Genomic DNA, 115,343 nt, shown 5'->3' with positions numbered 1-115,343 from the left:
ATGGTTCCCTGGGGAATCTCACCGTGCGCTTCAAAGACTACAAGCTGCCCTCTCTGGACCTCCTGAAGTGGCCCGAGACGGTGAATGCCCCCACGGACACCGGCGAGCTGCTCGCCACCCAGTCCACCATCGTCAAGGCGCTGGCCAGCTTCGGCATCAGTGTGGAGCCCGGCGACATCACCCGCGGCCCCGCCATCACTCGCTACGAGGTGCGGCCCGTGGACGGCCTGCGTGTCAGCCGCATCGCCAATCTGGATGCCGACATCGCCCGCGCCACCCGTGCCGAGCGCATCAACATCCTCGCCCCCATCCCTGGCAAAGACACCGTCGGCATCGAGCTGGCCAATAAAGAAAAAGTCATCGTCCCGCTGCGTGAGCTGCTGGAGGACGAGGCCTTCATCAATGGCAAATCGAAGCTGCCCGTCGCCCTCGGCAAAGATGTGTACGGCAAAACGATCATCGGCGACCTCGCCGCGATGCCGCACTTGCTCGTCGCGGGTGCTACGGGCTCTGGTAAGTCCGTCTGCATCAACAGCATCATCACCAGCCTCATTTGCCGCTTCGCACCGGATGAGCTGCGCTTCATCATGATCGACCCGAAAGTCGTCGAAATGCAGAATTACGAAGAGCTGCCGCATCTGGCCCTGCCCGTCGTTACCGATCCGAAAAAGGCCCTCCTTGCCCTGCGCTGGGTGGTCAAGGAGATGGAAAACCGCTATCAAATCTTTGCCCAGGAAGGCTGCCGTAACTTTGAGGCCTTCAACAACCGCAATCGCAAGCGCAAAGCCGATCAGGATGCCAAACGTGCCGCTCTAGCCGCAGCCGCCACCGCCGCACCTGCGGCCAACAGCGCCGAAACAGCCCCCACAGCCGAAAAAACGGCCGTAGCCCAAAAAGCCGCTCCAGCGCCAAAATCGGCCGCGAAAGTCACCGCGCCCGATATGGCCGAAGGAACCGATTTGATGAGCACGGAGCCGAAATTCGTCCACCACATCCGCATGGACGAAGAACCGATGGGCAAAGGCTCCTTCCTCGATGACGACCTCGATGGCCTCATGGAGATGAAAGACCTCGGTAGCGTGTTGGAGATTGATTCCAGCGATGATTTGGAGGCCGGATTGCGTGATGCCAGTGGCTCTTGGCTGGGCGACTCCCAGCCGCCGCCGCGTCCTAGCACCACCGAGCGTGATTATCAGCCGCCAGTGCCTGATACACTGCCCTACGTCGTCGTCATCGTCGATGAGTTGGCCGATTTGATGCAGACCGCACCGGCAGACATCGAGGTGGCCATCGCCCGCATCACCCAGATGGCCCGCGCTGCTGGCATCCATCTCATCGTCGCCACCCAGACACCGCGTGCCGATGTCATCACTGGCGTCATCAAGGCAAACATCCCCACCCGCATCGCCTTCCAGGTCAGTAGCGCCCTCGATAGCCGCGTCATCCTGGACCGCAAAGGCGCAGAAAACCTCGTGGGTAAAGGGGACATGCTCTACGTGCCGCCCGGTGGTGCGCAGCCCATCCGCAGCCAGGGTGCGCTAGTCACGGATGATGAAATCCACGCCCTCGTCTCCCACTGCGTCGCACAGGGGCAGCCCATCTTTGATGTGAAGGTGAACAGCGAAAATGGCGACTTCCTTGGAGAAGGTGAAGAAGGTGAAAACGGCGGCATGAGCACCGAAGAAGCCGAAACGCTGGAAGACTGCATCGAGGTCATTCGCCAGGAGAAAAAAGCCAGCACCAGCCTCTTCCAGCGCCGCCTGCGCCTCGGTTATGGCCGTGCCGCACGCATGATGGATCTCCTGGAGGCTCGTGGCATCATCGGCCCCGGTGACGGAGCCAAGCCGCGTGAAATCTTAGTTCAGATCGACTGATCTTTCACTCAGCATCTGCCGCAGGCACTGATGAGGCTGCTTTGAACACAAGCCGCCTCACTGCGTCGAAGCGTGCATGATTGCTGCTACCATCAATACTCACCGCCTCCTCACGCGGACACGTTTTCCAAGGCCTGGCTGCTGGAGCCGCTTCACGCCGCAGGACTGGTATTTCGTCCGTGACACACTCGCCCGCGATGAAAAAGCCCGCGCAGGCTTCAATGCGATCCTGGACGATACCACTGCCATTCCGCTCATCTTGGATAACGATCTGCTTTTCCAAACCATCGTGCAGAATCGCCAGGCGGCCCGCGCACTCTCCCCTGAACTCTATTTCTACCTCATCATCCGCCACTCACTGCATGAGCGCGGCATCGACGACGCCATCGTGGCTGACTACATGGCCGGCGTCTGTGCCGATCATGGCTGCGGCCCAGAAAAAGGCCCAGAGGAGATCAATCGCAGCGTGGACCGCATGTACAGCGTCGATTACCTAGAGGCGCTGAATGAAGCGGACGGCTACGAACACTTTTTCCTCCATGTGCAGTGCGCGGGGCAGTATCTGGTGCTGGCGAGTTTTTATCCAGACTACATTGAGCGCCGCTCACGGCGCCGTGGGGCACCTGACGTGGGCTATTACGAAGAAGTCGTCATCAGCCACCTCCACGCGGCCCGGGCTCATGTGCTGGCAGATGAGTTTGAGCTTGAGGATACGCTCAGACGTGTCGCGGCGGCCTTCCCCATCGCCCGCCGTGCACTCAATCACACCACGCGGGAGTTTCTGAGCCTCGGACGATGATGGATTTTGAGTTTGCACCTTCATCACGCCAGCGGAAGCCTCGCAGGCATGGAGAAGCAGCATTTTGATTTTGATCTGATCGTCATTGGTGGTGGAAGCGCAGGATATGCCGCCGCGCGGACTGCGTATGCCGCTGGCCTGGAAGTGGCCGTCATCGACGGCGCTGCGGAAATAGGAGGCCTCTGCATCCTACGCGGCTGCATGCCCAGCAAGACGCTGATCGAAAGCGCGAACCGCCGCCTCGCCGCACGGCACGCGGCAGATTTCGACCCTGCGGCTGCTCGATCAAGGTGTGGACATGCAGCGGGTGCGGGAGCGGAAGCGTACACTCATCGCGGACTTCGCGGGCTATCGTCAGGGGCAGCTCGAGGATGGCCGCTTCGTGCTCTATCGCGGCACAGCGACCTTTTTGGATGAAAACACCCTGGAAGTGCTGCCGCGTGATGGCTCCGGCGTCTTCCAGGCACGAGCTCGGAGTTTTGTCATCGCCACCGGCTCGGAGGTATTTGTGCCAGATGTGCCGGGACTCGCCGAAGCGGGCTTTTGGACCAGCGATGATGTCTTGGACGCGGATGCTTTGCCCGCAAGCATCGCCGTGCTCGGTGGTGGGGCCATCGCACTCGAAATGGCGCATTATTTGGAAGCAATGAGCTGCCGCGTGACCGTCATCCAACGCAGCGAGCAGCTCCTCACCGGCCTAGACCGCGATTGCGGCGATACCGTGCGTGCAGCCTATGAGCGGCGCGGTATGCAGATTTTTTGCGGCACGGAGCTGAAGGCCGTTTTCGCCGAAAATGGCCAAAAACGCATCGAATTCACCCAGTCCGGCCAAACTCGCACCGTGAGCGTGGATGAGATCCTCGTCGCTCTCGGTCGCCAACCTGCCGTGCGTGGCCTAGAGCCCGAAAAAGCCGGTGTGAGCATCGAAAAACGAAAAATTTTGGTCAACAGCGCCATGCAGACCACCCGCCCGCACATCTTCGCCGCAGGGGATGTGTGCAGTCCACTCGATGTCGTGCACGTCGCCATCCAGCAGGGTGAAATCGCTGCGCGGAACGCCGCCAGGCTACTGCGGGGTGAAACCGCCTCAGAATCATGGGAGGATAGACTGCTGCTCTTTGGCGTCTTTTCGCATCCGCAGGTGGCCAGCGTCGGTGCCACAGCGGCTCAGTTGCATCATCAGAGCATCCCATTTCTCGAAGCCTCCTATCCCTTCAATGATCACGGCATGTCCATGGTCATCGGCGAGATGGATGGCTTTGTGCGCATTCGGGCTCACGCGGAGACGGGCGAGATCCTCGGAGCCTGCGTCACGGGTCCGAAAGCAACCGAGCTCATCCACGAGATCGTCGTCGCCATGCACTTTCGCTCCACCGTGCATGCTTTCATGACCATCCCGCCCTATCACCCCACTCTCAGCGAGATATGGACCTACCCCGCAGAGGAGCTCGCCGATCAAATCCCGCCGTCGGCTCCAAATGCGTAGGCTTTTGCCCCTACGAGTGACCCATCCGTTTTGAACTTCGTGGATCAAGTGCAGGGCTCCTGAGCGTATCCATATCATGTCCCCCTACGAGCAGTACCTTACGCAAACACGACGCGATTTCCTCGCGACGAGTTCCTGCGGACTCGGGACACTGGCCTTAGCATCGTTGTTGAAGCAGGACGGCTTGCTGGCGGAGGAGGCGAGCCTCCCAGCGAATCCGCTTTCCACCCGTGTGTCGCATTTCGCGCCAAAGGCGGAGCGCTGCATCTTCATCTTCCTCGAAGGCGGCCCATCGCAGATGGACCTCTTTGATCCAAAGCCGCTCTTAAATAAATACGACGGCCAACCTCTGCCTTACTCGATTGTGGGCGATGCGAAGTTTGCCTTTTTGCAGAAGGAAAGCGCCACAGTGATGGGCACGAGCCGCGTCTTTAAAAAGCACGGGCAGTGCGGCATGGAGATCAGCGATCTGCTGCCGCACATCGCAACCTGTGCGGACGACATCGCGCTGGTGCGGTCGATGCACACGAACCAGTTCAACCACCTGCCCGGCCAGCTCATGCTGAACTGCGGCGCGGCCTTGCTCGGGCGTCCGAGCGTCGGCTCATGGGTCACCTATGGCCTGGGCAATGCCTCGCAGGAGCTGCCATCGTATGTGGTGATGGTCAGCAAAGGCCGTGGCCTGCCCGGCGGCAGCTCGACGTGGTCGAGCGGCTTTTTGCCTTCGTCATATAGCGGTGTGATGTTTCGCAATGGAGCCTCGCCGGTTTTGAACCTGAACAATCCCGACGGCATCACGCCGGAGATGCAATCGGCCAGCATTCGTGCGCTGAACGACCTGAACAAACTCCAGCACAAGCACATCGGCGATCCCGAGATCGCCGCACGCATCAACAGCTACGAGCTCGCCTTCCGCATGCAAAGCGCCGCGCCGGAGCTGGTCGATCTCGCGGGCGAGTCACAGGCCACACTTGATGCGTATGGCGTCAATCGCATCGAGCCGCCCATCAAGAGCAACCTCGGCGGCATCGGCAATTTCCAGACCTTCTCGCGTCACTGTTTGCAAGCGAGGCGCATGGTCGAGCGCGGTGTTCGCTTCGTGAACATCATCCACGCCTCGTGGGATCATCACAGCAGCCTCGACCCACAGCTCGCGCACAATTGCCAGATGGTCGATCAACCCATCGCCGCGCTGCTGAAGGACCTCAAACAACGCGGCCTGCTCGACACCACGCTCGTCGTGTGGGGCAGCGAGTTCGGCCGCACCGCGCTCGGCGAGAACCGCAAGGGCTTCAAGAAAGTCACCGGCCGCGATCATCATCCTTATGCCTTCAGCCTGTGGATGGCCGGCGGCGGCATCAAAGGCGGACAGGTTTACGGCGAGACCGATGATTTCGCCTGGCACGTCGCCCGTGATCCCGTGTCCATCCACGACTTCCACGCCACGATCCTTCACCTCTTCGGCCTCGATCATAACAAGCTCAGCTACCGCTTCCAAGGCCTCGACTTCCGCCTCACCGGCGTGAACCCCGCGAAGGTGGTGAAGGGGCTGGTGGCGTAAACTCGATCAAGGCTTTCCAAAGATCCTCCCTACTGCAAGCCGAGCAGCTTGCTTCACTTTAGCTGACATCCAAAGAGTCGAGTGATGTTCGAGATCATCGATAACTTTCAAAGTGGTCATTTGATCCAGATGACCACTAGCTGCTGCAAACAGAATGACGCCGAGCGAACCACGCACCTGCAATCCAAGCGACTCGCCAAGTGTTCGTGCGGCAGTGTCGTCGGTGATAAACAGATCAGCGTTGATCTCCTGAGCAAAAGCGAGCGCCTCAGCCTCGCCCGCATCGAGAACCTGCGCACCCACCCATTGCCTAGCGAGTTGCAGACTCGCAGACGATGGCTGTGCTGTGTTCAGCCATGGAGGGAGTCCATCTGACATGAATGCTGGAGCGTGACGCTGAAGCTCATGCAGCACCGTCGGAGTCACATGAATCGAACCCAGATGCGACAGCAACCCTGCCACACCGATCTGATGCAAATGCAGGAGTGGCCCAGTGTCTGTGACCACCAGATTCATGGATGTTTCGGTGTGGCACTTACTGCCCACTCAATGTCAGCCAGTTGCTGCTTCTCCAGTATATCCAGTTTGCGATGATTCACGAAGTCTCGCACCGCAGCCCGCACCGCCTCGGCTTGGTTGGCAAACCAACCCGCTTTAACGGCAGAATCTAGTTCAGCGGTCAATGCCTCAGGAAGTTCGATGGTTAAGGTGCTCATGGGCGGAGACTACACTGGAAATCACCAAGGCGCAAGACGAGCGGCATTGGACAGTGTGCGGGTTGCGAGCAAGTCGATGAATCCTACCTCAGTGCTGTATTCAGTGTCGATGACTTCAAGCTGACTCTTCCACCTGATAGATTGGTTCAAGTTCTGAGCGAGAGGAAGTCCCGGAGGTGGCTTACGAGCGCAACAGACCAAACGCTACATCAGCGCGACAGACGAGGTTTTTGGTGCAATACGGCCTTAGAGCACCACAAGCTTAGCCACCGCTTCATAGGCCTCGCCTTCCGCCTCACTGGCGTGACTCCGGTTAAGTGGAGATGGGGTTGATTGTGCTTAGCTTTGACTGACGGTCGATTTGATTCACTCGGGGACAAAGAAGACATTGAAGTCAGGAACTGTGGTCATGCACGACAACATACTGCTTCCGATACTGAAAACCAGTTCCCGGCCAGCTCTCTGCGTAGCGGATCAAGGCAGCCTTTCCTGGGTCGAATTCAAGTCCGTTGACTCGGCAGTCAGCGTTGAGATTTCCTTCGTTGTCCCGCATTACAAAATAGCGAACTCCAGTAAAACCGGTTCCCTCAATGTACGGCTTTAATTCTTTCATACACGCAGTCGTCAAGCAGCAAGGGCAGAATGAATGACTGTCTGGATCAGACGAATTAATCAAATCGAGGTCGGACGCAGGGTTGGCGACGATCTCCACAGGACTGAAGACGCATCTTTTACCTGGCGATCGGTTTGGAAAAGCCATTTCCATGCAGGTGCAGTCTTCAGCCCTGTTTCGAGTGGCGTCTAGCAATGCGACAAGGTCAGTCTTGCACCACTTCTCAAACCCGACACGGCAAGCCTCCTCCAGTGTCTCTCCAATGGAATGTTGCCACTCGAAGCAGCGGTGGCAGCCGAGCCCAGAATGATCGAAGCTGATGATGGTGCAGGATCGACTACCTTCTCCGTCATCCAGAGGCTGAAATGAGCTTAGCTCTGGTCGGAAAACATATCCGCTGAACATAACATCTCCATCTGGCGATTTTTCTGCTGCAAAGCCCTTCTCTACCAGTGTGGAGAGAAGCATGTCGCGAAGGTCAAAAGCCTCATTCCAGCTACGGCGGGCGCTTGAAAACGAAATGGTCACGACCGGCCCATGCGCCATGTGGCCAGACTGTTCAGAAACAGCCTCTGGTTTTGGCTGTGAAGGTCGAAAACGACGAAAAAAACGGTTTAGCATGATGGCGTAAGTTTGAGTTGCTTTTTTAACACTTTCGTCGCCTTAAGCACAAGCACTCACATTAAAGTTTCGTAGTGATGCGCCTTAATCTCATGCGCAAGTTTGCTCTCCTCCTCCTCCTCCTCCTCCTCCTCTCCTGCAGCTTCCTCCACGCTCAGGATCCGCTTCGCATCGCCGTCTTCTAAGCGGATGCCACGCCAGAGATCGGGATGCCGGTGGACTATGTGAAGGCTCTGTCGATCACGGACCCGTAGAGTGCGCGGCGTGTGATCTTGATCGAAACCGGCAAGCCGTTGGTGCTTTGTGCGGTGGACTGGATCGGCATCGGGAATGGCGGGCATGATGAGTGGCGGCGCGGGCTGGCAGAGGCGGCGGGGACGACGATGGACCGTGTGGCGCTGTACACACTGCTTCAGCATGACGGCGTGCACTGTGATCCCATGGCGGTGGAGGTTTTGGCGAAATACGTCCTTGATCAGTACAAACTCAGCTATCGCTTCCCATGCCTCGATTCCCGCCTCACTGGCGTGAATCCGGTGAAGGCGCTGATGGCATCGCAATTAGCTCTGGGGAGGTTATTCGAGCCGTGGGGCGACGATGTCTTTCCAGAGGGCGTAGCCTTTTTCGTTCATGTGGAGTTTGTCTTTGAGGAAGATGTCGGGTTTTGGCTGGCCGTCGGCTCCGAGCATGACGGGATGCATGTCGATGAAGTCGAGCAGCGGGTTTTGGGCGCAGAAGTCACGGATGAGCGTGTTGGCAGCTCGTACACGGTCGATTTGGGTCCAGCGGCTCGGATTGGGAGCGACGGAGATGTAGCAGATTTTTGTCTTGGGCAGTGCGGTGTGGATGCGGGCGGTGAAGGCCTTGAAATCGGCGAGGACTCGCTCGGGTGATTTGCCAGAATTGATGTCGTTGCCGCCGGCATACATGACGATCTGGCGGGGTGAAAAGGGCAATGCTAGGCGGTGGGCGTAGTTCAGTGAGTCTAATACCTCGCTGCCGCCAAAGCCGTGGTTGAGCACCGGTTTGCCGGGGAAGTCTGCGGCGAGTGATTTCCACATGCGGATGCTGGAGCTGCCGATGAAGACGATGGGCGCAGCAGGCGCAGCTTTTTCCGCATAGCGCTGCTCGATGGCGAGGATTTCTTTTTGCCACTTGATGGCGGAGGTGACGATGTCGTAGCCGGCTTCGCTAAAATGCAGCCGATCTTCGACATACAGCTCTGGACGTGGCTGGCCATCGGCTCCGAGGAGCATGGGAAAGTAGTCGATGTAGTCGATGCGGGCACCGTCGGCGGCGATGTGGTCTGCGATGAGCTTGTTGGTCTTTTTGACGGTCTCGACTTCATCCCAGCGACTGGGTGAGGTGGGGATGCAGAGGAAGGCGAGCTTGGTTTTCGGCAATTTTTCACGCACGAGCGCGGCGATGCCCTGGAAGGCCGTGAGCACCTCCTCCGGCGTGCGTCCGAGGTGGAGATCATTGCCGCCTGCGTTGAGATAAATCTTCGCTGGGTCATACGGCAGGATGATGCGGTCTGCGAAGTGCAGCACCTCGCTCATCATGGCGCCGCCAAAGCCGCGATTGATGATTTTGTCCTTTTTGAAGCGCTGGGGTAGGGAGGCCCAAAGGCGGATGTTGGATGCACCGACGAAAAGTGTCGCGTTCTTGGGTGCTGGTGTGGACTTGTCTGCCGCTTCAAAGGCCGCGATGGCTTTTTCGAAGCGCTGCGGTCCAGGCACGTCTTTGGCGAAGACGGCCGTGGTCAGTAAAAGAAGGGCGAGGAGTGATTTCATGGTTTGGAGCCGCATCCAAACGCCATCCGGCACTCGTTCTTCCTCTCTAAGCCGCCTCGACGACGATTCTGCCGCCACTCACCTCACGGACGCGGACAGGCTGGCCACTTTCGAGGTAGGCATTGCCATCCGCGACGGCTTCGAGGATGCGGCCCGCGATTTCGACACTGCCGTAGGGGCGCAGGGCACTGCGGGTGATGCCGCTGTCGCCGATGTGTGCCTGGGCGGCATCACGTTGAGTGGGGGCATCTGCGGAGCTGCCACCGGCGGCGGTCTGAAGCACGAGGGCGCGGAAGGGGCGCAGCTCTGGCACCCACAGAATCATCAGGGTGATGAGGATGCCTGCGCCGGTGAGGCCGAGGGCGAAGTTCCGCAAGCCGGTGGCGTATTGAGCTAGGTCAAAGCTGCTGCCGCTGCCAGTAGGCGTGGTGCTGCCATCTGGGATGATGGTAGGGGCGATCTCCCAGCCACTCATGGTGTAAACGAGTGCCACCATGACGAGTAGGAAGCCGATGAGCCCAGGAATGATCGTCCCAGGTGCTGCGAGGAGCTCTACGCCGATGAGGACGATGCCGGTGATGAAAAGCAGCGTCATGATGAGTGTCTCATGGCCGACGAGACTGCCTGCGACGTAGTGGCCGAAGAAGAAGATGGTAAACACCGTGATCGCGACTGCTCCAGGGAGTCCGAATCCGGGTGCCTGCATTTCCAGATAACCGGAGGCCAGTCCCGCGATGATGAGCAGCCATGCATACTGCGTCACCCAGATGGCGATCCACTCGAACATGGTGGGCTCTGCGGTGAGGGACTCGCCCTTGAGCGACTCGCGTGCTTTGATGTCGTCGATGCTTTTGACGATGGCTTTGGCGAGGAGCGGCTTGCCATCTATGAGCATGGTGGCCTGATCGGCATCGAGCGTGACGATCTGGCCTTTGGGGACGATGACTTTGCCATTGATGATGAGGCCAGGATTCATGTCGATCATGCCTTCGAGGATGCGTACATCATGGCCTTTGGCCCGGACAGCGGCGCGGGCCATGCCCATGTAGGCGCTGTTGTTTTTCGCCCGCTCGGCCTCTCCCATCTCGGTGCCTTGGCTATTCACGGGTGTAGCTGCTCCGATGGAGCTGGCAGGTGCCATGTAGATGACATCGGTGGCCATCGCGGTGAGGGCTCCGGCGGAAATGGCGCGGGTATTCACGTAGGAGAGCGATTTGATCGTGAGTCTCTGCAAATCCTGCATCATGAGCGTGGTGGTGGCCCAGGCCATGCCGCCGGGAGTATCGAGGTCAAAGAGTACGGCCTCTGCACGCTGCTCATCGCAGAGGCGGAGGGTGCGCTTCATGAACTCAAAGCGTGCGGGGATGATCAGGTCCTCCTCGCCGACGGGGATGATGACGACTTTTCCGGTGTAGGGGCCCGAAGTGGCTTTTTGGGCGTTTTTGGCTATTTGGGCATTCGGAGTGGTTTTTTCCGTTGGGGTGCTTTCGGGCTGTTTTTGATCAAACCAGGCTGCGGTGAGCAAAATGGGCTTCAAATCGCCTGCGATGGTCTTCAAATCGGTGGCGAGTCCCTTCGCGAGCACCGGCACCGCATTGTCGGCATCGAGCAGGAGAAGCTCGCCTTTCTCAGCATGTGGAGGGAAGCCTTTTTCACGATCCACGAAGGCCTCCGCGATCTCGGTTTTATGTCCTTTGAGCTTTGCGAGGCTGCGTGCACCGGCTTTGAGCACGGCGAGAGATTCTGCGAGCAGAGTGTCCTGCGCTTTGGGGGAGAGTTCTTCATGGAGCGGCACCGCAGGCGGCGCTGCACCGATGCGGCTGCCAGGTGCCATCCAGATCTCATTGCAGGCCAGTGCGAGCAGTGCCCCGCCGCCGATGGCGGAGGTATTCACCCATGCGGCGGTGGGGAGCTTCAGCCGGGCGATCTCCTCGGCCAATGGGAGTGCGGCTTGGGCGTTGCTCTGCGTGACATTGATTTCGAGAATGAGTTTTTTGGCACCTCGCGCTGTGGCCTCGGTGGTGTAGCGGCGGATTTCATCCCAGCGGCTTGCGTTCTCCAGATCTGACTGCGTGATGATGACATGCGCAGCGCTTTGCTCCATGGAGGCTGCTAGGAGGCTGTGGCTCGTGAAAAGCAGCGAGAGGCTGAAAAGCAGTGTCTTCATGCCGCGAGCCTACGCCGCGTGCGAGGAGGAAGCAATGGCGTCGTACTCCGCCAGGGCAGCGCTGGCGCTGCTAGGTCGATCTTGTGGCTGGCGGCTCATGAGCCGGTCGATCCAGGTGCCGAGCGGACCTGGGAGGGGCGTGACGCGATGCTGCAAATGCGCCGTGATGACCTGGGGCTTCAGCTCGCCCTGAAAGGCACAGTGGCCCGTCAGCGCAAAGTAGTACACACCACCGAGTGCATAGATGTCTGTGCGCTGGTCGAGCGTGCCCGCAGAGAAGTGCTCTGGTGCCATGTAATGGATGGAGCCGTGCAGGGTGGCTCTGGCACTGTGGATGGGCTGGGCACTGCCGAAGTCTGAGATCTGGCATCCCGCATCGGAAATGAAGATGTTTTCTGGCTTCAGATCGAGATGGAGGAAGCCTGCGGAGTGGATGGCATCGACTGCGTCGAGGCTTTGACGCACGAGCTGATCGAATGCGGCTGCATCGAGCCTGCCGTGCTGCTCCAGCGTGCTGGCGCTGATCCATGGCATGATGAGGGTGCTGGTGGATGCGGCATGCGAGTGATGGAGAATGGGCACTAGGTGAGCGTGACGCAGTGCGAGCAGGGCTGGAGGCGGCGGTGGGCCGTGGTGCTGCTTTACGGCGAGGAGGGCACCAGTTTCGAGATCACGACCACGCCAGACGGTGCTCTGGGCCGTCTGGGCGATGATTTCGAGAAGCTCGGTGCGGTGGGGCATGGGTGGTCGCTAGCGGCTGGAGCGGTGCGGGGTGACAATAAGCAGCGTGATTGGAAAACAATTCGACTTCGGGCTGCGTTTTGGCTTTCCTGCACGATTGATTTTCTTCACCATCTCATGAATACGACCACCGCATCGCTCCTCGCTCTCGCATTGATCTCCTCCTGCCATCGTAGCGAGAACTGGCCGAACTGGCGCGGTCCGAACCAAGATGGCTCCAGCGCGGAGACGGGTCTGCCGGTGAAATTCAGCACGACCGAAGGGGTGAAGTGGGCTGCGGATGTGCCTGGCACCTCAGCCTCCGTGCCGGTGATCTGGGGTGATCACCTCTTCATCACTGCACCGATCCCGGCTGAAAAGAAGCTGGTAGGCCTGTGCTATGACAAACAGAGCGGCAAAGAAAAGTGGCGCACGGTCATTTCCGAAGGTGAGGACGTGCAGTGGGACGATAAGAGCAACCTCGCAAGCCCATCACCCGCGACGGATGGTGAGCGGGTGTATTTCCTCTTCGCCAATGCGGTGGCCGCAGCCTGCGACTTCAGCGGGAAGATCGTGTGGAAGCGTGATTTCAAAGAGACGCATGGTGCTTTTGGCACACAGTGGACGTATGGCAGCAGCCCCACGATCGACAGCGGAAAGCTCTACATTCAGGTGCTCCAGCGCAATGAGGCGTTTAAGTTCCAGGACAAGTTCGAGAAGGGCACGCCGGGTAAAGACATGAGCAGCTATGTGCTCGCACTAGATCCAGCGACCGGGAATGACATCTGGAAGGTGATCCGCCCCAGTCTCGCGACGCTGGAGTCGCTAGAGGCTTTTAGCAGCCCCGTTTTCACCACTCACCAGAACAAGCGTCTGATGCTGATCTCTGGTGGAGATACACTGACGATCCATGATGCAGGCACGGGCAAGGAACAGAGCCGTATCGCGACATGGAACCCGCCAGGCGATGGCTATAACAAATTCTTCCGCCTCGTGCCCTCACCCGTAGTGGGAGCAGGCGTGGCGCTGGTGTGTGCGCCGAAGAATTCCCCCGTCTTTGCGCTGTCACTCGATGCTCAGGGGGAGACCGCCGCTTTGTGGCAAACGGAGCCCAAAGGTGTGACCAGCGATGTGCCGACACCCGCTTTTTATAAGGGCAAATTTTACGTGCTCGATGGTGGGAAGAAGCTCCTGAGCTGCCTGGAGCCCGCGACGGGCAAAGTGCTGTGGACCGGTGAGCTGGGTGGCAAAACCAAGTTCGAGAGCAGCCCCACCGTGGTCGATGACAAGGTGTATTGCATCAATTTCTGGGGTGAAGTGTATGTCGCGAAGGCGAATACGGACACCTTCGAGCTCCTGGCAGTCAATGAGATGGGCAACGGCTCCAAGCCCAATGGCAACGCGGATAGCGTGCGTGCGAGCATCAGCGTGAGCGATGGCAGCCTCTTCATCCGCAACCAAGAGAAGCTCTTCCGTGTGGGGAAGTAAGAAAGCGATGACATGGGCTTTACGGAGGCGTGCTTGCATTGAGTGCGGGGTTGTTGAAAGATGCACACCTTGAACCCGCAGAAAAACACGTCTCCCGTCGTGATCATCGGCGCTGGCCTTTCCGGGCTGGCGTGTGCCCGCGTGCTGGCACGGGCGGGGGTGCCGTTTACGGTGCTGGAGGCATCCGATGGCGTGGGCGGGCGAGTGCGGACCGATGTGGTGGAGGGCTTTCGGCTCGATCGGGGCTTCCAGGTTTTTCTGCCGGCGTATCCTGAGGCGCGGCGGGTGCTGGACTATGATGCACTGGATTTGCGGCCGATTTATCGCGGGGCGGATGTCTTTGTGCGTGATCGGTTTCACCGAGTGGCGGACCCGCTGCGGCATCCACTGGTGGCACTGCGAAATCTGCATGATGACACGGTGGTGAGTCATGCGGACAAATGGTTCACGATGCTGCTGCGGAAAGAGGCGTTCGGGCTACGTGGCCCACCACGCTGGCAGGAGGAGGTCGAGATGGAGACGGAGGAGTATCTGCGGAAGTTTGGCTTCACGGAGCGAGTGCTGGATCGGTTTTACCGGCCATTTTTTGGTGGGATTTTCATGGAGAAGGACCTGCGCACTTCTGCGCGGATGATGCTGTTTCTTTTCGCGATGTTTGACCGCGCTGGCTCTGCGCTGCCTGCGCAGGGGATGCAGGCCATCCCAGATCAACTGGCTATGGCGCTGCCGCCAGGCAGTCTGCGCCTGCGCACGCCTGTGAGTGCGGTGCGGGCGGGCGAGGTGGCTCTAGAAAGTGGTGAAGTGCTGCACGCGGAGCATGTGGTGATGGCCGTGTCTGAGGATGCGGCACTGCGCCTGCGCACGAGCGAGGGGGCGGCAGGGGCTGCGCCCGCTAGTAGATCGACGACCTGTCTCTATTATGCTGCGGCAGCTACAGACATGCCGGAGGGGCGTGACCCGATCCTCTATCTGGATGGAGATGGTCGTGGGCCGGTGAATACGGCGTGTGTGCTCTCACGCATCGCGCCTGAGTATGCGCCGGAAGGCTGGCATTTGATTTCAGCGTCGGTTTTGGGCATGCCATCGAGCCTGGAGCTAGAGGGCGTGGTGCGGCAGCAGTTGGTGCGGTGGTTCGGCCCGCGAGTGATGAGCTGGAGGCACCTGCGGACCTGTCAGGTGCGTCATGCGCAACCAGAGGGGCGGCAGCTCCGTCTGGGGGATGGCCCGCTCTCTGCAAAAATCGAGCAGGGCCTCTACCGCTGCGGTGATTGGTGTGAGGACGTGTCGATCAATGGTGCGCTAGTGAGTGGACGGCGTGCGGGTGAGGCCGTGCTGAGCGCCATGGGTGTGACTCAGTAATAGACCGGTTCTCAAAAAGAATGTCATATTGAGGCTGTACTTTTTAGAATTGCGGTAATTAATAGGCAGCGGTGGCCCGCCCGTGTATCACACTCAATCTCGAAAACGCGACCTTGGAAGAGGTCTGCGTGGCGATGGATTGCTCACCCACGAAGAAGGGCTTTCGTCGGCTTAAGCGCTGCGCTGGCTTTATGAAGGCAAGAGCCGCGAGCAAGTCGCTGACCTCTCAGGCTTCAGCCTGCGGCAGGTTTTGCGCTTCATCCAAGCCTTCAATCTCGCCGGCCTTGATGGTCTCATTCCCGGGTGTAGCAGCGGCCGTCGCCGAATCCTGCCCAAGGAACAAGTGAGCGGTAAAATCCTACCTCTCATCGAAGATCCCTCACTGGCCGGACAAAGCCACTGGACCGCTGTGAAATTGCACGGCTGGATCAAGCAGAACCTGCAAACGCAACTCGGCTACAGCACCACCGTGCGCTATCTCCACGAGCACGATTACCGCCTCAAAGTTCCGCGCCCCTGGCCGCTCAATCAGGATGAGGACAAGCGCCAAGCCTTCTGCGAAAAGCTCCAGCGCTGGGTGGCCGATCCGAGCGTCGACTTGTGGTTCAGCGACGAAAGCGGCTTTGAAGGCGATCCGCGCCCGCGCCGTACCTGGACCAAGATCGGCAAGGTGCGCCACTCACCTTATCTCGGCGAGCAATCCGCTACAATGTGTTTGGCGCAGTGCGGCCCAAAGATGGACGTCTCGGCGCACTGCTCTTCAACCTGTGCGACAGCGTCACTTTTCAGGTGTTCCTTGACACTCTAGCTGAGGAGAATCCGCACGTGGCAGGACGCCGCGCCATCCTGGTGCTCGACAACGCCTCATGGCACAAGACCAAGAGCCTTAACTGGCACCACTTTGAGCCCGAGTATCTGCCACCACGCTCGCCCGATCTCAACGCCATCGAACGCTTGTGGCTGCGCATGAAAGCCGACTGGTTCAACGGCTGGATCGCCAAGACTTCCGAGCAACTTCAGGACCGTATCATCGAGTCCCTGCGCTCTTTGTTCGACCAGCCCTCCATCCTTCAGTCCCAGTGCCGCCCAAAGACGCGTTTATGACATCCTTTTTGAGAGTCGGTCTAGGCTCTCTCAGAGCCGCAGGAAGGCTCTCTGGCGATAGAGCCAGAAGCAGACGAGCCAGAGGACGAAGAGGACGGAGCATTTTTCGATGATGGGCTCCCAACCAGCGACAAAGATGCCAGGGAGGTGTGTGTGAAGATTCCTGGCGATGTCGGCTCCGAGCTCGTGATGCATGAGATACATGGTAATGCTGTTCATGCCGACGACGACGAGGGGGAAGACAAGCCTGCGCTGGTCGGCGATCTCGACGAGTGCATAGAAAACGGCGAGCATGAGCAGCACCCAGCCACCGCTGAAGATGGCCCAAGAAGGCGTCCAGATGCGCTTTACGATGGGGATGGCACCGAAGCCGAGAATGAAGCCGATGAAGATGAGTACGATGCCCACGATGATGAGGCGTGCGCATTTCCACCGAGGCTCAAGCGGGCTGCGCTGAAGAAAAAGACCGGTAAGGGCCCCTCCGAGCATGGTGGCGAGTGAGGGGATGAAATTGAGTGTTTGATAGCCGCCAGCTTGGAAAGTGTGGTTGTGCGGCGGAAAGAGATTGAGGAACCAGGAGTCAAAATGTGCTGCGGCATTGGTGTGAATGCCCCAGTGGCTCCAAAAACCCTCAAGCATGCCCTCGCGGGCTCCTTTGAGGCCCTCGATGGCCGCGAGCTGCTCTGCTGTGGGCAGTGGATGCAGGATGAAAAAGGCCGTGTAGCCACCCAGTAGCACAATGATGCTGGCGATGATGCTTTCACGTCCGAGCTGGACTATGAGAAAGAGGAAGACGTACCCAAGCCCGATCTGGGCGAGCACATTGGTGAAAGTGAAGATGGTGTGCGACTCCTTCTCCGGTGTGCTGATGATGATGGCAATGCCAATGAGTAGCACGGCACGCAGGATGGCATGTCCGAGCATGCTGAGGAAGCTGTGCCCTCGCTCACGCCGTGCAGCGCAAGAGAATGGCACCGCGATGCCCACCATAAACATGAAGCTGGGCTGAATGAGATCCCAGAGTGAGCAGCCCTGCCATGCGCGGTGCTCGAACTGCGGTAGGATGTCCTTCCAGAGGGAGTCAGGATGAGCAGAGGCCATCTGCACGATGCCGAAGCCACTGGAGGCCATCAGGAGCATGATGAAACCGCGAAAGGCGTCGAGAGATAGGAGTCGCTGGGCGGGGGGATGCATCGGCAAAGGAACGGAAGCCAAAGCGGTGAGTTATCGCAGCACTGGGCGATGCAGAACGCGTCGTGCCGCTACCAGAAAATGGGCCGAATCAGCGAGCGCGTGTAGCTGGAGAGCGGCGGATGCCTGGAGGGAATTTCTCCTCACTCGCTGCGGCGGGTGCCTTATCCGGTGTGCTGACAGGACGAGATGGCAGCGAGTACCAGTGCATTTGCGGAATGGAGACGAGCTCGACCCATTGCTGTGTGCCGATCTTTTTCCATTCGAGTTCGACGATGGCCCAGACGTGAGTTTCCCAGGGCAAGCGCTCAGAGAGCTGCTTGGAGAGCAGGCTATCTTTGGAGAGGAAGACCGGCTTGCGGAACGGATTTGGCCGTGGGAGGCCCACGCTAAAGGTGTCCTTCTGGCTGCGATTTGGCACGTCATCCTCGAAGTAGTGCTGACGATAAATGCCGACATGGAACATGGCGCGGCCTTCTTGGTAGCCTTGGAAGAAGGCTTCGAGCTTGCGGTCCCTGAGCTCAATGAATGCGAGCCAATCCACCTTCCAGCCATCATCACGTTGTTCGAGCATTACCGGGACGGGGAACTCCCAGGTCTTACTCTCCAAATGGAAGATGCAGTGGGAGCCTTGGCCGAGCTGAGGATTGTCATCATATCGGCCATAGGCGATGTTATCCACCTGGATGGGGCCGTCGCTGTTTTGCGAGTAGTAGCGCTGCATGATGGGCTTCATATACTCGGTGCCGAGGGTATGGCGCATGCGCTCGTTGAGATTCGCTGCGGCGAGGAATTCTTTGAGCGTGTCGAGGGCGGGCTGAGCAGCCGGAGGCATTTTTTCACCATCAGCTGAGTCCATGATCTGGCCTGGAGCTGCGAATCCAGGCTGGGCGGGTACGGCCGGAGCTGTGGTCACGGCTGGTGGCGTGCCCGTAGGCGTGGAGGCAGGCGGCAGTCCTGGTGTGGCATCCATCGGGCCAGGGAGGCTCGGCGGAGCCCCTGGTGTCATGGCCGTTTTGATTTCGACTGGGGCGCTGGGATTCTGTTCCGGTAGGCTTCCAGGCAGTGGGGCACCGAGTGGATCGGTATTCGCTGGAGAGGCGGTCAGAGTAGGAGCCTGTGCCTCTGGTAGCCCAGGTAGTGTCGGCGCTGGAGGGGGAAGGGGGGAAATGGGTGCAGGTAGCGTCTGCGTGGGTGTTTCCACGATGGGATTGATCTTTTCAGTGGCACCAGGAGGAACTGGAGCTGGGGCGGAGTCAGGAGAAGGGACTGCGGGAGTCTTGGTGGACAATTCATTCAGATCGACATCCTCGGCGGAGGTGCCGCCGAAGGTGTCCTTCAGCACGTAGCCAATGATGCCGAGGAATCCGATGAGGAACACGGCCGCGATGGCAAGGCGGATGAAATTGGTGCCACGCGAGGGGCGGAGTGCACTGAGCTGGCGACCGCTAGGGATCGGAGCCACCGGAGCTACTGGGGCAGAGCCATCTGCTCCGAATCCACTCAGGCTCAGGCCGTGTGAGGGCTGTGGGATGGTCGCTTGGGGGAGCAAATTCTGCGTGCCAGGGGTGATGGGTGCAGGAGGAGTATCTCTACCGAGCAGGGAGCCTGCGCCCAAAGGGCTGTTGGGCATGCCTTGAGGGCCTTGAGGCATGCTGGGGAGCATAGGGGCACCAGGAATGAGCCGTGAGGAGGGCGAATTGGTAGAGGCAGGTCCAGAAGGCATGCCGCCGAGCATGGGAGATGCTCCGAATTGGGGTACGGCGTTGCCAAGTGGGTTTTCCATACCCTGTACTGCCGGTGGCGAACTGGCCGGAGTGGCCTGTGGAATGGCTCCCCAGGCGGTAGGGGCACCTCCTGGAGGCAGAGATGTCATGGGAGCCTGTCCCGGCAAACGACGTGGGGGTAGATGGATACCCCCCTGAGACATATCACCCGTACTAGGAGACTCGGTCACTTGGGCGGCGGCTTCGGCAGGCTGCGGGGGTAATGCCCCCTCATGCATCATGCCGCCGAACATCGCCTGTCCGAGTCCAGGCATCGGCTGGACGTGTGAGGAGGAGGGAATGCCGGGGATGGTCCCGATTTCTGCGTGGGGGGGAGCTATCGGGGCTGCCACGGGAGGTGGCTCTGACCATTGTGGTACAGGTGGGGCTGGAGGGGCTTGCACCAGCACTGGCATCTGGACAGGAGGAGCAAATGATACCGGCGCAGCAGGGGATGTCACGGTTTGACCACAGCCGGGGCATGGACCGCTGACACCTGCCATTTGGACTGGCACTGTCAGTGGCATGCCGCAAGCCGCGCACTGGAATTGAAGGACATCCGGGTTCATGATGAGAAATGCAGATTAATCTTGTAAATATGGTGGTCTTTTTCTGTTTCGACAATGCGAATTTTTAGAGTTAGTAAAGCTTTTTTGAGGCCATGTCGGTGCGTAAAACTTAGCTTAATAACGAATCATAAATCCACCGCCCCCCGTGAAGGCCCCACCTAGACGTGAGGTGGGCTCCACTTCTGGAAGCAGCCAAATATGGTTCTGTCGCTGCAAGCGGCTCCAAAGTAGGAATCGTCTCACCATCCAGAGTGCGATGCCTGTGACCGTCAGCAGCAATAGCACCAGTAGAATGACAGAACGCCAGCCTATCGAAAACAAACTCAGCGACGGCGTCAATGCCCCAGAAAATGAGTCGGCAGATTGCTGAAGGGCCATTTCGCGGAGTGGCTGAGTTTCACCGCTTTTGCGGCGTTCCCCGATGAGAGTTTGCTGAAGCCAAAAAAGCCGAGTGGAGAGTTCAGTGCAGAACTGCTGAAGCTGATCCACGGGGTCGCGGACTTCGAGTGCGTTGCGTAGGCAGGCATGCGCCGTCTCCGAAAGGAAACTTGCGCTGGTTTGCTCATGGACGGATTTACTCACAAAAAGTCTCGCACGCCATGGCTCCGAAAGTGGAAAAGCCACGAGGCAGGAGTCCGTACGGGTCAAAGTGCCGCCAGCAGCCTTTTCTAATTCTGCCACGGTTGGGATTTGTCGATCACTTGGCAAAACAAGGACAAAAATCCGGATTCGTGCGTCTCGTGCGTGGAATTCCAGGAAGCGTGTCATTTCCTCGGCCGGCACTTCTGAAATAAGTGAATCTGGGTCGATCAAGAACTCTTGGGGGAGCGCATCGGCAGCGATCTGCATGAATTCCGGCGTCGTGTTCCGTAGCATGGCCGAGGGTGTCGGACCTCGGATGGAGGGAGCAGACGGGGCGATTTCAGTAGAAAGAGAGGGCGAGTTCGGCAGGAAAAGGCGTAGGTGCTCTTCACTCAGTCCGTAATTGATGCCGGGCAGTAGCGTGGAGGGTAATTCCTCGAGCTTTGGCCCCGTTTTCAAAGGACCGCTAAGTGTGAAGTCTCCTAGTTCAGTACTTTGCTGCGTGGCATCGGGAAGGAGTGTTCCGCTTAAGTTCAGTCCACCATTCTGAGCCTCATGGAATGAGCGCAACTCGTCCTCTGTCCATCGCGGCAGTGGTAACTCATCCCCAAACAGACAAGGAGGAATGCAAGTGACTAGGAGGAGCAAGATGGATAAAACGCTGCCTCTAATCACCCCACAACCCACCACGGAAGCACAAGGCTCCGAAAATCGAGTGAGCTGGAGTTGTGTGAGCAGGGACATTTGATTTTCTACTTTTGGAATTTACCCGCCTTCATTTAGCGAAGCTGTGAGTGAGTTACCTTTTCGCGTGAGAGGTGAGAGGTGAGAGCCCATTCTGTGACCAGTGCGCAGTGGCTGCACGTCCAATCCGTGATCCGAACCCGTTTTTGGGCTACGGGGTTGCTTTACCGCTGCTCTTTGAAGGAGGGTTCTCAGATCTGCAATCATGCACAGCAAGGCTTCTCCCGTATTATTTTTGGCCAGGGATCCAGCTACAGATTTGAGGATCTGCTGGGTCTTTTTTTGATGGAGGCAGGGTTCGATACCGTAGCCTGCGGTCAAAGCCAAGGAACGGGTGAAAGGGTCGATAACAAGCACCAGGCCATAATCATTGCGCTTTTCTAAGAGATGGGTGTGAAAAGCACCTTGATTGAGAAGCCAAAACCCCAATTCCGATACATTAATTTCATTGGGAAGCGCCCCCAAATAAATGGCGATAAAAGCTTGAGGGAAAGCCCTCTCAAAGTCATCCAACGCCAATTCGCATGCCTGGTGCTCCTCCAAGCGCAGCAAGTGCGCCGCGTCAGTGATTCTCTCCAGGCGTATCCACTGGTCACCCAGATAATTTTTCAGTTTAGCTGCTGAAAACCCACATTTCTCACACAAGTGTGAGGCGTTCGTTGGGAGAGGTGTTGAGCAGCAGGGGCATTTCACAATGTATTAAATATATGAATATTACAACAGATCAAATAAATTCTTTATGCGAACCTTGGGCTAAAAAAAGATTTACAGCCTCGCCGATTTGTGGTTAACTCTTCCTTAAATAGATTAAAAACGAACGTACTCCCGGTCTCCGCCATCCAAAACTGACAGCCTGTTTCAGTCATCACATGAAGCCTACACTACCCATCTTACTTGTTGCTGGTCTGCTGACCGCAAATGTTGCCGAAGCCAAATGGCAGCGCCTTCCAACTCTGAAAGACCGTCCTCTGGAAAATGGTGCCAAAGGAATGATTTCAACAGCAACCCTTGAGAGCACTAGCGGCATTGGTAGATCTCAGGCTCTGCTTTCAGTGGACGTCACGGAGGGTTGCACAGTCGCTGCTGGCAATAGCAATGCGATCATCAACCTAGGCAAGCCTATCCTGATTTCACGCTCTTCTTTCGTCAATGATGGCGTGGAAGGCCGCGCTACTCTATCTGGTAGTGCTGATAAGAAGACATGGGCGACTCTAGACGAAAAAGTGTTCACCGCCTCTGACCGAGAGATCACCTTCGCATTCGCTGGAATCCAAGCCAAGTATGTTCGACTCGACCTCGTTCTCTCAAAAGGTGGTAGCATTCGTCACTTCCAAATGACGGGCGACGAGGCTGATCGCAATTATACCGTTAAGCAAACAGCGGATGGCAAGGGTGGTTATCCTGTTAACTTCGCTGGAATTGGGGGCACTCGCGTGATTTATGCCTCCCCCAAACCATTGGGTGGCCTAGATACTGCTGCAACCTTTAACAAATTCTCATTCCCTGAATCCGAAGAGCGTTACCGCACGTTGATCTATGATCTGGGTCAGCTTCGTATTCTCAATGAGTTTGGCTCGATTCACTCTCCCCGCCCAGTTCGCTTTGAAGTTTTCTCGTTCGATCGCCTGCCAGAATCCGAAGATTGGCGTGGACGTCTGGCTTTTGACCCAGCTGAATTCAATACCAAGGTCCCCGTGGCCGCAGCAGAAGACCCCCAGGGCAGAGGCGTGATCAAGGCCTATCCTTCAGATGGTTCCGTAAAGACTCGTTACCTCGCCATGCGCTGGGAGCCTGACTTCAATCCTCCGGCGTTTGAAACAAACGGTGCCAATATCGTGGGCAATGGAACTGTCCAGCCTGACCGTGATGGCGGTGGCCCTGGTGGCAACTCAGACCAGAGTCCGATCGAAGGCGATAATGCAGATCAGCAAGCAGCCCAGCAGGATGCTATCGCTGGCGACCCAGAGCCAGGTCCGCCTAATCCCGCTGATGGTCAAAGTGGTGGCCAACCTGGAGATGGACAGTCTGGCCAACCCGGAGGCGGACAGTCTGGTCAACCTGGAGTAGGTGGCCAGCCAGGTCAAGGCGGCCAGCCTGGTCCGATTTCCGGCAATCCCTTCGGTGGAGCGCCCTCCCTCGGTGGCGGTGGTTCCAACGGTCCTGTCTCGAATGGAGGCAAGTAATCCGTTCTTTTTGAAGCTTCTTACCCCGTTCTGAGTAACTCAGGACGGGGTTTTTCTTTTTGAGATGATTGTTTTGATGTCCTTGTGGCGGCGGGATGCGATAAGATGTGCTATATCATCTGCTCAGCCTTTTCTGAAACTTGCCATGCACGTCAAAAAACTACTGCACACTCGCTACCGGGTGAATAACCTCGAAAAAACCGTTTCCTTCTACACACAAGTCCTTGGTTTGGAAGAAATTCGCAGGCATAAATCGCCACGAGGATCTGAATTGGTTTTTTTGCGCACGCCCAACAGTGATGAACTCATTGAAATATGTTCCTTTCCCGCCAGTGGGCCTGTTTCCTTTTGCTCTGACCTCACGCATCTCGCGTTTGAAGTTGAAAATTTGGAGGCGTTTGCTCGGCACGCCGCTGCGTTAGGATTCCCCCTCTCAGATGGTCCCACGCCTAGTTCTAGTGGTACCTTTGCTTTTATTGACGCCCCAGAGGGATATGAGATAGAACTCATCGAGTACAAGAAATAACCCGCCCACAATCCGCCCCACATGGAGTTTGACTGGCTAGGAGCCGCATTTGATCTCACCCAGCTTCCGCCGAAGGACATTGAAGAGTCCTTCGAGGATCCATTTTCCCTCAAGCTCATGCCTGATGATCAGTCGGCAGGCTCGGAGGCCCGTTACTACAACCTGGGTAAATCACTACAGGGACGCCCAGTGTTCAGCGTATTTTGGACGGATGGGAAGCGCTATCGCGTCGTTTTTGCTCGACTCATGACCACTGCGGAGCACGAGTTCTTCGAGCGGAAAAAAGCCGAGGACATTTGATCTAGCACGCCCACATTTCCCTCCGCATCACATGGCTGACTTTGTACCTGATATGACTACACTCCGCTCCTGGAAGGAAGTACCCGACTTCCCCACCGAGGAGGCAGAGATTCAGTTCTGGGCATTGCACCAGCTTGATCCGCGCATCATGCAGGCTTCTCTGCATCGGAGTGATGTCCGGGAATCGACCACCATCACATTGCGATTTGATCCGCGCATGCTCAGCCGCATCAAGCGCATCGCACGCAGGCGGTATCTCAATTATCAAAGCATGATGAAGCAGTGGCTCAGTGAGCGCATGGAGCAGGAAACTCGGGATTGAGCCGCGTATCGTTGATTCATGAAAATTTCTCCTGCTTTGTTGCTGCTTATTCTCCTCATCCTGGGGGGTGGCGCGGCGGTTTGGCTTGGCGGAGGCGAAAAAAGCCGTGAGGCACTCATTTCCGCAGGTGCAGGGGAGGTCGAGAGCCTCCGCAAGCAAGTAGGCCTGCTCCAGGGACAGATCGAGTACCTCCAGGGGCAGGTCGATGTGCTTCAGGATGAAAATGCCGCACTTATCCAGAAGCTGGGCACGCTGGGAATGAAAGCCGGCGCAGAGACGCTGCCAGGTGAAGATGGACTCGCTCCAGACTTCGTCGGGATGGGGGTCGAGATGATGAAATTCCGCAAAATCAAGGCTCTGCCACTAGTGACCACTCCCGTGAGAGAGGCGGAAGTCGAAAAAGCGATTCTCCAGTGGCTGCGGAATAAAATGCCAGGCGATCAGCCGCAGCGGTTTGCCAGAGCACTCGCCACCCTCGGTTGGATACCTGAGGAAGTCGATCCCTTACCTCTACAGGCCACCTTATTGACCCGCCAGCTTGGAGGATGGTATGATGAGACCAGTGGAACCATGTTCACCGTCGATCCACAGAGCGACCCACCGCCTGCCGCGCCGCCAGATGAAGCCCTCGCCATCGCCTATGGCCAGCTATTGCGAGAATACGGCCCCGTTCTTTTCCCGAAGGAGCGCGGCCCCTCTGAGCACCGATCGGCGCCTCGCACGCGAGGGGCTCCTCGCTGGTGATGCAGGACTCACACGCTTCCTTTTTTCGCTCCAGGAGCCCAAGGCCGCGCCTAAAGATGCCTCTTTTCCCGCTGACGACCCAGATCATCCGCTCAATCAAATCCCCGTCCCCAATCTCCTGCGTGAGATGGTGCTCTTCCCCTTTACGCGGGGCTTCGAGTTTGCGCAGGCTCTGCACAGTGCGGGCAGTTTCGGGCAATTAAATGCAGCTTACAGCAAGCCACCCATTTCTTGTTCTGAGCTCACAGATCCAGAGGCCTATCTAGCCTTCACAGAAGTTGCTCCCACGATTCCAAAGCTAGGTGGCCAAAATGTTCAGCTTGATGGTCGTGATCCATTTTGGGACGACCAGTTGGGCAAATTCATCTGCCTCACCGTTTTGCGCACGCACAATACAGATGAGAACGCTGCACTCGCGGCGACCGGCCTCGTCACGGACCGTGTATTAGCATGGGAGGCTGGCCCCTCCGCCAAGCGTCATCACGCCGCATGGCAGACCTTGTTTAAGGATGCCGATCACGCCATGGCGTTCCACAAAGCTATGTCTGCCGTGCTGGTGGGGCGTCATGGACTCCCAGCGTCATCTTCGGGTGAGCCTACGGACATGCAGTTTGAGGCCGCAGGCCGCTTCATCCAGCTCACGCGGAATCTGGATGGTGCAGGAGTCCTCCTGCTTGATACCGCAGATGCCGCCACTCGTGAAAAGCTGCGGCAAAAGTTCCTCAGCCCTACTCCAGCCACTCGTTGATTCCATGGCCGCCAAAAGTGTCTTTTACAGTGGCCGTGTGCAGGGCGTCGGTTTTCGTTTTGCCGTCAAGCGCATCGCCAGTGGCTATGACGTCTGCGGTTGGGTCAAAAATCTGCCAGATGGTCGTGTCGAGCTGCATGCACAGGCATCTGAAGCGGATGAGCTTGATGCTTTTCTCACCGCTATTCTCGAGAGCGACCTACGCTCTCACATCCGGGAGCATGACACCTCAGATGTAGCCATGCAGAAGGACCTGGGCGGCTTTTTCATCCGGCGAGACTCTTGATGGCCTAGCCTCCCAGCTTCGGCGGGCGTGTGGAGGTCTTCTTCTTATCCTCTTGGCGGCCTTGAGGGTTAAAGAAAGGATTGTGCGGCGCTGGCTTCGGTGCCTGCTTCACCTTTTCCAGTTTAGGCTCCGGCACATAGAGCTTCATGATCCATGTCTGGGCGATGCTGAAAAGATTCTGCGTGGACCAATACAGCGCCAGAGCAGAGGCGAAATCATAGCTGAACCACAGGAAGATCAGCGGCATAAACATGAACAAGCGCTGCTGCATCTTATCCACCGTCGCAGGCTGCGGCGTCAGCTTCATCTGAGCCACCATGGTGAGTCCCATGATGATCGGCAGCGGATTGATATTGAAGCCCATCACTTGGGCCACGGTGTCTGCCGCAGAGAGATCCTTCACCCACCAGAGGCCATGTCCGCGTAGCTCTGCGGCATATTCCAGCATGCTATAAAGGCCGATGAAAATGGGGAACTGTAGCAGCAGCGGCAGGCAGCCTCCGAGAGGGTTCACACCGTAGTCACGGTAGAGCTTCATCACCTCCATCTGCTGCTGCTGGGGATCATCTTTGTACTTCTCCTGCAGCTCCTTCATCATCGGGGCCAGTAGGCCCATGCGCTTCATCGTGCGCATGGATTTGGCGTGGATAGGCCAGATGCACAGGCGGACGAAAATCGTCAATAGAATGACCGCGATGCCCCAATTACCCACCATGCCGTGCATCCACCGCATCACGCTGACGAGGAAAATACTCACCCAGCTAAAGTAGCCGTAGTACATTGCGTGACTGCGATTGAAATCGAGATTGTCCGCCCGCTTATCGATGGACTTCAGGCGGTGATACTCCTTGGGTCCCAGGTAAATTTGGTAGCTTTCGGTTTTCGAAGCGCCTGGGGCCAGATCGATCACAGGTAGGCTCATCGAGGCCTCGTAGGCGAAGTCTTCGATGCTCGCATCACCCTGGTGCGCATGGTCGAGGGGCTGTGGCAGCTTCCGGCGTGAGGACCAGAGCTTCGCGGGGGCTCCTTTGTCATCGGTCGTGCGGGTCAGGATGTGCGTGTAAAAGCGGCTCATCACGCCGCCAAAGATCAATTCGGGAAAAGACTGGCGGAACTCTGTCACCCCAGCACTGAACCAGCCCTTCGCGTAATAGGTGGAGAGTTTGTAATTCGCATTGCCTTTATCATTCCAGAAAAAGCCCTGATAACGCTCATCCGCGTGATTCAGAGCCGCAGCGGCTCCTGCGAAGAGGTAATACTCCTCCGAGCGATGCTGTGCGGCACCTTTATTGGTCAGCGTCACGGTCAGATCGAGCAGATGCTCATCCGCCGCCTGTCCCTGTGTGAGTTTGTAAGTTTTTGTGACCTGGACACCTTCGCTCGTGGCACCTTCAAAGCTCACGCCCGTAGCTGTGGGCTCCTTCATCGTGTAGGTGATGTTATCTGCGCCAGCGGGCTCACGGCGCAGGGCTCCGATGGGCTCCTGTGCATGACCATTGAGTGTGACTTGATCCGTGCCAGCCAGGATAGCCTTCTCGATACCGCCACCGCGAGTGGTGAAGTGGTAGGTCACGCTGCCTGTCGTGATCGTGTGCTTTTGCTCCGGGGTGGTAGGAGCCGCAGGAACTGCCGCCGTGGTCGTAACGGCCGTCGTAGCCGCTGCCGCAGGGCTCTCTGCTGCGGTCTGTTTCTTCGTTTTCTCATCAGCGCTACGCTGCTGCTCAGCGGCAGCGGCGGCTAGCTTCTGATTCTCCTGCATGTAGTAAACATTCACCCCCATGAGGATGATGCACATGATGATGACGATCCAGCCTTTGCGGTCCATGAAAGTGAGTGGGGAGATTCGGGGTGTTGGGGAAAAAAACGGGGGGAGGATGAATGGCGGTGATTAGGCCCTTGGCGATGGAAAAGTGAGCCTAGAATTGGATTTCTGCCTCTGGGCCGATTCTGCGGCTAGGGGCTCCTTTTGGCCGAAAACCATGATTTTGCGCCCTAATCACGGCCCTCCGCGCAAAAAGCGCCGCAGATCACCTGCGTAGCCTGCTAGCTCTAGAAAAGCTCGTCCGATCACCGCGCCGTCCGCGTCCAGCACATCGCAGGCACCTTCCCAGTAGGGGAGGCCGGTCAGGGCACCGCCCTGCTCCTGATCCTGCGCCACCGGTCGCAGCTCGAAAAAACCACCCTCACAGGTGATGCGCACGCGGTTCGGGTACAGTGCCTGCGTGCGTGGGCTCCGCCACGACTCCAGCGCTGTCCATTCGAATGCCTCCTTCGTCAAAGCGCCGTCCTTGGCGATCCACGTCAGCGTCGAGCTCGCATCCGTGCTGCCATCCGCACGGCGCATGCGATAGACCATCACCTCACGGCCATCGCGGAGCTGGATAGCGGCCCAGTCCCAGCCGACCTGGCCCTCATCGAGCTGCGAGCTGCTAAACTCGTGATCCATCCACGCCTCACCACGCACCTTCAGCTCCTCTGCACCCACTTTCACCATACCAGCGGCCCGCAGACGCGGAAAGGTCAGGTAATGGCTCGCCGCACTCGCTGATGTGCCTTTGCGTGACACACCATCCGTGCCGAAAACGACCAGCGGCTTCACCGCATCGAGCTCCAGCTTCAAAACGGCCTCCGCCCTCACCGTCGCGGCCACATGGATGCGATTCGTCGCCTCATCCAGCCGCAGCGACCAGTTCGTCTGCCGCACATCCAGCGTCGTCGTCGAAGCCGTCGCATCCCAGCCAGCGCGGTGTAGTTTTTCCTCATGCTGGAATTTCCCCGTCGCCGCATCCAGCAGCGCTGCATGCGCCAGATGCAGGTGCGTCACCGTACCCGCCGCATCGCGGCCTGCTTGGCGAAAAAACGTCACCTGAAAGCCAAACCGCCGCCCGCCTTCCGCATCCAGATGACCCGTGAGATACCACCACTCCGTGCGAAACGCCTCGTGGCTGCCATGATCACGCGGAAACGCAAAGACGACGCCCGGCTGCGGAATCGCAAAGCCATCGGAAGTAGTCGTCTCTGCCCTCAGCGCCCCCGCGAGCAGCAGTGCGCTGAGTATTCCTGCTACGGCCAGCGCTTTGACCATGGTTTACGCCTTGGGAAGCGCCTTCTTCGCCTGAAAAAACTGCTCCAACTCGCGTGCCGCTCGGCTCCGCGTCCGCGCAGCCATATCCAGCGCGAGGATCATCAGCACGACTCCAAAGAGCTGCTCGGGGAGACCGTCCACGCCTTCACCACGCCTCGCACCGAAAAAGAAAAACACGCCCAGCCAAAACAGCCACTCACGCCAAATCGGTCGATCCATGTTTTTGCGCAGCTGCGCCTCCTCTAAACGCTCCTCTCGACGAATGCGGCGGATGGCATCGCCACGCTCCAGGATCATATCTTCGGTAAATGGGGCCGTCTTCATGTCCAAAGCGTAAAAGGAGGCCCCATCGTCGTCAATCTGTGAGTGCGCTTGCAAGAGCGCGTCAGCGTCGTGGAGTGCGTGCGGCAAGCGTCAGCGCGACGCCGCTGTCGCGTGGCGGACGGCATTCTTCGGACTGAGCACATTCTCTCTGCGCTCGACAGCAGCTCTTCGACAAATCGCTTTGGCTCAAAGGTTTTGCCGGTGCCGTTCACACCGACGATGAGCAGCACTTTGGATTTTCGAATCATCCTTGGCTGTGTTAATCGTGCAAAAAATCCATTGCGCAAATATTTTATTGCGCAATGAATCCGCTGCATGAGCCAGATCGACCTCCGCATCGGCCCGCCAGCGACGGGCAAGAACTTCTACAAACGCCCCGCACTCATCGCTAAGCTCCTGCGTGCCCTGCGCCGGGGAAACGTCGCCTTCCTAGGGCCTCGGCGGACGGGTAAGACCTCCTGTCTGGAGGAGATCAAGGCCAACCCTGGCGGCTTCCTGCCCATCCTGCTGAATTTGGAACGCTGCTCCAGTGTGGAAGGCTGGCTGGAGGCCATGCTCGATGGCCTGCGCAAGGCTTTGGAGAAGCCCGAGCACCAGCTCGATTGGGTCAAAGGGCATGCCGCCGCATTTTTGGGACGCTTGACGAAGATCACTCTACCAGCCGTCGGCGGCATCGAGCTCAAAGACCGCCGTTCTTCAGCACCACCCTGGCAAAAGACAGCCGACGCCTTTCTCCAACTCCTTGCTGACACGGATGCGCCCGTTCTGTTCCTTCTGGACGAGTTCCCCACCTTCCTGAAGCTCGTCGCACAAAAAAAGCGACCGCACGGAGGTCGAAGCCGTCTTGAATTGGTTCCGCGCCGCCCGGCATGATTTGAAGGACAAATCCGCCCGCTTCCTCGTCACTGGTTCCATCGGTCTCAAAGGCGTAGTGCGAAAACTCGGCCTCGCCCCTGCGGTCAATGAATTCGATACCCATGAAATCCCGCCGCTGGATGAAGACGAAGCACTGGGTCTTCTCGAAGCTCTCGCCTCCAGTCACAGCTTGCCGCTGAACGCTGCAGGCCGGAAAAAAGTCCTCCAGCTCATCGGTGCGAACTGGCCCATCCTCCTCCAGCTCTTCATCTCCGAGATTCAGGAGCGGGACGTCGCCAAAGCGCCCTCCGCGAAAGAATTGGAGGTCATTTACCGAGACAGCCTCGTCCACTGCAGCCGGAACCAATACTGCGACGGCATGTATGACCGTCTGAAGGACGTCTTCACCTCCAGCGAAGCCCGCCTCGCCCGCGAAATGCTCCGCACAGCCTGCCGCGCGAAAAACGGCCTCACCCGCGCCGACTTCGAGGCCATCCACACACGCCTTGTGCCCGTCGAGGAGACTCGCGCCATGCTCGCTGACGAATTCGACCATGTGCTCGATACCTTGAAGCACGACGGCTACCTCCTCCAGCAGACCACAGGCGACCAGCGCACCACCTTCGCCTCCCACATCCTGCGTGACTTCTGGCTGCGCAAAACCGCCTGAACCTCCCCGTGGCCGCACCCAAGAAAAAAACGAAAAGCCAAAGCATCACGCACCTCGTCGTGATGTGTCTGTCGGTTATTCTGCTGATGCTTCTCATCTGCGGCGTCTGCGCCTTGTTTTCAGGTCATCCACAGTCATCGCGAGTTTGGGACATCATCTCCTACTCCATCACCGCCGTCGTTTCCGGCTTCCTCGGCATGATTGCCACCACCCGCCGCTAATCTTCGTCATTCGGCATTCCACATTCGTCATTCTCATATGAGCCATCCTTTCGCCCTCTACAATCCCGCGCTGCTGCCGCCCGAGGTGCTGCTCAGCGAGTACTCCGCACGCTTGCCGCTGCTGGAGACCCTGCTCGGCATCGTCCGCAGCAACCAGCCCGGCCACCCGCCGCAGCACTGCCTACTCATCGGTGCCCGTGGCATGGGAAAGACCACCACACTCTGGGCCGTGGCGCATAAGATCAACCGCGACTACGAACTCGCTCGCCAGTGGCAGCCCGTCGTCTTTGACGAGGAAAGCCGCCGTGTGGGTGACCTCGCCGACTTTTGGCTGGAGGCCATCCGCCAGTGGGAATTCGCCACCAAGGCCACCACCGACCTTACCGGCCCTCTTTTGGCCCAAAACCCGCCCGACATTGAAGAACGCGCCCACCGCATCTTCACCGAACTCGTCGCCCGCAGCGGCAAACGCGTTGTTTTACTGATCGACAACCTCAACGACCTCCTCGCCTCCATCCGCGATGCCGAGCCGCTCCATCGTCTCCGCGCTGCCCTCATGCAGGACAGCGGCATCATGCTCATCGGCGGAGCCACCAGCCACTTCGAGCACGTCACCTCCGTCGATCAGCCGTTTTATGACTTCTTCCGCATCTTCGAGCTAAAACCGCTCAGCCTCGATGAAATGCGCGAGTGCCTGCAAAGCCTCGCCAAGTCCCGTGGCGATGCCGATGTGGAAAAAGCCCTCGTCGAGCGCAGCGGCAGCATCCAGGCCCTGCACATCCTCTCGGGCGGAAATCCGCGCCTCATCAAAACTTTCTACCGCCTCCTCCGCGAAGGCCTGCACACCGACATCCGTGCCGACCTGGAAAAGCTCCTCGACGAGTTCACGCCCTACTTCAAAGCCATCGTCGATGCCCTCTCCGGCCAGCAGCAGCGCATCCTCGATGCCGTCGCCCTCGCATGGAATCCCGTCGAGGTCGCCACCCTCGCCACCGCCACGCGTCTCCCTCCGAATCACGTCAGCGCCCAGATCCGTGCCCTCATGAAGCTCGGCATCCTCCGCGAAGCCGCCGGCCACCCCAAAAAAAAGACCTACCTCCTCACCGACCGCTTCTCGAACATCCACTACCTCATGCGCCACGGCCGCGCCGCCCGGAACCGCCTCGACTGGTTCGTCGCCACCATCACAACAGTGTTCTCGGAAGAAACCTCCACAAAGTTGTTGGCGCAGATCGTCTGTAGTAGTGCGGCATCAGGACCAAACGGCATAGAGGAAGCCAAATTGGTTCTGGAAAGTGCTCTAAATCGGATTGAGTCGGTAAACGAGAGGCGACGCTTAATAAGCGAAACGATCTCTTCAGCTTGGAAGACTCCGGAATTCAAGTCGCTGAGTGCTTGGTTTAATATGGATAGGGCTAAACAGGTTGTTCCCGAGATCGAAGCTTTGGGATTTTTTCAGCATCTGCCAACAGAGATACGTGTAAATGATGATTATGAACCCAACAATCCATGCTGGTGGGTGCGTATGGCTGAACATCTTTGTGATTGGAAGGAGTGGAGGCTGGGAGAAAAAGCTCTCAGGAAGTCGATCGAACTCGACCCAACTCACATACCTGCTTGGCATAATTTAGGGAACCTGCTCCAAGACCATTTGAGCAGGCCTTTCGAGGCTGAAACTGTGTATCATGCTGTTCTGCGGTTAAATCCAGGCGACGCAATGGCATGGAATAGCATTGGCACGCTATACCAAAACCATTTTGGCAATCCCTCTGCAGCAAAGGCTGCTTATGAAAGATCAATCGCAGCAGACCCGTCATTAGCGGCGAGTTGGCACAACCTAGCTGTGCTACTGCGAGACGCATTCAAACAGTATGATCAATCAGAGGTTGCTTATCGTCGCGCTATCGAGCTAGAACCCAGATTCGCCCATCCATGGAATGGCTTGGGTGTACTGCAAGCCGTCGAGCTATCCAAGCCCGACGAGGCTGAGAAGTCCTTCCGTAAGGCCATTGAGATCAATCCGTCTATGCCTGATGTATGGACAAATTTGGGCAACTTAATGATCCAGCTCAACCGTGATTCAGAAGCCGAGGTAGCATATCGCCGTGCCTTGGAAGTTGATCCAACCTTTCCAATCCCTTACCCAGCACTCTCCTTGATTGTTCTAAAGAGAGATCGGGAGGAGTCTGGAATGTTTGCAGAAACAGGGTTGGTCCTAAATCCACGTTACCGCTTTGCGCAGCAGGTCTTTCTAACGCTCTTCTCCGATATCGTTATCGCTTGGAACTCAGTTATCCCCCAACTGATTGAATGGAATATGCTTCATCCTCATACTCATGAGGCATTCGATTTCACCATCGACGGCCTTATCCGCCATGCGCAGCTCACGAAGCCTGCCGAAACACTTCCTTTCCTCTCCGCACTTCCCGAGCCGCACCCCTTCGAGTCCATCCAGGACGCTCTGAAAGCCTGCGATGACCGCGAGCACCTCCACCGTCTCGCTCCCGAGCGGCAGGCCGTGGCGCTGGAGCTGATGCGGCGGATTCAGGAGAAGCCGAAAAAGGCGAAATGAACTCCCAAACTGCGCGGCAGCGTTCTGGAGGGCACCTCTGCTTTCATTCCTGCTCCTCCCACCGCATCTTCGCTGCCCATTGGCCGACGCAGGCTGAAACGACGGCTCCGACGCTTATCACGGCGAGCATGAGCACCGCGAGCTGTGCCCAGGGTAGAGAAAGGCTCAGCGTCCAGCCAAAGCATTGCTTGTTCACGCGGTGGATGAGCAGCCAGCCAAGCCAACCACCGGAGAGCAAGCCCATCATCGCGCCTGCTAGCGCCACGCCTGCTCCCTCCCAGGCACTCGCACGGGCGATCTGGCTGCCGGTCATGCCGAGGCTGCGCAGCGTTCTCAGGTCTGCCCGGCGCTCCAAGAGCAAGCTCGCTAAGGCTAAGCCCAAACCTGCCACAGCGACGAAGACACCGATCACCTCCAGCGCATACGTCACGGAGAAGGTTTGGCGAAAAATGCGCAGCGCCTCGCGGCGAAGATGCGCGTTGGTGAAGACGGTGAGGCCTGGATGGGCGGTGGAGAGCGTTTCGGCCAGCTTTTCGGCATCGGTGCCCGGTTTCAGCATCAGGCCGACTCGCCACGCCATCTCGCTGTCGAACCACTCGCGGAAAACGGACTCGGCAATCGAGATGGAGCCGCGTTCGTTGCCATAGTCGGCATGCACGCCAGCGATGTGCACGCTGTGACCGCCGGGTAGTTCCAAATCATCACCCACCGCGACTTCGAAGCGCTCAGCAAAGCTCTCATTGATGATTGCGCCGTTGTTTTCCCACCAGGCAGCGCTCGTTGGCTCCTGCACCCACGCATAGACCGCGTTGCGTTGCGAAAAGGAGCCGTCCACACCGAGCACCATCGTCGGTGCACCGCGTAGCGTGATGCCGCGTGCGCGGAGAATGGCTAGCTCGGCCACTGCGGGGAGAGTGCGGATTTTTTGCACGGTGGCGGCGCTGATTTGGTGCGTGCTGCTAGCGCTTTGCGCACCAGCGCTGGAGACATACAGATCGGCCTTCAGCGTGCGCTCGATCCAGCCGCGCATAGTCGAGTCAAAGCTGGCCACCATGATCGCCATGCCCGCCGTCATTGCTACCGCACTGGCCAGAGCTGCGACGGCAAAGCGGTGCCGCACCGTGGGCCTGCGTAGGTGACTGAAACCGATGCGCTGCGTCACCGAAGACGATTTTTGGGCCAACTTCGGCAACAACCAGCCCGCTGCCAAACCGGTGCCCAGCAGCCATGCTAAAGCCGCTGCATAGCTGGCCAAAGGCACACGCGTCCCTCCTGCGAGCCGCCAGGCGCCGAATTGAGCGAGCACCGCCGCTACGAGCATCAAAGCCCAACCGAGCCACTCAGCACGCCACCAGCCGCCGCCACTGAAAGTCGCGGCTTTTTTGCCGAGCAGATGAACCGGAGGCGTCTGCGCGGCCTCGCGTGCGGGCCACCATGCAGCGACCAAACTCGTGATCAGCGCGATGCTCATACTCAGTGCGGCCTCACCAGGATGCAGGGCTGAGCTTTGCACGCTGGAGGCTCCGTAGAGCGCATTCACCGTGCGGCTCACACCACCGACTGCGGCCTGCGCTCCCACCCAGCCGACACCGAGGCCCAAAACGCCGCCAAGCAGGCCAAGGAGCAGCGCCTCGATCAAAAATGCCCGCTGCACCGCCGCATCGGTGACGCCGAGGGATTTCAAAATGCCGATCTCCTCACGCCGACGGATGACGACACCATCTAGCGCCTGAAAAATGAGGTAACCGCCCACAAAGAGAGCCAGCAGCGACAGGATGGTCAGATTGAGCCGAAAAGCCTCCGTCATGGTGCCTGCGAGCATGCGGCGATCTTCCACACCACTGACCTGCCAGCGCTCTTTGGCCGCTGCACGGAGCAAATCGCCCGTTTCATCCCGCAGCGTCGGAAAGGCCTCACCACGCTCCACCAGGATTTCGACGCGATCTACCTTTCCCTGCTTTTGCATGAGTTTTTGCGCAGCGGGCAGATCCATCAAAAGCAGCGAATCTGGCGGCGCAGGCACTCCAGGCAGCTCCGGGATCACGCCACCGATTTTCAGCGTCAGCACCTGCTCATGCAGCACCACACGCAGTTCATCGCCCACTCGGAGTTTTCGGCGTTCGCTGACAAAAATGCCATCTGCGGCCTTCAAATCGCCGGTGAGGCCTGCGGGGGCTTCACCGCGTAAATTCAGCAAACTCACGAAATCCACGCCCACGAGCCGCCAAGTCGGCTGGAGGCCGATTTTAGTCGTTTTTTCCTCCGTGTAGGGCATGACGGTGTCTTCGACGACGGGCAGCAAATGCACCGGACGCTCACCGAGTACGTCACGCATCTCCCGTAGCCAGCTTTCGCTCAATGCGCCCGTGCTACCTGTCACTGTCCAGTCCGCCTGCCGCGTGATGCCGCTGGTGAACTGCTCAAAACCCGCCAACGCCGCACGATTCGCCAGCCGCATGGCTAGATACACGCCCGAACCCAAGGCCAAAATGAGCATGAGCATGACCTGCTGCCGCCACGCCAGCCGCCAATGCCGCAGCCCGCATTTTTCGAGGATGAGGCGAGTGGGGGTCATGGAGCAGGCCAGCCCTGACGTAAGTGTGCTGGCACTGACTGAAGGATTTGCTCGACGATGCGATAGACACGTGACCCATTTCCTTCCGGCACGTCCAGGTGAGCATCACGATCGGACACTTTGGCGTTTTGCACTGCGGCATGGATAGCTGGCAGGGGATAATGCGCGGAATGGAGATGTTTTTTGTTGTAGCTACCCAATGCAGTCAACAAGTAAGGGTGGACATCTTCGCACTTGGAGATGCTCAGACTGGCTATGTCAGCATGGTGGTGGAGTAGGAGCCAAATTTCGAAACACGGACGGCTCATCGCCACCGAGTAGCCTTTCTGACGAGCCAGTTTGAAGACTTCGATCAACTGCTTTTTGTGAGCATCTTGAATCCAGTGATCCGTATCCAAAACTAGCCATTTTTCATCATCTGCATGGCTTTCATGTAAGCGCTCGAATTCGAGTAAGCGGTCAAACACATGTTTGGGAGAAGAGCGACAGTCTTCCGTTGGCAAAACATGCGTCTTGATCCGGGAAGAACGGACATGGGTCCTCAGGATGTCGAAGTACTGTTTGGCGGCATAGCGATCTTCTGTGGCGATCACAAAGAGACGGTCGTCGAGAAATGTGCGCTCATCACGCCCGAGCGGCCTGGGCTTGCGTCCAGTGCTCATGCTGCCGCCTCCCGTCCCGCATGGAGTTTTTCAAGGTCACCGAGGAATGGAATGGCACCGAAACGGCCCTGCATGTAACCACGTTGGAGACGGAGGTCTTTGCGGACTGGAAACTGCGATAGTGGGTAAAGATTGGAAGAACTGCGCTGGTCCTTTTCGACAAACCAAATCTCGTCACGCCGCAAAAGATCGAGGTCCAGCAGGATGGTGTCATGGGTGGTGAGGAGAAGCTGGCGCTGAGTTTGCAGAGCCACCTTGAGGAATGCCTCGACGAATTCGCGAGTGAGCAGGGGATGGAGGCTGCGATCAATTTCGTCGATAACGATCACGCTATCCGATTTCAATTTGGGATAGATGACGGGGAGCAGGTGGAGGAGGCGACGGGTGCCATCCGACTCTGCTACGAGTGGCAGCTCGAAAGGCTTTTCCTGCCCAGCATGATGTTTCGTCGCTATGGTGTGCACGAAGTAACCGCCGTCACTTCCGCGGGTCATGGCCATCATGCCGCCAGTGGGCAAGGTATAGTCAGCGACGGTATCACGCTCAAAGTCCGATTCAGCAAGTCCTTGTGCGAGTCCAAAGGGAATCATGTCACGGGCATGTTCGAAGGGGAGTTCCTCCGTCCTCAAGCGTATGATTTCATCCACGCCAGTCGATACTGATTTCAAAAATGAGGAGGAGAAGGCGGCAAAGTCAGGACTGGTGGTCAACAAACGGTGGAGTCCCTTTAAATGTTCGCCGGGGTCGATGATCATGAGGGATTCGGAGAACCAGCGCAGCACCGGACGGACCCATTCCCCCTGGGAATCGCTGCCGACGTTTTCATGAATCGCGTGCAGGAAGAGCTGGTTCGCACGGCTGGATGATTTGGCGAACTGGGCAAAGGCGTGGATTTGGGACTTATCTGCGACGGCTTCATCCGCGAGTAGGTTGCCGAGTTTGATGTCGATCTTACCCGAGGCATCGGCGCTGCGCTCGTAGAGCATTTTTTCGTTACCGCCTTGCTCAAGTACCAACCACTCAGATTCGATCTGGCTGTCTGAAACCTGAAAACCAAAGCGGAAAATGTGGCCCGCAGCGAAGATGCGAAAATCGAAGCAGGAGGGACTTGCGCCAGGGCCTTCCATGTGAGCAAAGGCTTCACGCGCGGTGTGCTTGCCTGGGCGCGGGCCATCCAAGACCATCCAGGCTGCGTAGCGTAAGGCTTTGATGAGATTGGATTTCCCAGCTCCATTCGCCCCATAAAGCACGGCAACCGGTAGAAGGCGGATATTTTCACCTTCGATCTTACAGCAATGATCGTCGTGACCGGCTCCGACACGGGTGCTGGCAGTCATGTCGAGCGTCTGCTCGTCACGAAAGGAGCGGAAGTTGGTTACAGAGAAGGAAATTAGCATTAGTGGCGACGAAGCCACACGGCTGAAATTTCGCGAGATTTTTTCTCACCAAATTCGCCCTTCAACCAATTCCCCGTCCCGCATGCGGAGGATGCGGTCGCAGCGATTTGCGGCCTCCTCGCTGTGCGTGACCATGAGCAGGGCGGCATTCGTTTCGCGCACGACTTCGGCGAGCAAGTCGAGCACCTGCGCACCGGTTTGCGTGTCGAGGTTGCCCGTCGGTTCATCCGCGAGGAGCAACGCGGGGCGGTGAATGATCGCGCGGGCGATGGCGACGCGCTGCATTTCGCCACCGGAAAGCTCTGCGGGCAGTGCCTGAGCACGATGAGAGACGCCGACACGCTCCAGTAGGCTGCGCACGCGGTTTTCGCGTTCCGCTTTGGCCACACCGAGGAGTTGCAGCGGTAGCTCGACATTCTCCGCCGCGGTGAGTGTGGGCAGGAGGTGGAAAAACTGAAACACGGTGCCGATGTGCTCCCGCCGCACGCGAGCGAGGCCATCGGAGTCGAGCGCGTGGAGTTTTTCACCCGCTACGATCACTTCGCCGCTGTCCGCGCGGTCCACACCGCCGATGCAGTTCAGCAGTGTGGTTTTGCCGCTGCCAGAAGGCCCCAAAAGTGCGGCTCGTTCACCAGCAGCGATCTGGAAGGAAACACTGCGCAGAATGGGGCGCTGCGCATAGGCTTTGGATAGGCCGTGAGCGGTGAGGGCAGGTGTGGTCATGAGCCCAGGATGGGGATGGGTGCGATGCACGCTTCACTCGATCTCAAAGACAAAGGGCAGGCCATTCTCACGCATCATGCGGAGCTCTTTGGCCATGTACTTTTCTGCGAGGTGTGTGAAGGCGTTTTCTTTCCGCATGCGGCTGAGGGTGGCATTGACCTGTTGTTTGAGGGTGTCATTGCCCTGGCGGATGCCGACGGCCCAGAACTCGGTGTGAATGGGGGCGATCAACGCACGGGTCTTGTCTGGATGCTGCTGGTGATAATTCATGACGCTGATTTGATCGTAGATCCAGGCATCGACGTTGCCATTGACGACTTCGAGCACGCAGGAGGCATCGAGATCGAGCGCTTTGATCTGGGCAGTGGGAAAATGTTTCCGCGCCCAGCTCTCGCCCGTGGTGCCGAGACTGACGACGATTTTGCGCCCTGGTGCGGCCAAGTCTTCGGCGCTTTGCACGGTGGAGTCTTTAGCGGCGAGGATGCTCAAGACGGTCTTCACATACGGGTCAGAGAAGTCGATGGACTTTCTGCGCTCGTCATTGGCGGTCATGGAGGAGATGACGAGATCGATACTGCCGGTGCGCAGGGCGGTGATGAGGCCGTCGAAGTTGATGTTGCGGAATTCGACTTCTTTCCCGGTGGTTTTGGCGATTTCGCGAGCGATTTCGATACTGATGCCGCTGAACTGGCCTTTTTCATCTTTGAACTCAAAGGGCGGATAAGCGGCATCTGTGCCGATGATGATCACGTCACGCTTCGAGCAGGCAGTGAGCAGATGAGGAGCAGGATCGAGAGGAGACGCATGGAGGAGGGAAGGGGAGCGGCCTCTCCGGGAGATCGTCCTGCGGCGAGCGCCGAGATGGATGGTGCGCGGAGAGGGATTCGAACCCCCGACCAACTCGGTGTAAACGAGCCGCTCTACCACTGAGCTATCCACGCAATGCTACCGATGATTTGCTGTGCAAACACCGGGCGGCATTATGGCGGTATGCCATGCGCTGGCAAGTTGTTAGGCAAAGAGACTCTGAACTGTGGCACTATTTCGGTGGCACTGGATCATGGCCGCAACCGCCCCAGGGGTGACAGCGACCGATGCGGCAGAGCCCCATCCAACTGCCACGTAGGACGCCGTGGGTCTCGACAGCCTCAAGAAAATAGGCGGAGCAGGTGGGTGTGTAGCGACAGCCTGAGCCTGGCCCCCCAAAGGCGTGAATGACGGGGGAGATGCATTTTTGGTAAAAGCGGATCAGGACGCGGATGACGATTTTCATGTCGCGGAGGCCGTGGGGGCGATTGGCTGGCTGGGAGCGGCTTTTCGGAGGATGCCGAGTTTTTTTGCCAAGTGGAGCCAGTCGGACTCAAGCTCGTGGTAGGAGGCCTCTGGGGCTCTCCAGCGTGCGATGGTGACGAGATGCCACCCTGGCTGAATCTCCGCCCGATGCGCACGGATGATCTCTCGGAGGAGACGGCGGACACGGTTGCGCTGGACAGCTCCGCCGATTTTACGTCCAGTCACGAGTCCGAATCCGAACTCGGCTACTTGGGGCACAGGCAGACGCTCAAGACGAGGTAACGGCCTGGTTTACTGGTGCCTTTTTCCTTCACGAGGGCGAACTCGCTGGCCTGTTTCAGCCGCAAATGGGATGGCAGGCGCATGGTGGCGAGTAAACGACGCCTGTGAAGGAGCCGGAACGCCGTGGACTAGGCGTGCTGCTGGATGTGGCGCTTGAAGTGGACTTCGACGCCCTTTGGAAGGAGACGCTTACGACCGACGCGGCGGCGACGGCGCAGGATGTCACGGCCATTTTCCGTCTTCATGCGGGCACGAAAGCCAAACTGCTGCTTCCGCGTGCGCTTGGATGGTTGGTAGGTCCTGAAGGTCTTGGGCATGGTGGGTAGTGGGGTTGAAAGGGGTGTTTTTCGGGGAGGACCGGGATGCCGCCGTGTGAGTAGGCTCCCCGGAAAAAGGGGCGGGAGACTACCGGGAGCAGCCGGTTTGTCAAACAGGGCTTCGCGTCCTTATTTGACGGGGGGCAGGCTAGCCTGGGCTTTTAGCCCACGGCACGGCGTTTGGTCGGGGTGGATTTCTTCGTCACGCTGCTGCGGGTGCCGGAGGAGGATTTCTTTTTAGCAGCGGTGCTGCTGCTCTTGCTGCTGGTGCGCTTCGCAGGAGTGGCTTTTTTGACCGTGGTGGGCTTTTCTGGACCCGCAGAGAGGTTGGCCTCGGCGTTGGCTTTCTCGCGGGGGTCCGTCTGGAGCTTGGCGATCTCGATGGGGACGGCTTTTTCGATTTCGGTGGTGGGACTGGCGGGTTGGGCCTGGGCGGCGGCGACTTCGGCCTCTGCCTCGGCCTTCCCTTTTGGCAGACCAGAGGTGGTGATGTACACCTTGGCTCCGACAGGGACGGAATCGAAGACATTGACGACGTCCTTCATACCCATGCGGACGCAGCCGTAGCTAGCTGGCTGGCCGAGGCGGTTCTCTTCAGGGGTGCCGTGGATATAGATGAAGCGGCCGAAAGCGTTGCGGTTCGAGCTCTCGGTGCCTTTTAACCACAGGATGCGGGAAACGATGGGGTCGCGGCCGGGGGCATTGGGCTTGATGACTTCACCGCTCCAGCGGCGGCTTTTCAACACGGCACCGGTGGGCAGGCCGGAGCCGATCTTGGCGACGACTTCATGCTGCCCGAGAGGGGTCCGGTTGCTGCCGGGCTTGTCGCCGGTGCCGAACTTCGAGGTAGAGATCTTGTAGGTCTTTCGGAGCTCTCCTTGTTCATAGAGGCCGAGTTTTTGATCCTTCACACTGACGACCACGTCTGCCTTTTTGACACTGGTGCAGTGTGTGAGAGTGGCCGCGAGCATGCCGCAGGCCGTAACACGGGCCAAAAGGCGGAGATGACAGTCGCGGGAGAAAAACAGCATGTTTAAGAAGAATGATACAAACCAAAAGTAAGGCAAACTTAAATTACCATCATTTCTGAGATAACTCAAGGGGTGGCAGAGGCGATTCCGGCGGCGAAATTGGGCAGCGGTGGGGCTTTTCATGCGGATGAATTGGGTTCTGCATCATCTGACGATGCAGCGCCGAATTCATTGAAAAAACTGCTTAGTTCGTGATGCGGCGGTATTTGCCGGAGGCGTGGTCTTCGATGAACTCAAGGATGAAATTGATGCGCTGCGCCATCTTAAACTGCGAGAGATTTGGGTCCGTGAGTGAGAAAGTATGGACGCCGATAACGGTGCCATCAGTGGTGAGCAGCGGGCCGCCGCTATTACCACCGTAGCTGGGGATGCTGACCTGAAAGACGGGGTAACGGCCCTGAAAGGTTCGATCCGTGGCGCTGATGCTGCCTTTGACGACCGTGGCACTGAGGTTGGAAAACTTCGGGTAACCAATGAGAACGACGTCATCGAGATCACGCACTTTTTGAGAGTCCCCGAGCGGGAGTGTCGCGTGATCGGTGTGGCTTATGCGCAGTAGGGCGATGTCCGGCACCTCTTGTGAGGCGACGACTGTGGCACGATGTGTGGAGCGATCTGCTTCCATCACGACTTCGATCGACTGGGCATTTTCGATGACGTGTTGATTGGTCAAAAGCAGACCTGGGGAAATGAAGAATCCTGTGCCATGGCCTTCACCTTGACGTGTTTTGACTTGGACCATGACGACGGCTTTTTTCCATTGTTCTGCACGGGCGGAGAGGCTGTCTGCGGTCAGTGCGGCCTCGACTGGTGCTGACAGTGGCAGAAAGCCCCGCATGCCAGCGGGGACGAGAGTTACTTTTTGCTCTGTGGGGTGGGAAAGAGCCTGGGCACGACCAGCGAGGCCATCCTTCCAGCCATCGAGAAGGAGTTTCATGTCGCCACTTTTGATGCCATCGATTTTGACACGGAGCATCGAGAGCACCCGTGAGAGGTGGCCAGCAGCATCCTTTTCCTGCACGGCAAAAAGGCGGAAACTGGAGGACGCCTCCTGCGCCATGAGCCAGCCGACTTCATACCACTCGCCTTGAGGGTGCGGGGTGGCCGCTCGGAGTGGCGCAGCGGTGGTGAGGAGTCCCAAAAGAAGTGCAAATAAGCTTTTCATGGCATGGGGGCCTCAGCGTGGGCGAAGTTTAAAGAGAAGTTCTTGGCGGAAGCCGCCGTCGTCTTGTGTCTGTAATGGGCCGACGCGGATTTCGATTTTTTGATTCTCGACGCTGCGCTCAAAGACAGTGTTGCCGCCGGCAGAGCTATCATCGGCCCTTGTGGTTGAGCTTTGCAACACTGCTCGGATTTTTGCGGCTGCGATAGCGTCTGGAATAAGGGCGATGAGTTGCTCATCAAAACGAGCAAGCTGGGCCTTTGCGAGGGCGACATCGCTGCTGTTTTGCAGCGTCTCTTTGAGAACATCCGTCATGATGACCATGCCGATGTCTGCTGCCAGGATTTTCCCATCCTGAGCGGCCCAGAGCATGGCGCATCCACCTTTTTCTCCTGCCGTATAGAGTCCGCTCTGGATGGCTCCGTCCTCTGCTGCGGGTAGTTTTTTCGAGAGACTGATCACACTGGCCTCGAGGGGGGAGAGGGAACGTCCACCCTTTTCGCGTGTGGTGCGTGCGGCATCTAATAGGTCATCATAACCAGTGAGTAAGACTTTGCTGATTCCTCGGGCATCCACTGCCTCAATGACGGCTGTTTCGGCGGAAGCTCGGGGTTTGCTTGAGCGTGCTGCGATTTCTTCTTCCTGGGCTTTTCGCCGCTGTTCGGTTGTCATGCTACTGCTCGCCGCAACTCTAGCTGCATTAAGGGCTTTTTGACGCTCCATTTCAGCATTGGCGATGGCCTGTGCTGCGACTTGATATTCGCTTTTCGAAAGCCAGCGGCCTTTGTATCTCACGAGGCCTTTCTGATACGAATCGAGCTGCTTCTGTATGGCCCCATTCACTGCTTGGGCGACTGCTGCGACCTTCGGAGAGCTGCGACCAGCGGCGGTGAGTCGTTGCTGCATCTGTGAGCATGCTGCGGCCTGGGTGTCATTGACGAAATCCGCCTCAAACATACCCCCGAAGGCAATTTCTTCGATGACAAAGCCTGCTTGTACAAAAAGCGGCTTCGTTTGCCCTACGTCATATTCCATCCATGGGGTGGAGATGCGTGACGACCTGTAGAGTGTGGCAGAGTAGTATTCTGGCTGCTCACCTGCGGTGGCTTTGTAGATCACGAGACCTTTTGCGAAGCCACTCGCCTCTTGCGCATACACCTGTGCTAGGAGCATGGCTAGGAATAGCAGGATGGCGGTGAGGGTATGGTTTCGAGCAGGCCGCATGCGTGGTCTGGGTAGATTGGGTAGGAGTTTCTCCAATCCAGGCCCACCTGTCAATATGCGCGATCTACTTATAGTGCGTATGCGTGCAAATACGCTGGGTTCTGGGCTCAAATGGGCCGTAGCCGCGGGCGATCGTTTGGAGTCTGGCAGATGGGGCAGATCGTGACGCTGTTTTTTTCTGCTGGATCGCGTGTGTAGGCGGTGGAGCACATGCGGCACTGGATGGCGACCCTGCGGCGGTGCGTCTCACGTCGCCGCTCACGGATGAAAGTGTAAAACCATAGACTGCACACCACGCCCAACCCCACTGCAACAAAGAGGAAAATCAAATCGCTAAGGTGGATGGGAATCATGATCAGAGAGAAATCGACAAGGCGGACATCACGGTGCTGTGCTGGTGACACCTGATTTTTCCCAGCGAAAACCCAGCGTGGCATAGGTGCGCGGGCTTTTCACCGCAGGGGCAAAGTGTATTGCACTGAGCTGTGTCTGAAGTGCGGCGAGTGTAGCAGGCGATTCATTGCCGCACAACGGCAGCACTTGTAGTACGCGGCCAGTTTCGTCGATCAAAACGCGGATGAGCAGTGCCGCTGGATCTGCGAGCTCGATGTGATCGAGCTGTAGGCTCTTGGGCGAACGCTTCGCGACATCTGCACTCAGCAAGAGGCGCAAAACGGAGCGCGGGGGCGTCTGCGGTGGTAGGGTAGCACGGCGTGGCACAGTAGGTAGTAGGTTGCGTGCATCTGCGTGGAAAACTGGCCGCGTAGAGTCCTGCTCTTTGTCAATGCTGGGAGCTGGACGCAGCTCCAGCTCAACGCCGCTGAAACTGGGGGAAAAAGACGGGAAGCCCGCCTCGCTGGCTGCGTCATCCGCTTCGGATGGCATGAGGCCGAAACTTTTATCCTGCGCCCGGTGGATGATGGCGAGCGCAGCAGGATCTGCCGGATCGAGCACAATGATACGCTGCGAGGTGGCATCCGCACGGACCATGGCCGGATAAGTGATGCGAAAGATGATGAAGACCACACTCAGCATCACCATGAGCAGTAGGAACCACCCCGTCAGTCGCAGCAGGGAGCGATCTCGTATGTTCCAGGCAAAGGTGAGCATCGTGTGGGCGAGTTTTTAGACCCCTCGTTTCATAGCTGCGTCATTGTTGGGGAGACACCGTAGCAAGGGCCAGAGCGTAGCCTTGCTGGTGTGCGATATTGGTCACAGCGACCAGTCGGCCACCTGGGGCCATGCGGTCGTGGTGAATGATGGCGCGGCGCTCGCCATCGCGATGCTGGCGCAGTTTTTCGCCCAGGGTATCCAGCGTGACAGGCTGACCATCAAAATAGATGGCGGCCTCATCACCCGCCGGGATGGTGATGATGTGAGCGCGATCGAACCCTGTCAGTAGCGATGTGGATTGCGCTGGATCGACAAGCCTCAGACCAGAATTGGCCAGAAAGCCTTTGTTGAGCATGTAACACACGATCAGCAGCATCAGTGCATTCATCAGCGGTGCAGCGAAGATCCATGGACTCTGGCGCGGGAGTGTGGATTCGAGCTTCATCGTGGAAAGGTGTTCTCAGTTGCCGTTTTTATACTTTTTGCGGCGTATCGGCGATCACGCCTTGAGGCCTCGCACACGGCCTGCACGGGCCATGGGCACAGGTGTCTCCGCCTGATGAAATTCCACGATGTTCGACGCCGCCTTGCTGTCCTCGATGAGATTCACGATCTCGATGCCTGCACGCTCCAAATCATGCATCAGGCTACGGGCTCGGGCGCTGAGGAAGGCGTAGCCGAGGAAGGCCGGTATGGCTACTACCAGGCCCAGTGCTGCCGTGATCAGGCTCTGATACACGCCCGCTGCCACATCCTGCGGTGTGATGAGGCCATTGGTCGACGCCAGCTTGGTAAAGCTATTGAGCAGACCCAATAAGGTGCCGAGGAGCCCGATCAGCGGCCCGATGTGGGCCAGCGCATTCAGCAGACCTAGGAAGCGCTCCAGCCTGGGCACCTCTAGCTGTCCAGCCTCTTGCACGATCTCTTTGAGCTGCTCACGCGGGGCACCGTGGCGCAGTAGCGCAGCGTGGATGACACGGCCAGCGGGCACACGCGTCGCCACGCACTCCTGTAGGGCCTCTGCATAGTTCCTACGGCTGATCAGAGTGGCTAGCCCGGCTAGGAACTCGCCGATATTCATGCTCGCACGGTGAAAGTAGGCCATGCGCTCCAGGAAAATAGCCCCGCTGAGGCATAGGCAGCCTAGTAGCAGCCACACGAGCGGCCCGCCCTTGGAGACGAGTTCTAAAGGTGTGGTGGCGTTGCTGAGGTCGATCATGGATTGCCGGGAGCTAAAGGGCGGGCCGGGAAATTTACCTCTATGGGCGTAAAAGTAAACGTTTCTGTTATCCACCTCGCAGGAGCACTTATTCACCAGCGTGGCTCTGCCAAAAAGGCATCTGCGAGGTTCAGGGGTACCGCCTCTGGTGTAGGGGCCTGGGGTGCTGCCTCCGCATGCTGGGCGTATTCCATCTGGGCCGCCTGGTGACTTAGGGAGGGGATATCAGTTGTATTTTCACACCGCACAAACAGCACCCGCCCCTGTGGTAGGCTGCGCAGATAAATCAGGCCCCCATCATGCTGCTGGAGTAGCTCCACGCAGTCTCCAGCACCGCCACGGCGCCCAGCCTCCCCTGCAGCGCTCAGAGTCGCCTGTGCCAGCACGAGCACGGCATGACCAGGGGGCTCCAGGGGGCCCCCGGCCGCCAGCACCGAGCCGCCGGAATCTGCGATACAGGCGCATAACACGCCAGAGATGGAGGTGAGAGAGGTCAGTGGGCAAAAACGGTGATCTGTGATAACTACGCCGCTCCAGGAAATATCACCTATTCTTTGTGCCGACTGTATTCTCCCCCCCCCCAAGGAGGCCACAAAACATCCGAATCAGGGCCTCCTTTGACGCAGCGAATGAGCTGTTGGTGGAGGTGAGTAAGCAGGTGGTTTGATGGTGTTGCGCTCATCATCAAGGTTACCGCAGTTCCATCTCACGCTTACTCTGTCCACCATGAGCACCGCAATCGCTCTTCGACCCGTAAGCTGGCAACGCATGGCAAAAGGCATCGACGACGTCATGCGGCGTCTCGAAGGTGCGGTGATGGCGCTGGCAAAATTCGGAGTTCGATATGCTGTGGTCGGTGAAAGTGCCGTTGCGGCCTGGGTTTCCCGTGTGGACGAAAGTGCTGTGCGAAACACCCGTGATGTGGACATCCTTCTTCGACGCGAAGATGCCGAAAAAGCCCGTGAAGCACTCGAGGCAGCCGGCTTCGTGCATCGGCGCATTGCCTCGCTCGGCAAGGCTGGCGCGATGGATGTCTTCCTTGATGGCCCCGATGCCAAGGTGCGGGACGCTGTGCATGTGCTCTGGGTCGGTGAGAAACCCGTGCCGGATGCCATCGAAAACACCCCCGAACTGCATGAAACCGAAGTCGGCGAAGGCTTCTCTCTCGTGCCTTTGCAGGACCTCGTGCGCATGAAGCTGATCTCCTTCCGCGACAAAGACCGCATGCATCTCCGCCATTTGCTTTCTGTCGGCCTCATCGACGAGTCTTGGCCGACTCGTTTCCCATCTGAACTCGCGTCTCGGCTGCAAGTCATTCTGGATGATCCAGAGCGCTAGACGGACTTTTTCACCGCTTCTTCGTGTGTATCTCCCGAACAAGGTAGCCATAAGTGGTAGATCGAGATGGGTGGAGCTGTGCCTTTGTTCTCCAGATACTCAAAACCACGCTCATGCATACTGGCATGCAGTGGTTCAGGGCAGTAGGCAGCGAGTGCTTTGCTGGAAACCGGCATCGGCTGGGACAGGGTCTTGAGACGCACGACCCGATCAGGCTCCGCCATCGCTGGGATCAGATCGCCTTGGATGGTTTTCTGGTTTCTCGCATAGGCGAGCATGATGCCTTCCTGCATCGCCCAAGCATAGTCACCTTCCACAAAGCGGATCATGCCATTGTCGCAGTACCACTTTCCGGCTGAACGATTGCTCGTGGCGTCCACGATTTTGCACTCGACGAGCAAAGCGTCGTAGCTTGGCAGCACGAATGAACGCTCGTTATAGTTGAGCTGGAACCACAAATCGGGTGATGGGCGGATTTTGAATTGGTTGTAGCTCCGTGCGTTTGACTGCCGGGTGACAGAACGGAAGAAGATGTTCGTAAAACCAGGAATGCCGCCCATGGCCGGATTGCCATTCGCTTTGAGCACCGTGTTTTCGATGTACTCCATCAATTCGGCGGTGATTTCGTCTTCGCTGAGATCCTCCAGATCCTTGCCCTGCTTTCGCAAGACTTCAAAGGAGTGGGCGAGCACTTTGCAGACAAGTTTGATGAGTTGGAGCGAAACGTTTGGGTGAGGCAGCTTGTAGCTGTTTCTGGCCGCCTGCCACACTCCGACTTCGTCAAGTCGGGTGAAGGTGTTGCTGGATGGGGTGCCTTGTTCGCTCATTCCGGGTTACTCGCTGAGGTCAAAGGCATCCAGGTAGTCACGGACGATGTGCTGGGCGCAAAAGGTGGCTCGTGTGTGGGTCCACCAGCGCTGTTCGTTGAGAAGGCCGAGCAACAAACCCCGTTTGCCATCAAGCCGAACGATCACGCGGCTGGCCCCGTAGGTGTCGGCCTGCTTGGCTGCATGATTGAGCAATCTGGAATCCAGCTCCAAAGGCTGATCCTTGCGATGAATAGCCACGAAGGCCCAGACATCGAACTGCGGGCGTTGTTCCAGGCCCTTCGGCTTGATCGTTATCTCTACCTGATGCCCTGAAATCTCAAAAAACGGCTGAATCATGTCCTTGAGGCTCTGAGCAAAGGACGCACGCGAGCAATAATCCTTTTCGTTCTCGAACGCGACAGGGGCAAACGCCGCTTTGCCCTCGATGCGATAAGGAGCAGCAGAAAACAGGGTGTCCTTCATCACCTGCACATCCTGCGGCTCGATCTGGTAAAGCTGAAAGAAGAAGTCGTCTATCCCTGCCCACGGTTTGGTGGCCGCAGGATTGGTTTCCAACTCGTGAGCGAGGCGCTTGATCGTAGCTTTTGTCTCAGCGGGCAACGCCGAGACGTCAGGGAACGGGATAGCATCGAGTTCTTCCTTTTTGAAAGTCTGTCGATCAGCCCCAAACCGAGCACTTGTCATCAATAGAAAAAACTCAAACAACAAGGTGTGAGGCAGCAAGAAAATGGTGGCAGCCAATAACTCGGAATCCGGGTGTGTATGACAAGAGTAGCCGTAGTAGCTGACTGAAAATGCCATTTTTCTATTCGACCTATACGCCCGTGGCGAACACCGCAAGGCGCTAGGCGACTCCGGCACAATGACAACCGGTGGTTTGTATAGATCGACATTTCTTGGGCGGTGCGCAGTTTCAGTCTCCCACAACTCACTGTAAGTCTTTAGCTCATTATGTGGTATCAAGAATGCTTTGCCCTCGGGCTTCACAAACACCTTCATATCAGCCAACCAGGAGGCTGGCTCTTGCTTTGAATCAGGTGAACGATTGAAACCAAGGCCCGTTCGGTCTTCTTCCGGATCCCAACTATGCCATATATCAGCCAAGGTTGTTGGGAAGCTTTGCTGAATCGACTCCAATATCTCGACACCACGCCATGTGCCGACCTGCAAGGCCTTGAGTAGCCAAAGCTTTTGGCGGAGGTTTTCGGAATTCAGGGAATGAACCGTTTGGTAATCAATACGGAAGCGCCCTGCTCTGTTTAGAACTTTGTCGTTCAGGGGCACCGCGTAAGCGAAGTTCGACTTGTGCTCGGTTGGTGTGCAGTTTCTCGCGAACAACAAGCAGAAGGGCACTTTGACCTCCCACACCTGTTGAGACCAGCGCAGTTCGGCACCGTTGATCAGTCCTGTGATTTTCAGTGCTTGTAACACGCACTGCCACGCCTCTGATCCACGTGTCATCGCATGCAGAATCAACCTGGCTGGCAGAGCCAGTGCAATTGTGGCCTCAGGTTTGGCCCACATCGTCGCCCGCCACAGGAAGGGGAGGTCGGGGTTGTTGTCCGGGTTCTCGTAGTTTTCGGCCAGTGCCGCCAAATTCGGATCTTTGCGTGCTTTCAACGCCATCCTGCCGATGTCGGTGAAGCGTTGAATTGTTTTCGCTATCCGAGTCCAGGGTGGATTACCGATCACAAGGTCAAATGCAGCATCAAATTCCTGCGGCACATTCTCCCCGAGGCTGCCGATTTGGAACCCCTCCGTCTGACTGGGATCACGAAAGCTGTGCAGGACCGTGCCACGCAGGTCATCGAAGCGGAGTTTGTTCACCGGATGAGGTTTGGGGTCCATCTCAATCGCGGTGATGTACAGCGACAGGGCTGCCAGCCGCAGCGCAGACTCGCTGACATCAAAGCCGGTCAGCTGCTCACGGAGCATCTTGCGGATCAGTTTGGTGTCAGGTGCCTGCTCGTCATGCTCCCAGCGCTTCTGGATGAGGCGACGAAAAGCGAGCACGAGGAAAATGCCCGCGCCACAGGCTGGATCCAGCACACGGGCGTGCGCCGGATCTTTCACCGCACCTGGGCCGAAACATTGATCCACCATCAGCCGAGCAATCGGCAGGGGTGTGTAGTGGACACTGGCCTTCTTTGCCTCCTCACCCTCCACCCAATGGCTGTAGCTCTCGTACACCTGGCTGAGCACGCCAACTGGGACGTGGGCAAAATTCATCTCGCTCCAGTCGAGATCGAGTTCCTCCTCGATCGCTTGGGATTTCGCGCTGACTATCCAGCCTTTGAGTATAGCTCGAAGATGATCAAAGAAGTCGGCTCCAACGCGATCATGCACTGTCTTGTAGTAGCGTCGATAAGCCGCTGTCCGTGCCGGTATATCATCCGTGGGGATGGACTGGTCTTGTTGCTCGCTGAAAAGGCGCAAGAAGTCACCATTGAAGGTGGCATCCAGCCAGGCGGAGGTTTGTGCCGCCTTTTCGACATTCGAGAAGACATCCTTCAAGTCCTTGGCCTTTTCGCAGATGTCAGGGCGGTCATCGGGAACAACGATCTTTCGGTCGATGAGAAAGCGGAAGAACAAAGCGCGACCGCACATGGAGAGCACCTCTAGACCAGTGAGCCTTGTGGGATCGGTGGTGCCGTGAGCTGGCACAAACCTCCTAGCAGTGACCATCAACTGATCGAAGATCAACTTCGCCACATAATCCATCGCCTTGGGAGACCCGGCACGTTTGTCCATTTGGCCGTGAATCAACCGCTGGAAAAACAGTGGAGCGTCGTCATCACCAGCACGCTTCGTGGCCTGTTCGTTGGGCTTGGGCTTGAAAGAGATAGGGCGCACTTCCAGTTCGCCAGGACGCAGAATTCCCAGCCACGCCGCATCACTACGATTGGCGAGCTGCTTCTGGAGTCCCTCCAAGTCGTCGGGCTCACCATCGACGACATACAAAACGGGTGCGTTCTGATGCTCTACAACTGCGTGTACCGGGAGCGCTGTGCTGCGGTCCCCCCGCTTCCCAGGAATCAGGTCCAGATACTCTGCTCGGGCATAATCTGGAGTGGTATCGTCTGAACGAAGCTCAACCACATAATGACACCCGAAGTCTGAGAGCCGCTTCACGAGCGGACGGGCGTCGGGTTGGTCAAAAAGGTCTTTCATTTCGGTGGGCGTCGTTGGGACTGGCAGTTAACGATGTCAATTTATCGCTTTTGTATAGCTGAAGACTGTTCAAGCGCACTCTCAAAATCGATATGACAACCATCCAGCCCCTCCTCAACCGCATCAGGCGGACAGATGTTTCCGCTTCTGTTTGTGACGATCAGCGGGGCGCATGTGCTGCCTTTGCTGATGGTGTTGGGTTTGGAGATGAACAACGCGAGAGATGAGATAAAGAGATTCTTCGGGCTGCTGAAAGAGTGTCTCTACTTTGCTGCTACTCGGTCCATCGCTGTTGCGATCTGTTCTGTGGCGAGATGGAGGATGTCGTTGTGGTGCATGCCGGGGAGCTCTTGGAGGCGGATCATGTCCTTATGGGATGCGGCGAGCTCACGGCTCATGCGGATGGGGATGACTTCGTCATCGGTGCCGTGGAGGAGGATGAATTGGGCGGGGCCGTTTCCTGCGGTGGCTTGCATTGCTGTGCGGTTATCAAAGCGGTGCATATTCAGGTAGCAGAGTGGCCAGCCGAGTACCACGCGCCCCATGTCGGTCATGCTGGTGAAGGGGGCGATGAGCACGCCTCGATGGAGTTTGAGGTCCTCTGTGGCCATGAGGGCGGCGGCGGCTCCCAGGGAGTGTCCGAGCACTAGGGTGCGTGTTTTGAGGGAATCTGCGTCCTGTCCTAAATCCATGGCGAGTGCCGCAAAGGCAGCAGTACTGCTTTCACGGATGTTTTTCGGTGTGGGCTTCCCCGCGCAGTCGCCGTAGCTGGGGTAATCGATGAGTAGGTAGGCGTAGCGGCTATCCCACGCCTCATTCACGCGTAGCCAATCGAGGGCGAGGGAGCCGTTTCCTGAGAAACAGAGCCATAGCGGTGCCGTGCGGGCATCTCCATGCCGTGGTGGGATGAAAAAGGCTGTCTGGGCCCCTTGCGTGGTCTGGTAGTGGATGCGGTGGCCTTTGGCTTGCCGCAGGAGTGCCACGTATGCCTCGCCATAGCTCCGTGGGTGGTAGATGAGCTTGGATTGGCACGAGAGGAGAAAAACCACCGGTGTGAGCGAGACGATGAGGAGGAGACGCAGGAGGCGGCGGCAGAGGGACATGGGGTGAGATTACCGCATGAAGGGAAAAGTCGTCAATAGATGGGGCGGCGGGATGGGCACAGATAACAAGAAGGGCCAAGGATCGACTCCTTGGCCCTGATTGGATTGTTTTTACTTTTGCGGTGCTTACTTCGTCTCTGCGAGCACACGCTTGATGTCCTCTGCCTGCTTATCGGTGCTGGCTTGGAAGTCTTCCCAGATGACTTTTCCGCCTTTGATGAGGAAACAACTACGCTTGGCGAGTGAGAGCACGCCACGGAGCATTTTTTCGACTTTGAAGGCCTCGACGATTTTGCCCTCGGGATCGGCGATGAGGTCGTAGGGGAGCTTGAATTTATCCTGGAAGGCTTTTTGGGCTTCTGCTTTGTCAAAGCTGACGCCGAGCACCTGCACGCCGTCTTTGCTCAGATCGGCGAAGGCGTCACGCAGGGAGCAGGCCTGCTTGGTGCAGCCGGGAGTATCGGCTTTCGGGTAAAAGAAGACGACGGTGGGGCCTTTGGCATACACGTCGGTGAAGTTGACGGCTTTGCCATCCTGATTCACGCCGCTGACGGCGGGGGCATCATAGCTGGCTTTTTTGCCTTCACCGGCATGGGCGGTGCCCAGGACGGTGCTGAGGAGGGTGGCGATCATGAGGAGTGTTTTTTTCATTGGGGTGGGCTAAGGTTTGTTCTGCGGATCAAATTCACTTCACGCTGACCTTGAGGCCTTTGATCGATGCGGCGAGCTTTTTCGCTCCGGCCTCTGTGGCCTTGGATTGGAAGAGATAGACGTTTTTGAGGCTCTGAATCTTGGCGAGGTGCTGGAGGCCAGCGTCGCTGATTTCGGTGCCATAGAGATTGATGTTTTGGAGCTTTTTCATGCTGCTGAGGGCCTCTAGGCCTGCATCGGTGATTTTGGTCTGGCGCAGATCGAGCTGCAGCAGGCGTGGGAGCTGGCTGATGCTCTTGAGGGCGGCATCGGTGATGACGGTGCGGCCGAGATCGAGCTGTACGATGTTTTCTTTGAGTGGCAGGATGGACTCCACTTTCGCGTCATCGCACTTGGAGACGCCGGTGAGGAAATCGACACGCACCAGCGCACTTTCCACTTTGACGGACGCGACCTGAGCACCGGCTGTTTTAGCCGCTGCGAGTACGTTTGCCGCTAGGGGCTTCACTTCCTTTTCCAGAGCGGCAAAGTACAGGTCATGCTGGCGCGGAACGAAGGCTCGCTGGGCCTGGATAGCGGCTCCGGCGGGCATACCCTCTGTGTTGCCCATCCAGGGGCCGAACTCTGCTCCTTCTTCGATCCACTTTTTCAGCAGAGCGACTTCTTCTTTGGTCAAATCGTCGCCTTTTGGGGGCATGTGACCGTCATCATCCTTGGGCAGCATGACGGACTCAAAGATGGCGCTTTTGACAGGGGAGCCTGCTGTGAGGACAGGGCCGTTTTCACTGCCTTTGACGATGGCCCAAGCCGCATCGAGGCGCAGACCGGCCTTGGGCTCCTTTTTTTTGCCTGCTTCTTCATAGGGGGCACGGTGGCAGTCGATACACTTCTTCGTGAGGAAGGGTAAGATTTCTTTTTCGAAGCTCACCGCCCCGAAAATAGGCGAGGAGAGCAAAAGAGTGGCAAGCGAGGGCAAGAATGAGCGTTTCACAGGTCAGAAGCAGGGTTGGGGCGGAGAAGAACGCTTGCCTCTCGGCCTTGTTTCAGGGAAATAGCTACACACAAACACCGCATACACATGAGCACCAAACGCGCCGCCGAAATAGAAGCCGACTCCCTCCTCCGCCGCAGCACGCTGGCCATCGTCATGGGCGGGGGCGCGGGCACGCGGCTGTTTCCATTGACCAAAGACCGCGCGAAGCCTGCCGTGCCGCTAGCTGGTAAATACCGGATCGTCGATCTGCCGATCAGCAACTGCATCAACTCTGGCCTGCGCCAAGTCTATGTGCTCACACAGTACAATAGCGCCTCACTGAACCGCCATCTCAACCGCACGTATCGCTTTGATCAGTTCACGCGTGGTTTTGTGGAGGTGCTCGCTGCGCAGCAGACGCCAGATGGTGAGCGCTGGTATCAGGGCACGGCGGATGCGGTGCGACAAAACTTGCGATACTTCCTAGAAGGGGATCACGAGCACTTCCTCATTCTCAGTGGGGACCAGCTTTACCGGATGGATTTCCGCAAATTGATGCGTCAGCATCTCGGAGCAGATGCGGACATCACCATCGCGACACTGCCAGTGAGTGAACGGGATGCTACCAGCTTCGGCATCATGCATAGTGATGAAAGTGGTCGCATCTATGAGTTCGTCGAAAAGCCGAAAGATCCTGCCGTGCTCGAAAGACTGCGCATGGACCCGGCCACGGTCAGCGCCCTCGGTATCGAGGGGGATGAGCCACGCTTTCAGGCCAGCATGGGCATTTATCTCTTTAATAGGAACGTGCTGGAGGAGTGCCTCAACAACACGCACAACGACTTCGGCAAGAACATCATCCCTGCCGCCATCCGTGACAGGAAGGTGCAGGCGTATAACTTCCACGGCTACTGGGAGGACATCGGGACCATCCGCAGCTTTTTCCAGGCCAATCTGGACCTCTGCCGCACGGTGCCACCATTCGATTTCTTTGATTCCACCTCGCCCATCTTCACCCACAGCCGTGCCCTGCCCGCTAGCAAGCTCAATGGTGCCCAAGTGCGTCAGGCCCTCATCGCGGATGGCTGCATCATCACCGATGCACACATCGAAAATGCTGTCATCGGCGTGCGATCCCGCATTGAGACAGGTACCACCATTCGCAGCTGCATCATCATGGGTGCGGACTTTTACTCTGGAGCACGCGGTACGGACCCGGATCGTCCGCCTCCCGGCATCGGCCGGAATTGCCGGATCGAGCGAGCCATCATCGACAAAAATGTGCATGTCGGCGACAACGTCGTCATCACCCCAGAAGGCAAGCCAGAGAATTTCGATGGCCCGAACTGGTACATCCGTGATGGCATCGTCTGTCTCCCAAAAGATGCCATCATTCCTGATGGGACATGGATCTGAGGCACGCTCTGAGGCGTGGTGCGGGCTCTAAAAGGCCCTCGCTGCTTTTCCACAGAGCGAATGGTCTTCTTCTATGTCACTGAACATGGGCTCAGAGTCCACGCGGAGCCATGGAGTAGAGACCGATGGTCACATCGTAGGCATCGTAGAGGGCCATGCGCTTGAGCTCGTGCCCGGCCCCCCAGGAGTCTGTGAAGAGCACATGCGTCATGAGGCCTTTCTCCATCTTGTAGCCGATGATCATGCGCATGTGCCCGCCGCGAGTCTGGCCACTGCCAGGCAGAGGTGGCTCCTCGGCAGCTTTACCCAATTCTAGAGCCCAGAGCAGCGGCACGCCCTTGTTCACGTATTCCTTTACGATGCTGGTGAACTCCTTGTCCGAGACGCGGCGCTTGCCGTTGTTCGAGTAGTAGAGCAATGGGTTCACCAGTGGCTTGAAGCTCACTTTGAAGCGCTCATCGATCTTGGTGAGGCTCTTTTGCATCACCATCACATTTGCGCCGCTATCCGCATCTGCGCTGACGAGCTGCGCCATCTCATGCTGGTCACAGGGGATGCGCAGGTACTCAAAGAGTCGCTGGCAGCTCGCCGCCACGCAGTAGCCCTTTGCGCCCTGGTCCACCATCGGCACGCCGGAGATGTAGGTGTCGCCATCTGGCTTTTTGGTCACTCGTTTGATCAATTCCATGCTCTGCACACCCGTGACCATTTTCCCCATCGTAAAGTCCGCTTGGTTCGGTGCCGCGAGCTTCAGGCGCAGGAATTCAGGCTTCGTGAGCTTGCCCGGCACTTGATACTCATTGTACTCCAGGAGCGCCACTGCCTGCGGCGAAGACCACATCCAGCCGACGACGGGCAGCGCCGCGTTTGAGGATAAAAGTTGCCGTTTCGGTGCGACCTTGAGCACTTGGCCCAGACTTTGGCCGATGAGCTTAAAAATCCGCTCAAACTCCGCCACTTGGATGTCCCCCGAGTCCCCCCGGTTGTAGAACGAGATCGTCGAACGCGCCGCCTTCCCATTCACAAACTCCAAAATCGCCTCCTCAACCTTGATCGAGCCCGCGAACATGGAGAGCTTCGTCTCCATATTGGAAAACATCTGCCTAGAGAACCGCGCACGCGTCTTTTCCGCGTTCACCCACTCAAATTGCGGCGGCTTCTTCTGATCCTCCTGTTTCGCCATCTTCGGCGTGTAGCTCTTTTCAAAATCATCGGCACCCCAGGTCCAGAGGGAGCTGAAATTGAGCAACGAGTCCAAATTCGCCGCCAGCTCCGGCGCTTGGCGATCACTCTGCGCGGTAGCGGTGAGGGGCGCGAAACCACCTGCGAGGAACCCAAGAGCTAGCCAATAATTTTTCATTCCGCTGTTCTACCCTTGGCGGGGCTTGTTTGTCAATGGATCGGGGTCATTCGTCATCCACCCCTCATCGCGGCAAGGCTGGGTTCAACCCCAGGGGCATCTGCTGGCTCGCGTAGCTCGCAGCCATGCACCCTTTCACGTTAGGCCACACGGTCTGTCTATCTCTGTGCATACTTCTGAATCCAAGGCTCTGGACTCTCGCCCAAATCCTGTCCGGTAGTGCGACGAAGATGCGCGACGATTTCGCGCACAACCGCCGTGCGATGACGCTCAACCACTCGGTCGAGCCGCGAACCCGCCCGCTGCTTGCTGCCGGACGGGTAATAAAAGACGGCATACTCCAGTGAGCCTGCGATGTCGGGCGGTGACGTGGACTGGAGTGCCCGTGTCCGCATCTCATCGAAAATCTGTGTCTGCTCGTCGGCAAATGCCGCCTGAACATGCAACCAGCCGTAGCTCCAAAACAGGAAACCGCTGCCCACGAACAACACCGCGCAGAAAACTCCGAGCGCAATCGTAAGACGTTTGAGGGCGGGAATACTCATGGCGCGTAGTGTGACCTAACGTCCAAGCTCACACACGCGGTGGGGTGGCGGCAAGCTCAAACGAAGGGATTAAACGAGGAGCTGGCGCGGCCCATGCGGCAAGCCCGCATTGCAGGCCACGGGAAGCATGGGGCGTGCCAGCTCCGGGCAAGCGTGAGTTGAACAATGCTACACCAAAGCCCCACCGCGTTGGGTGCAGCGCCTTGTTCGTTCCCGTTGTTGGCGTTGGGTTCAGTCATAGATCATCCCTGAGCGATTTAGACTGAGGTGCATCTTCTGCGCATCAGCGAAACTACCTGGATAGCGATGCTCTCCCAAGACCATCTCACGATATGCCTGCGCCATCTGCCCTGCCGCCAACTCTGGTGCCAGCTGACCGATGCCAGTGCCGAGCCCAGGGATGGCAATCGTCTCAATGGGTAAAGATTCGGCGTGGGACATTGCCGCACTCAGAATGGCCTTCATGGCGAGATAGGCGTTCACGGTCGTTCGGATACGCATAGGAACCCTCATCGTAGGGGCACAAATTAGCCACGGAATCTGCACGTCCTCAGTGGGAACAACGATGGCCTCACCAATCAGTAGCTCCCGCAATGGTCGAAGCTGAATAGCTTTCTGAACACGCTTCTCTAAATCCCACCCAAATCGCTCGGACAAGAGGTGATCCAAACCACCGTCCATAAATCCAAATGAGTTTGCGGGGCTGACTATGGCATCACATGGCACCCGACAAATATCTCCTGCGACAATCTCAACACCGGCCATGTCGTGAAAGGCATTCTTCCATGCATCACCAAGCGGCTCATCGCGATAGCATAAAACTATATTCATGGACTGCTGATGGTGGACTCTGCTTTTTGGCCGAACAAACTAGATGGGAAACACTTTTGTCGGTTTGTCAGCACCTTTATAGGCGACAAAAGTGTGGAAAAAGTACGGGGTGATCGATTTCATGGTGTGGTTTTACACGCCTATGCCGGAATAGGGCAACCCAAATGTCGGTTTGTGGCGCTAGGGGCGTGTGATTCGGGTGTTGGAATAGACGACGCTGCACCCTTTTTTGTGATCTGGGCAATAGAATGGTCGGCAACAGAATGCAGAAGGGTTTTGTCATTCTGCTGCCGACCATTCTGTTGCCAACTGGCTTGAGTGAAATTCACGAAACTTGCTGGCGCTCAATATAGCGTTTGGCGCCGCATTTTTCGCCCGGACACGGCGGTGGCAGCTGCTGAGCGGAGCGTTTTGGGGCGGATACGGCGGTGGCTGGTCTATTGCAGGCTGCATAGGGGCAGCCACGGCGGTGGGCGGGCGATTGCGGCCTGCATGAGGTCTGCCACGGGGGTGATCGGGCGGTTGCAGGCTGCACGAGGGCTGACATGGCGGTGATCGGGCGGTTGCAGGCTGCACGGGGGGCGACACGGCGGTGGGCGGGCTGTGGCAGGCTGCACAGGTGTTTCCACGACGGGGGCGGGGGCGATGCAGCGGACACAGTGGGGGAGGCTGCCCAAACGAGCCTATTGACGCTAGGAGCCGTTTTTGGTAAAAACGGGCATTATTCGCCTTCACACCGCTGGGTGTCGTGCTCGGCGGGGGCGGATCATCCACCCCAACTGCAACCTTGCGCTGCTTTTCCCTCCCACCCTGCAGTGGCCCGTTTCGGACAAGCTTTTTTCGGTGATGGTTCACGCTTCTCGGCCTCGGAAAGTCCGCGCTCTTCCCCCAACCGACGCACTATGGCCTCCAACCGACTCCCCGATAAGCTCGACCTGCTCTTTGCCCTCGCTGAGGACATGGCGGACGGGCTCCACCAGCATGAGACGCCCGTGGGCGTGAAACAAAACACCGAGGCGGTGATCCGCGCTGCCCTCGCTGCCGCACGGGCGGCGGAAACGACTTACGGCGAGTGCAAGGTCGTCAAAAAGACGGCGAACGCCGCAGCGACCTCGGCAGATACCTCTGGGAAAATCCTGCTCACCAATGCCCGCAAGCGTCTGTCGAAGTTTTTTGGCGAAGCGGCGAGTACGGAATGGGAATCCGCCGGGTGGCAGCCGGGCACCACGGGTATCCCGCGTTCGCAGGATGAGCGTTTTGACCTGATCGCGAGCCTGAAAGCCTATTTCACCGCACACCCTGCCCACGAGAGCGCGGACATGGAGGTGACGGCGGCATTGGCCGATGCGGCTCACACGGCGATCAGCAATGCCCGCGCCACCCTCGGCCAAAAGATCACCGAGAGCGGCCAAGCCAAAGTGGCCCGAGACAATGCGGAGCGGAATCTGCGCCTGCGCATGACTGGGCTGGTGACTGAGCTGGAGACGCTGCTCTCAGCGGAAGATGCGCTGTGGCATGCCTTTGGCCTCAATCGCCCGGCGGATGCGGAGACGCCGGAGGCCCCCAGCTTCACCACGGTGCTGCCCGGTCCGAATCACAGCCTGCTGGTGGATTGGGACGATAGCCTGCGTGCCGACCGCTGGCGGGTGTGGATCAAAATCATCGGCGTGGACGCGGACTTCCGCGCCGTGCTGACCGTGACGGAGAGTGATGCCACGATCCCCGGCCTAACCGCCGGAGCTACCGTACAAGCCCGCGTCACCAGCGTGAACGACGCCGGCGAGAGTGCCCCTGGTCCTGTTGCTGAGGCCATCGTGACCTGAAGCCCACCGCAGGTGATCCTACTCGTCCTCTTACTCCTCCTCCGACTCCCGGAAGCGAAGGCCAAACCGCCTGGCGAAAGCCAGGAGCCGTCCATTCCGGGAGGAAGAGGAAGAGGAAGAGGAGGAGGAAGATTCAGAAACCAAGAACGAAGAACCACGAACCAAGAACACATCATGCCCTACGACCCCAACTGGCCGCAAAACGGCCTCCTCATCGACGGCGATCGCTTTCGCGAGCAATTCGCCTCCCTCAAAAGCCTCATCGACGCCATTCAAAGCGGCATCACCAGCGTGGAAGTAGACAGCGTCAGCACCTTACCACCGGGCAGCGCCGCTAGCGTCGGCATCAGCCTCAATGGCAGCGTGCTGCACTTCAGCTTCGGCCTGCCAGAGGGCCAACAAGGCCCCCAGGGCAACAACGGAAACGATGGCGGCACCGGCCCCCAAGGCCCGCCCTTTGCCGGCGCAGTCGTCGATAACGTCAACACGCTCGATCCCGGCCAAAACGCCACCGTCAGCGTCAGCTTCGACGGGTCGAACGTGCACTTCACCTTTGCCATCCCACGCGGCAACGACGGCAACCAAGGCCCACAAGGAATCCCCGGCGAAGTGACGCAAACCGACCTCAACAACGCCCTGCAAAACAACCTGAGCCAGTGCAGCAACAACTCCAACAACGTGACAACTCTGGACTCACCCATGGCTGATCCCGACATGGAGTCCCTGCGCAACGCCTACAATAATCTGGTGAACGCCCTGCGGCGGTGAAGTTCAGTCTTTGGCAAGTTCAGCCTTGATGCTGCCACATTTTTCACTGGCAACTTCTTTGCCACACTTGGGGCAATCTTCATGTTCCCACTCATTGGCAGGGCCATAGCCAATCCATTCGATGGTGAGCAGCAGCTTCGCTCCGCAATGTGGGCAGTCGATGGGTTTGGTGCTTTTTTGAAAACCGGCCATGCGGGCCAATTAGCGCCCTGCCCAGTTTCAGTCAATCTCACTTCACCACCACGCTCGCACCCGCAGGCGTGAGCACTTTTTGCAGCGGCTTTGGATACACGCCGAGCACGACGATGATCGCGGCGAGGGCGACGGCGAGGCCTTTGGTCATGGGGCTGATCGTCAGGGTGGCAGCGGGGGCGTCATCGGCCCCGGCGCTGGTGTACATGGCTAGGATGATGCGGAAGTAGTAGTAGAAGCCTGCGGCGGCGGCGATGGCGGCACAGGTGAGGGCACCCCAGTGGCCGTGATCGGCGAGGCTGAGGAAGACGAACATCTTGCCGATGAAGCCGGCGGTCAGCGGTAGGCCGGCGAGGCTGGCAAAAGCCAGCGTGATGATGAGCGCCAGCAGTGGGGAGCGCCGGGAGAGGCCCTGGAAGTCCTTCAATTCCTCACCCTGACCATTGCTGCGCATGATGGCGAGCGCGAGGAAGCCCAGCACGGTCATGGGTAGGTAGGTGGCGAGGTAAAAGGCCACGATGCCGCTGCTACCGATGCCGAAACGACCACCGCCACCGCATGCCAGCGCGAGGACGAGGTAGCCTGCGTGGCTGATGCTGGAGTAGGCCAGGAGGCGCTTCACATTCTGCTGGAAGATGGCAGGCAGGCTGCCGAGCAGCACCGTCAGGGCACCGCCGACGAGGAGGAGGCTCTGGACTTGCGGGGCGATGCAGCTGTTCTCACCCGTGAAGGCCATCACGGCACGCGTGAGGACGATGAAGCCTGCGGCTTTCGATCCGACGGATAAAAAGGCCGTCACAGGTGTCGGCGCACCTTGATACACGTCTGGCACCCACATGTGGAAGGGCGCAGCGGCGACTTTGAAGCCGAGTCCGGCGAGCAGTAGCGCCGCTCCGAAGAGGGCGGTGCCTTGGCTGGTTTCTGGCTTGGCCAGTGCGGCGGCGATGCCATCGAGGCTCATCGTCCCGGTGGCGCCGTAGATCCAGGCAATGCCATAGACGAGCACCCCGGTGCTGAGAGCCCCGAGGATGAGGTATTTCACGCCTGCTTCGAGGCTTAGAGCGCTTTTCCGCGCAAAGGCGACGAGCACGTAGAAGCTGATGGTGACGAGTTCCAGCGTGATGAAGATGGTCACGAGGTCACGAGCGCTAGCCATCCACATCATGCCTGCGCAGACGATGAGCGGCAGGCTGAACATCTCTGCCAGCTTGCCATCGAGTGTGTAGCGGCTGAGGTAGGGGGCGCATTCCAGCGTGAGCCACAAGACGAGCGCGGTGATGATGAGCGCGAAGCCTTTGTAGAAAAAGGCGAGCGAATCGAGCCTGTGCCACGGGGCGACGAAGGCCGGTAGGCCATCACCCGCCACGCAGAGCAGCAAAAAGGCGATCACGGTGCCTGCAATGGCTGTCAGTCCGAGCGTGCGACGCGAGACGGCAGGCATAAAGGCCTCGACCATGAGCAGGACGATGCCGAGGATGGCGATGAGGGATTCGATGGTGAAGACGGACATGGGGGGGAAAGGGGCATCTTTCTCTTCCTCCTACTCTTACTCCTCCTCCCTTGTCGGGCGTCCATTGGCCCTCGTATCAGGGGAGGAGGAGTAGGAGTAAGAGGAAGAGTAGGAAATTGGTTAACCCGCCGCCAGAGCACCCTTCAGCAGATTCAGCAGCAGCCAGGGGCAGCAGCCGGTGATGAGCAGGGTGGCGGCGAGGAGGATCAAAGGAAGGCGCTGGGGCAGGGCAGGGTCACTCATGAAGAGGCCCGTGGTGGCGCTGCCTTGGAAGATGCTGCGGTAGGCGCGGAGCATGTACACCGCACTCATGACCACGCCCCATAAGGCGAGGATGACGGTCCAGTGCAGATTGGTGAGGGAACCATTAAAACCGGTGAAGCTGCCGATGAAGACCATGACTTCGCCTGCGAAGTTGCTCAAGCCTGGCAGGCCGATGCTCGCGAAGGTGCCAAAGGCGAAGAGTACCGTGAAGGCCGGCGCATGGGACGCGAGGCCGCCGAGCTTGGTGTATTCGAGCGTGCCGAGCTGGTTGCGCATTTTTCCAGCGAGCGCAAAGAGCAGCGCGATGGATACACCATGGGCGAACATGAGTAGCACCGCACCCTTAAGCGCGACCTCGCTACCTGCGGCGAGTGCCAGGAAGATGTAGCCCATGTGCATGACACTGGAGTTTGCCAAGGTGTCGTCCAAGCGGCTGGCGTGGATGGTGACGAGGCCCATGATCAAAATATTGCCCAGCAGCATGAGTAGCAGTGCATTTTGCACCCAGGGCACTTGTGCAGCCTGAGGCAGCAGGGGCAGTGCGATCTTGATGAGGCCGTAGAGCCCGAATTTCTTCAACACACCGGCATGCAGCATGGCGACAGGGGTAGGCGCGGTCGCGTAGGCCGGCGCAGCCCAGCTATGAAAGGGGAATAGGCTCACCAGAGTGCCAAAACCCAGGAGCAGGACAAAAAACAGCGTCGCCTGCGTGTTCACGGCCAGCGGCGCTTTGACCGCGACGGATTTCAGCGCTTCCAGATCAAAGGTGATGACATTGCCCTGGCTGAACTCCAGCACCAGCCAGACCAGGCCCGCCAGGAGCACCAGACTACCTGCTCCGAGGTAAATCGTGGTCTTCCAGGCGACTTTTTTCCGCATCTCCGGCTCGGCGTGGCCGTGCAGGGCGATCATGAGGAAGGTGGGAATCAGCGCCAGCTCATGGAAGGCGTAGATGAAGAACAAATCCGTGGTCAAAAAGGCTCCCAGGGCACCTCCACCGATCAAAAGTGAGGCGATGTAAAAAATGGCCGGTCGGTCCTGAATCTGCCACACCGCCGCAAAGAGCACCAAACTGCTCAACAGCGCCAAAATGAGCGAAACACCGTCCGCACCGACCGAGAAGCTAATGGCCGGATTGTCCAGAATGGGCCGCGCATAGGTGTGGGCGAGTCCGCTACCTCCTTGGGAGGTGTATTTGCAGCAGAGGTAGATCGTGGTGACGAGATTGACCAGTGCCACGCCGACGGATAGCGCCCGTGCGGGGGCTCCAGCCCAGACCGCGAGCGCGGCGAGGATCGGTAGCAGGATGATGACTTCGAGAATGCTCATTCAGTGGGGGACTCAAAAAGGAGTCTTTTGCCATAAACGGCTCCATGCCGTGGGCAACGTCGAAATGGGCGAGAATGAGGTCATATTCGCCCTCGATTTTGGCCCATGGACGCCATGGAGCCCCATCTCACCATGGAAAAGCCCTCCATGGGAGATCTGTGGCATCCGGTTTGCTGCTGGTGGGCTTACGCTCTGGCGAGGATCCCATTCAGCGTAGCGCTCGGGCGCAGAGCTGCTTCGGCTTTGGCCTCGTCGAGCTTGTAGTAGCCGCCGGTATCGGCGGGTTTGCCTTGGGCTGCGAGGAGCTCGGCCACGATCTTGCTTTCGTTCGCGGTGAGGGCTTCTGCGATGGGTTTGAAGGTCGCTGCGAGGTCGGCATCGGCCGTTTGGGCCGCCAGGGCCTGGGACCAGTAGAGCGCGATGTAGAAATGGCTGCCGCGATTGTCGAGGGTGCCGAGTTTACGCCCCGGACTGCGATCATGCTCGAGGTATTGGCCGTTCGCGGCATCGAGGGTGTCTGCGAGGACTTTGGCCTTCGCGTTTTTGAAGGTATCCGCCAGATGCTCGAAGCTGGCAGCCAGGGCGAAGAACTCCCCGAGGCTGTCCCAGCGCAGGTAGTTTTCCTCCTGGAACTGTTGCACATGTTTCGGAGCCGAGCCGCCGGCTCCCGTCTCGAAAAGGCCGCCACCGTTCATCAGTGGGACGATGGAGAGCATCTTCGCGGAGGTGCCGACTTCCAGGATGGGGAAGAGATCGGTGTTGTAGTCACGCAGGACATTGCCCGTGACGGAAATGGTGTCTTTGCCGTCTTTGATGCGCTCCAAACTGAAGCTGCAAGCCGCTTCGGGGTCGAGGATGCGGATGTCGAGGCCGCTGAGGTCATGATTTTTGAGATACTGCTCCACTTTGGTGATGATCTGGGCGTCGTGAGCACGGTTTTTGTCCAGCCAGAAGACGGCGGGCGTGTTGCTGGCGCGGGCGCGGTTCACGGCGAGCTTGACCCAGTCCTGCACGGGGGCGTCCTTCGTCTGGCAGGCACGCCAGATGTCTCCGGCCTCGACTTTGTGCTCGATGAGCACCTGCCCATCCGCTGTGACGACGCGGACGGTGCCTGCGGCGGGGATTTCAAAGGTTTTGTCGTGGCTGCCATATTCCTCAGCGGCCTGGGCCATGAGGCCGACGTTTGGCACGCTACCCATGGTCTTCGGGTCAAAGGCACCGTGCTTGCGGCAGAAGTCGAGGACGGCGGTGTAGATGGAGGCGTAGCTGCTATCTGGAATGATGGCGAGCGTGTCCTGGAGCTGACCAGCGGCATTCCACATCTGGCCGGAGCTGCGGATCATGGCGGGCATGGAGGCATCGACGATGACGTCGGAGGGTACATGCAGATTGGTGATGCCTTTGTCGCTATTGACCATCGCTAGGGCAGGGCCACTGGCGTAGGCAGCTTGGATGTCAGCCTCGATTTCGGCACGCTTGGCTTCAGGGAGCTTGGGCAGTTTGTCCAAGAGATCGCCGAGGCCATTGTTGGCATCGAATCCGATCTCCGCGAGTGCGGCGGCGTGTTTGCTGAGCAGGTCTTTGAAGAAAACGCGGACGGCGTGGCCGAAGATGATTGGGTCGCTGACCTTCATCATGGTCGCTTTCAAATGCAGCGAGAGGAGGAGGTTTTCGCTTTTTGCCGTGGCGATCTGTTCGGCGAGGAAGCTCACCAGCGCAGCCTTGCTCAAAAAGGTGCCGTCGATGATTTCACCGGCTTTTAGAGCGAGTTTTTCCTTCAGCACCTTGACCTCGCCACCAGCGGTGACGAGCTCGATGCGCACGTCTGTGGCGGCAGGGACGCAGACGGACTTTTCGTTGCTGAAGAAGTCGTTTTTGCCCATCGTGGCCACGCGGGTTTTCGATGCAGGGGACCATTTGCCCATGCTGTGCGGGTTTTTGCGGGCGTAGTCCTTCACGGCCTTCGGGGCACGGCGGTCGCTGTTTCCTTCACGCAGCACGGGATTCACCGCGCTGCCCTTCACTTTGTCGTATTTCGCACGGGCGGCTTTTTCGTCGTCGGTGACGGGTTTTTCTGGGAAATCGGGCACATTGAAGCCCTTGGCCTGCAATTCAGCGATGGCGTCTTTGAGCTGAGGCACCGATGCGGAGATGTTTGGCAACTTGATGATGTTCGTTGTCGGTTCGAGGCAGAGTTTGCCCAAAAAGCTCAAATCATCGCCCTGGAGGCCGAATTGGGCCAAAATGCGGCCCGCGAGGGAAATGTCCCGGGTTTCGACCGCGATGCCCGCTGGCTTTGTGAAGGCCTGCACGATGGGGAGAAACGAATGCGTGGCGAGGAGCGGGGCTTCGTCAGTGAGCGTGTAATAGATGGTAGGCTGGGCGGACATGGTTTTGTAGGAAGGGAGAGTTAGAAAAGCATGCGGGGCGGGTCAAGGCTTCGCAGTTAAAAGGTCAAGAAAGGCCAAAATGGGCAAAAGGGCTGATGGAGGGCCTTTTGCAACCGGTTGCACCATGTAATCGAGCGCATTCTTTCCGGTAAAGTTAGCGAACGGATACAAAAACCAATTGTCAGCGTTCGATGACAGTGCGAGAATTCTTGATGCAAATCAGAACCCCCAAAGAAATCGGCCTTCTCATCCGTGATCAGCGCAAGCAGCTTGGCTGGACACAGGAAGTCTTCGCAAAGCGGCTCGGTGTGAGCCGCCTCTGGGTGGTGCAGCTCGAGCAGGGAAAGGCCACTGCGCAGATCGGCCTCGTGATGCGTGCACTCAATGAACTGGATGTGCCGATCCAGGTGGATGTGTTGCCAAAAATCGGCCCACGCCGTGCTGTGGACTATCGTGATAGTCCGCCTTCGATGCAGATTGATCTTGATAGCATCATCCGTGAAACCTCAGTGCCCTACAAATTCAAGTCATGAGCATGATCGAAGAACTCCACGCTCTGGCCGGAGGTCGGCGTATGGGCACCGTGCAGTGGGACCGGCGGCGGGATCACTATAGCTTCTGCTATGAAGACGCTTGGCGCACAGGAGGCGGGGATGCGTTCCCGCTTTCGCTTTCCATGCCTTTTGCGGCCACGGATCACCGCCATGAGGTCGTGGAGGCTTTTCTCTGGGGCCTGCTGCCGGATAATGAAGGTGTGCTGAAGCGCTGGGGCGAGCGCTTCCATGTCTCCCCGCGCAATCCTTTCCGCCTGCTCATGAATGTGGGTGAGGAGTGTGCGGGCGCGGTGCAGCTCGTGCAGGCTGACAAAGTGGATGCGTGGCTCGCTGCGCCGCTTTCTGGCAAGGTCAAATGGCTCACCGCTGCGGAAATCGGTGAGCGCATGCAGCTTTTGCTCAAAGACCATAGCGCCACTCGCATTAACAACGATCAAGGCCACTTCAGCCTCGCTGGAGCACAGCCGAAGACGGCGCTGCACTATGATCCAAAAGGGGGGCGCTGGGGCGTGCCTTCCGGCAGCATCCCGACCACGCATATCTTCAAGCCATCAACGGGCGACTTCGATGGCTACGCCGAGAATGAGCACTTCTGCATGACGCTGGCCCGCACGCTGGGGCTTTCTGCCGCGTCATCGGTGATCCAGCATTTCGGGGATGTGCCTGTGATCGTGGTGGAGCGCTATGACCGTGTGCGCAGTGGCGCACGCGTGCAGCGCATCCACCAGGAGGACATGTGCCAGGCTCTGGGTCGCCTGCCGCACATGAAATATCAAAACCAGGGCGGACCTTCCGCCGTGGAGATCATGGAGATGATCCGCCTGCACTCGCGTGCGCGGGATGTCGATGCTCAGCGCTTTCTCGATGCGCTGATCCTGAACTGGCTCATCGCCGGGACGGATGCGCATGCGAAGAACTACTCTTTTCTCATCGCTCCCGGCGGTCAGGTGCGCCTCGCTCCGCTGTATGATGTGGCTAGCTCGCTGCCCTATCCGCAGCAGGTTTACCCGAGGCATGCCACACTGGCGATGCGGGTCGGAAATCAGTACAAAGTGCGTCAAATCGGCCCCCGTGAGTGGAAAAAGGCCGCCAGCGAGCTGCGCTGCGACGAAGCGGCGCTGCGTAGCCGCATTCTCGAAATGGCGCAGATCATCCCAGATGCCGCTGTGCAGATTCAGCGTGAGATGAAGGCCTCTGGCATCACGCATGATGTGCTCAAGCGCATCACCACCGCTGTGCAGGAGCGCTGCGCGGAATGCGCGGCGAAATTCAGCGTGTAGCGGCCTGCTTCGTCACGGTATTGAGCACGGTGCCGTGATCGTCGCGGTGCTCGAGCACCAGCTTGGCCGCATCATCGATCATCACCCGCAAAAAGCCTCCGGTGGGCTCTTTGTAGATGTAGGGTTGCTTGATTTTGCCCTCGGGGTCGGTCGTCTTGGGGCCGCCGGGCTTTTCACCCCGAATGGCATTTTCATCATTCAGCGCACCGACGGAGAATTCCTCCACACCGAGCGGATGGATGCTGTGATACTGCCAATGGCGGTCGCCGCAGAAGGTGAGCACGTTTTGCACGCTCTTCTCACGCAGCCAGGCAAAGAAGCTGTCGGCCTCATGTTTGAAGCCGGCGAGGTTGGTGTGGTTGTCTGTCTTGCTGTTGCGATCCGGGCCGACCATCGGCGTCGGGGTGATGATGACCTTCCAGGTGGCCTCACTGGCCTGGAGCGTGTTTTGCAGCCACTCGCGCTGCTCACGGCCCCAGATCGACTTTTCGGGGCCATCGGGCATTTTGTTCGGCGAGCGGTAGTCGCGGCCTTCGACAAACCAGAGCTGCAAATGCCGGTGCACGCGGTGGGTGCGATAGGTGGGCGTGCTGCGATCCCAAATCGCGAACATGGGCATCTGCTCGCGGAAGATTTCGATGCCCGTGGCCGGCTCTGGCAGCTTACCGGCTCGCAGATCGGCATCATTGAAGCGGAAGTCGTGATCGTCTTTGGACCAATAAGCGGGAGTGTGTGCGAAGAAATCGATCAATCGCGGAAAGCGGGCCTGCTCATGCCATTTGCGACGCAGCTCCGGCAGTGTCTGTGCGGCGGGTTTCGCGGGATGATCGTAATAAACGATGTCACCCGTGCCGATGAAGAAATCCGGCCTCAGCGCGGCCATGGCGGCGAAGGAGGGATAGCCGAGCAGTTTGTCCTCTTCGGTGGCTGTGACGGGGCCGCCGCCGTTGGACTTACCATGCATGAAGGCGTGGTAATTCATGCAACTGCCCATGCAGAAGCTCACGTCGCCACTTTCGCTCAGAGTCTTGAAGCTGCGTGTCGGGCCGGGTTTGGCACTTTCGCGGGTTTCGCCAAAAACGAGCCGGTAGTGATAAAGCGTGCCCGGTTTCAGATTGCTGGCGCTGGTGCGGATGATGAAATCGTATTCCGCCTTTGCCTCACTCCATTTGCTACGTGTCGGTTTGGAGAAATCAGCGGCCTCACTCCACTCAAAATAGGCCTCGCCTTCCTGTCCTGGCACATCGCCGCTTTCATCCAAAACTGGCCCCGGAGTCGCCGTGAGCCGACTTTGGAGAAAAACGGAGTTCGCCGTGACCTCACCGGCCATTTCGCCCTGTGCGTGATGGATTTCGGCCAAAGCGGCCACAGGCAGCAAGAGGAGCGCGGCGAGGATTTTCATGATACGGCAGCTTTTTCGCGGATGAAGGCCTTCACGGCCTCCGTCGTGGCCTCCAGCGGCCAGCGGTGCATTTCGCGGGCTTTGAGAGACTCCAGAGCGGGATGCGTCGGCTCATGGCCGGTGGCGCTTTGCACCACATCTGGGAATTTTGCGGGGCTGGCCGTGCTGAGCACGATGCTGACACGATCTGTCGCCACATCGGTGAAGCCGCAGGCGGTGTGTGGATCGAGCACATACTGCCAATCCTGCCACATCTGAGCCGTAGCGCGGACGATGCGTGCATCATCCATGCGGCTAGCGCGGAAGGTGGTGGGCGGCAGGTCGATGTGGATGTCCTCACCGGCTTTGATCCGCGCCATCACATCACGCACGCGTGCGCTGTCCTCCCCGAGCACGAAGTAGAGGAAGCGCTCAAAGTTCGATGCGGCCTGGATGTCCATGCTGGGCGCATGACTCGGATGCACCTCGCCCTGGCGATACTCACCCGAGGTGAAGAAGCGGTGGAGGATGTCATTTTGGTTCGTCGCCACGCGGAAAGTGCCGCAGGGCAGGCCCATGCGCTGCGCCAGCCAGCCAGCCAGCACGTTGCCGAAATTCCCCGTGGGAACGACGAACTCACACGTCGCGCGGTCTTTCTCTGGCAGTCGCAGCACGGCCCAGATGTAGTACACGCACTGCGCTAAGATGCGGGCGATGTTGATGGAGTTCACGGCGGAGAGATTCACCGCCGTGGTGAACTCTTTGTCGCCGAAGCAGTCTTTCACCACACGCTGCGCATCATCGAAGGTGCCGGGCACCGGGATGGCAAAGACATTGCTCGCACCGGTGCAGGCCATCTGGCGCTCCTGCAGCGGCGAGACGCGGCCATTGGGATACAAAATGAAAATCTGGATACCATCCTGGCCCATGCAGCCGTGGATGGCCGCACTGCCCGTGTCGCCGGAGGTCGCACCGAGCACGCAGAGCTTCTTCCCACTGAGTTTCGTCTGCCGTTTATAAAGGAGGCCCAGTAGTTGCAGCGCGAAGTCTTTGAAGGCCAGCGTAGGGCCGTGGAAGAGCTCTAGGATGTAGGTTTTATCCGTGATCTTCCTCAGCGGTGCGACATCGGGCGATTCAAAGCGGCGGTAGGCCTCCGCCGTGAGTGTATGCCACTCTGCGAGCGGGATCTCCGGTGCGAAGAGCGTGAAAAACTCCGCCGCGAGCTGCGGATACGTCAGCGTGGACCACTGCGGCAGCTTCTCCGCGATGGATGGCAGGGATTCTGGCAAAAACAGGCCGCCATCCGGCGCGAGACCGGCCTCGACGGCTTCAGAAAAGGTGTGCAGCGGCGTCTGGCCGCGAGTGGAAAAGTAGCGCATGGGCCTGTGATGATGCGCGAGGATGCGCTCATGACAAGCAGCCTCTCATCACGCGGCATTCTGCACGGCCCAGAGCATCTTCACGGACTGCACAGCGGCCTGGACATGGTGTACGCGGAAAATCTGCGCCCCACGGCTCATTCCTGCCGCGATGCAGGCCACCGTGCCCGCATCTCGTTCATTGGCAGGCAGGCCGAGTACATCCCCGATCACCGTCTTGCGTGAGACGGGCAATAAAATGGGCCTGCCGAAGCGGTGCAGCCGCTCCAGCTCGCGGTAGATCGTCAGGTTATCATCCCGCTGCTTCGCAAAGTCGATCCCTGGGTCCAAAATCACGTTTTCTCGCGGCAAACCCACGCTTTCGGCCATGACGAGCCGTTGCTCGAAAAAATGCTCCAGCGCATCCATGATTCTCTCGTAGCGCACATGCGTGTGGGGCACCTTTGGCTGCCCGATGCTGTGCATGATGAGTAGTGCGGCACCGTGATCGGCGCAGAGCTTGGCGTTGAAGGCATCTGGCAGGCCGCTGATGTCGTTGATGATGTCGCCGCCCTCTGGCAGCACTGCGGCGATCACATCGGAGCGCCAGGTATTGATGGAGAGCAGCGGGGAATTGTGGTGCGCCTTCAGCTCCGGCCATTTTGCCAAAAAGGGCATCAATCGGTCGATTTCTTCGCTCACGCTGATCGCCTCCCGATTCGTCCGAGCACTCTCGGCACCGATGTCGATGATGTCAGCGCCATCTCGCAGCATCTGCGCGGCCTGCGCCAGAGCCAGCGTGGGATCTAGCGTCCCATCGCCACAAAAGGAGTCATCATTGATGTTCACGATCCCCATCACCATCGGGCGGCGGGGGAAGTCGATCGTATGCTGGCGTGAGCTTAACTTCATACAGGTGAGCTGCGCATACACGAAGCTCGGGGAAAAAGAAACCAGCTTCAGAGGCGGAGGATGACCGAAAAGCGCAAGCCAGGCACCGGGGGCATCGTTTTCCTGGGCCTCATGAAAAAGCTGATTTGCTTCCTTATTGTCGGAGTTTGCTCGTTGCAGGCTCAAAACCCCGCTGCGGCCAAAGTGCCAGACGCCACAGATGCTCGCGCGGCGAAGCTCCAACCCGCCAAAACCATCGTGTACAAGAAAGTGGGCGATTTGGAGCTCAAAATGCATATTTTCGAGCCACAGGGCTTTCAGGCGAGTGATCGGCGCTCATGCTTCCTGGTCATTCACGGTGGTGGCTGGACGGGTGGAGCACCGCCACGCATGTACCCCTTTGCTGCGCATTTCGCGGAAAAGGGGCTGGTGGGTATCAGCATGTCCTACCGGCTCCACAGTGTGAAGACTGGCGTGAGTGTTTTTGATTGTGTGAAGGATGCCCGCTCCGCTGTGCGCTATCTGCGCAGTCACGCGGCTGAGTTGGGCATCGATCCGCAGAAAATCATCGTCAGTGGCGGTTCCGCCGGAGGTCATTTGGCCGCTTCGACAGCGCTTTTTGATCAGGTGAACGAGGATGGGGAAGATCTCACGGTTTCCGCATCGCCCAATGCGCTGGTGTTGCTCTTTCCGGTGATCGATACCTCGAAAGACGGCTACGGGCAGGCAAAAATCGGCCCGCGTTGGCAGGAGCTTTCGCCAGCGCATCATGTCCATGCCGGATTGCCGCCCACGCTTACGTTTCATGGCACGGGAGATACGGTGACGCCCTTTGCTGGTGCCAAGACCTTTCACGAGGCCATGCTCAAAGCCGGAAACCGCAGCGAGCTCGATGTGAATGAGGGCGGTGCTCACGGCTACCTCATGCGAGATGCCATCCTGCTCGATGACACACTGCGGAAGACGGATGTCTTTCTGAAGTCACTGGGGCTGATGCAGTGAGTTTCTGGGCTTGCCAGAAGAGAGCCTTTTTGTTAGCACCACAGCGATGATGGAGCCGGATGATGAAGTGATCAAAAAGGTGAGCGAGCTGCGCAAGCAGGCGTTGTTCCTAGATGCGTGGAAGCTGCTGGAGCCGTATGCGCGACCCGAGGAGTGGAGCCAGGCAAAGCACCGTGCCGTGGGTGCACGCATGATCGAATCCATGGGCGGTGAAAAGCGTGGGCGGAAGATGTGGTTCCGCCTTTGGCATGATCGCAGGACTCGCCATGTGGTGCGTGAGGACATGGTGTGGGAGCTGCTGGACATGCGCGGCGCTTTCTTGGCCTGGCAGTGGTTGGAGAAGCACCCACCGATGCCAGAGGAGGAGGTAGCGGAGCACCGTGATCATCCCGGTGTGCAGGCTTATCTTTTAGCGAAGCTGCGTGACTTTGAGCGTGCGGAAAAGCTCGTGGATGGGCTGATCGTGGCCCACCCAGAGTCCACTTGGGGTTGGTCTGTGAAAGCGGACATTTTGGAGCTGCAGGATCGGCGTGAGGAGGCCCTCGCGGCGGCGGAAAAGGCTCTGAGCATCCGCTCCACGCATATTTCCTCTCTCCACTCGCAGTTTGATCTGCTGCTGGCGATGGGGCGTGAGCCGGAGGCTCTGGAAAAACTGCGAGCTGGCTGCGCACGCACGCAATGCCCCTCCTTGCTGCGAAAATTAGCCAATCTCCAGATCGAGCTCGGCATGCACGAGGAGGCACTCGCCACGCTGAACCGTCATGAGGAGCTGCTGCCACTGATGGAGGAGGATATGCAGCGCTGGCAGGCTGGGAGACGCTGTGATCTCGCCAGTGCGATGGGCGACCACGCGGAGGCGCTACGGCAGGCGCGGCTGGCGGCAAAGCCAGACAGCTTCTATGCGAAAGTGGCTGAGTACTTGGAAAAAACACAGGGCCAGCAGCTTACCCGCCGCGTCCTGCCAGTCGGTTTTGTGGCGCAGCATCACCTCACGTGTGCCCCGGCGACGGTGAGCGCAGTAGCACGCTTTCTGGGCAAAGAAGTGGGTCATATCGAGTTAGCGGATGAGATTTGTTATGACGGCACCCCGCATTATCAGGAGCGAACATGGGCGGAGAAGCATGGCTGGGCCGTGCGCGAGTTCAGTGTGACGGTGGAGAGTGCCAAGCAGCTCATCGACCGCGGTATCCCGATCATTCTGAGCATGGTTTACTCCGATAGCGCCCATGCCCAGGCGGTGATCGGTTACGATGAATACCGCCAAGTGCTCTTCGTGCGCGATCCGTCGGAGCGCACCATGACGGAGTTCTTGGCGCTGGAGGCACTGGCGGGGCAGGCTCCCTTTGGTCCGCGTGGACTTGCCATGGTGCCGGTGGAGCAATCACACCGCTTTGATGGGCTGGAACTGCCGGAACAGGCTCTCTATGACATCAAGCATGCTTTTGATGATGCGCTGACACGCCATGACCGAGCGGCGTCATTGCTACTACTCGAGCAGATGCGGCGAGATCATCCGCAGGAGCGCTTACGTTGGCATGTGGAGCTGGCACTGGCTCGTTACGATGACAATACGCATGCACGCCTGGAGGGACTGGAGGCCCTGCTCCAGATGCATCCGAAAACGATCAACTGGCAGATCGACCGCCTGCATGTGCTGCGAGAGCTGCGTGGTCGTGAAGTCTTCACCGAGGAGCTGCGCCGCGCCTGTGCGGATAAGGAGACGCACCCACTGCTCTGGCGCATGCTGGGCCGTGAGCTGCACTGGGAGGCGCGGCATGTGGATGAGGCCCGCCGCTGGATTCACCGCTACCACCGCGCACGGCTGGATGCCTACGCGGTGATCACCTCTGCGAACATGCTTTGGGACGTGCGCCGCTGGGAAGAGGCCTCCGATTTGTACCGCATCGCGAGCTGCTTGGAGGATAAGAATGAATCCTTCACCATGTCTTACTTCAAGACATCTCGCTGGGTGCGGCGCAGTGAGGAGGCGCTGCGGCTGCTGCGGGGCCGCTTCGAGCGTGATGGGCATCTCTCACCACAGCCTGCCTACTCGCTGGCGGAGGCTCTCGATATGATCAATCGCACGGAGGAGGCCATCTCGGTGATGGATGCCGCCATCCAGCGCCGCCCGGATGACATGGAGCTCGCCCTCCAGCATGCGAACTGGCTCCTGCGCACTGGCAAGCTGGAACGTACGCGTGAGGCACTGGCACGGGTGAAATCCCGCACGGCACCTGGCGCATGGCACCGTGTCGATGCACAGCTCGCCAGCCAAGAGGGCGACCATCACCGTGAGCTGGCCGATTGGCAGCAAGTCATCCTCCATGAGCCCCAGGCTGCCGATGCCCACCGTGCCGTGGCGCGGCTGCTGGAGCAGTTGGAAAGCCGCACTGCGGCTCTGGCCCATCTGCGTGCTGCATGTGAGCGCTTCCCGTTTCACTGGCCACTGCATGACACCTGGAGTGATTGGGTACGTGGTGATAGCCCAGAGGCGATGGAGGCCGCTGCGCGTGAACTCCTGCGCATCGATCCACGCAGCAGCTCAGCATGGCGGGAAGTCGCCATCTCGATGAAAAACCGCCAGCGCTTCACGGAGGCACATGAGGCCATGCAGCACTCTGCCGCACTCGATCCGATGAATCCGTGGCACTACCATGTGCTCGGAGGCGTGTTCGCGGCAGAAAAACGGCTCCCAGAGGCCAAAGCGGCCTACCGCCGCGCGATCGCACTCGATGCGGATAGTGCTGATCCGATGAATGCGCTGCTCCATCACTGCAAAACGCAGCCTGAGCGCCTTTCTGAGCTGCGCTACATCCAGAGTGAGATCACACGCCAGGTCACCAATGGCAGCGGCGTGCTCGAATTCGCCTCCCTCGCGGGTCATTACCTGGAACCAGATGAGATGGAGCGCTTCCTGCGGCTGGCGCATGAGCAGCGTCCAGATTTATGGCAGACTGCTGTGACACTGGCAGAGCATCTTCGTGAGCATGACGGCGTGGAGCAGTCCATCACGCTCATGCAGGCCACTTGTGAGCGTTTTCCACTCATGCCACGCACATGGATGGAGCTGGCAGAGTGCTATGGTGCCCTACCAGACCGCAAACGCCAGATCGAGGCCGCTATGCGTGTGCGAGAGATCAATCCAGGCTGGGGCTGGGGCATGCGAAACCTCGCCGAGGCACTCAAAAAAGATGCACGCTACGAAGAAGCGCTCGATGTCATGCAGCAAGCCGTGCGCCACTCTCCGCAAGACGGGCGTAATCACGGCTGGGTCGCTGAACTGGCCTGGCATCTCGGCAAAAAACGACTCGCGGTCGATCATCTGAAAAAAGCCGTCGAGCACGAGCCCGGCTACGGATGGGCCTGGGGCCGTCTCGAAGAATGGGGGGCCGAAGTCGGCGAGAAAAACGCCGCTCGTGAGGCTGCGGAGGCGCTGACACGCTCACGGCCGAATGAGGCCCGCTCCTGGCTCACCCTGGCGGATTTGATGACGCAGGCCTCCGAGTTCCCTGCGCAACTCGCCACGCTGGATCGCGCCATCGCAGCCGCTCCGCATGCCACACGGGCTTATGATGAAAAAGCTCGTGTTTTGACCCTGGCTGGTCGTTTTGAAGAGGCCTTCGCCGTGCTTGAATCCCACCCAGATCAGCAGCGGCCCGCAGACATCATCGCCCGTGAGGCCTGGATTCTCTGGCGCAAGCATGACCGCAGTGCCGCCGTGGCCCGCATGCGCTCCGCGCTGGAGGCTGATCCAGCGATGGTCTGGGGCTGGAAGTGCCTCGCAGAGTGGTATGAGGCGATGAAGGATCTCTCTGGCGAAGAAGATGCGATCACGCACCTCAGCCAGATCGAGCCCGGTGATCACATCCACCTCGGACTGCTCGGAGACGTGCGGGAGCGCCGTGGCGACACCGCAGGTGCCATCGCGGCTTTTGAGCGAGCATTGGCCATCGCGCCTGATTACGGTTTTGCACTGCGGAAGCTCTTTGATCATCACTGTGGCAAAAAAGACTTCGCCACGGCCCGAAAGCTCCTGGATGACTCACGTCCGCACTATGCAGAGATCGAGTATCACTCACGGCTCTTCCTCTGGCACTGGCGGCAGGGCCAGTCCGCCGAGTCGCGTGCAGCGCTGCTCAAAATGACCGAGCAGGAGGATGCCTTCGATTTCTCCTTCAATCGTGTTCTTGATGAAGTGAAGCTCAAAAAGACCCGGCCAGAGCTCCCCATCATGAGAAACGAGCTCGCGAAGACCATTCGCGATGGGAAAGCCCGAAACACGCATGCAGCGGCCTTTTATGTCGCACTCACCCATCTGCTCGGGCAGGTGCCGCGCTGGAATGTGCTCTGTCACGTTCCGTTGGGTGATGAGGGCAGTGAGCAGGTCATCATTCGCTATGTCAATAAAACCGTCGAACGCTGGGAGGAGCAGGAGAAGGCGTCCTTTGGCCTCCTCGCATGCTGGTGGGAGGCTCGTCGCATCGACCAGCTCATCCGCGAGCGCCGTGAGGCGCTGCAAAGCAACAATGAGATGTGGGGCACCATCGGATATGCCCTTCATACCTTAAAGCGCCATCGGCAGGCCGTCGATTGGCTCCAGGACTGGCGTGAGCGCTCTCACCTGGAGCCCTACATGCTCAATAACCTGCTCATGTCCCTTCAGAGCCTAGGTCGCCGTGATGAAGCCGCTGCCGTGCTCGCACGCGGGCTCGATTTGCCACGTCATGACGATACCACCATGCGATTCCACCTCTACGCGGCGCTGGAGGATGCACTCGCCCACAGCGCAGACAGCGCTCAAAAGCATCTGGACGTGGTGCATGAGCCAGAGCTATCCGCCTTTTCAAAGCGTGTGCTCGGACTCGTACGGTCCCTGCTCGACTACCAGCCAGGAAAGCCGCCCAAACCCTTTCATCAGGGCGCTCAGACTGCTCTAAGCTTATTCATGGACTCCAATGAAGATAGCCGCCTCGGACGAGACTACGCCACCCGCGCATGCTCGCTCATCGGACGGCATAATCATTCTTGGAAACCGCAGATTTGGCTGTTTTACGAGCGTCAAAGCCGGATGCTATGGCTCTGTGGAGTCATCCTGGTTGTCATCCTCAGCCGACTCCTCCGCTGATCCACGCACAGACATGCAGACACCATCTTCCACATGAAGCTCGACCGCTTGATCGCTAAACACCGAGGGATGGGGCGCAAAGCTGCGCTGCGAGTGATCGCGGCACGGCGGGTGCGTGTCGCAGGCGTCATCGAGACGGATGGCCATGTGGAGGCGGATCGATTCACCCAGGTGGAGCTCGATGAGGAAGTGGTGCAGGCCGCAGAGTGCGGGCATTACCTCATCATGCACAAGCCCGTGGGCTATCTCAGTGCCACAAAGGATGCACAGCTCCCCACCGTGCTGGATTTGATGCAGATGGAGGAAAAGCACACGCTGCACCTAGCCGGGCGGCTGGATCGCTCCACCTCTGGCCTGCTCTTGCTGACCAATGATGGCCGCTGGTCAAAGCGACTGATGACCGCAGAGCACAAAGTGCCGAAGGTGTATCTCGTCGAAACGCATGAGCCGGTGCCAGCGGATGCTGTGGAGGCCTTTGCACGCGGCTTTTACTTCCATACGGAGGACATCACCACGCTGCCTGCGCAGTTGGAGATCACGGGTGAGTGCTCTGCCCGTGTGACACTGCATGAGGGACGCTATCATCAGGTAAAGCGCATGTTTCACCGTGTCGGCTGCCGTGTCGCCACACTGCATCGACTCAGCGTCGGTGCCCTGACGCTGCCACAGGAGCTCAAACCGGGTGAATGGCGTGCCATGACGCCAGAAGAACGTGCGAAGTGCCTCCTGAGTGAGGACTGAGGCAGTCGCATCACTTCGGATGCCAACGATAATGCCCCGTGAGCGGGAACTCGAAGAGCCGGTCTTCGATCTGCGGTCCACTGCCGATGTTGTGAACGATCCAGGGCCGCTCACCGCCATCTGGCGCCGGGACGACGAGCGCGATGTGTGGCAGCTTGCCCGCGACGGTGCAGGTGATGAGATCGCCCGGTAGATAATCCGCAGCCTTTTGCGTGATGGGGAGCGCAGCGCCACGGCGCTTGAAAAAGGTCTGCAAATTCGGCACGCGACGGTGGTCGATGTTTGAATCTGGCCGCGTGAGACCCCAGTTGCGTGGATAGGCACGAAAATCCCGCCGCATGTCCTCGTGGACGAGCTTTTGCAGATCAAAGCCGATTGCGCGGTAGCTGCGGATGACTTCATCGGTGCAGACTCCAGTGTCCGCAGGCACATCACCACCTGGATAGGCCAGTTTCAGATACGCAGGGTCGTAGCGCACACTCTGATGCGTGCGATCCAGAGCCGCACGGACGAGTTTCCCTGCGAAAAGGCTCTCCGCCGGGGCATATCGCCGTGCCTGATCTGCGAGATCACGTGTGGTCGTGGCCTGCACGGGTAGCAGCAGGCCTAGAGTCAGGAAGAGTAAAGGGATGCGTCGCATGGCATGATCTCGGACTGGGAAACGGAGCCCCAGACGCTGTTTTGATGCTTCAAACGTCACCCGAGGCGACTCTGGTGCCTGCGCAGCCGTTTTTAGTCAAAAGTGACTTCGAGCACTTCCATGACCGGAACGCGTGCTTTGCGCGGTTTCGGCTGTTTGGCGGCTTTCGCAGGTTTTTCGGCCTTTGGAGCTGCATCGTCTTTTTCGTCTTTTTTGGCTCCGACGGGCGGATTATCACCCTGGACGCCGAGGAAGAGCATCGCGTCACTGTACTCGATGACGTAACCTTCGCTGGTGAGCCAGCGGATGTCTTTGAGCACCTCCACCTGCTGCATGGTGGGCTTCAGTGGCTCATTTTCGGCAGGCGGTGGAGCATCCTCATCACGCGGCGGTGATGGAGCGATGGCCTCCACGAGGGCGTGGATATGCATGCCGTTGTTTTGCTTTAGCAACTCAACGATCTTGGCCAGCGGAGCGGAAAAGATGACGGCAGGGTCGATGGCACGCGGACGGACACGGCTGATGAACATCTTGCCACCCCGGCGCTTGAACATTTTCAGCCCACGACGCTCCAGACCTGCGGAGAGCTTCTGGGAGATGTCGAAGAGATGCTTGCGGGCATTCTCCACACTCTGGCGCAGCATAATGAAAAGAACGTGCGTGAGCTTGGCCTTGTCGATGTTGCCCGGGATATTGACGTCACGCAGCTCGGTGACGGAATCTGCAGCGTGGATGCGGCGGAAGTGTGCATCGACATCGGCACGCGTGGCGAAGGTCTGCGGCTCGGCTCCTTCAGCCACTTCGCCTTTGAGATAGACCCAGCGGCGGCCTTTGGTGCATTGTTCCTTCCACTTTTCGACAAGTGCAGGATCAGACTCCACCTTGATGCGGCGCTTGTAGTCCTCCAGCGACATGTTCGCGAAACGCTCGCGGTGGCGGCGAATGAGCGCTGTCTGATAGCTGTGATGGCTAGGAGGGCCGAGCACCTCACCTGTAAATCCACAGACGCCGACCGATTTGAAATCACCCTTGGGTGCCTCTAGCTCGACGTCCTCGGCGCGGTAGTATTCGTCAAAGATCGGGCTGGAGAGAATGTGTGCGACGGCCTCGTCACGATTGAGGAAGAGCCCGCCATCGAGCTCACATTTAAAGAGCGGCGTGGGGCGCTTCTCCGCGCACTGGACGCGGACATGGTAGCGCTCGCCACCTGCTAGCACGATGCGTGCGGCATCATACATGCTGAAGGCGTGGCCCGTATTGCGCACATGCTGGGCGAGCGTATCGAGCGTGGCATCCTCTGGATAAATCGTGAGTGTGACATCCTGCGGGATGGGCTGCCACTCACGCTGCGGACGCTGGTCTCCCTGCGGGGGGCCGTCACGGCGACGATCACGGTCTCCAAACCGGCGCGGCGGGCCACCAGAGCCTGCGCCTTCACGGCGATCGCCACGCTGCGGACCTCCAGGCCCATCACGACGCGGACCAGCACCACCCTGGCCACCACCACTACCGAAACGGCGCTCACCAGAAGGTGGGCCACGGCGCTCACCGCCTGGGCCAGCGCCACCGCCTTCGCGACGACCACGACCTGCAAATCCACCACCACCGCCGCCATCACGACGATCTCCGCGTGCAGGGCGATCCTCGCGACCAGCATAGCGCTCGACGATTTTATCGGGCTTACCAAAATCGGCGACCCATGCAGGCATCATGACGAGACTAGAAAGATCAAGGAGATCACTCGGTGGCTCGGTAGGGGTGGAGTCGGCGTTGTCGCTCATAAATACGTGGCAAAGGGGGAAGCGTGGGGGCGCGATTATGGGCGCAACCAGCCTCTTGTCGCGCATTTTGTTTAGCTAGGGTGGGGGAGGGCCCTGGGCAGGCCGAATCACGTCCACCTGCAAATCACGCAGTACATGCAGTTCCACGGCGGGGTCATCCTGCTGCACTCCACGTAGCCTCCGGGCTCCCTCCTTCCTCTTTGCTCCAAAGCGTGATCTCCGCGCCCGGAAGATGGCATTGACGAAGTCTTTGCCCCCTATCACGGCTCCATCGGTGAAGTATCTCACCCGGCAGCGCAGCGCTTCGGCTACGGGGAGTTTTCCGCCTGCTTGGAGCACGCTCTGGTAATCCTCTTCGCGGATTCGGCCCCGGCTGCGGCCATCCGCTCTCGCTCTACTCGCTGTGCCCCAGGTGAAGAGCAGGGTGCGGTAATACTCCGCACTCCCGCCGTCGGGTCTGGGGTTGCTCGATTGTGCCTGCGCGGCCTTTTCGATGCCTTGGCGGGCTTTTTTCACCCCCGCGACGGCTTGGGCATAGCCGCACCAGCGGTAGTCTTTCGGGTCGGTGACCAGCTTTGCCCGCACGGGATTGAGATCGACATACGCGGCGGTCATGGCCAGAGCGGTGCCACCTTCCACCAGGGTGCTACGGTAGCGCTCCTCCCAGAGGGTGCCGCGGCGCTTGTGGCGCTTATTAAACCACTGGCTGAAGCGTTGCTTGAGTGACTTCATGAAGGCGCTGATGTCCCACATGCGAGCCCGCCAGCCATTGAGGATCTGCTCGGCCTGCGCTGTTGCTCCGATCTGGCGCAAGTGCTGCAATTCGGCCTCCACGATCCCGGCGACGGACTTGCCGAAGGCCTGGCGAATGATTTCCAGCACCACAGACTCATCTGGCAGCACATCCGGTCTGCGCGGCACCTCGACGAGGACATGGAAATGGTTGGAGAGGACACAAAAAGTGATCACGCGGACCTGGCAGAGGGATTCATACATGCGCATGAGGCGCACGAAGTGCTCCCGCTCCTGCTCCAGGAGGACGAAGTCACGGTTCACGATGCGTGAGACGCAGTGGTAAAAAGCAGTGGGGTGGTGCTTGGGTGCCTTGAGCCGAGGCTGACGCATGGGCGGAGCGTGGCGAGAAAGAGAGGTCGTGCAATAACATATTGATAAAGGGACAGACTATTAAAATATTGCGTGGCCAAGGGCGCGAGAGGGCGGAGTAGCGGCGAGTTCCCTCGAATCTCTCGAATCTGTTTCTCGTGCTTTTCTTTGCTCCTTTACGGGGCGAAACCTTTGAGGGTGTCTTGCAGGATGTGCAGGATGTGCTCGCGTTCTGAGGTGCCGAGGTAGGTGTAGCGGCTTTCGGGGTCGGTGCCGGTGAGGATGGTGCGCAGGCGTTGTAGGACGGTGTTTTTGAGGGCGGGAGGGAGATGCTCAAAGGTGAGGCTGTGGACCATGTAGCTGCAGCGATATTTGAAGAGGCGGCTGAGGAGTTGGAAGTCCTTCAAGCTGCGGCCGTCTTTGGATTGCGGGGCGTTTTTGCTGAAGGCGGCTTGGAAGGCGGGATCGCCTTCGAGGCCTCCATCCGGCAGGGCGGCTTCATCTTTAAAAAGTAGGGCGTCGATGACGTCTTCGGTGCAGTGGTCGATGAGGCGGCGGGCGGTGCCTATGGGTTCGTTTTGCACGGTTTCACCCATCTCGCGTTGGAGGCTGGTTTGCATGTGCATGGCACGCAGGGCGGTGTGTGCTGCTTTGGTGAGCACGTTTTGTACAGAGGTCTGGTGCTCCAGGACCATGAGGGCGACGATGTCGCTGGTTTTGCGTGGGTAGGGGCTGGTGTCGAAGTATTTGGCCAGGGAGGTGGCATTTGCTCCGGCTTTGAAGTCCATGTCGCAGCTCTGATCTGGGTTTTCAAAGGCGATGACGTTGCCGCGGTGGAGTGAGTCGCCGTGGCACCCGGTGACGTACCAGCCGCCCCAGCGATCTGAAAAGGGTGTCGTGGTGTCCACGACGGTGCTGCCCTGGCTCATGATGGGATGGCCTTCGGAGTCGGGGAAGACGGAGCGTACGAGGACGCCGGGCACCTCGGGGGTAAAGGGGCCGCCATGGCAGCTCAGGCAGCTCTGATCTCGCTCAAAGTGGAGCGGCTTGTCCTGCGGCAAGTAGGGATCGAGCAGGTAAAAGATGGGGCCAAGTACGGGATCGACAGTGGAGACCTCGATGGAGCCGCCGAGGCAGTAGCCGATGTAGGCGTTGTCGCCGAAATAAACGACGCGTGGGGTGCGCGGGCTGATGCGGTCGTTTTGTTTGCTGGTTTTGGAGAAAACCATGACCTGGGACTCCGCCGGGATTTTGAATTGGTGCATGAGGCCGCGCAGGATGCTCCAGGCGTCTTTGCGGTCGATTTTGACGCGGCCCGCGAGCATGGCTTTTTCCAGGTGCTGGGCGGCGTCGCGGGGCTGGGTGGCGGAGTAGTTGATGGGGGCGTTTTCGAAGACATCCTCTGCGCCGACGGCACTTGTCAGTGCCAGCGTGGCTGGGAAAAGGAGGATGCTGAGTCGCGAAAATGCACTCATAGGAGGGCGGGGTGGGCTGAGAATGCGGTAACTACATACGGGGCTGGAGTCGCAGGCTTTGTGTGTGACTTGTGCGTTTTAACGAGCGTGTCTTGAGCAGGGGGCGGGCGAAAAATGGGTGCGAAATGAGGGTGGCGGCCAACTATATGTCGCTCACTGCGGGAAATGACTGTTTATTTCGGGCTTTGAACCCCGCCTCTCCAGCTTCCACCTCTGTTCCCGCTACGGCTCCTCTGGGCCAGGCGGTGCCATGGTGGTTTTGGCTGCATGTGCTGAGTCTGGAGGCTCCGCTGGTGGCGGTGCTGTGGCAGATGAGTCTGGCGCGGCAGCATGGGCTGGCGCTGATGCCATCACTCTACCAGGGCCTGGCTCTGGCGGTTTGGACGGTGTACTTGGTGGATCGGACGATGGATACTTCGAAGGCGGCCTTTGATGTGCGGCATGCTTTTTATCAGCGTTTTCGCAGTGAGATCACGGTGATGGTGCTGCCTTTATGTGTGGCGGGTTTGGTATGGTTGGCTTTCTGGCGGGTGCCAGAGGATGTGATGTGGCAGGCGGTTAGTATCGCGGTGGTGACGTTGTTTTATTTCCTTATCTTTATCGTGCGGATCGCTCCACCGCTGGTTCCGAAGCCGCATGCGGCGGGGCTCATCTTTGCGCTGGGGTGCACGAGCAGTATTCGCTTCTTTGGCATGCCGGAGACCGTGGCGGAGCCTCTGCTGGAGTGCGTGGTAATCGCCTTTCTATTCATCACGAACCTGACTGGCATCGCGGCGAAAAATGAAGAGATGACGCAGGCCGGCACCCGGCGCTGGAGGGTGCTGCATCCGGCGCTGCTGGGCTGCCATGTCATCATTCTCGCAGCGCTGCTGGTGCTCATTCATCTGGAGCGGTGCCCAGCTGGACTCGCCGCCACGATCACGACGGCGCTGTGTGGCCTGGCGCTGCTGGCGGTGCTGCATCGCTATCGTGCGGCGCTTTCTCCGGCGGCTTATCGCGTGCTGGCAGATCTGGCGGTGATCGTGCCGCTGCCGCTGCTGTGGCTGGTCGGGTGATGCGTGGGGAAAATCTCGTGTGACGGCGTGATCAGGGCTGGAAGTCTCTGGTGCGATGGCGCAGACTTGTAGGCATCATGCTTTGTGTATTCTCGAACCTGTGGCCCACGATCGCGACTTTCTTGCGTGGCACTTTCATTTTCAGCGCATTGGCTTCGGTATGGATGCTGCACCCCGCCACCGCCCTAAGCGCGGAGACCCTGCCGCCCTTCAATACACGTATGGAGTCGATGAAGCCACTCGGACCGCAGTCTGAGCTGGCTCTGGCGAAGCTGGCCGATGACGGCATACCTGGAAAGCGCGATCAATTGATGAAGCAGATGCAGTGGGCCATCGAGGTCATGAAAAAGGCCGCCGACATCACCGAAGCAGAAAAGACTGCCCTGCTCGAAGATGCGAAAAAGCCCATCGAGGCAGCTCTCACCGCCTGGAAGCCCCGCTACATCGAATCGCTGCGTTTTTACCTCGTGCGTGAGGAGGCGGATGCCGCCCAGGCACGGCGTGTGCAGCAGTGGCGCATGGACCAGGCAGAAAAGCGCCTCACCATCGCAGGCTGGACGCTGCCAGACCTGCTCCCGATGTGGCAGGAGGCTGTGAAGGCACGCCTCGGCCCCGAGCGTGGCGAGCTAGCCCTAGCTGCCCGTGAGGCAAAGCGTGTAGCTCTCGAAAAAGAGCTCCACACCTTCCTCGAGACCTGGGGCACCAATAACCGTGGCAGCATGGACGAGGAACTCCGCGCCTGTGTCGAGGACATGAAAAAGGAGCTTCAACTCGATGCGAAGCAGACCGATGCCCTGTTTGAGGCCGCACGGCAGCTCGTCGATGCTCATGTCGCCGCTGAAATCATCGCGGGGGCAGATCTGATGCGCTCCTTGCCCGAGGAGCAGCGCCTCGTGACCATGGGGCGGAATAACAGCTTCGGCACCCGCTTTGTGCGGCCCACAGGCATCGACTTGGAGAATAAGTGGAAGCAGATCGCCGCAGCACTCATCGGCGCAGACAGGGTCACGAAATGGGCCGCAGCCCTGGAGAAGCAGAAAGCTAAGGATGAAGAGCAGATCATCGACTCTCTAAAGCCTAGCGAGCAGCAGACACGCACCCAGATGGAGGAGCTCATGGACCGCGAGGTGGACGGGCTCGCCACCGCACTCGACATGGATACCGCTCGCCGCACGCAGCTCCAGGCACTAGCGAAAAAAGCCGTCGATGCCAGCATCGACGCAGCATGGAAAAACTGGCGCCGCAACATGAGCAAATGGTCTGCCATCCAGCGCCGCATCCGCCGCCAGAACACCTATCTAGGCGTCGTCACCGACGACCAGCCTCAGAAGCAGCCCGTCTGGCTGGAGGGGCTCAAAAACATCGTCACCGCAGAGGAACAGCAGCGAGTCAAAGACGAAGCCACCAACCGCAAAGCACGCATGGGAGTCGCCCTCGCCCGCATCACACTCATTGAGATGGATCGCTACATGGCCCTGGATGCCACCCAGCGCAGCAGCTTGGAAAAACTCATCCTCCCTCACATGCAGGACATCCTGCGAGAGGAAAGCGAGCAATACTGGAGCTACTCCACCACCCAGCTCTTCCAAGCCGCCGCCAAAGTCGATACAAAGACACTCACCACCCTCCTGGATGAATGGCAGCGCACACGCTGGGAAAAGCTGCGAGCCAATCCACCAGACGCAAACAACAACAGCAGCAACAGCGGCCAAGTCCCCACCATCTCAGATGAAGACCCAGCGGCCTCCCCTGAAGCCGAGCCCCTCGATGTCGAGGTCGAGACATCCCGTCACCTCTACAAATACAGCAACGCAGAGCGTCAGCGCAGGCTCGATCTCATGCTCGCCCGTGTCGAAGACGCCCGCCGCACCCTCACCCTACCAGCAGAAAAGACTGCCCGCCTCCGCACCGCCGCCAAAGGTGCCGTCGAGGCCGACATGCGCGAATGGCGCGTGAGCGTTGAAAGCTGGGTCCGCAGCGCCGTGCAGCGAGCCACACCAGAAAACGTGCGCCAGACGCTCGCCAGCATGGAGCGCAGCAGTTTCGGCGGACGCCAGACCGGCGGCCCCGAAAAGCAGGAAATCTGGCAGCGCACCCTCAGCAGCCTCCTCAGTGAATCCGAGCGCACACACTGGACCCGCGTCCAGACCGAGCGTGAAGCCGCCCGCCTCACCGCGCTCGCCTCCATGACCACCCAGGAGCTAGACCGCCGCCGCCGCCTCTCTGCCACCCAACATGAAAAAGTCACCCAGCTCGTCACCGCCGTCCTTAAAGACTACCTACCCGACATCGAGCGCTACATGAGTCACAGTTGGTATCTGCAATACTACTACTCCCTCCTGCCCTTAGCCGGCGTCAAGGACGCCGACCTCAAAGCCATCCTCACCGAGCGCCAATGGAAAGCCGTCGAAGACCGCGACCTCCCCGACGCCGAGCAATATTGGGAAGGCATCGAAAACTACCACAAACAGCGCCTCGAACGCGGCGACTCCGACCCCGACGATCCCTTTGCTAGGTGACCGTGCACAAGCATGAAGGCGGCACAGTCTCGTTCCAAACGCAGCAATAATAAAATTGGCATTAAACATTAAGTCTGACTGCTTACTCCGCGCTCCCATCACACAGGTTTTCGGCTCTTGCGAGCGGGAGACAGACCCAGATAAGCGGCGAGGTAAGGAGCTGTGCTGCCGTCGCTCTGAGCCACCTTTGCGGGTGGGCCGGAGGCGACGATGCGGCCGCCTTTGGCTCCAGCACCAGGGCCGATGTCGATCACCCAGTCGCTTGCGGCCATCACGCTCACATCGTGCTCCACCAGGATGACTGTATTGCCCGCAGCCACTAGGGCATCGAGTTGAGCGGTGAGTCTCACCACATCGGAAGGGTGCAGGCCGGTGGTCGGCTCATCTAGGATATAAAGAGAATCTCCACGCTGCGCTCGCTGTAGCTCGGTGGCCAGCTTGATCCTTTGGGCCTCGCCGCCGGAAAACTCAGTCGCTGGTTGCCCTAAACGCAAATAGCCTAAGCCCACCTCTCGCAACACGGCCAGTGGGCGGCGCACCTGTGGCTCATCGGTAAAAAAGGTCCACGCATCATCCACGGTCATTCCCAGGATATCGGCAATCGACTGGCCGCGGCATTTAATCTCCAGCGTCTTTTCGTTGTAGCGACTTCCTTTGCAGACTGGGCACGGCGTATAAACGCTCGGCAAGAAAAGCAACTCCACCATCACAAAACCCTCGCCGGTGCAATTCGGACAGCGACCCTTGGCAACGTTGAAGGAAAAGCGCCCGGAATCATAGCGGCGGGCGCGTGCCTCGGGCATGGCGGCAAACTTGGTGCGGATGTGATCAAACAAACCGGTGTAGGTGGCCAGATTGGACCGTGGAGTGCGGCCAATGGGCTTTTGATCCACGCGCACCATGCGCGCAATGCCTTCCATGCCGGAGACGATTTCACCGCCCAAGGTGGCTACTTCCGTCACCTCCAGATCATCGCCTTCGATCTCATCTTCAGGTGGCTCGGCACCCAAATGTTTCGCAACCAACTCGACCAACACCTGACTCACTAAGCTGGATTTGCCTGAGCCCGAAACGCCAGTCACCGAGGTGAGCACACCTTTGGGGATATCCACATCCAAGTTGACGAGATTGTTGCGCGTCACGCCCTTGAGTCGCAGCCATTCCTTCGGTTCGCGAGTGGTGCGCACGGGTCTCTTTGAATGGTCCTCGAACAAGTATTGCCGTGTCTGGGACTCTGCCACGTTCTTCAAGCCATCGGGCGGCCCACTGTAGAGGATCGTTCCACCGTGCTGACCCGCTGCTGGGCCGACATCCACGATCCAGTCTGCCTTGCTGATGATGTCCAGCTCGTGCTCCACCACGAACAACGAATTGCCCGCAGCCTTGAGTTGATTCAGTGCAACCAAAAGTGCCTCCGTATCCGCTGGATGCAGGCCTGCTGAGGGTTCATCTAGCACATACACGACACCGAAAAGGTTGGAACGGATCTGAGTCGCCAAGCGTAGCCGTTGCAACTCACCGGGCGAGAGCGTGGGCGTGCTGCGCTCCACCGATAGATAGCCCAAGCCCAGCTCCAATAAGGTCAAAAGCCGTGCATACAGATCCGCAGTGATCCTGCGGATGACCAAGGCCTTTTCAGGATGATCAACGACAGCACTCTTCAGGCTCGGTGCAGTGCCATCGGCATAGGGCTGGACGATTTTAGCCAGCTCGTCCATGGTCAGTAGCGATAGCTCCGCTATGTCGAGCCCCGCGAACTTCACGGAGAGAGATTCCTGGCGCAGCCGCTTGCCGTGGCACAACGGGCACTCGTCCGCCAGCATGAACTGGAGTGCGCGTTTCTTCATCATCGCGCTCTCGGAGTTGGCAAACGAGTGCAGCACATGGCGGCGCGCGCTGGAGAAGGTTCCTTGATAATCGGGCACATCTTTACGCTTCAAAGCAAGGCGTGTCTCATCTGGAGTCAGCCCAGGATAAACCGGCACCTGGGGCTGCTCTTCTGTGAAGAGTATCCAATCGCGCTGCGCCTTTGGCAAATCACGCCATGGGCAATCCACATCGATCCCCATGGACACCAAAATATCACGCAAGTTCTGGCCGCCCCAAGCGGTCGGCCACGCAGCGATAGCTCGCTCGCGAATGGTCAGGCTATCATCAGGGACGAGGGATTTCTCAGTGACCTCATAGATGCGGCCCAGGCCATGACAAGTTGTGCACGCGCCTTGCGGATTGTTGGGCGAAAACGACTCGGCGTATAAAATCTCCTGACCCTGCGGATAGTCGCCCGCGCGGGAATACAACATGCGCAGCAGATTCGACAATGTCGTGACGCTGCCCACGGAAGAGCGAGTGGTAGGCGAGCCGCGTTGCTGCTGAAGCGCGACCGCTGGCGGCAGGCCTTCGATCTGGTCCACCTCTGGCACCGCCATCTGATGAAAAAGCCGCCGCGCATAGGGCGATACCGACTCCAGGTAGCGTCTTTGCGCTTCGGCATAGAGCGTGCCGAAGGCGAGCGAAGATTTCCCAGAACCCGACACGCCCGTGAAGACAACGAGCGCATTACGTGGAATGTCCACGTCGATATTCTTTAAGTTATGCTCACGTGCTCCGCGCACGTGCACCATGTCGTCATAGCTTTTTGGGGACATACTGAGGAAGATGGTTGTTGAGAAATTCGGTTACCGAACCGGAGGCACCAGTGAATGAAATTATAATCGGGATAAGACCTTGGATGTGAGATTTTTTTACGCGCTCGTAGTATTCTTTTTCCTCGCTGCTTGCTATGTATATATAGCCATGAGCATAGTTTAAATAATAAGCTAGGTTCAAAGCTCAATAGCCTCCCCAGTGAATCCGAGCGCACACGCTGAACCCGCGTCCAGACCGAGCGTGAAGCCGCACGCCTCACTGCACTCGCCTCCATGACCACCCAGGAGCTGGACCGCCGCCGCCGCCTCTCTGCCACCCATCATGAAAAAGTCACCCAGCTCGTCACCGCCGTCCTCAAAGACTACCTACCCGACATCGAGCGCTACATGAGTCACAGTTGGTATCTGCAATACTACTACGCCCTCCTGCCCTTAGCCGGCGTCAAGGACGCCGACCTCAAAGCCATCCTCACCGAGCGCCAATGGAAAGCCGTCGAAGACCGCGACCTCCCCGACGCCGAGCAATACTGGGAAGGTATCGAAAACTACCACAAACAGCGCCTCGAACGCGGCGACTCCGATCCCGATGACCCCTTCGCTAGATGACCGTGATCAAGCATGAATGCGGCACAGCCTCGTCCCAAACGCAGCAACACTAAAGTTTGAATTTAAGCCCGGCTACTTATTGGAAACCATTTATGGCAACGACCGCCAGGTAACCAAATTCAAAGTATCAAGCGGTGCACAGCAGCTCTTCTGGCGTGTCCGTGAACGCTGAGTCAATTTTTTGATGTGCTTGTATGCAAAGGGCACACGCATCGTCATCCGTTGACTGTCTATACTGTACGTCATCAAGCGACTAGTAAGCTGATAGGACGCTAATGGAAAAGCAAAGCATCAGCGTCGTCTTAGCTTCGTGTCAGAGGTTCAATCCCTGAAAATCCGGCTCGGTTTTCGGCGGTAGGAGTGGGGTGGAGTTCCCACTCTTGTTCTTGCTCTGCATCTGAATCTTGCTCTCAAGGTCTGCGATGAAGATCGAGCTCATGAGCAAGATGCTGAACCGGGCGCGGCCTGGGGGATGGATCGTCATCGGCGTGGTGCTTTGGGTGGGGGCGTGGTTGCCAGCGCATGCGGAGCAGGGGCCGTTTGATACGCGGGAGCGGCTGCATCGGCCTTTGGGGCCGTTGGCAGAGGCGGCGTTGGAAAAATTAGCTGCGAGCGCGGAGGGACTTCAGCGCCTGTTGCTGCAAAAGCACATGGATGGCGTCCTTGATGAGCTCAAGCTGAGCGCTGAAGAGCGTGCGAAGCTGGAAAAAGACGCGGCAGCCGTCACCAGCGCTGCGGTGGCGAGTTGGAAGCTACGCGTGGCGGTGTGCTTGCGGCCCATTTTGCCGAAATACGGCGATGATGCGGCCCAGGCGGCTCGTGTGCGTGTTTGGACCAAAGAACAGCTCGTGCCCGATTATCTCGTCACGGGCTGGACTCTGCCGGAATGGCTGCCGGAATGGCAAAAAGCACTCGAAACCCATCTCGGAGCCGCCAGAGCCGCTCAGTGGAAAAAAGACCGACTCGCGAGGCGAGATGCGCTGAAGCCGCAAATCGACGACTTCTTGGCTCAATGGGGCATTAGAGGCCGCCAGAAGATCGATCAGGCTCTCCAGGAGCAGATGCCGCAGCTCCGCCGTATCGCGAAGCTCGACATTAAGGGCGAGGCCGATCTTCTCCTCCAGGCGAAGCGTCTCGTGGATGCCCATGTCACCAGTGAGCTGGCCGCTGGGCGTGACATGCTGATGAGTGCGCCGGACTCCACCCTCGATACCTTTTTAAAGGGCAGAACGATGAACTCGCGCTTCATCCGCCCGGAGGACGAAGCCCTGATCCGTGCCTGGCATGCACGTCTGGAGGCAATCATCGGCAAAGAAGCATGGAGTGAGATTATCACGGCCCAGAAGGCCCTTTTCCGAAAGGATCTCGAAGCAGCATTCCAAGGCAGCGCAGAGGCAGCTCGCGAGAAATTGCAGCCCATCATGGAGCGGGAGATTCAGCGCTACACCACTGTCTTGAAGCTCGCGGGCACACGCAGCAAAGCCCTTCGTGAGCTCTCTGTGGCGGCTATCGAGGACATGCTACAAAACGCTCGCCAAAGATGGCAAAAGACCGCGCCCAGTCGCCCCGTCTCGGCCAATCCTTTGCTCAGTAGGCATCATTTCAGCCTTTCAGAGGAGGATAATCCGCTTCTGCAGGATGTCTGGTTGGAGGGCTTGCAGCGGCTCTTTACGGCAGCGGAGCTTCAGCAAATCCAGCGCTACACAGAGGATCATTTTTCCTTTCGTCAGGTCGCACTGGCCAGGGTCGTCCTAGCGGAGATCGATCCAAAGCTGGGCCTGACGGCAGGGCAGCGTACGGCACTGGAGCCGCTGCTCGCCGCACAGATGGAGAGCATCCTGCCGACGTCGGGTAGGAGCTACTTCCGTGTGGGCATCTCCCAGCTCATCGTGAAGCTGCGCCAGGTCCCAAAGGAAAAGGTAGCGACGATTCTCAGCGCCGAGCAGATGGGGCTGTGGAGCGGGCTCTCCACCTCGCAGTTTGAGCGTGAGACCTACTCAGGCAGAGTCAGCGCTGCTCCACGCTATCAGGAGCCAGATGCCGATGCTGCGCCACCGGATGCCGAGGCGCTGATCGCCGCCTTTGAGCATGAGGCGATGGAAAATGAACGCGCCAGACTCCAGCCGCTGATGCAGGAGCAGATCGACGATGCTCGCAGGCTGCTAAAGCTCCCGCCGGAGAAAGTCCGCCAGCTCACCACGGCAGCGAAAGGGGCCGTACAGGCGGCGCTCGCAGCCTGGAGTGAATCCTTGAGCGACCTCGTGGCAAAGAAGACGCAGGACCTGCCACCGCATGCGGTGAAGCAAATGCTGCCTACCCTCCGCCTTCCCAGTGCACGCCTGATCGAGCCGCAGACACAGCCCATCTGGCTCCAGGCTCTCTCCTCCACGCTCAGTGCTACCGACAGAGCCACTTGGGAAAAGGTGCGCAGTGAGCGTGAGGAGTATCGACTCGGCATGTTGGCTGAAATGGTGGTCTTTGAGCTGGATCGCCGCCGCCAGCTCAGCCCAGAGCAGTTTCCCAAAGTGAAAGAACTCGTTCTCTCCGTGGTGAAGGAGAATGAGAAGCTGATCCACCGAGCCTATGGGGACTCATCCTCTCCCTGGCACCTGAGCAGCTACACCGCGCTCTTGCCGCTGGCCGCTATGAAAAAAGAAAAGCTCCAATCCGTGCTCAGTGCCGAGCAGTGGAAAAATTTCGAGCAAAACGATCTTCCCACCTTGGAGAGGAACTGGCAGTATTTGGAAATGCTGAGCAAAATGCCGCCCGATCTCCAGAACCAGCAGCCCGTCCTCTTTTTTAATCGCTGAACATGCTCTCCTCCGCTGCCAGACAACCTTCCACTCTGCTGCGTGCTCTCGCATGCATCGGTGGGCTCGCTCTAGCTACGGCGCTGTCTCCTGCGGCAGAGATTCGCTACGGCGGAGCCATCCCGCATGAGGTGGAGACCATCTATGAGCGTGGACTAGGCTGGTTAGCATCAAAGCAGTCTCCAGAAGGCGGCTGGACCGGTGGCCATGATGGCGCAGGTGTCGATGGCATCTGCCTCATGGCCTTTCTCGCCAGTGGAGAGGACCCGAACTTCGGCAAATATGCGGCGAACATCCGCCGCGCTGTGCGTGCCATCATCCGCTCGCAGAATGCGGAGAGCGGCTACTTGCCTAGCAGCATGTATCACCATGGATTCGCCATGCTGGCGCTTAGTGAAGCCTACGGCGCTGTGGATGAAGCCCTGCTGTGGGAGGGAGAGAAGCCCCCACGCACCATCTCCCAAGCTCTCGATCTGGCCATCCGCCTAGCGGCCAGCTCGCAGAAAAACAATCGCTGGGGAGGCTGGCGCTACACGCCCGAAGCCAAGGATGCCGATACCAGCGTCACCGGTGCTATGCTCATGGGACTGCTCGCCGCACGGAATGCCGGTATGGAAGTCAGTGATGAAGTGATCGAGGCCGCGCTGGAGTACATGCGGCGCAGTACAGGCCGGGATGGCAGCGTGGCGTATAGCGGCGGCTTCGGTGGTATGGGCGAAAGCATGAACCGCAGCGCCATCGCCACGCTCGTCGCCGCTGTGGGGAAAAAGAAGGACTCAGAGACCTACAAATCCACACTGGAGCACATCAGCAGCCGCTTGGAGCACGCCGAGAGCAGCTACAAAGAGTACTTCCGCTACTACATGGCCCAGGCCCTCTTTCAGGGTGACTACACGGCGTGGGAAAAGTGGAATGCTGCCACTGTCCGCGCTCTCAGCGAGGCGCAGAGCCCCGAGGGCGGCTTTGGCGATGCGTATCAGACCGGCATGTCCCTGCTGGCTGTGGCACTGAACTACCGCTTCCTACCCATTTATGAGAGGTAATTGCATGCGCTCGATCCTCGCCTCACACTCACGCTTTCCATCGCAGTGCGCAGCACGTCTCGCATGCCTATTGCTGCTGCTCTGCGCTGCTAGTGCTCACGCCTCCTTCCTGGAGTGGCGCAATGGCGAAAAAGCCGGTGGTGGCATCCTGGAGGCCAATGAGACGAGCATTCGCTGGCAGATCGACCCCAAGGAGAAGCCCTTCATCGAGCCCGTGGAGGTCGCACTCCATGTGCTGCGCTCCTACGAGCTGAAACCAGATGCCAACAAGGATTGGAGCAATGACAAGCCCACGCCAGAGCCCTTCAGCATCCGGCTTGATGATGGCACACGGCTGATGGGCAGCATCGCTGGCATGGCAGACAAAGAGATCCTCGTCACCGGTCAGCGCATCGCGGCGGGTGCTCAGGCGCGGCTGGCCGCCAGTGCCGTCACCAGCATCCAGCGCATGAATGGCCCAGGACTACTTCTCGCGGGTCCTGGTGGCCGCAGTGGGTGGACGCCGGATGATGAATCGAAAAAGCAGATCTTCCGCCATGAGCCCGGTGGTTACTTGAATCTCGCGGGCTGGAATCGCGGTGTGCATCATCCAGTCGATCTGCCAGACCGTGTGGAGCTGCGCCTGCGCCTGCGCTCTGAAAAGCGGCCGGAGTTCCGCATCGAGGTGGTGGATGAGGATTCACAGCCCTGCATCATCGAGACATGGGAGGATGATGTGGTGCTCCAGGGGGCAGAAGGCACCAGCTTCGCCACACTGACGACTTTACCGAAAGAGCAGCAGCAGCTCACGCTCGCATTCTTCTGGGACCGCCAAACAGGCCTTTGCAGCCTATTTGACGGCGCAGGCAAAAAAATCACCGATTTTCAAACCAATGCCCCAAAGCTGGAAAAACCCGCTGAGGCCGAAAAAGAGGCCAAACCGGCTGCGGAAGGCGGAGTCGGCATCGGGCTCGTCGGAGCCATCGTGAACCTCCTGGAGGCCGGGGTGAAGAAAAACGTCGCTCGCTCCTCCAAACCAGCCGTGAAGGCTCCGACCTTTACTCCAGGCCTCGCTATCATGAACAAAGGCGTCAATTTGTTCATCGACGAGCTCTTCGTCCGCGAGTGGGATGGCAAAGTGCCCGCCCAGATCAGCGATGCTGTGCCCCGCGTGGAGCTGACGGATGGCAGTGTCATCCTTGGCCGCATCCACCGCGCAGACGCGAGCACCTTCACCATCCGCGCAGAAAAAGGCAGCGCAGAAACCACGCTACCGTGGGAAAAACTGCTCGCTGCACACCACCGCGCTGACAATGGCGGCGGCACCTGGTTCACCCCGCATCAGGCACGCATCAGCTATCCAGATGGCATGTGGGCAGCAGGCACGCTGGCTTCATTGAAAAAGCCGCACGTCACCCTGCGCACCAGTTTTGCCACCGCACCGCTCACGCTCGATATGCAGGACATTCTGCGCATCGACCTCGCGGTGCCCGCGCCGCCGGATGCCCCGAAGTCGCCACCGCTCTCGCAGTTCGATGTCATTCGCTTCAAAGGCCGCGAGCTGCACGGCACACTCTCTGCGCCTGCGCAGGGTGGCCCGCATCCACTCTGGCAGCTCATCGGTGCCTCGAAGGCCGTCCCCATCGGCATCGTCGATGATGTGGAGATCACCCGTGCGGCATCGAACATCCTCCCGCAGCCTGCATCCGCGCTGCTCTACCTGAAAAGTGGTGAGATACTCCCAGGATCCCTGCGTGCGATGGATGAAAAACGCATCGACTTTGAGTCCACAGCGACTCGCACACGCGACTACGCGGCTGCGGAGGTGCAGGCCGTGCAGTTCTCTGGTGAGCCGCTGCGCACCAAGGGCTTCACCGATCCCGGCTGGCGCATCGTGCGTGGCGACGAAAAGAAGATCACCATGAATGCCGAAACCGGCGCAATGACCATGAAACCCGGCTTCACACTCGGGCATCCATCCTTCTCCCAGGTGCAGGAGATCCGCTTTGAATACACGGAGCAGAGTTTCAGTGCCATTCGCATGCGGATCTTTGCCGCAGGCCCTGATCGTGATGCAAAGGGGCTCAATCTCATCTTTGGCCGTATCGGCAATGAAGCCGTCTTTGGCCTCCAGCAGGGCGAAAATCAGCTCGATGACCAAAACCGCATCAACGCCCCACAAAACACCCCGGTCCGCATCGCCATCACGGAGAAAACGGTAGAGGTCTCCTTCAATGGTGTGCCCATGCGCCGCATCAATATCACACCAGAGATGCGCGGCGGCTCTGGGCTCTACATCGAGTCCTTTCCACTCTGGGGGAATACCGAGCGTGATGTCAAAATCAGCAGTTTTCAGTCCAGCACAGGCGCAGGCCGCATCGCCATGCCTATCGTCGATCCCAAAGCCCGCGAGCACGCCCTGCTAGTGCCCCGCTTCCGCAAAGAAGCACCGCCGCGTCACATCCTCGTCGCACGCAATGGGGATGTGCTCCGTGGCATCATCGAATCTGCCACCGCGGATCATTTCTCCGTGCGCAGTGGTCTGGAAACCGTGCGCATCCCCGCAGACCGCGTCAGTGCCGCCATCTGGCTAGATAGGCCACTCCCCGCCGCCTCCACCCCTGAGAAGCCGGAGGAGAAAAAAATCACCGCTCAGGCCACCGCCACTCCTGCGACTCCCGGCATGCACCACTTCCTCCTCGGCAGTGGCGGGCGCATGGCCTTCCAGATCGAAAAATACGAGTCCGACGCCGTCATGGGCAAGCATCCGCTGCTCGGGCAGATGCGGGTGCCGCTCACTTCCATCAGCTCACTGCGGCCCACTGCACCAGAGGAGTCCGTCGCCATGCGGGGCTTCCGCGATTGGCGTCTTGCCTTCACTCCAGAGCCGGTGCTGCCAGAGACCGGTGGAGAGAGCTCTCCACTGCTCGGCAAAGATGCCCCGCCCGTGCAGCTCCCACTGCTGGCTGGTGGTGGTGACTTCCAGCTCGCCAAAGAGCGTGGGAAAGTCGTCATCCTCGACTTCTGGGCTACCTGGTGCGGCCCCTGCATCAAGTCCCTGCCAGAGCTCATCGCCCAAGCGGCTGAACTCGACTCCACCAAGGTCCGCCTCGTCGCCGTGAATCAGGCCGAGCCGAAGGAACTCGTCTCCACCTTCCTACAAACACGCGGATGGAAAGTCGATGTCGTCATCGACGCCAATCAGCGCATCAGCCAGCAATACGGCGTGGAGGGCATCCCCCACACCGTCGTCATCGGTCCTGATGGCAAAGTGGCTTACGTCACCACGGGCTATGGACCAGATACTCGTGAAAAACTCGGCGAAGCCCTGCGCAAGCTGCTGAAGTGACGTGGGTAACTTTTTCGGATTGATCCAGATCGCGGCTGCCATTAAAACCGCCGCCTCATGCAATACCACGTCGCTCAAAATGGCATCCAATCTGGCCCCATCTCGGAGTCAGAAGTCCTCGCGAAACTCCAAAGCGGTGCACTCAGTGCCACCGACCTGTGTTGGGCAGAAGGCATGACGGACTGGCAGCCCATCGGGGCCAAATTCAGCACGCCCACCGCATTCCCCGCTCCCGCTGCCGTAGAGATCAATCCCTACGCTCCACCCGTAGCCAATCTCATCCGCCCCGGTAACCGCATCGACGAGCTCGGCTACCATCCAGGCTTCTGGTGGCGCTTTTTGGCCTACTTTGTCGATAACATCATCATGCAGGTGGTGGCGACCATCGTGGGCCTGGTAATCGGCTATGCAGCGAGTGGAATGTCTGAAGGAATGGCTGAAGGAGCGGATGGAGAAGGGGCTGGAGTGGCCATCCTTTTGGCTGCGGTGGTCGCAGTCGGCTTTGACTGGCTCTACCACTCCCTGATGGAGACATCCACCTACCAGGGCTCTATCGGCAAAATCATCTGTGGCATCAAAGTCACCGACATGAATGGCCAGCGCATCACCTTTGGCCGTGCCACGGGTCGTTACTTCGGCAAGATCCTCTCCAGCCTCCTGCTCTGCATCGGCTACCTCATGTGCATCTGGACGGAGCAGAAGCAGTGCCTGCATGACAGGATGTCCGGCTGCCTTCTTTTCCGCAAAGGCTGATCTCAGCTCACTTCGCCGGTGTCTTGCGGCGCGGAATGAACACATCGACCTGCTGGCCGACATAAAGCGGCGTGTCGGCAGGTTTTTCCAGCCGGTAGATGATCTGGAGCACGCGGGTATCCACACGCTCCGTGCTGGCTCCAGTCAGGGAAGTCTTCGGGATCACATAGGGCTCCACACGCACGAAGGCGGCCTGAAAGGAGCGGCTGGAGTCACTCTTGAGTGAGATTTTCGCTGCGGCATCCAGTTGCACCGCCGTGGCGTTTTGTTCATCCACATCCGCACGCACATGCAGCGTGCCGATGTCACCCAGGATGAGCGCAGGCAGCTTATTCTGCGGTGAGGCGTATTCTCCGGCGCGGATGTTTACCTGCAAAAGCGTGCCACCACGCGGCGCACGCACCAGCAGCCGGTCGATGAGCTGCCCGGTCTGCTCCACATCCGCCTTCGCGGCATCCAGCTCTGCCTGGGCAGCCTGGAGCTGCGCCTTTGCCACTGTGACATCGTTGCTGCGATTGCGCAGATCATCCTGGCTGATCGCTCGCTGATCCGGCACTGACTTCAGGCGGTCCAGCATGTCCTGCAATTTGGCCAACTGGGCCTCTGCCACGACAAACTGGGCCTGTGCCACGGCGACGGAGGCTTTTTGACGCAGAAGCAGGGCCTTCAGCTCGCGGTCATCGAGCTGCAGCAGCGGATCACCCGCTTTCACGGTCTGATTCACCCGCACCTTCACCTCCTGCACCAGCCCGGCCGCAGGCACACCGATCGCCACATTCTCATCCCGCGCCTCCAAGATGCCGGTGGCAGCGATGTCATCCGGCGCAGCCTTCGTCGCAGGCGCAATAGGCGGCGCTGTCACCACGGGCTGCTGCGCATGCAGCTCACGCATAACCATGAAAATGCCGCCCACACCTGCCAGAGCGAGCAGGAAGGTCAGGTAGCGAATGAGGGTGCTGATGAAGCGCATGACGGCGGCGGAAGGGCAGGGGATGCTTCCTCCGCTTTCGGCGGGTGGCAAGGATGGCCTCATGCCGGTGGCGGATTTCCATGCATTTTCTCCCTCACAAAGGCTGCCCCCACTCTTGCCAGAGCCAAAACACTGCCTAGCCTCCATGCCCCTCATCATGGCTCTCGCAAAAATCACCCAAGTCGCCGGTCGCGGCGTCCACGTCCCCGGAACCGACATCGACACCGACCGCATCATCCCCGCCCGCTTCATGAAATGCGTCACTTTTGACGGATTGGGCGAGTACGCCTTCTACGACGTGCGTTTCGACAAGGATGGCAACAAAATCGGCCACCCGCTCGATGATGCACGCCACGCAGGTGCCTCCATCCTGCTCTCTGGCGAGAATTTCGGCTGCGGCAGCTCCCGTGAGCACGCCCCGCAGGCACTCTACCGTTTCGGCATCCGCGCCATCATCGCCCAGAGCTTTGCAGAGATCTTTTTCGGCAACTGCACCACGCTCGGCATCCCCTGCGTCTGCGCCACTGCCGCAGACATCCAGAAAATCGCTGCCGCCGTCGCCGCAGATCCGCAGACCGAGATCACCGTCGATGTCGCAGGCCAGAGCGTGCGCTTCGGCAGCCAGAGCGTGCCCGTCACCATGCCCGCCACCGCCCGTGAGGGCCTCCTCAGCGGCCAGTGGGACCCCATCGCCGAGCTGCTCGATAACAAAGACGCCGTCCACGCCCGCATCACCGCCCTCGGTTTCGCGTGATGGAGGCCTACTTTGATCATGCAGCCACGCATCGCCATTATTGACTGGCGCACCGCTCCACAGGGCGATGCAGACTCTGCTGTCGAAAAGCCGTCATCGGCACCGCTGCTCACATCACGCGGCACCTTTGTGACACGGATGCAGACTTGCCCGCCGACATCGGCGACGCACAGGCCGTCATCATTTGGCATAACATGCCCCTCACCGCTGCAGGCATCGCCCGGCTAACAAACTGCCGCGCCATCATCCGCAACGGCGTCGGCTACGACAGCGTGGACATCGCCGCTGCTCGCCAGCGCGGCATCGCCGTCTGCAATGTGCCAGACTACGGCACGGAGGAGGTCGCAGATCACGCCATCGCCCTCGCGCTCGCCCTTTGCCGTCAGCTCTTCCCGCTCGATGCGGAGGCAAAGACACTCGGCTGGACCATCCGCGTCACACCGCAGCTCCGCCGCCTCAGCACACTCACCTTTGGCATCATCGGCCTCGGTCGCATCGGCACCGCCACAGCGCTCCGTGCAAAGGCCCTCGGATTCCGAGTCCTCTTCCACGATCCCTACCTCCCCAATGGCGTGGACAAAGCCCTGGGCATCACCCGCGTCCGTAGTCTCGATGACTTACTCGCTCAAACAGACGTCCTCTCGCTCCATTGCCCGCTCAATGACGAGACGCGGCATCTCATCACCCAGCGTGAGCTCGCTCGTCTGCGTCCAGGTGCCTTCGTCGTGAATACGGCACGCGGAGGCATCATCTGTAAGGCAGACATCCTCGCCGCGCTCAAGTCGGGCATCATCGCAGGTGCCGGGCTAGACGTGATCGAAGACGAGCCGCTGCGCACCGCGGATGAAGCCGCCACACCGAATCTCATCGCCACCTGCCACGCCGCCTTTTGCAGCGTCGAGTCCAAGCTCGAAATGCGCCGCACCTCTGCCCGCATCGCCCTCGCAGCCGTGCTTGGTGCCCCTCTCGAAAACATCGTCAACGCGGTCTAGGCTGCTCCTGTTGGTCCAGTTTTCAGTTCTCAGTTCATCGGAACGGTTGGAATAACGAGTCTGTGGATGAAAATCCAAACTGCCTTAGCCGCTAACTCAACAACTAAGTACTGAGCACTAAGCACTCCTGCCCCCCCCCCCCCGCAAACAGCCCGACGTCCCCTCAAGGCACCGCCAGCGGCACGATCTCCCGCGCTTTATTCAAATCGGGCCGCGTAGGCCGTGGATCGTGCCAACGATCCTTTGGCGCAGGTGCTTTGGCATCGAGGTAGGCACCGAGGCGCATCCGCAGTGCTTCAAAGGCGGGTTGCGTGTCTTTGCCGAACTGTGATTTGCCGGCGTCTTCCTCGTTTTTCTTCACCAGCGTGGCGCTGAGGCCAGGGATGGCACGCACCGCGGCCATGACGCTCTCACGGCTTTCGCCAGAGACGGCGCAGTATTGCGTGAGATACTCCACTAGTTGTTGGCCTGCGCGGAAGGTCTTCAGGCGCAGGCTTGGCACGGGGCCGTTGTCAGTCGGGTAGAGCACAGAGAGCTCATCCGGCGTCTGCCACGCGTCCGCTTTGCCGATGGTGTTCCAGGGCACCACACCATCCGCACCGAGCGCCCAGGACTCGACACACCACGCGGCATTCGCGATGTTCGGTGTTCCGATGGCGTTCGCTCCGCCATACATGTAGTAGAGATTGCCGCAGTCCTTGGCGCGACGCTGAATGCGTGGCCAGTATTGCCGCAGCACGCCACTGACGACTTCCACGTTCACGCAGTGATCGAGCAACTCACGCTGCCACTGCGGGCGGGAAATATCGGCGCGATAGGTGAGATGCACGTTCTTGAACGGCTCGGTGGCCTTCCAGAACTCGCGGCCGTAGTGGCGAATGGCCCAGAAGTCCTGCGTGTGCACTGGCTCGTCGAAAATCCATGCCGCGCTGCATTTGCGCCAGTCGTCCTTTTTGAAGTACACCTTGTTGTTGAGGTAGAACTCGAACATCGGCTCCGTCCAGCCCTTCGCTTCGAAGTGCTTCGCGATCTCCGCCGCCATGGCGCGAAACTGCGTCCAGTAGGAGTCATCGAAGGCGTTTTCGATCCAGTAGCCGCCTTTGAAGTGCTCGTCGTGCTTCATCGGCCAGTTCTCGTTCAGCAGCAGGTAATACGCGTCCACCGGCACCGCGCCGCGTGGCAGATCGGCGAAGGCGCTGCCATCGAGCAACGGGCCGAACTCCGCATCGAACTTCGTCCAATCCCACTTCCCATCGCCGCCGAGCTTCGGCGCAGGCTCGTCCACCTTGCCCGTCCAGCCATACGGGAGCTGGTTCAGCACCACGCGATGCTCATGCGCGAGCCGGTAGTAGTCACGCACATGCCCCGGCAGGCCGTAAGCGTTCATCTGCGGCAGGAACGCCAGGCGATCCGGCAGCGTGAAGTTCCAAACCGTGACCGTGAAGGGCATCACGGTGCCATCCACCGTCACCGTGCCGCCATGTTTGCCTGCGGGTGCGTTTTTCGGCACATGCAGTTCGATGAAAGTGTCCTCACCCGTGCCCGGCACGAGCGGATCGTGCATGCCGCCGACTTTGGGCATCGAGTAGAGCTTCACTCCGAGATTCGGTGCTTTCACGATGGCCGGGCCCGCGACCGAAAAACCGATCGTTTCACCCTTCGCGGCGTAAAAGTGCGTGGAGGCCAGTTCGGAGCCGAAAACGTCCTTCGCAGGCAAAACCGGCTTCACGGCCGAAACGGCTGGAACAGGCGGTAAAACGGCTGCGGCGACTATTTTGGCCTCTGAGACGGCTTTGGGAGCCTCCACCGCGCCGTCTTCGAGCCACAGCGTGAAGTAGGGCTTATGCACACGTTTGTCCTCACGGCTCGAAACGTAGCGATTCACGAAATTCGTGAACTTCGCGGCATTGCCATCCCGCGTGTATTCATTCCCGATGTCGTCGATGACGTAAAAGCCGTGCGAACGGCCATCCAGCCGCGCCTGGGCCACTACGGGAGCGATGGGAATGATCTGCCAGCCCTCCGCATCCGGCGCGGAAGCATCGCCAAAGCCCCACACGGAGCCGCCTTCGCCGCAAACGACGCTGGTGATGTCCGGCTCGTTGTTGCCCCAGCGCAGTTCACCGGTCTTCGCCCACACAAAGGAACTCGCGCCCGGTGTCTTCGCGTAGCTGCTTCCCGTGCCCTCGACCCACTCCTGCGTGATCGATGACACCGTCGTGCGCCGCAGCGGTGCCTCTGGTGATGCCAGATGTACATGAAGCTGCGCTTTGACGACCTTCTTCCCACGCAGCGCCGCTGGATCAAAGTCGATCAAGAAGAACTCCTGGATGCCCTTCAGCTTCAGCCGGTGCGATCCACCATTGTTCCCCTCCACCTCCTTCGAGTAAGCCGAGATCCACAGATCACGCGAGACCTCGACGCGTTGCTGCGCGTGCAAAGTGAAGGCGGTGAGGAGGAAGAGAGTGATGCGTTTCATGCGGCGGGAAAAACGCAGGCGGAACCAGAACCGTATCAGCGTCACTTCAAAACCAGACGCGTGAGCGACGAGAGACTCACCCGCTGCCTTCCAGCCTCATCGAAATTTGCTGGGCTGAGCCACTGCTCGAAGGCTGCACGCAGCGCGGGCCATTCTTTGTCGATGGCGGCATACCAGGCGGTGTCGCGGTTGCGGCCTTTGCGCACGGTGGCTTGGCGGAAGATGCCTTCGAAGGACAGGCCCAGGCGCAGTGCGGCTTTGCGGGAGGGTTCATTGAGCGAATCGCACTTCCATTCGTAGCGGCGGTAGCCTAGCTCAAAGGCTTGGCGCATCATGAGATACATCGCCTCCGTCGCTGTGGGGGTGCGTTGCAGTTTCGGCGAGAAATGCAGGTGCCCCACCTCGATGCTGCCGCAGTCGGGTGTGATGCGCAGGTAGCTCGCCACGCCCACTGCATCGCCGCTCGTAGCTTCCACGATGGCGAAAAACAGCGGATCAGGGCCGAGGCACTGCTTTTCCAGCCACGCGGCGTAGTCCACGAACTCGGTGAACGGCCCGTATGGCAGGTAAGTCCAGTTCGCGCCGGTGGAGTCGAGTGCGTTCGCAGTGAAGAGCTGTTGAGCATGTTTTTCGACCGACAGCGGCTCTAGTCGGCAAAAACGGCCCTGCATGACTTCACGCGCTGGTGGCGGTGGCGGCTTCCAATCGGCGACGGGTTCGCCGAGCGGCTGGTTGGGGAGATCGGGCATGGTGTGGCATCATTTCTCCCGTCCGCACACGGGCTCAAGCACTTCCAGCGATTGCCAGTGCTCGCGTCTGGCAGGCGCTTCATGCCCACAAAAAAACGCCTCAGCTACCTGAGGCGTTTTTTAGTGATCTAGCTCGGACTTAAGCTCCGTGGCCGTGGGTTTCGCACTTTTCGGCTTCGGGCTCGGTTTCTTCGACGGTGGCGTTGTCTTTGAGGAACTCCAAAGCCTCCTGCAAGAGCAAATCGGCACGCACATTGTCGATGAGGCCGGATTTCTCGGCTTCGGCCATGAATTTCTTCACGGGCATCTTTTGGCGCTCGGCGATCTGGGAGAGGGCCATGGCCACTTTTTGGCCGGGGACTTCGAGGGCCTCTCTTTTGGCCACCTGCTCCAGGATGAAGCTCACTTTGACGTTTTGACGTGCCTGATTGGTGGCGCTGTTGAGGATTTCTTCCTGCTGCTTCACCAGTTCTTCCTCTGGAACGCCCTGCTGCATGGCACGCATGGCGATCTCATTGGTGCGGCGCTGGGCTTCGCGGTTCACGACTTCCTGCGGGAGCTCGAACTCCACTTTTTCAAAGATGTGGGCGATGACTTGGTTGCTCTTCGCGGTGTCACGGGACTGCTCTTTGCGGCGGCGGATGCCGTCACGCACTTCATCACGCAGGGATTCGAGCGTCATTTCCTCGCCACCGATTTTCTTGATGAATTCGTCATTCAGCTCCGGCACGGCCTTGAATTTCACGCCGAGGCATTTGGCTGCCAGGGTGAGGGTTTTGCCACGCAGCGGCTCAAAGGGGAATTCCTCAGGGATGGGGAGTGCGAGGCTGCGCTCGGTGTCTTTTTCGATGCCGACGAGGCCTGCGTAGAAGCCTGGGATGAAATCATCTTCTTCGGCGAGGAGGAACCAGTTTTCCTTCATCTCCTTCAGATGCGCGGGGGCGTCTGGCAGGGCCTCTGCGAGCGGCTGGCCATCGAGGCTGCCGGTGGTGCTGAGTACGACGACGTCACCGATGGCGGCAGCGCGGGTCACGTCTTCGTAGGAGGCCTGATTCTCGCGGATGTGGAGCAAGTCGTGGTCGATGTCTGCATCTGTGACCTCAATGCGGGGAAGTTTGACAGGGATGCCTTTGTACTCGGGCAGATCGAATTTGGGCTGGAGGCTCATTTCGATGCTGAAGGAGAAGCTGCCGTCGGTGTCGTGGTAGAGCTTGTCTTTGACGGCGAGGACGTTGATGACCTCGAGGCCTTCATTTTTCACGGCTTGGCGCAGGCCTTCGTTGATGAGCTTTTTCTCGGACTCGTCCTTCACCTCGTTTTCGTAGCGCTTTTCGACGATGCTTTTGGGCGTCTTTCCAGGGCGGTAGCCGGGCAGGTTGACCATTTTCGCGAAGTAGGCGACGACGCTGCTACGCTCTTTGGCGACTTGATCGGCAGGGACGCGGATGTGGGCGACAGCGCGGCAGTTAGGCTGGTGTTCGACGTTGATGTTCATGACGGGCAAAAGGGGGGATTGAGGGGTCGCATCGCCCACCGGGAAAAACAGGGCGGAGGAGCCGCCCCGGGCCGGAGGGGCGCGAATGCTAGGGCAAGTTCCTGCTTTGACAACCCCGGAAAAACCGGTTCTTCCTGCCCTACACTCCCGCATGCGCCTCCATACCCGCCCAGAAGTCTGGTTTCTCCTCATCGCCAGTGCCGCCGCTGCATGGTGGGCGCTACGTGAGCCCGCGCCCTACGATACGGAGGCGCTGCCCTCTGCGGCAGGTAGCGCGGAGGTGGAGGCTGCGACACTGCGTGTCCAGCGCTGCATCCTCACGCGTGATGTGGGCAATGCACGGCTGGACATCGAGTTTCACTATGAGAACCGCAGCCCGCGCCCCTTTTTCATGCAGCCGCCGGATGTGCGCTTGCTGACGGGGGACGGCAAGGAGGTGCCGATCTTTATCCTACCCAGTGAGAAGCCCGCACGCATCGCTGAAAATGCGGCGGCAGATCTACGCCTGCGCTTCTGGCTGGAAAAGGAGCATTTACTCGGCCCGCTAAGCCTGGAGGTGCGGGGACAGACGGAGAAGGTGAAATCCGCCGCTCCACTGGCTCTCGATTCCCTACCAGATGCCGAGCCCGTGACCTGGACGACGACGGAGTGGAAGCGGTGATTTTTTGGTGAAAGGAAAAAAGGCGGCGATCAAGCTGGTCCCCGCCTCCCTCCATCACACCAGCTCTGGCCGTGTGAAGGCGGCGACGACGGGGTAGCCTTTGCTTTCGATGTTTTCGCGGCCGCCTTCTTGGCGATCGACGAGGATGAGGGCGAAGGCGACTTTGCCGCCTTCTTCTTCGATGGCCTGGATGGCCTTCAAAGTGGAGTCGCCAGTAGTGATGACGTCATCGACGACGACGACGGGCTGATCCGGCGTGAAATTGCCCTCGATGCGCTTGCCGCGGCCATGGCCTTTGGCTTCCTTCCGCACGACAAAGGCCTGCACGGGCTTGGCATCGCCCGCCATGCTGGAGCTCATCGCCACGGCGAGTGTGATGGGGTCTGCGCCCATGGTGAGGCCGCCGAGCGAGCCGATGCTCAAGCCGCGAGCGGCTTCCTCTTTGCGCAGCAAGTCATGCAGCACGCGACCCACCAGCACCGCGCCGCGTGAGTCCAGCGTGGTGACGCGGCAATCGACGTAAAGATCACTCTCCTTGCCAGAGGCGAGGGTGAATTTGCCAGTTTTGACGGATTTCGCGCGGAGGATGGCGCGGAGTTCTTCGCGGTCGGTTTGGAGGGACATAAATTATTCAGCGGTGGAGGTTTCGGGTTCGATTTCTGGAGTGGTATCAGGTTCAGAGGCGGATTCGGAAGCGGGCTCGGACTCACAGGCGGCTTCGGGGGCTATTTCTGGCTCTGGAGCGGCTTCTGGAGTGTTTTCGGCTGGATCTGCGTGTGACTCGGATGGGACGACGCCATCGACGGTGAGGGTGACGCCGACGGCTTTGGCCGCCTCGGCAGCAGGGCCGCCAAAGGCCAGGATCGTGGCCACTTCTTCCTGAATCTGCACGACTTCTTCCAGGAGCAGCTCGGGGTCACGCACGATGAAGATCTCGCCAGTCTTCTTGTTTTCGTAGAAGAGCATTTTTTGGCCATCGACCTCTTTTTCGGCGGTTTGCACCAGGAGGCGCTTCCGCTCCAGCATGAGGGCGAGGATGTAGCGGGCGTTTTCGGTCTTTGGATCGCCTTCTTCGATGAAGCGCTGGAGGAGCTCCTGGGCCGTGGCTTTGGAGGCGATCTCCGGCTTGGCCTCGGGCTCGATTCGCTGATACACATTGCGCCAGGAGGCGATGGGCTTGCGGGCCTCCAGCTCCTGCTTCCAGGCATCCGCGCAGATGTCGCGGCGGGCGTACTCATTGAGGTCCGGGTCGAAGTAAATGGCGGTGTAAAAGACTTCGCTGTCCTCGAATGGGCGCTGGGTGGCGGCGCATTGGTGGGCTCGGTTGCGGATTTGCCAGTTTTGCTGCATCAGACGGTTTTATGAGTTCCAGGTGAGAGGTTTCAAGTTTCAAGTTGCCGCCGCCACGGGGGCGGAGGGGCCGCGACGGCGTGGGCGGGCCACCTGGGCGGCTTTTTTCGGCCAAAGTCGCAGTCTGGGCAGGTCCCGGTTGCGTGAGCGGAAGTAAAAGAAAATGAGCCCCAGTGTGCCAAAGAGCAGATGCGGCACCCAGACGGTGAACCACGGCGGTAGGTGGCCGCCTTTGCCGAGATTGAGGAATAGATTGTTCACGAACATGAAGACGAAAAAGATGAAAATGCTGCCCGCGATGCCGCCGAGTGCCCCACGGCGTGAGTAGGCGACTCCCAGCGGCACCGCAAAGAGCACCACGGCCAGCGCCTGCCACGGCAGGGCAAAGCGGTGCCACAAATGCGTGCGGAATGGTGCCAGCTTCTCCTCGGAAGCCTGCGGATGCGCCTTGAGGTAGGAGAGCAGTTCCGGCACACCCATGAAGTCTGCCTTCAGAGCATGACTGACGAGGCTCCACGGAGTCTCGGCCAGGTGGGGGACCTCCAGCACCTGCTGGCCGCTTTTCGCTGTGGGAAAGGGCGGCATTGCCGTGGCGGTGCCTTTCTCATAGCGTATCTCGCGCCCGTCATAGAAGCGCCAGCCGCCGCGCGGCGTCCAGGTGGCCGTGGGTGCCAAGATGGTGCGGGCAGGGGCACCATTGAGGTTCTCCTCACGCATCTGGATGCCACGCATGCGCTCGCGTCCACCTTGGAGCGAAAACGGGAAGCTGCCGACGAACCATGTGCGCCGAGTCTGCTCATTCCGATACATGATTTGCTCCGCCATGACGCTGCGCCCCTGCCGCGCTGCATTCTTGCGATTCCCCTCCGCACGCGGTGCCCAGTAATAATTCGCCGCCGCTGCCAGCGCCACCGTGTAGGCCGATGCCAGGAAGATAGGCCGCAAAACACGGGCTAGGCTACGCCCCGTGCCCAGCATGCTGATGAGCTCATTGGCCCGCGACATACGCGTCAGGGAATACAGCACCGCCAGCAGCAGTGCCACCGGCACCACAGTGACAAAAATATACGGTAGCAGCCCCACATAGAAGCCCAGCACATCGGAGAGCCGCGACTTCGCATCCTGAAAGTCCTTCATATTATCCAGCAAGTCCGCGATGATGTACAGAGAGCAAAACGCCGTGAAGCAAAACACCAGCGGATGGATAAAACAGCGTAGCGTGTGCTTTTCTAAAATCCCCAGCCCCATCCACCACCAAAGCGCCCCTGGCACCGACAGCAGCGATGCGGCGATGAGCATCTGCTTTCCCAGGAAAGCCAGCGGCACCGCAGGCTCACCGAAGTCCGTCATCTGCGAATGGACGATATAGCCTACCAGCTCCCCACCCACGGCCCACACGGTGAGTGAGCCAGCCGCGACCAGCAGCGGCAGCATCAAGCGGCTGGGCTGATTCCAGCGGCGGAAGATGATCAGCACCAGCAGTACCGATCCCAGCGTGACCCACAGATTCAGATACGGCATGACACGGGTTAGTCGCTGGATGGACCACGGCACAGATTGATTCGACTGCCGTGCCAGCTCGATGGCCTCGTCCACATCCTCATCAGGGTGGCTGAGGTGCCAATCCTGCGTGATGGAGAGTAGCAGCACCAGCAGCAGCAGCGCAAAGCCGCCCCGCCCCAAATAGGGCAGGTGGATCACCCGCTGCCAGAAGGCAGCGATGCGGCGGAGGCCATTCAAGATGGGTTTCATCAATTGCGGAGAGTGAAACACCTGTTCTCGGCCACGCCCTCGGGCAGGTCAAGGCCTCGCCGCACTGGATGCCACCCTGGAGGCACGATCTACCGAGTTTTTTGCCGAGACGGATTTCACAGGCACACAGCAGAAATGATTTGGCGAACTAGCCAACTCGGAAGCAGCCTATCACGCATGCCCGCAAGCGTCTCTGCCATCTACATCAGCCCATCCGCTACCGTGCTACCGGTTGCGGTTCGCGAGGCAGAGGCACGGGCGCATCGCGGACTCGTCGGAGATCGTTACTTTGAAGGCTGCGGCACTTTTACGGATTGGGAACCGAAAGGCCCCGGCCGCGAGCTCACGCTGATCGAGAGCGAAGTGCTCGCCGAGATCGGCCTCAGCGCCGCTGAGGCGCGGCGAAACATCGTCACCGAGGGCCTGCGGCTCAACGAGCTCGTCGGAAAGCGCTTCCGCATCGGCACCGTGCTTATCGAAGGTATCCGCCTTTGTCCGCCGTGTGCTCATTTGGACAAAGTGACCGGCAAAGCCCTGCTGAAGCCCCTCGCCGACTGCGGCGGCCTGCGGGCGGACATCTTGAGCGATGGTGTCATCCGTGTGGGGGATGCGATCACTTGCATCGTCCCTTGAGCACATCCTGTCTGACTGCGGCCTTTGCGGACGGTGGCCTGGGTAAAGATGCCTTGCGTCATCAACATACATGATGACGTTCATCATGGACAATCAACGGATGACCATGCGTGTGTCCTATGCATACCGCCCATCAAAAAATTGACTCAGCGCTCACGGACACGCCAAAAGAGCTGCTGTGCACCGCCTGATCCTTTGAATTTGGTTACCTGGCGGTCGTTGCCGTAAATGGTTTCCTGCACAGTCCAAGTCTGCATGTCAGGGGACGATTCGATGTCGTAGCGAAAGCCGGAGGCGGCGTGGAAATTCAGCTCCATGGCGATCTGGTTGGTCAGAGTGAAGTTTCCGGCGAGCGGTGTGATGTTGGTGTTCGTGTTGGTCGTGCCGCTGATGACATGGGCAGAAATAGACCGGGACCGTAGTCCAGGGACGCTGACGGAGACCTGGTGCAGCCCGGCGGGCAGCCCGCTGATGGTGTAGATGCCTTGGGCGTCGGTCGTCACCTCCTGGTCATAGATGCGGACTGTCGCTCCTGGGATGACTTGGGAGGTTTCGGGGTGCCGCACGCGCCCGCTGACTGCTCCGGTGTGCTGAAAGCTCGTGCGGTTGATGAGTAGCTTCACGAAATCAATGGCGTAGCCGTCTCCCGCGCCGGTGCTGTCGTCATCGATGCGTATTTCCAGCCGTCCGGTGCTCACCTGACTGAGAAGATCCCCCTCGAGTCGCAGCGTGACCATCCGGCCAATGGGGCCTGTCTGGTTGATGGCATTGATCACCGTTTCCAACGCTGGCACCCGCAGGCCATTGAGGGTGACGTAGTAGAGGCTACCCCAAACGGGAGCCTGGAAATCATCCACAAACATCTGAAGGCAGGCATTGGTGATGGTCGCTGGAGGCGTGTATTCGAGCACGATCGGGCGCACGCTATTTGCGGGGCGGCTGGTGTCTCGCGTGTAGCCGTCGTCACCGTTGGGTGGGTTGCCACGAAAGCTGGAGATGACCATGATGCGGTCTGTGCCGTCGGGATCGGCTGGGTCCAGTGTCCAGGGCCAGGTGTGGGAGGAGGTGCTGTTGCCGGAAAAGGGATTGAAACCCGCAGACCAACCGAAGCCGAGGTTATCAATGTCTCCCGTGCGAGCCATAAAGGCCGCTTCCGGAGTGTTGCTCATTTCGACGTGTTTCAGGCTCCAGTTTCCATCTTCAGGCGTCACCGTCTGGGCAGAGAGCAGGGTGGCAAAGAGCAGCAGGAGAAGTGTGGCAGCAGTGGTTTTCATGAGGGATGTCTGTGGTGGATTCACCCGCTGCAAGGACATCCACAGACGTTGATTTCACGATTTCTACAAAAAGATTCACTTAAACTCAGCGAGCTGCTTCTCGGCTGCCTGGAGCAGTTTTTCAGCCTTGGCCGCGCGGGGCTTCGGGAGGGCCTTCAGCTCTGCGATGCACGTTTCCAGCATGGCGCGTGCCTCTGACTGGCGATCCATCGCCATGAGCACGCTGACGAGCTGCTGTGCATCGGCATGCCGCTGAATGTTTTCAGCTTCATGCTGCCTCATGAGCGCCACTAACGAGCTCAAACTGGCCTCGGCAGCAGAAAAGTCTTTTTGCATCCGCTGAGCACGAGCGAGGGCGCGTAGCACGGGGATAGCCTCCACTGGCAGGGTGCCTTCGGAGGCTGTGGGAAGGCTCTCCAAAGTGTCTTCACAGAGCTGGCGGGCTTCGGCGTGCCGCGCTGTGTTGCTTAGCTGCGTGGCGTGTGAACCTATGGCCGCGAGACTGACTTCATGTCGCGGGCCGAGCCGCTTCTCGCATTCCTTCATCCAGTCATCACTCGCAGCGATGATGGCGGCCTCATCCAGGCGTTCCTTCTGGAGCTTGATCAAAAATGTCTGCGCATCCTGTGCCACCCTTTCAGCGGGTCCTACGGCATCCACAAACGCTTTCACCGCCTCAGCCGATGCCGTGGCGGCTTCATCGAGATTTTTCAAGCTGTGGCTGATCTCAGCGAACTGCTGCAGGCTCCTCGCAAGGGCCAAATTCCGCACCGTGAAGCTCGCCCGCGCGATCTGAATGTTTTCACGACTGATCTTCAGCGCTTCATCATGACGCTTCAGTGCGATCAGGGCCTCGGCGAGCTCGATTCGCACAAAGACACGAGTCCCCTCGCGAAAACCGGCCGGTTTCTGGGCACACCATGCCTCCACCTCCGTCAGCACACTCAAAGCCTCTGCTGCACGACCGGATCGGTTGAAGAGAATCCCGAGGCTCAGGTGGGCCGTGATCGTGCGAGGCTCCTCCCGCCCAAAGTGGGCCAACATCCAGTCAGCAATCTTCTTTGCCGAATCAATCAGAGCGGCCTTGTCGGTGCTGATCTGAGATTCCTGCCGCAACAAGGCAAGCCGCAGGGTCCACAGGCGCTCATCGTCCGCTGGCAAAGCCTGCTCGGCGAGCTGAAGGGCCTGGCGCTGCAGATCCACTGCCTCGCGATTCGGAGCGAAATGACCCAGCGCGGAGAGCATCAGTGCCTTTCGCACGGGATCGCCCTGAAAGTGACTGACTCGCTCTGTGACGGCTCGGCGTAACTCCTCGTGCGTGAGATTCCTACCGCTGCGAATGCGCCCCATGTCCGCCATGGTCTCGATGAGCGCATGGGTGGCCGCATCGGCATCGTGGAGCTGTCGCCTCGCCTCCATGGCACTGTCTTCCGCAGCCCGCTGCGCCTGACGTGCCAGCGCAGCATGCCAGAGAGCCAAAGCCGTGCCTCCCAGCAAGGCGAGCACACTCACACCCACAGCCAGTGCACCCGCGCGATGTCGCCGCATCCATCGCTGCGTCAGGTAAGCCCAGCTCGGTGCACGAGCACGCACGGGCTCATGATTTAAAAATCTCTCGACGTCCTCTGCCAGAGCTGCAGCAGAGTCATAGCGCAGTTCACGCTCCTTTGCCATGGCCCGCCGAGTGATGAGTTCCAGATCGATGCTGATCTCTCGCCGGACTTGCGTGGGTCTCACTGGCTCCACCTCGCGGATGCAGCGGCGCATTTCATCCTGCCCTGCTGCTGCGAACTCCTTCGGATCAAAGGGCGGTCTTTCGGTCAGCAGTTCGTAAAGCAAGGCACCGAGGGCATAAACATCGCTGCGTGTGTCGATGTCACTGCTGGCCGCGGCCTGCTCCGGACTCATGTAAATCGGTGATCCCATCACATCCCCGAGTCGAGTCGCCAGCGTCAGCTCGGTGAGACGATCTGTGGTGATGGCCTTGGCAATGCCGAAGTCGATGATCTTTGGCACCACATCGTCATCCACGGCCTTCACCAGCACATTCGAGGGCTTCAGATCCCGGTGAATGATCCCTTTTTGGTGCGCATGCTCCACCCCGGCGCAGACTTTTTGAAACAACCGCAACCGCTGCTCCAGCGTCAGCCCATGCTCGCGGGAGTAGTGTGTGATCGTGGTGCCACGCACCAGTTCCATGACGAAAAACGGCCTTCCGCTCGGCGTCATGCCCGCATCCAGCACATGAGCGATGCAGGGGTGATTCATGCGGGCCAGGGTCGCTCTTTCCAGCTCGAACCTCGCCATCACCTCCAGCGTGCTCATGCCCAGCTTGATGATTTTCAGAGCCACATCGCGCTCCAGTGGCTCCGTCTGCCGGGCCTCCCAAACGGTGCCAAATCCGCCCTCGCCCAGCTTTTGCACCAGCGTGTAGATACCCACAGCATCCCCCGGGATTTCAGCCTCGACAGGCGGGCGCAGCGTGCTCGCCAGCATCGCGGCGGCACCGGCGTCATCGGTCACTGGGTTGGTGGTATGCATGAGATCAGAGTTACTTCACCAAATGTCGGCAAAGATTTCATCCGAGACGACACGAAAATCATCAAAAGCGACTTCGCAGTTGTTCGGGTAATCCTGATACGGCTAAAGTGGCTGAGCT

98 protein-coding genes and 1 tRNA gene (1 of these 99 running past the window's edge) are annotated in these 115,343 nt (G+C 59.0%); 39 read left to right on the top strand and 60 right to left on the bottom strand.

Translation table 11 applies throughout. The features are described from left to right. From IPK32_15135 to IPK32_15115, 5 genes are all read left to right on the top strand, one after another. Positions 1-1,874: the 3' portion of a DNA translocase FtsK gene (locus IPK32_15135; protein MBK8093278.1), read on the top strand. It extends 1,114 nt beyond the left edge of the window; 1,874 of the gene's 2,988 nt are visible here — the last part of the coding sequence; its start codon lies off the left edge, out of view; its stop codon occupies positions 1,872-1,874. 76 nt (positions 1,875-1,950) lie between these two features. Continuing rightward, on the top strand, positions 1,951-2,673 hold the full coding sequence (locus tag IPK32_15130) for a hypothetical protein (protein ID MBK8093277.1): 723 nt from the start codon (positions 1,951-1,953) through the stop codon (positions 2,671-2,673). A 6-nt stretch (positions 2,674-2,679) separates the two neighbouring features. Further along, a complete protein-coding gene (locus IPK32_15125) occupies positions 2,680-3,090 on the top strand; it encodes an FAD-dependent oxidoreductase (protein MBK8093276.1) in 411 nt (136 codons plus the stop codon). Further along, complete coding sequence (locus IPK32_15120; protein MBK8093275.1) at positions 2,972-4,159, top strand: FAD-dependent oxidoreductase; 1,188 nt, start codon at positions 2,972-2,974, stop codon at positions 4,157-4,159. Before IPK32_15125 ends, IPK32_15120 begins: the two co-directional genes overlap by 119 nt. Before the next feature lie 76 nt (positions 4,160-4,235). Then, the gene (locus tag IPK32_15115; GenBank protein ID MBK8093274.1) at positions 4,236-5,720 is read left to right on the top strand and encodes a DUF1501 domain-containing protein; all 1,485 of its coding nucleotides are present in this window, start codon (positions 4,236-4,238) and stop codon (positions 5,718-5,720) included. A gap of 6 nt (positions 5,721-5,726) precedes the next feature. Here IPK32_15115 and IPK32_15110 read toward each other — a convergent pair whose 3' ends face one another. From IPK32_15110 to IPK32_15080, 7 genes are all read right to left on the bottom strand, one after another. Then, positions 5,727-6,236 (bottom strand): DUF3368 domain-containing protein, encoded by a 510-nt coding sequence (locus IPK32_15110; protein ID MBK8093273.1) that lies wholly within the window; start codon positions 6,234-6,236, stop codon positions 5,727-5,729. Continuing rightward, positions 6,233-6,436 (bottom strand): ribbon-helix-helix protein, CopG family, encoded by a 204-nt coding sequence (locus IPK32_15105; GenBank protein MBK8093272.1) that lies wholly within the window; start codon positions 6,434-6,436, stop codon positions 6,233-6,235. The genes IPK32_15110 and IPK32_15105 overlap by 4 nt, the downstream gene beginning before the upstream one ends. 394 nt (positions 6,437-6,830) lie before the next feature. Continuing rightward, a complete protein-coding gene (locus tag IPK32_15100) occupies positions 6,831-7,670 on the bottom strand; it encodes a hypothetical protein (protein MBK8093271.1) in 840 nt (279 codons plus the stop codon). A 56-nt stretch (positions 7,671-7,726) separates the two neighbouring features. Further along, entirely contained in the window at positions 7,727-8,011 is a 285-nt protein-coding gene (locus IPK32_15095; GenBank protein MBK8093270.1) for a hypothetical protein, read from the bottom strand. 234 nt (positions 8,012-8,245) lie between these two features. Next, complete coding sequence (locus IPK32_15090) at positions 8,246-9,463, bottom strand: hypothetical protein (GenBank protein ID MBK8093269.1); 1,218 nt, start codon at positions 9,461-9,463, stop codon at positions 8,246-8,248. Between the two features lie 46 nt (positions 9,464-9,509). Further along, on the bottom strand, positions 9,510-11,630 hold the full coding sequence (locus IPK32_15085) for a hypothetical protein (GenBank protein ID MBK8093268.1): 2,121 nt from the start codon (positions 11,628-11,630) through the stop codon (positions 9,510-9,512). 9 nt (positions 11,631-11,639) lie between these two features. Further along, complete coding sequence (locus tag IPK32_15080; protein MBK8093267.1) at positions 11,640-12,371, bottom strand: serine/threonine protein kinase; 732 nt, start codon at positions 12,369-12,371, stop codon at positions 11,640-11,642. Positions 12,372-12,488: 117 nt separating this feature from the next. On the opposite strand from IPK32_15080, the gene IPK32_15075 reads away from it, so the two are divergent. The 4 genes from IPK32_15075 (at position 12,489) to IPK32_15060 (ending at position 16,301) form a co-directional block, all read left to right on the top strand. Then, on the top strand, positions 12,489-13,838 hold the full coding sequence (locus IPK32_15075; GenBank protein MBK8093266.1) for a PQQ-binding-like beta-propeller repeat protein: 1,350 nt from the start codon (positions 12,489-12,491) through the stop codon (positions 13,836-13,838). A gap of 60 nt (positions 13,839-13,898) precedes the next feature. Beyond that, positions 13,899-15,197, top strand: coding sequence for an FAD-dependent oxidoreductase (locus IPK32_15070; protein MBK8093265.1), 1,299 nt, complete (start codon positions 13,899-13,901; stop codon positions 15,195-15,197). Positions 15,198-15,375: 178 nt separating this feature from the next. After that, positions 15,376-16,005 (top strand): IS630 family transposase, encoded by a 630-nt coding sequence (locus tag IPK32_15065; GenBank protein MBK8093264.1) that lies wholly within the window; start codon positions 15,376-15,378, stop codon positions 16,003-16,005. Next, positions 15,921-16,301 (top strand): transposase, encoded by a 381-nt coding sequence (locus IPK32_15060; protein MBK8093263.1) that lies wholly within the window; start codon positions 15,921-15,923, stop codon positions 16,299-16,301. The genes IPK32_15065 and IPK32_15060 overlap by 85 nt, the downstream gene beginning before the upstream one ends. 30 nt (positions 16,302-16,331) lie before the next feature. Here the strand turns inward: IPK32_15060 and IPK32_15055 are convergent, their stop codons facing one another. The 4 genes from IPK32_15055 to IPK32_15040 all read right to left on the bottom strand — a co-directional run bounded on the left by IPK32_15055 (position 16,332) and on the right by IPK32_15040 (position 21,798). Beyond that, positions 16,332-17,495: a DUF5009 domain-containing protein gene (locus IPK32_15055; protein MBK8093262.1), complete on the bottom strand. Its 1,164-nt coding sequence runs from the start codon at positions 17,493-17,495 to the stop codon at positions 16,332-16,334. 88 nt (positions 17,496-17,583) lie between these two features. Further along, positions 17,584-19,533 (bottom strand): hypothetical protein, encoded by a 1,950-nt coding sequence (locus tag IPK32_15050; GenBank protein MBK8093261.1) that lies wholly within the window; start codon positions 19,531-19,533, stop codon positions 17,584-17,586. Between the two features lie 408 nt (positions 19,534-19,941). Next, a complete protein-coding gene (locus IPK32_15045) occupies positions 19,942-20,676 on the bottom strand; it encodes a hypothetical protein (protein MBK8093260.1) in 735 nt (244 codons plus the stop codon). 498 nt (positions 20,677-21,174) lie between these two features. Continuing rightward, entirely contained in the window at positions 21,175-21,798 is a 624-nt protein-coding gene (locus IPK32_15040; GenBank protein ID MBK8093259.1) for a TPM domain-containing protein, read from the bottom strand. A gap of 224 nt (positions 21,799-22,022) precedes the next feature. Between IPK32_15040 and IPK32_15035 the strand changes: the two genes are divergently transcribed. From IPK32_15035 to IPK32_15005, 7 genes are all read left to right on the top strand, one after another. Further along, positions 22,023-23,336 carry a hypothetical protein gene (locus IPK32_15035; GenBank protein ID MBK8093258.1) on the top strand — a complete coding sequence of 438 codons (1,314 nt, stop codon included), beginning with the start codon at positions 22,023-22,025 and terminating at the stop codon, positions 23,334-23,336. 145 nt (positions 23,337-23,481) lie between these two features. After that, entirely contained in the window at positions 23,482-23,862 is a 381-nt protein-coding gene (locus IPK32_15030) for a VOC family protein (GenBank protein ID MBK8093257.1), read from the top strand. 21 nt (positions 23,863-23,883) lie between these two features. After that, positions 23,884-24,162 carry a BrnT family toxin gene (locus tag IPK32_15025; protein MBK8093256.1) on the top strand — a complete coding sequence of 93 codons (279 nt, stop codon included), beginning with the start codon at positions 23,884-23,886 and terminating at the stop codon, positions 24,160-24,162. A gap of 52 nt (positions 24,163-24,214) precedes the next feature. Continuing rightward, positions 24,215-24,484 carry a hypothetical protein gene (locus tag IPK32_15020; GenBank protein ID MBK8093255.1) on the top strand — a complete coding sequence of 90 codons (270 nt, stop codon included), beginning with the start codon at positions 24,215-24,217 and terminating at the stop codon, positions 24,482-24,484. An 18-nt stretch (positions 24,485-24,502) separates the two neighbouring features. Further along, positions 24,503-25,228 (top strand): hypothetical protein, encoded by a 726-nt coding sequence (locus IPK32_15015; protein MBK8093254.1) that lies wholly within the window; start codon positions 24,503-24,505, stop codon positions 25,226-25,228. After that, positions 25,125-25,976: a hypothetical protein gene (locus tag IPK32_15010; protein ID MBK8093253.1), complete on the top strand. Its 852-nt coding sequence runs from the start codon at positions 25,125-25,127 to the stop codon at positions 25,974-25,976. Before IPK32_15015 ends, IPK32_15010 begins: the two co-directional genes overlap by 104 nt. Before the next feature lie 4 nt (positions 25,977-25,980). Next, complete coding sequence (locus tag IPK32_15005) at positions 25,981-26,262, top strand: acylphosphatase (GenBank protein MBK8093252.1); 282 nt, start codon at positions 25,981-25,983, stop codon at positions 26,260-26,262. 4 nt (positions 26,263-26,266) lie between these two features. Here IPK32_15005 and yidC read toward each other — a convergent pair whose 3' ends face one another. The 3 genes from yidC to IPK32_14990 form a co-directional block, all read right to left on the bottom strand. Further along, positions 26,267-28,087, bottom strand: coding sequence for a membrane protein insertase YidC (yidC, locus tag IPK32_15000; GenBank protein MBK8093251.1), 1,821 nt, complete (start codon positions 28,085-28,087; stop codon positions 26,267-26,269). Between the two features lie 171 nt (positions 28,088-28,258). Further along, complete coding sequence (locus IPK32_14995; GenBank protein MBK8093250.1) at positions 28,259-29,347, bottom strand: carotenoid 1,2-hydratase; 1,089 nt, start codon at positions 29,345-29,347, stop codon at positions 28,259-28,261. A 3-nt stretch (positions 29,348-29,350) separates the two neighbouring features. Then, a complete protein-coding gene (locus IPK32_14990) occupies positions 29,351-29,671 on the bottom strand; it encodes a hypothetical protein (protein ID MBK8093249.1) in 321 nt (106 codons plus the stop codon). Positions 29,672-29,986: 315 nt separating this feature from the next. On the opposite strand from IPK32_14990, the gene IPK32_14985 reads away from it, so the two are divergent. The 3 genes from IPK32_14985 to IPK32_14975 all read left to right on the top strand — a co-directional run bounded on the left by IPK32_14985 (position 29,987) and on the right by IPK32_14975 (position 33,989). Next, positions 29,987-30,544 carry an ATP-binding protein gene (locus tag IPK32_14985; protein ID MBK8093248.1) on the top strand — a complete coding sequence of 186 codons (558 nt, stop codon included), beginning with the start codon at positions 29,987-29,989 and terminating at the stop codon, positions 30,542-30,544. Then, positions 30,516-31,196: a hypothetical protein gene (locus tag IPK32_14980; GenBank protein ID MBK8093247.1), complete on the top strand. Its 681-nt coding sequence runs from the start codon at positions 30,516-30,518 to the stop codon at positions 31,194-31,196. Before IPK32_14985 ends, IPK32_14980 begins: the two co-directional genes overlap by 29 nt. 258 nt (positions 31,197-31,454) lie before the next feature. After that, a complete protein-coding gene (locus tag IPK32_14975; protein ID MBK8093246.1) occupies positions 31,455-33,989 on the top strand; it encodes a tetratricopeptide repeat protein in 2,535 nt (844 codons plus the stop codon). 43 nt (positions 33,990-34,032) lie between these two features. Here IPK32_14975 and IPK32_14970 read toward each other — a convergent pair whose 3' ends face one another. The 17 genes from IPK32_14970 to IPK32_14890 form a co-directional block, all read right to left on the bottom strand. Further along, positions 34,033-36,564: an FtsX-like permease family protein gene (locus IPK32_14970; protein ID MBK8093245.1), complete on the bottom strand. Its 2,532-nt coding sequence runs from the start codon at positions 36,562-36,564 to the stop codon at positions 34,033-34,035. Further along, the gene (locus tag IPK32_14965; protein MBK8093244.1) at positions 36,561-37,226 is read right to left on the bottom strand and encodes an RloB domain-containing protein; all 666 of its coding nucleotides are present in this window, start codon (positions 37,224-37,226) and stop codon (positions 36,561-36,563) included. The genes IPK32_14970 and IPK32_14965 overlap by 4 nt, the downstream gene beginning before the upstream one ends. Further along, positions 37,223-38,623: an AAA family ATPase gene (locus tag IPK32_14960; protein MBK8093243.1), complete on the bottom strand. Its 1,401-nt coding sequence runs from the start codon at positions 38,621-38,623 to the stop codon at positions 37,223-37,225. The genes IPK32_14965 and IPK32_14960 overlap by 4 nt, the downstream gene beginning before the upstream one ends. A 45-nt stretch (positions 38,624-38,668) precedes the next feature. Next, on the bottom strand, positions 38,669-39,346 hold the full coding sequence (locus IPK32_14955; protein MBK8093242.1) for an ABC transporter ATP-binding protein: 678 nt from the start codon (positions 39,344-39,346) through the stop codon (positions 38,669-38,671). 33 nt (positions 39,347-39,379) lie between these two features. Then, the gene (locus tag IPK32_14950; protein MBK8093241.1) at positions 39,380-40,096 is read right to left on the bottom strand and encodes a transporter substrate-binding domain-containing protein; all 717 of its coding nucleotides are present in this window, start codon (positions 40,094-40,096) and stop codon (positions 39,380-39,382) included. Between the two features lie 116 nt (positions 40,097-40,212). Then, positions 40,213-40,287, bottom strand: a tRNA-Val gene (locus IPK32_14945). 98 nt (positions 40,288-40,385) lie between these two features. Next, positions 40,386-40,619: a membrane protein insertion efficiency factor YidD gene (yidD, locus tag IPK32_14940; protein ID MBK8093240.1), complete on the bottom strand. Its 234-nt coding sequence runs from the start codon at positions 40,617-40,619 to the stop codon at positions 40,386-40,388. Continuing rightward, entirely contained in the window at positions 40,616-40,897 is a 282-nt protein-coding gene (gene rnpA, locus IPK32_14935) for a ribonuclease P protein component (protein ID MBK8093239.1), read from the bottom strand. Before rnpA ends, yidD begins: the two co-directional genes overlap by 4 nt. Positions 40,898-41,049: 152 nt before the next feature. After that, a complete protein-coding gene (gene rpmH, locus IPK32_14930; protein MBK8093238.1) occupies positions 41,050-41,238 on the bottom strand; it encodes a 50S ribosomal protein L34 in 189 nt (62 codons plus the stop codon). 161 nt (positions 41,239-41,399) lie between these two features. Beyond that, the gene (locus IPK32_14925; protein MBK8093237.1) at positions 41,400-42,209 is read right to left on the bottom strand and encodes a L,D-transpeptidase; all 810 of its coding nucleotides are present in this window, start codon (positions 42,207-42,209) and stop codon (positions 41,400-41,402) included. A gap of 244 nt (positions 42,210-42,453) precedes the next feature. Further along, positions 42,454-43,434, bottom strand: a complete 981-nt coding sequence (locus IPK32_14920; protein ID MBK8093236.1) for a trypsin-like peptidase domain-containing protein — start codon at positions 43,432-43,434, stop codon at positions 42,454-42,456. A 12-nt stretch (positions 43,435-43,446) separates the two neighbouring features. After that, complete coding sequence (locus IPK32_14915; protein MBK8093235.1) at positions 43,447-44,655, bottom strand: hypothetical protein; 1,209 nt, start codon at positions 44,653-44,655, stop codon at positions 43,447-43,449. A 107-nt stretch (positions 44,656-44,762) separates the two neighbouring features. Beyond that, entirely contained in the window at positions 44,763-45,008 is a 246-nt protein-coding gene (locus tag IPK32_14910) for a hypothetical protein (GenBank protein ID MBK8093234.1), read from the bottom strand. A gap of 28 nt (positions 45,009-45,036) precedes the next feature. Continuing rightward, complete coding sequence (locus tag IPK32_14905) at positions 45,037-45,765, bottom strand: hypothetical protein (protein ID MBK8093233.1); 729 nt, start codon at positions 45,763-45,765, stop codon at positions 45,037-45,039. Positions 45,766-45,805: 40 nt separating this feature from the next. Continuing rightward, a complete protein-coding gene (locus tag IPK32_14900) occupies positions 45,806-46,213 on the bottom strand; it encodes a biopolymer transporter ExbD (GenBank protein ID MBK8093232.1) in 408 nt (135 codons plus the stop codon). A gap of 54 nt (positions 46,214-46,267) precedes the next feature. Continuing rightward, positions 46,268-46,987, bottom strand: coding sequence for a MotA/TolQ/ExbB proton channel family protein (locus tag IPK32_14895; protein ID MBK8093231.1), 720 nt, complete (start codon positions 46,985-46,987; stop codon positions 46,268-46,270). A 92-nt stretch (positions 46,988-47,079) separates the two neighbouring features. Beyond that, positions 47,080-47,457 (bottom strand): hypothetical protein, encoded by a 378-nt coding sequence (locus IPK32_14890; protein ID MBK8093230.1) that lies wholly within the window; start codon positions 47,455-47,457, stop codon positions 47,080-47,082. Positions 47,458-47,713: 256 nt separating this feature from the next. Between IPK32_14890 and IPK32_14885 the strand changes: the two genes are divergently transcribed. Then, entirely contained in the window at positions 47,714-48,325 is a 612-nt protein-coding gene (locus IPK32_14885; GenBank protein ID MBK8093229.1) for a hypothetical protein, read from the top strand. Here the strand turns inward: IPK32_14885 and IPK32_14880 are convergent. From IPK32_14880 to IPK32_14860, 5 genes are all read right to left on the bottom strand, one after another. Continuing rightward, positions 48,322-49,152: a hypothetical protein gene (locus IPK32_14880; protein ID MBK8093228.1), complete on the bottom strand. Its 831-nt coding sequence runs from the start codon at positions 49,150-49,152 to the stop codon at positions 48,322-48,324. The two genes, IPK32_14885 and IPK32_14880, sit on opposite strands and share 4 nt — an antisense overlap. Before the next feature lie 6 nt (positions 49,153-49,158). Further along, positions 49,159-52,326, bottom strand: coding sequence for an SAM-dependent DNA methyltransferase (locus IPK32_14875; GenBank protein MBK8093227.1), 3,168 nt, complete (start codon positions 52,324-52,326; stop codon positions 49,159-49,161). Between the two features lie 263 nt (positions 52,327-52,589). Next, the gene (locus IPK32_14870) at positions 52,590-53,429 is read right to left on the bottom strand and encodes an alpha/beta fold hydrolase (protein MBK8093226.1); all 840 of its coding nucleotides are present in this window, start codon (positions 53,427-53,429) and stop codon (positions 52,590-52,592) included. Positions 53,430-53,555: 126 nt separating this feature from the next. Continuing rightward, a complete protein-coding gene (locus tag IPK32_14865; protein ID MBK8093225.1) occupies positions 53,556-54,080 on the bottom strand; it encodes a peroxiredoxin in 525 nt (174 codons plus the stop codon). A 34-nt stretch (positions 54,081-54,114) separates the two neighbouring features. Continuing rightward, entirely contained in the window at positions 54,115-55,071 is a 957-nt protein-coding gene (locus tag IPK32_14860; GenBank protein ID MBK8093224.1) for a hypothetical protein, read from the bottom strand. Between the two features lie 87 nt (positions 55,072-55,158). Between IPK32_14860 and IPK32_14855 the strand changes: the two genes are divergently transcribed. Further along, entirely contained in the window at positions 55,159-56,469 is a 1,311-nt protein-coding gene (locus tag IPK32_14855; protein ID MBK8093223.1) for a glucose-1-phosphate adenylyltransferase, read from the top strand. 91 nt (positions 56,470-56,560) lie between these two features. Here IPK32_14855 and IPK32_14850 read toward each other — a convergent pair whose 3' ends face one another. The 3 genes from IPK32_14850 to IPK32_14840 all read right to left on the bottom strand — a co-directional run bounded on the left by IPK32_14850 (position 56,561) and on the right by IPK32_14840 (position 59,205). Then, complete coding sequence (locus tag IPK32_14850; GenBank protein ID MBK8093222.1) at positions 56,561-57,829, bottom strand: C39 family peptidase; 1,269 nt, start codon at positions 57,827-57,829, stop codon at positions 56,561-56,563. 158 nt (positions 57,830-57,987) lie between these two features. Then, positions 57,988-58,374, bottom strand: coding sequence for a hypothetical protein (locus IPK32_14845; protein MBK8093221.1), 387 nt, complete (start codon positions 58,372-58,374; stop codon positions 57,988-57,990). Between the two features lie 231 nt (positions 58,375-58,605). Then, a complete protein-coding gene (locus IPK32_14840; protein ID MBK8093220.1) occupies positions 58,606-59,205 on the bottom strand; it encodes a macro domain-containing protein in 600 nt (199 codons plus the stop codon). A gap of 902 nt (positions 59,206-60,107) precedes the next feature. Between IPK32_14840 and IPK32_14835 the strand changes: the two genes are divergently transcribed. Both IPK32_14835 and IPK32_14830 read left to right on the top strand, forming a co-directional pair. Then, positions 60,108-61,028 carry a fibronectin type III domain-containing protein gene (locus IPK32_14835; GenBank protein ID MBK8093219.1) on the top strand — a complete coding sequence of 307 codons (921 nt, stop codon included), beginning with the start codon at positions 60,108-60,110 and terminating at the stop codon, positions 61,026-61,028. 174 nt (positions 61,029-61,202) lie between these two features. Then, on the top strand, positions 61,203-61,796 hold the full coding sequence (locus tag IPK32_14830) for a hypothetical protein (GenBank protein ID MBK8093218.1): 594 nt from the start codon (positions 61,203-61,205) through the stop codon (positions 61,794-61,796). Between the two features lie 3 nt (positions 61,797-61,799). Here the strand turns inward: IPK32_14830 and IPK32_14825 are convergent, their stop codons facing one another. From IPK32_14825 to IPK32_14810, 4 genes are all read right to left on the bottom strand, one after another. Next, entirely contained in the window at positions 61,800-61,988 is a 189-nt protein-coding gene (locus tag IPK32_14825) for a hypothetical protein (GenBank protein MBK8093217.1), read from the bottom strand. A gap of 37 nt (positions 61,989-62,025) precedes the next feature. After that, positions 62,026-63,498 (bottom strand): NADH-quinone oxidoreductase subunit N, encoded by a 1,473-nt coding sequence (locus IPK32_14820; GenBank protein MBK8093216.1) that lies wholly within the window; start codon positions 63,496-63,498, stop codon positions 62,026-62,028. A gap of 120 nt (positions 63,499-63,618) precedes the next feature. Further along, entirely contained in the window at positions 63,619-65,091 is a 1,473-nt protein-coding gene (locus tag IPK32_14815) for an NADH-quinone oxidoreductase subunit M (protein ID MBK8093215.1), read from the bottom strand. 185 nt (positions 65,092-65,276) lie between these two features. After that, positions 65,277-67,481, bottom strand: a complete 2,205-nt coding sequence (locus IPK32_14810) for an NADP-dependent isocitrate dehydrogenase (GenBank protein ID MBK8093214.1) — start codon at positions 67,479-67,481, stop codon at positions 65,277-65,279. A gap of 212 nt (positions 67,482-67,693) precedes the next feature. Here IPK32_14810 and IPK32_14805 point away from each other — a divergent pair, with 212 nt between their 5' ends. Then, positions 67,694-68,014 carry a helix-turn-helix transcriptional regulator gene (locus IPK32_14805; GenBank protein MBK8093213.1) on the top strand — a complete coding sequence of 107 codons (321 nt, stop codon included), beginning with the start codon at positions 67,694-67,696 and terminating at the stop codon, positions 68,012-68,014. Between the two features lie 2 nt (positions 68,015-68,016). Further along, positions 68,017-69,315, top strand: a complete 1,299-nt coding sequence (locus IPK32_14800; GenBank protein MBK8093212.1) for a type II toxin-antitoxin system HipA family toxin — start codon at positions 68,017-68,019, stop codon at positions 69,313-69,315. Here IPK32_14800 and IPK32_14795 read toward each other — a convergent pair. The 3 genes from IPK32_14795 to folP are packed head-to-tail and all read right to left on the bottom strand — an operon-like array spanning position 69,305 to position 72,912. Further along, positions 69,305-70,717, bottom strand: a complete 1,413-nt coding sequence (locus IPK32_14795) for an alkaline phosphatase D family protein (protein MBK8093211.1) — start codon at positions 70,715-70,717, stop codon at positions 69,305-69,307. The two genes, IPK32_14800 and IPK32_14795, sit on opposite strands and share 11 nt — an antisense overlap. Then, complete coding sequence (locus IPK32_14790; GenBank protein MBK8093210.1) at positions 70,714-72,075, bottom strand: threonine synthase; 1,362 nt, start codon at positions 72,073-72,075, stop codon at positions 70,714-70,716. Before IPK32_14790 ends, IPK32_14795 begins: the two co-directional genes overlap by 4 nt. A 48-nt stretch (positions 72,076-72,123) precedes the next feature. Beyond that, a complete protein-coding gene (gene folP / locus IPK32_14785) occupies positions 72,124-72,912 on the bottom strand; it encodes a dihydropteroate synthase (protein MBK8093209.1) in 789 nt (262 codons plus the stop codon). A gap of 114 nt (positions 72,913-73,026) precedes the next feature. Between folP and IPK32_14780 the strand changes: the two genes are divergently transcribed. From IPK32_14780 to IPK32_14770, 3 genes are read left to right on the top strand one after another with little or no spacing between them, the layout of a single operon-like run. Continuing rightward, the gene (locus tag IPK32_14780; protein ID MBK8093208.1) at positions 73,027-73,947 is read left to right on the top strand and encodes an alpha/beta hydrolase; all 921 of its coding nucleotides are present in this window, start codon (positions 73,027-73,029) and stop codon (positions 73,945-73,947) included. A gap of 10 nt (positions 73,948-73,957) precedes the next feature. Further along, a complete protein-coding gene (locus IPK32_14775) occupies positions 73,958-79,072 on the top strand; it encodes a tetratricopeptide repeat protein (protein MBK8093207.1) in 5,115 nt (1,704 codons plus the stop codon). Between the two features lie 33 nt (positions 79,073-79,105). Beyond that, a complete protein-coding gene (locus tag IPK32_14770; GenBank protein ID MBK8093206.1) occupies positions 79,106-79,813 on the top strand; it encodes a pseudouridine synthase in 708 nt (235 codons plus the stop codon). A 10-nt stretch (positions 79,814-79,823) separates the two neighbouring features. Here the strand turns inward: IPK32_14770 and IPK32_14765 are convergent, their stop codons facing one another. The 4 genes from IPK32_14765 to IPK32_14750 all read right to left on the bottom strand — a co-directional run bounded on the left by IPK32_14765 (position 79,824) and on the right by IPK32_14750 (position 84,813). Beyond that, complete coding sequence (locus IPK32_14765; protein ID MBK8093205.1) at positions 79,824-80,453, bottom strand: DUF1287 domain-containing protein; 630 nt, start codon at positions 80,451-80,453, stop codon at positions 79,824-79,826. A 92-nt stretch (positions 80,454-80,545) separates the two neighbouring features. Next, positions 80,546-82,234 (bottom strand): hypothetical protein, encoded by a 1,689-nt coding sequence (locus tag IPK32_14760; GenBank protein ID MBK8093204.1) that lies wholly within the window; start codon positions 82,232-82,234, stop codon positions 80,546-80,548. 75 nt (positions 82,235-82,309) lie between these two features. Further along, positions 82,310-83,359 (bottom strand): transposase, encoded by a 1,050-nt coding sequence (locus tag IPK32_14755; GenBank protein ID MBK8093203.1) that lies wholly within the window; start codon positions 83,357-83,359, stop codon positions 82,310-82,312. A 155-nt stretch (positions 83,360-83,514) separates the two neighbouring features. After that, positions 83,515-84,813 carry a hypothetical protein gene (locus tag IPK32_14750; protein ID MBK8093202.1) on the bottom strand — a complete coding sequence of 433 codons (1,299 nt, stop codon included), beginning with the start codon at positions 84,811-84,813 and terminating at the stop codon, positions 83,515-83,517. Positions 84,814-84,998: 185 nt separating this feature from the next. Here IPK32_14750 and IPK32_14745 point away from each other — a divergent pair, with 185 nt between their 5' ends. Beyond that, a complete protein-coding gene (locus tag IPK32_14745; GenBank protein MBK8093201.1) occupies positions 84,999-85,868 on the top strand; it encodes a hypothetical protein in 870 nt (289 codons plus the stop codon). A gap of 164 nt (positions 85,869-86,032) precedes the next feature. Further along, positions 86,033-88,387: a hypothetical protein gene (locus IPK32_14740; protein ID MBK8093200.1), complete on the top strand. Its 2,355-nt coding sequence runs from the start codon at positions 86,033-86,035 to the stop codon at positions 88,385-88,387. A gap of 98 nt (positions 88,388-88,485) precedes the next feature. On the opposite strand, the gene IPK32_14735 is transcribed toward IPK32_14740, so the two are convergent. After that, a complete protein-coding gene (locus IPK32_14735; protein MBK8093199.1) occupies positions 88,486-91,035 on the bottom strand; it encodes an excinuclease ABC subunit UvrA in 2,550 nt (849 codons plus the stop codon). Between the two features lie 273 nt (positions 91,036-91,308). Between IPK32_14735 and IPK32_14730 the strand changes: the two genes are divergently transcribed. The 5 genes from IPK32_14730 (at position 91,309) to IPK32_14710 (ending at position 99,575) form a co-directional block, all read left to right on the top strand. After that, complete coding sequence (locus tag IPK32_14730) at positions 91,309-91,641, top strand: hypothetical protein (protein ID MBK8093198.1); 333 nt, start codon at positions 91,309-91,311, stop codon at positions 91,639-91,641. A gap of 422 nt (positions 91,642-92,063) precedes the next feature. Then, positions 92,064-94,451 carry a hypothetical protein gene (locus IPK32_14725; protein ID MBK8093197.1) on the top strand — a complete coding sequence of 796 codons (2,388 nt, stop codon included), beginning with the start codon at positions 92,064-92,066 and terminating at the stop codon, positions 94,449-94,451. Between the two features lie 38 nt (positions 94,452-94,489). Beyond that, positions 94,490-95,494: a squalene--hopene cyclase gene (locus tag IPK32_14720; GenBank protein MBK8093196.1), complete on the top strand. Its 1,005-nt coding sequence runs from the start codon at positions 94,490-94,492 to the stop codon at positions 95,492-95,494. Positions 95,495-95,498: 4 nt separating this feature from the next. Next, the gene (locus IPK32_14715; protein ID MBK8093195.1) at positions 95,499-98,822 is read left to right on the top strand and encodes a TlpA family protein disulfide reductase; all 3,324 of its coding nucleotides are present in this window, start codon (positions 95,499-95,501) and stop codon (positions 98,820-98,822) included. Between the two features lie 57 nt (positions 98,823-98,879). After that, on the top strand, positions 98,880-99,575 hold the full coding sequence (locus tag IPK32_14710) for an RDD family protein (protein MBK8093194.1): 696 nt from the start codon (positions 98,880-98,882) through the stop codon (positions 99,573-99,575). A 7-nt stretch (positions 99,576-99,582) separates the two neighbouring features. Here the strand turns inward: IPK32_14710 and IPK32_14705 are convergent, their stop codons facing one another. Beyond that, positions 99,583-100,608, bottom strand: coding sequence for an efflux RND transporter periplasmic adaptor subunit (locus tag IPK32_14705; GenBank protein ID MBK8093193.1), 1,026 nt, complete (start codon positions 100,606-100,608; stop codon positions 99,583-99,585). 94 nt (positions 100,609-100,702) lie between these two features. Here IPK32_14705 and leuD point away from each other — a divergent pair, with 94 nt between their 5' ends. Continuing rightward, positions 100,703-101,299, top strand: coding sequence for a 3-isopropylmalate dehydratase small subunit (leuD, locus tag IPK32_14700; protein ID MBK8093192.1), 597 nt, complete (start codon positions 100,703-100,705; stop codon positions 101,297-101,299). Positions 101,300-101,445: 146 nt separating this feature from the next. After that, on the top strand, positions 101,446-102,291 hold the full coding sequence (locus IPK32_14695; GenBank protein ID MBK8093191.1) for a C-terminal binding protein: 846 nt from the start codon (positions 101,446-101,448) through the stop codon (positions 102,289-102,291). A 163-nt stretch (positions 102,292-102,454) separates the two neighbouring features. Here the strand turns inward: IPK32_14695 and IPK32_14690 are convergent, their stop codons facing one another. The 3 genes from IPK32_14690 to tig all read right to left on the bottom strand — a co-directional run bounded on the left by IPK32_14690 (position 102,455) and on the right by tig (position 107,014). After that, positions 102,455-104,770: a DUF4091 domain-containing protein gene (locus tag IPK32_14690; GenBank protein ID MBK8093190.1), complete on the bottom strand. Its 2,316-nt coding sequence runs from the start codon at positions 104,768-104,770 to the stop codon at positions 102,455-102,457. Between the two features lie 41 nt (positions 104,771-104,811). Continuing rightward, the gene (locus tag IPK32_14685) at positions 104,812-105,519 is read right to left on the bottom strand and encodes a GNAT family N-acetyltransferase (protein ID MBK8093189.1); all 708 of its coding nucleotides are present in this window, start codon (positions 105,517-105,519) and stop codon (positions 104,812-104,814) included. Positions 105,520-105,658: 139 nt separating this feature from the next. Next, complete coding sequence (tig, locus tag IPK32_14680) at positions 105,659-107,014, bottom strand: trigger factor (GenBank protein MBK8093188.1); 1,356 nt, start codon at positions 107,012-107,014, stop codon at positions 105,659-105,661. A 151-nt stretch (positions 107,015-107,165) separates the two neighbouring features. On the opposite strand from tig, the gene IPK32_14675 reads away from it, so the two are divergent. Further along, positions 107,166-107,675 (top strand): hypothetical protein, encoded by a 510-nt coding sequence (locus tag IPK32_14675; GenBank protein MBK8093187.1) that lies wholly within the window; start codon positions 107,166-107,168, stop codon positions 107,673-107,675. Positions 107,676-107,729: 54 nt separating this feature from the next. On the opposite strand, the gene pyrE is transcribed toward IPK32_14675, so the two are convergent. From pyrE to IPK32_14660, 3 genes are read right to left on the bottom strand one after another with little or no spacing between them, the layout of a single operon-like run. After that, entirely contained in the window at positions 107,730-108,299 is a 570-nt protein-coding gene (gene pyrE, locus IPK32_14670; protein MBK8093186.1) for an orotate phosphoribosyltransferase, read from the bottom strand. 3 nt (positions 108,300-108,302) lie between these two features. Next, entirely contained in the window at positions 108,303-109,025 is a 723-nt protein-coding gene (locus IPK32_14665; GenBank protein MBK8093185.1) for a hypothetical protein, read from the bottom strand. 39 nt (positions 109,026-109,064) lie between these two features. Beyond that, the gene (locus tag IPK32_14660; protein ID MBK8093184.1) at positions 109,065-110,777 is read right to left on the bottom strand and encodes an LptF/LptG family permease; all 1,713 of its coding nucleotides are present in this window, start codon (positions 110,775-110,777) and stop codon (positions 109,065-109,067) included. A 177-nt stretch (positions 110,778-110,954) separates the two neighbouring features. Here IPK32_14660 and IPK32_14655 point away from each other — a divergent pair, with 177 nt between their 5' ends. Then, positions 110,955-111,410 (top strand): sulfurase, encoded by a 456-nt coding sequence (locus IPK32_14655; protein MBK8093183.1) that lies wholly within the window; start codon positions 110,955-110,957, stop codon positions 111,408-111,410. Between the two features lie 146 nt (positions 111,411-111,556). Here the strand turns inward: IPK32_14655 and IPK32_14650 are convergent, their stop codons facing one another. Both IPK32_14650 and IPK32_14645 read right to left on the bottom strand, forming a co-directional pair. Next, positions 111,557-112,684 carry a carboxypeptidase regulatory-like domain-containing protein gene (locus tag IPK32_14650; GenBank protein MBK8093182.1) on the bottom strand — a complete coding sequence of 376 codons (1,128 nt, stop codon included), beginning with the start codon at positions 112,682-112,684 and terminating at the stop codon, positions 111,557-111,559. A 75-nt stretch (positions 112,685-112,759) separates the two neighbouring features. Beyond that, entirely contained in the window at positions 112,760-115,225 is a 2,466-nt protein-coding gene (locus tag IPK32_14645; protein ID MBK8093181.1) for a serine/threonine protein kinase, read from the bottom strand. Between the last annotated feature and the right edge of the window lie 118 nt (positions 115,226-115,343).

This window comes from Verrucomicrobiaceae bacterium, assembly GCA_016713035.1.
Lineage (GTDB): Bacteria > Verrucomicrobiota > Verrucomicrobiia > Verrucomicrobiales > Verrucomicrobiaceae > Prosthecobacter.
The sequence above is the reverse complement of the archived record's forward strand: the minus strand, read 5'-3'. Positions and strand labels throughout refer to the sequence as shown.

What these genes read in the sequence shown, in the direction of transcription:
- IPK32_15075 (MBK8093266.1), top strand. Translation starts at nt 12,489, where the DNA reads ATGAATACGACCACCGCATCGCTCCTCGCTCTCGCATTGATCTCCTCC.
- IPK32_15085 (MBK8093268.1), bottom strand. Translation starts at nt 11,630, where the DNA reads ATGAAGACACTGCTTTTCAGCCTCTCGCTGCTTTTCACGAGCCACAGC.
- IPK32_14780 (MBK8093208.1), top strand. Translation starts at nt 73,027, where the DNA reads ATGACCGAAAAGCGCAAGCCAGGCACCGGGGGCATCGTTTTCCTGGGC.
- IPK32_14830 (MBK8093218.1), top strand. Translation starts at nt 61,203, where the DNA reads ATGCCCTACGACCCCAACTGGCCGCAAAACGGCCTCCTCATCGACGGC.
- IPK32_14900 (MBK8093232.1), bottom strand. Translation starts at nt 46,213, where the DNA reads ATGAAGCTCGAATCCACACTCCCGCGCCAGAGTCCATGGATCTTCGCT.
- IPK32_15100 (MBK8093271.1), bottom strand. Translation starts at nt 7,670, where the DNA reads ATGCTAAACCGTTTTTTTCGTCGTTTTCGACCTTCACAGCCAAAACCA.
- IPK32_14645 (MBK8093181.1), bottom strand. Translation starts at nt 115,225, where the DNA reads ATGCATACCACCAACCCAGTGACCGATGACGCCGGTGCCGCCGCGATG.
- IPK32_15045 (MBK8093260.1), bottom strand. Translation starts at nt 20,676, where the DNA reads ATGCAGATCGCTGCCGATGCGCTCCCCCAAGAGTTCTTGATCGACCCA.
- IPK32_14690 (MBK8093190.1), bottom strand. Translation starts at nt 104,770, where the DNA reads ATGAAACGCATCACTCTCTTCCTCCTCACCGCCTTCACTTTGCACGCG.
- IPK32_14995 (MBK8093250.1), bottom strand. Translation starts at nt 29,347, where the DNA reads ATGGTCAAAGCGCTGGCCGTAGCAGGAATACTCAGCGCACTGCTGCTC.
- IPK32_14760 (MBK8093204.1), bottom strand. Translation starts at nt 82,234, where the DNA reads ATGAGCGACAACGCCGACTCCACCCCTACCGAGCCACCGAGTGATCTC.
- rpmH (MBK8093238.1), bottom strand. Translation starts at nt 41,238, where the DNA reads ATGCCCAAGACCTTCAGGACCTACCAACCATCCAAGCGCACGCGGAAG.
- IPK32_14795 (MBK8093211.1), bottom strand. Translation starts at nt 70,717, where the DNA reads ATGAAAATCCTCGCCGCGCTCCTCTTGCTGCCTGTGGCCGCTTTGGCC.
- IPK32_14705 (MBK8093193.1), bottom strand. Translation starts at nt 100,608, where the DNA reads ATGAGGCCATCCTTGCCACCCGCCGAAAGCGGAGGAAGCATCCCCTGC.
- IPK32_14855 (MBK8093223.1), top strand. Translation starts at nt 55,159, where the DNA reads ATGAGCACCAAACGCGCCGCCGAAATAGAAGCCGACTCCCTCCTCCGC.
- IPK32_14970 (MBK8093245.1), bottom strand. Translation starts at nt 36,564, where the DNA reads ATGACCCCCACTCGCCTCATCCTCGAAAAATGCGGGCTGCGGCATTGG.
- IPK32_14710 (MBK8093194.1), top strand. Translation starts at nt 98,880, where the DNA reads ATGCAATACCACGTCGCTCAAAATGGCATCCAATCTGGCCCCATCTCG.
- IPK32_14820 (MBK8093216.1), bottom strand. Translation starts at nt 63,498, where the DNA reads ATGTCCGTCTTCACCATCGAATCCCTCATCGCCATCCTCGGCATCGTC.
- folP (MBK8093209.1), bottom strand. Translation starts at nt 72,912, where the DNA reads ATGGGGATCGTGAACATCAATGATGACTCCTTTTGTGGCGATGGGACG.
- IPK32_14730 (MBK8093198.1), top strand. Translation starts at nt 91,309, where the DNA reads ATGACCACCCAGGAGCTGGACCGCCGCCGCCGCCTCTCTGCCACCCAT.
- IPK32_15055 (MBK8093262.1), bottom strand. Translation starts at nt 17,495, where the DNA reads ATGCATCCCCCCGCCCAGCGACTCCTATCTCTCGACGCCTTTCGCGGT.
- IPK32_15035 (MBK8093258.1), top strand. Translation starts at nt 22,023, where the DNA reads ATGAAGCCTACACTACCCATCTTACTTGTTGCTGGTCTGCTGACCGCA.
- IPK32_14810 (MBK8093214.1), bottom strand. Translation starts at nt 67,481, where the DNA reads ATGTCCGCCCAGCCTACCATCTATTACACGCTCACTGACGAAGCCCCG.
- IPK32_14825 (MBK8093217.1), bottom strand. Translation starts at nt 61,988, where the DNA reads ATGGCCGGTTTTCAAAAAAGCACCAAACCCATCGACTGCCCACATTGC.
- IPK32_14880 (MBK8093228.1), bottom strand. Translation starts at nt 49,152, where the DNA reads ATGAGCGAACAAGGCACCCCATCCAGCAACACCTTCACCCGACTTGAC.
- IPK32_14660 (MBK8093184.1), bottom strand. Translation starts at nt 110,777, where the DNA reads ATGAAACCCATCTTGAATGGCCTCCGCCGCATCGCTGCCTTCTGGCAG.
- yidD (MBK8093240.1), bottom strand. Translation starts at nt 40,619, where the DNA reads ATGAAAATCGTCATCCGCGTCCTGATCCGCTTTTACCAAAAATGCATC.
- IPK32_14840 (MBK8093220.1), bottom strand. Translation starts at nt 59,205, where the DNA reads ATGAATATAGTTTTATGCTATCGCGATGAGCCGCTTGGTGATGCATGG.
- IPK32_15095 (MBK8093270.1), bottom strand. Translation starts at nt 8,011, where the DNA reads ATGCCCGCCATTCCCGATGCCGATCCAGTCCACCGCACAAAGCACCAA.
- IPK32_14685 (MBK8093189.1), bottom strand. Translation starts at nt 105,519, where the DNA reads ATGCCCGATCTCCCCAACCAGCCGCTCGGCGAACCCGTCGCCGATTGG.
- IPK32_14790 (MBK8093210.1), bottom strand. Translation starts at nt 72,075, where the DNA reads ATGCGCTACTTTTCCACTCGCGGCCAGACGCCGCTGCACACCTTTTCT.
- IPK32_15020 (MBK8093255.1), top strand. Translation starts at nt 24,215, where the DNA reads ATGACTACACTCCGCTCCTGGAAGGAAGTACCCGACTTCCCCACCGAG.
- IPK32_14975 (MBK8093246.1), top strand. Translation starts at nt 31,455, where the DNA reads ATGAGCCATCCTTTCGCCCTCTACAATCCCGCGCTGCTGCCGCCCGAG.
- IPK32_14675 (MBK8093187.1), top strand. Translation starts at nt 107,166, where the DNA reads ATGCGCCTCCATACCCGCCCAGAAGTCTGGTTTCTCCTCATCGCCAGT.
- IPK32_14835 (MBK8093219.1), top strand. Translation starts at nt 60,108, where the DNA reads ATGGCCTCCAACCGACTCCCCGATAAGCTCGACCTGCTCTTTGCCCTC.
- IPK32_14740 (MBK8093200.1), top strand. Translation starts at nt 86,033, where the DNA reads ATGCTGCACCCCGCCACCGCCCTAAGCGCGGAGACCCTGCCGCCCTTC.
- leuD (MBK8093192.1), top strand. Translation starts at nt 100,703, where the DNA reads ATGGCTCTCGCAAAAATCACCCAAGTCGCCGGTCGCGGCGTCCACGTC.
- IPK32_14815 (MBK8093215.1), bottom strand. Translation starts at nt 65,091, where the DNA reads ATGAGCATTCTCGAAGTCATCATCCTGCTACCGATCCTCGCCGCGCTC.
- IPK32_14805 (MBK8093213.1), top strand. Translation starts at nt 67,694, where the DNA reads ATGCAAATCAGAACCCCCAAAGAAATCGGCCTTCTCATCCGTGATCAG.
- IPK32_15110 (MBK8093273.1), bottom strand. Translation starts at nt 6,236, where the DNA reads ATGAATCTGGTGGTCACAGACACTGGGCCACTCCTGCATTTGCATCAG.
- IPK32_14735 (MBK8093199.1), bottom strand. Translation starts at nt 91,035, where the DNA reads ATGTCCCCAAAAAGCTATGACGACATGGTGCACGTGCGCGGAGCACGT.
- IPK32_14800 (MBK8093212.1), top strand. Translation starts at nt 68,017, where the DNA reads ATGATCGAAGAACTCCACGCTCTGGCCGGAGGTCGGCGTATGGGCACC.
- IPK32_14725 (MBK8093197.1), top strand. Translation starts at nt 92,064, where the DNA reads ATGAAGATCGAGCTCATGAGCAAGATGCTGAACCGGGCGCGGCCTGGG.
- IPK32_14750 (MBK8093202.1), bottom strand. Translation starts at nt 84,813, where the DNA reads ATGAGTGCATTTTCGCGACTCAGCATCCTCCTTTTCCCAGCCACGCTG.
- IPK32_15105 (MBK8093272.1), bottom strand. Translation starts at nt 6,436, where the DNA reads ATGAGCACCTTAACCATCGAACTTCCTGAGGCATTGACCGCTGAACTA.
- IPK32_14915 (MBK8093235.1), bottom strand. Translation starts at nt 44,655, where the DNA reads ATGCGGCCTGCTCGAAACCATACCCTCACCGCCATCCTGCTATTCCTA.
- pyrE (MBK8093186.1), bottom strand. Translation starts at nt 108,299, where the DNA reads ATGTCCCTCCAAACCGACCGCGAAGAACTCCGCGCCATCCTCCGCGCG.
- IPK32_15030 (MBK8093257.1), top strand. Translation starts at nt 23,482, where the DNA reads ATGCACGTCAAAAAACTACTGCACACTCGCTACCGGGTGAATAACCTC.
- IPK32_14875 (MBK8093227.1), bottom strand. Translation starts at nt 52,326, where the DNA reads ATGAAAGACCTTTTTGACCAACCCGACGCCCGTCCGCTCGTGAAGCGG.
- IPK32_15005 (MBK8093252.1), top strand. Translation starts at nt 25,981, where the DNA reads ATGGCCGCCAAAAGTGTCTTTTACAGTGGCCGTGTGCAGGGCGTCGGT.
- IPK32_14925 (MBK8093237.1), bottom strand. Translation starts at nt 42,209, where the DNA reads ATGCTCGCGGCCACTCTCACACACTGCACCAGTGTCAAAAAGGCAGAC.
- IPK32_14965 (MBK8093244.1), bottom strand. Translation starts at nt 37,226, where the DNA reads ATGAGCACTGGACGCAAGCCCAGGCCGCTCGGGCGTGATGAGCGCACA.
- IPK32_14910 (MBK8093234.1), bottom strand. Translation starts at nt 45,008, where the DNA reads ATGATTCCCATCCACCTTAGCGATTTGATTTTCCTCTTTGTTGCAGTG.
- IPK32_14920 (MBK8093236.1), bottom strand. Translation starts at nt 43,434, where the DNA reads ATGAAAAGCTTATTTGCACTTCTTTTGGGACTCCTCACCACCGCTGCG.
- yidC (MBK8093251.1), bottom strand. Translation starts at nt 28,087, where the DNA reads ATGGACCGCAAAGGCTGGATCGTCATCATCATGTGCATCATCCTCATG.
- IPK32_14865 (MBK8093225.1), bottom strand. Translation starts at nt 54,080, where the DNA reads ATGAAAAAAACACTCCTCATGATCGCCACCCTCCTCAGCACCGTCCTG.
- IPK32_14905 (MBK8093233.1), bottom strand. Translation starts at nt 45,765, where the DNA reads ATGCTCACCTTTGCCTGGAACATACGAGATCGCTCCCTGCTGCGACTG.
- IPK32_15130 (MBK8093277.1), top strand. Translation starts at nt 1,951, where the DNA reads ATGATTGCTGCTACCATCAATACTCACCGCCTCCTCACGCGGACACGT.
- IPK32_14755 (MBK8093203.1), bottom strand. Translation starts at nt 83,359, where the DNA reads ATGCGTCAGCCTCGGCTCAAGGCACCCAAGCACCACCCCACTGCTTTT.
- IPK32_15080 (MBK8093267.1), bottom strand. Translation starts at nt 12,371, where the DNA reads ATGCCCCACCGCACCGAGCTTCTCGAAATCATCGCCCAGACGGCCCAG.
- IPK32_15050 (MBK8093261.1), bottom strand. Translation starts at nt 19,533, where the DNA reads ATGCCTGGACTCGGACAGGCGATGTTCGGCGGCATGATGCATGAGGGG.
- IPK32_14845 (MBK8093221.1), bottom strand. Translation starts at nt 58,374, where the DNA reads ATGAGTATTCCCGCCCTCAAACGTCTTACGATTGCGCTCGGAGTTTTC.
- IPK32_14655 (MBK8093183.1), top strand. Translation starts at nt 110,955, where the DNA reads ATGCCCGCAAGCGTCTCTGCCATCTACATCAGCCCATCCGCTACCGTG.
- IPK32_15090 (MBK8093269.1), bottom strand. Translation starts at nt 9,463, where the DNA reads ATGAAATCACTCCTCGCCCTTCTTTTACTGACCACGGCCGTCTTCGCC.
- IPK32_14665 (MBK8093185.1), bottom strand. Translation starts at nt 109,025, where the DNA reads ATGCAGCAAAACTGGCAAATCCGCAACCGAGCCCACCAATGCGCCGCC.
- IPK32_14850 (MBK8093222.1), bottom strand. Translation starts at nt 57,829, where the DNA reads ATGAAAAATTATTGGCTAGCTCTTGGGTTCCTCGCAGGTGGTTTCGCG.
- IPK32_14885 (MBK8093229.1), top strand. Translation starts at nt 47,714, where the DNA reads ATGAGCACCGCAATCGCTCTTCGACCCGTAAGCTGGCAACGCATGGCA.
- tig (MBK8093188.1), bottom strand. Translation starts at nt 107,014, where the DNA reads ATGAACATCAACGTCGAACACCAGCCTAACTGCCGCGCTGTCGCCCAC.
- IPK32_14960 (MBK8093243.1), bottom strand. Translation starts at nt 38,623, where the DNA reads ATGCTAATTTCCTTCTCTGTAACCAACTTCCGCTCCTTTCGTGACGAG.
- IPK32_15010 (MBK8093253.1), top strand. Translation starts at nt 25,125, where the DNA reads ATGGCCAGCTATTGCGAGAATACGGCCCCGTTCTTTTCCCGAAGGAGC.
- IPK32_14765 (MBK8093205.1), bottom strand. Translation starts at nt 80,453, where the DNA reads ATGCGACGCATCCCTTTACTCTTCCTGACTCTAGGCCTGCTGCTACCC.
- IPK32_14650 (MBK8093182.1), bottom strand. Translation starts at nt 112,684, where the DNA reads ATGAAAACCACTGCTGCCACACTTCTCCTGCTGCTCTTTGCCACCCTG.
- IPK32_14895 (MBK8093231.1), bottom strand. Translation starts at nt 46,987, where the DNA reads ATGATCGACCTCAGCAACGCCACCACACCTTTAGAACTCGTCTCCAAG.
- IPK32_14955 (MBK8093242.1), bottom strand. Translation starts at nt 39,346, where the DNA reads ATGACCACACCTGCCCTCACCGCTCACGGCCTATCCAAAGCCTATGCG.
- IPK32_14990 (MBK8093249.1), bottom strand. Translation starts at nt 29,671, where the DNA reads ATGAAGACGGCCCCATTTACCGAAGATATGATCCTGGAGCGTGGCGAT.
- IPK32_15015 (MBK8093254.1), top strand. Translation starts at nt 24,503, where the DNA reads ATGAAAATTTCTCCTGCTTTGTTGCTGCTTATTCTCCTCATCCTGGGG.
- IPK32_14715 (MBK8093195.1), top strand. Translation starts at nt 95,499, where the DNA reads ATGCGCTCGATCCTCGCCTCACACTCACGCTTTCCATCGCAGTGCGCA.
- IPK32_14985 (MBK8093248.1), top strand. Translation starts at nt 29,987, where the DNA reads ATGAGCCAGATCGACCTCCGCATCGGCCCGCCAGCGACGGGCAAGAAC.
- IPK32_15070 (MBK8093265.1), top strand. Translation starts at nt 13,899, where the DNA reads ATGCACACCTTGAACCCGCAGAAAAACACGTCTCCCGTCGTGATCATC.
- IPK32_14770 (MBK8093206.1), top strand. Translation starts at nt 79,106, where the DNA reads ATGAAGCTCGACCGCTTGATCGCTAAACACCGAGGGATGGGGCGCAAA.
- IPK32_15120 (MBK8093275.1), top strand. Translation starts at nt 2,972, where the DNA reads ATGCAGCGGGTGCGGGAGCGGAAGCGTACACTCATCGCGGACTTCGCG.
- IPK32_15115 (MBK8093274.1), top strand. Translation starts at nt 4,236, where the DNA reads ATGTCCCCCTACGAGCAGTACCTTACGCAAACACGACGCGATTTCCTC.
- IPK32_14870 (MBK8093226.1), bottom strand. Translation starts at nt 53,429, where the DNA reads ATGTCCCTCTGCCGCCGCCTCCTGCGTCTCCTCCTCATCGTCTCGCTC.
- IPK32_15025 (MBK8093256.1), top strand. Translation starts at nt 23,884, where the DNA reads ATGGAGTTTGACTGGCTAGGAGCCGCATTTGATCTCACCCAGCTTCCG.